Annotated in this window: 82 protein-coding genes, 1 tRNA gene, 26 pseudogenes and 1 riboswitch (1 of these 110 running past the window's edge); of the genes and pseudogenes, 63 read left to right on the top strand and 46 right to left on the bottom strand. The window is 71.5% G+C overall.

Features of this window, described 5'->3' with window-relative positions; all coding sequences use genetic code 11:
* The 6 genes and pseudogenes from rpsB to BJF83_RS17285 all read left to right on the top strand — a co-directional run.
* Window positions 1-566: the 3' portion of a 30S ribosomal protein S2 gene (rpsB, locus tag BJF83_RS17310; protein ID WP_075927107.1), read on the top strand. The gene continues 379 nt to the left of window position 1, outside the view; only the last 566 of its 945 coding nucleotides appear in the window; the start codon falls outside the window, past its left edge; it ends in the stop codon at window positions 564-566.
* A 126-nt stretch (window positions 567-692) separates the two neighbouring features.
* The gene (gene tsf, locus BJF83_RS17305; RefSeq protein WP_075927106.1) at window positions 693-1,529 is read left to right on the top strand and encodes a translation elongation factor Ts; all 837 of its coding nucleotides are present in this window, start codon (window positions 693-695) and stop codon (window positions 1,527-1,529) included.
* A 172-nt stretch (window positions 1,530-1,701) separates the two neighbouring features.
* Window positions 1,702-2,445, top strand: a complete 744-nt coding sequence (gene pyrH / locus BJF83_RS17300; RefSeq protein ID WP_075927105.1) for a UMP kinase — start codon at window positions 1,702-1,704, stop codon at window positions 2,443-2,445.
* Window positions 2,446-2,504: 59 nt separating this feature from the next.
* A complete protein-coding gene (gene frr, locus BJF83_RS17295) occupies window positions 2,505-3,062 on the top strand; it encodes a ribosome recycling factor (protein ID WP_075927104.1) in 558 nt (185 codons plus the stop codon).
* A 3-nt stretch (window positions 3,063-3,065) separates the two neighbouring features.
* The gene (locus BJF83_RS17290; RefSeq protein WP_075927103.1) at window positions 3,066-3,995 is read left to right on the top strand and encodes a phosphatidate cytidylyltransferase; all 930 of its coding nucleotides are present in this window, start codon (window positions 3,066-3,068) and stop codon (window positions 3,993-3,995) included.
* A gap of 117 nt (window positions 3,996-4,112) precedes the next feature.
* A pseudogene (locus BJF83_RS17285) lies at window positions 4,113-5,268 on the top strand (pyridoxal phosphate-dependent aminotransferase).
* Window positions 5,269-5,968: 700 nt separating this feature from the next.
* Here BJF83_RS17285 and BJF83_RS17280 read toward each other — a convergent pair.
* From BJF83_RS17280 to BJF83_RS17260, 5 genes and pseudogenes are all read right to left on the bottom strand, one after another.
* The gene (locus BJF83_RS17280; protein WP_143831945.1) at window positions 5,969-6,496 is read right to left on the bottom strand and encodes a hypothetical protein; all 528 of its coding nucleotides are present in this window, start codon (window positions 6,494-6,496) and stop codon (window positions 5,969-5,971) included.
* 195 nt (window positions 6,497-6,691) lie between these two features.
* Window positions 6,692-8,835: pseudogene (glgB, locus tag BJF83_RS17275) on the bottom strand (1,4-alpha-glucan branching protein GlgB).
* A 481-nt stretch (window positions 8,836-9,316) separates the two neighbouring features.
* Window positions 9,317-10,726: a phosphotransferase gene (locus BJF83_RS17270; protein WP_075927101.1), complete on the bottom strand. Its 1,410-nt coding sequence runs from the start codon at window positions 10,724-10,726 to the stop codon at window positions 9,317-9,319.
* A gap of 1 nt (window position 10,727) precedes the next feature.
* Window positions 10,728-12,782, bottom strand: coding sequence for a maltose alpha-D-glucosyltransferase (gene treS, locus BJF83_RS17265; RefSeq protein ID WP_075927100.1), 2,055 nt, complete (start codon window positions 12,780-12,782; stop codon window positions 10,728-10,730).
* 95 nt (window positions 12,783-12,877) lie between these two features.
* Window positions 12,878-14,845 (bottom strand): alpha-1,4-glucan--maltose-1-phosphate maltosyltransferase, encoded by a 1,968-nt coding sequence (locus BJF83_RS17260; protein WP_075927099.1) that lies wholly within the window; start codon window positions 14,843-14,845, stop codon window positions 12,878-12,880.
* 777 nt (window positions 14,846-15,622) lie between these two features.
* On the opposite strand from BJF83_RS17260, the gene BJF83_RS17255 reads away from it, so the two are divergent.
* From BJF83_RS17255 to BJF83_RS17215, 9 genes and pseudogenes are all read left to right on the top strand, one after another.
* Window positions 15,623-17,893: a transglycosylase domain-containing protein gene (locus BJF83_RS17255; RefSeq protein ID WP_075927098.1), complete on the top strand. Its 2,271-nt coding sequence runs from the start codon at window positions 15,623-15,625 to the stop codon at window positions 17,891-17,893.
* Between the two features lie 294 nt (window positions 17,894-18,187).
* Window positions 18,188-18,296: riboswitch (TPP riboswitch) on the top strand.
* Between the two features lie 104 nt (window positions 18,297-18,400).
* A complete protein-coding gene (locus BJF83_RS17250; protein ID WP_075927097.1) occupies window positions 18,401-19,012 on the top strand; it encodes an ECF transporter S component in 612 nt (203 codons plus the stop codon).
* A 5-nt stretch (window positions 19,013-19,017) separates the two neighbouring features.
* Window positions 19,018-20,570 (top strand): annotated as a pseudogene (locus BJF83_RS17245) (ABC transporter ATP-binding protein).
* 41 nt (window positions 20,571-20,611) lie between these two features.
* Window positions 20,612-21,361 carry an energy-coupling factor transporter transmembrane protein EcfT gene (locus BJF83_RS17240; RefSeq protein WP_075927159.1) on the top strand — a complete coding sequence of 250 codons (750 nt, stop codon included), beginning with the start codon at window positions 20,612-20,614 and terminating at the stop codon, window positions 21,359-21,361.
* A 63-nt stretch (window positions 21,362-21,424) separates the two neighbouring features.
* Entirely contained in the window at window positions 21,425-22,225 is an 801-nt protein-coding gene (locus tag BJF83_RS17235; RefSeq protein WP_187347171.1) for an enoyl-CoA hydratase/isomerase family protein, read from the top strand.
* A gap of 289 nt (window positions 22,226-22,514) precedes the next feature.
* A complete protein-coding gene (locus BJF83_RS29485; RefSeq protein WP_262391638.1) occupies window positions 22,515-22,874 on the top strand; it encodes a protein kinase in 360 nt (119 codons plus the stop codon).
* Window positions 22,811-24,619: a serine/threonine-protein kinase gene (locus tag BJF83_RS26175; RefSeq protein WP_316042303.1), complete on the top strand. Its 1,809-nt coding sequence runs from the start codon at window positions 22,811-22,813 to the stop codon at window positions 24,617-24,619. Before BJF83_RS29485 ends, BJF83_RS26175 begins: the two co-directional genes overlap by 64 nt.
* A gap of 528 nt (window positions 24,620-25,147) precedes the next feature.
* A complete protein-coding gene (locus tag BJF83_RS17220) occupies window positions 25,148-25,927 on the top strand; it encodes an electron transfer flavoprotein subunit beta/FixA family protein (protein WP_187347170.1) in 780 nt (259 codons plus the stop codon).
* 34 nt (window positions 25,928-25,961) lie between these two features.
* Entirely contained in the window at window positions 25,962-26,906 is a 945-nt protein-coding gene (locus tag BJF83_RS17215) for an electron transfer flavoprotein subunit alpha/FixB family protein (RefSeq protein ID WP_075927094.1), read from the top strand.
* Between the two features lie 267 nt (window positions 26,907-27,173).
* Here BJF83_RS17215 and BJF83_RS29480 read toward each other — a convergent pair.
* A pseudogene (locus BJF83_RS29480) lies at window positions 27,174-27,341 on the bottom strand (HIT family protein); the annotation flags it as partial.
* Window positions 27,342-27,379: 38 nt separating this feature from the next.
* On the opposite strand from BJF83_RS29480, the gene BJF83_RS26900 reads away from it, so the two are divergent.
* Together BJF83_RS26900 and BJF83_RS27570 are read left to right on the top strand one after the other, a co-directional pair.
* Window positions 27,380-27,832, top strand: coding sequence for a DUF5753 domain-containing protein (locus BJF83_RS26900; RefSeq protein ID WP_262391645.1), 453 nt, complete (start codon window positions 27,380-27,382; stop codon window positions 27,830-27,832).
* A 24-nt stretch (window positions 27,833-27,856) separates the two neighbouring features.
* Window positions 27,857-28,018: a hypothetical protein gene (locus BJF83_RS27570; protein ID WP_158070393.1), complete on the top strand. Its 162-nt coding sequence runs from the start codon at window positions 27,857-27,859 to the stop codon at window positions 28,016-28,018.
* A gap of 97 nt (window positions 28,019-28,115) precedes the next feature.
* On the opposite strand, the gene BJF83_RS17200 is transcribed toward BJF83_RS27570, so the two are convergent.
* Together BJF83_RS17200 and BJF83_RS31180 are read right to left on the bottom strand one after the other, a co-directional pair.
* The gene (locus BJF83_RS17200; RefSeq protein WP_075927092.1) at window positions 28,116-28,379 is read right to left on the bottom strand and encodes a DUF397 domain-containing protein; all 264 of its coding nucleotides are present in this window, start codon (window positions 28,377-28,379) and stop codon (window positions 28,116-28,118) included.
* A pseudogene (locus tag BJF83_RS31180) lies at window positions 28,376-29,172 on the bottom strand (helix-turn-helix domain-containing protein). Before BJF83_RS31180 ends, BJF83_RS17200 begins: the two are co-directional and overlap by 4 nt.
* A 400-nt stretch (window positions 29,173-29,572) precedes the next feature.
* Here BJF83_RS31180 and BJF83_RS17190 point away from each other — a divergent pair.
* Window positions 29,573-30,355 (top strand): DUF5753 domain-containing protein, encoded by a 783-nt coding sequence (locus BJF83_RS17190; RefSeq protein ID WP_075927091.1) that lies wholly within the window; start codon window positions 29,573-29,575, stop codon window positions 30,353-30,355.
* A gap of 67 nt (window positions 30,356-30,422) precedes the next feature.
* Window positions 30,423-30,746 (top strand): annotated as a pseudogene (locus BJF83_RS17185) (ATP-binding protein); the annotation flags it as partial.
* Here the strand turns inward: BJF83_RS17185 and BJF83_RS17180 are convergent.
* A complete protein-coding gene (locus BJF83_RS17180) occupies window positions 30,723-31,475 on the bottom strand; it encodes a class I SAM-dependent methyltransferase (protein ID WP_075927090.1) in 753 nt (250 codons plus the stop codon). The pseudogene BJF83_RS17185 and the gene BJF83_RS17180 overlap by 24 nt on opposite strands.
* Entirely contained in the window at window positions 31,472-32,212 is a 741-nt protein-coding gene (locus tag BJF83_RS17175; RefSeq protein WP_316042299.1) for a methyltransferase domain-containing protein, read from the bottom strand. Before BJF83_RS17175 ends, BJF83_RS17180 begins: the two co-directional genes overlap by 4 nt.
* Before the next feature lie 170 nt (window positions 32,213-32,382).
* Here BJF83_RS17175 and BJF83_RS17170 point away from each other — a divergent pair, with 170 nt between their 5' ends.
* Window positions 32,383-34,350, top strand: a complete 1,968-nt coding sequence (locus BJF83_RS17170) for a hypothetical protein (protein ID WP_075927088.1) — start codon at window positions 32,383-32,385, stop codon at window positions 34,348-34,350.
* A 112-nt stretch (window positions 34,351-34,462) separates the two neighbouring features.
* Here the strand turns inward: BJF83_RS17170 and BJF83_RS17165 are convergent.
* Window positions 34,463-35,782: pseudogene (locus BJF83_RS17165) on the bottom strand (acyltransferase family protein).
* Window positions 35,783-35,950: 168 nt separating this feature from the next.
* Here BJF83_RS17165 and BJF83_RS17160 point away from each other — a divergent pair.
* The 4 genes and pseudogenes from BJF83_RS17160 (at window position 35,951) to BJF83_RS17145 (ending at window position 40,061) form a co-directional block, all read left to right on the top strand.
* A complete protein-coding gene (locus BJF83_RS17160) occupies window positions 35,951-36,892 on the top strand; it encodes a DUF3068 domain-containing protein (protein WP_075927087.1) in 942 nt (313 codons plus the stop codon).
* A 108-nt stretch (window positions 36,893-37,000) separates the two neighbouring features.
* Window positions 37,001-37,918: a decaprenyl-phosphate phosphoribosyltransferase gene (locus BJF83_RS17155; RefSeq protein WP_075927086.1), complete on the top strand. Its 918-nt coding sequence runs from the start codon at window positions 37,001-37,003 to the stop codon at window positions 37,916-37,918.
* Window positions 37,915-39,267 carry an FAD-binding oxidoreductase gene (locus BJF83_RS17150; RefSeq protein WP_075927085.1) on the top strand — a complete coding sequence of 451 codons (1,353 nt, stop codon included), beginning with the start codon at window positions 37,915-37,917 and terminating at the stop codon, window positions 39,265-39,267. Before BJF83_RS17155 ends, BJF83_RS17150 begins: the two co-directional genes overlap by 4 nt.
* A gap of 42 nt (window positions 39,268-39,309) precedes the next feature.
* A pseudogene (locus tag BJF83_RS17145) lies at window positions 39,310-40,061 on the top strand (decaprenylphospho-beta-D-erythro-pentofuranosid-2-ulose 2-reductase).
* Window positions 40,062-40,184: 123 nt separating this feature from the next.
* On the opposite strand, the pseudogene BJF83_RS17140 reads toward BJF83_RS17145, so the two are convergent.
* The 8 genes and pseudogenes from BJF83_RS17140 to BJF83_RS29465 all read right to left on the bottom strand — a co-directional run.
* A pseudogene (locus BJF83_RS17140) lies at window positions 40,185-41,518 on the bottom strand (MFS transporter).
* A complete protein-coding gene (locus BJF83_RS17135) occupies window positions 41,515-42,417 on the bottom strand; it encodes an oxygenase MpaB family protein (RefSeq protein WP_075927157.1) in 903 nt (300 codons plus the stop codon). The pseudogene BJF83_RS17140 and the gene BJF83_RS17135 overlap by 4 nt, the downstream one beginning before the upstream one ends.
* Window positions 42,418-42,588: 171 nt before the next feature.
* Window positions 42,589-42,849: a hypothetical protein gene (locus BJF83_RS17130; protein WP_394329349.1), complete on the bottom strand. Its 261-nt coding sequence runs from the start codon at window positions 42,847-42,849 to the stop codon at window positions 42,589-42,591.
* A 352-nt stretch (window positions 42,850-43,201) separates the two neighbouring features.
* Window positions 43,202-43,786: an ATP/GTP-binding protein gene (locus BJF83_RS17125; protein ID WP_075927084.1), complete on the bottom strand. Its 585-nt coding sequence runs from the start codon at window positions 43,784-43,786 to the stop codon at window positions 43,202-43,204.
* Window positions 43,767-44,210 (bottom strand): DUF742 domain-containing protein, encoded by a 444-nt coding sequence (locus BJF83_RS17120; protein ID WP_075927083.1) that lies wholly within the window; start codon window positions 44,208-44,210, stop codon window positions 43,767-43,769. The genes BJF83_RS17125 and BJF83_RS17120 overlap by 20 nt, the downstream gene beginning before the upstream one ends.
* A 9-nt stretch (window positions 44,211-44,219) precedes the next feature.
* Window positions 44,220-44,669: a roadblock/LC7 domain-containing protein gene (locus BJF83_RS17115; protein ID WP_075927082.1), complete on the bottom strand. Its 450-nt coding sequence runs from the start codon at window positions 44,667-44,669 to the stop codon at window positions 44,220-44,222.
* A gap of 56 nt (window positions 44,670-44,725) precedes the next feature.
* Window positions 44,726-46,804 carry an ATP-binding protein gene (locus BJF83_RS17110; RefSeq protein WP_262391635.1) on the bottom strand — a complete coding sequence of 693 codons (2,079 nt, stop codon included), beginning with the start codon at window positions 46,802-46,804 and terminating at the stop codon, window positions 44,726-44,728.
* A 95-nt stretch (window positions 46,805-46,899) separates the two neighbouring features.
* A pseudogene (locus tag BJF83_RS29465) lies at window positions 46,900-47,160 on the bottom strand (nitrate- and nitrite sensing domain-containing protein); the annotation flags it as partial.
* Window positions 47,161-47,899: 739 nt separating this feature from the next.
* Between BJF83_RS29465 and BJF83_RS17105 the strand changes: the two are divergent.
* The gene (locus tag BJF83_RS17105) at window positions 47,900-49,039 is read left to right on the top strand and encodes an RDD family protein (protein WP_075927081.1); all 1,140 of its coding nucleotides are present in this window, start codon (window positions 47,900-47,902) and stop codon (window positions 49,037-49,039) included.
* On the opposite strand, the gene BJF83_RS17100 is transcribed toward BJF83_RS17105, so the two are convergent.
* From BJF83_RS17100 to BJF83_RS17085, 4 genes and pseudogenes are all read right to left on the bottom strand, one after another.
* Complete coding sequence (locus BJF83_RS17100) at window positions 49,002-49,397, bottom strand: DUF3592 domain-containing protein (protein ID WP_075927080.1); 396 nt, start codon at window positions 49,395-49,397, stop codon at window positions 49,002-49,004. The two genes, BJF83_RS17105 and BJF83_RS17100, sit on opposite strands and share 38 nt — an antisense overlap.
* Before the next feature lie 30 nt (window positions 49,398-49,427).
* A complete protein-coding gene (locus BJF83_RS17095; protein WP_143831942.1) occupies window positions 49,428-50,072 on the bottom strand; it encodes a TetR/AcrR family transcriptional regulator in 645 nt (214 codons plus the stop codon).
* Between the two features lie 37 nt (window positions 50,073-50,109).
* Window positions 50,110-52,151 (bottom strand): annotated as a pseudogene (locus BJF83_RS17090) (YhgE/Pip family protein).
* Window positions 52,152-52,209: 58 nt separating this feature from the next.
* Window positions 52,210-52,998, bottom strand: a complete 789-nt coding sequence (locus BJF83_RS17085) for an ATP-binding cassette domain-containing protein (protein ID WP_075927078.1) — start codon at window positions 52,996-52,998, stop codon at window positions 52,210-52,212.
* Window positions 52,999-53,240: 242 nt separating this feature from the next.
* Between BJF83_RS17085 and BJF83_RS17080 the strand changes: the two genes are divergently transcribed.
* Entirely contained in the window at window positions 53,241-54,014 is a 774-nt protein-coding gene (locus BJF83_RS17080; protein ID WP_075927077.1) for an endonuclease V, read from the top strand.
* Between the two features lie 44 nt (window positions 54,015-54,058).
* Here BJF83_RS17080 and BJF83_RS17075 read toward each other — a convergent pair whose 3' ends face one another.
* The gene (locus tag BJF83_RS17075) at window positions 54,059-55,498 is read right to left on the bottom strand and encodes a GuaB1 family IMP dehydrogenase-related protein (RefSeq protein WP_075927076.1); all 1,440 of its coding nucleotides are present in this window, start codon (window positions 55,496-55,498) and stop codon (window positions 54,059-54,061) included.
* Window positions 55,499-55,727: 229 nt separating this feature from the next.
* On the opposite strand from BJF83_RS17075, the gene BJF83_RS17070 reads away from it, so the two are divergent.
* A complete protein-coding gene (locus BJF83_RS17070; RefSeq protein WP_075927075.1) occupies window positions 55,728-56,630 on the top strand; it encodes a CDP-alcohol phosphatidyltransferase family protein in 903 nt (300 codons plus the stop codon).
* Between the two features lie 50 nt (window positions 56,631-56,680).
* Here BJF83_RS17070 and BJF83_RS17065 read toward each other — a convergent pair.
* Window positions 56,681-57,849, bottom strand: a pseudogene (locus BJF83_RS17065) (acyltransferase family protein).
* 521 nt (window positions 57,850-58,370) lie between these two features.
* On the opposite strand from BJF83_RS17065, the pseudogene BJF83_RS17060 reads away from it, so the two are divergent.
* Window positions 58,371-60,187, top strand: a pseudogene (locus tag BJF83_RS17060) (amidohydrolase).
* 41 nt (window positions 60,188-60,228) lie between these two features.
* Entirely contained in the window at window positions 60,229-60,996 is a 768-nt protein-coding gene (locus BJF83_RS17055) for a M48 family metallopeptidase (RefSeq protein ID WP_075927074.1), read from the top strand.
* Window positions 60,997-61,106: 110 nt separating this feature from the next.
* Here the strand turns inward: BJF83_RS17055 and BJF83_RS17050 are convergent.
* A pseudogene (locus BJF83_RS17050) lies at window positions 61,107-63,262 on the bottom strand (elongation factor G-like protein EF-G2).
* A 245-nt stretch (window positions 63,263-63,507) separates the two neighbouring features.
* Here BJF83_RS17050 and BJF83_RS17045 point away from each other — a divergent pair.
* Both BJF83_RS17045 and BJF83_RS17040 read left to right on the top strand, forming a co-directional pair.
* Window positions 63,508-64,293, top strand: coding sequence for an alpha/beta hydrolase (locus BJF83_RS17045; protein ID WP_075927073.1), 786 nt, complete (start codon window positions 63,508-63,510; stop codon window positions 64,291-64,293).
* A 49-nt stretch (window positions 64,294-64,342) separates the two neighbouring features.
* Window positions 64,343-65,617, top strand: a complete 1,275-nt coding sequence (locus BJF83_RS17040) for an MFS transporter (RefSeq protein WP_075927072.1) — start codon at window positions 64,343-64,345, stop codon at window positions 65,615-65,617.
* Window positions 65,618-65,732: 115 nt separating this feature from the next.
* Here BJF83_RS17040 and BJF83_RS17035 read toward each other — a convergent pair whose 3' ends face one another.
* A complete protein-coding gene (locus BJF83_RS17035) occupies window positions 65,733-66,698 on the bottom strand; it encodes a YafY family protein (RefSeq protein WP_075927071.1) in 966 nt (321 codons plus the stop codon).
* A 63-nt stretch (window positions 66,699-66,761) separates the two neighbouring features.
* On the opposite strand from BJF83_RS17035, the gene BJF83_RS17030 reads away from it, so the two are divergent.
* The gene (locus tag BJF83_RS17030; RefSeq protein ID WP_075927070.1) at window positions 66,762-67,148 is read left to right on the top strand and encodes a VOC family protein; all 387 of its coding nucleotides are present in this window, start codon (window positions 66,762-66,764) and stop codon (window positions 67,146-67,148) included.
* A 125-nt stretch (window positions 67,149-67,273) separates the two neighbouring features.
* Here the strand turns inward: BJF83_RS17030 and BJF83_RS17025 are convergent, their stop codons facing one another.
* The 3 genes from BJF83_RS17025 to BJF83_RS17015 all read right to left on the bottom strand — a co-directional run bounded on the left by BJF83_RS17025 (window position 67,274) and on the right by BJF83_RS17015 (window position 69,860).
* On the bottom strand, window positions 67,274-68,239 hold the full coding sequence (locus BJF83_RS17025) for a hypothetical protein (RefSeq protein ID WP_075927156.1): 966 nt from the start codon (window positions 68,237-68,239) through the stop codon (window positions 67,274-67,276).
* Between the two features lie 204 nt (window positions 68,240-68,443).
* Window positions 68,444-69,004 (bottom strand): peptide deformylase, encoded by a 561-nt coding sequence (gene def, locus BJF83_RS17020; protein ID WP_075927069.1) that lies wholly within the window; start codon window positions 69,002-69,004, stop codon window positions 68,444-68,446.
* Window positions 69,005-69,047: 43 nt separating this feature from the next.
* Window positions 69,048-69,860 (bottom strand): aminoglycoside adenylyltransferase domain-containing protein, encoded by an 813-nt coding sequence (locus BJF83_RS17015; RefSeq protein WP_075927155.1) that lies wholly within the window; start codon window positions 69,858-69,860, stop codon window positions 69,048-69,050.
* Between the two features lie 842 nt (window positions 69,861-70,702).
* Here BJF83_RS17015 and BJF83_RS17010 point away from each other — a divergent pair.
* The gene (locus BJF83_RS17010) at window positions 70,703-71,380 is read left to right on the top strand and encodes a sirohydrochlorin chelatase (protein WP_075927068.1); all 678 of its coding nucleotides are present in this window, start codon (window positions 70,703-70,705) and stop codon (window positions 71,378-71,380) included.
* Between the two features lie 184 nt (window positions 71,381-71,564).
* A pseudogene (locus BJF83_RS17005) lies at window positions 71,565-72,508 on the top strand (aminoglycoside phosphotransferase family protein).
* Window positions 72,509-72,591: 83 nt separating this feature from the next.
* On the opposite strand, the pseudogene BJF83_RS17000 reads toward BJF83_RS17005, so the two are convergent.
* The 3 genes and pseudogenes from BJF83_RS17000 to BJF83_RS16990 form a co-directional block, all read right to left on the bottom strand.
* A pseudogene (locus BJF83_RS17000) lies at window positions 72,592-73,277 on the bottom strand (response regulator).
* Window positions 73,258-75,752 (bottom strand): annotated as a pseudogene (locus BJF83_RS16995) (ATP-binding protein). The pseudogenes BJF83_RS17000 and BJF83_RS16995 overlap by 20 nt, the downstream one beginning before the upstream one ends.
* Window positions 75,753-75,896: 144 nt before the next feature.
* Entirely contained in the window at window positions 75,897-77,531 is a 1,635-nt protein-coding gene (locus BJF83_RS16990) for an FAD-binding oxidoreductase (protein WP_262391634.1), read from the bottom strand.
* Window positions 77,532-77,548: 17 nt separating this feature from the next.
* Between BJF83_RS16990 and BJF83_RS16985 the strand changes: the two are divergent.
* The 3 genes and pseudogenes from BJF83_RS16985 (at window position 77,549) to BJF83_RS16975 (ending at window position 80,457) form a co-directional block, all read left to right on the top strand.
* Window positions 77,549-78,135 (top strand): annotated as a pseudogene (locus tag BJF83_RS16985) (TetR/AcrR family transcriptional regulator).
* Between the two features lie 45 nt (window positions 78,136-78,180).
* Window positions 78,181-79,713 (top strand): glycerol-3-phosphate dehydrogenase/oxidase, encoded by a 1,533-nt coding sequence (locus BJF83_RS16980; protein WP_075927067.1) that lies wholly within the window; start codon window positions 78,181-78,183, stop codon window positions 79,711-79,713.
* Between the two features lie 192 nt (window positions 79,714-79,905).
* Window positions 79,906-80,457: an ATP-binding protein gene (locus BJF83_RS16975; protein WP_075927066.1), complete on the top strand. Its 552-nt coding sequence runs from the start codon at window positions 79,906-79,908 to the stop codon at window positions 80,455-80,457.
* Between the two features lie 10 nt (window positions 80,458-80,467).
* On the opposite strand, the pseudogene BJF83_RS29460 reads toward BJF83_RS16975, so the two are convergent.
* Window positions 80,468-80,587: pseudogene (locus tag BJF83_RS29460) on the bottom strand (DNA-binding response regulator); the annotation flags it as partial.
* Window positions 80,588-80,618: 31 nt separating this feature from the next.
* A pseudogene (locus tag BJF83_RS29455) lies at window positions 80,619-80,978 on the bottom strand (sensor domain-containing protein); the annotation flags it as partial.
* Window positions 80,979-81,121: 143 nt separating this feature from the next.
* Here BJF83_RS29455 and BJF83_RS16960 point away from each other — a divergent pair.
* Both BJF83_RS16960 and BJF83_RS16955 read left to right on the top strand, forming a co-directional pair.
* Window positions 81,122-81,667 (top strand): DinB family protein, encoded by a 546-nt coding sequence (locus BJF83_RS16960; protein WP_075927065.1) that lies wholly within the window; start codon window positions 81,122-81,124, stop codon window positions 81,665-81,667.
* Window positions 81,668-81,871: 204 nt separating this feature from the next.
* Window positions 81,872-82,303 carry an ester cyclase gene (locus BJF83_RS16955; protein ID WP_075927064.1) on the top strand — a complete coding sequence of 144 codons (432 nt, stop codon included), beginning with the start codon at window positions 81,872-81,874 and terminating at the stop codon, window positions 82,301-82,303.
* 186 nt (window positions 82,304-82,489) lie between these two features.
* Here the strand turns inward: BJF83_RS16955 and BJF83_RS29450 are convergent, their stop codons facing one another.
* The 3 genes from BJF83_RS29450 to BJF83_RS16945 all read right to left on the bottom strand — a co-directional run bounded on the left by BJF83_RS29450 (window position 82,490) and on the right by BJF83_RS16945 (window position 84,232).
* Entirely contained in the window at window positions 82,490-82,615 is a 126-nt protein-coding gene (locus BJF83_RS29450; RefSeq protein WP_262391633.1) for a hypothetical protein, read from the bottom strand.
* A 13-nt stretch (window positions 82,616-82,628) separates the two neighbouring features.
* Window positions 82,629-83,543 carry a M28 family peptidase gene (locus BJF83_RS16950; RefSeq protein ID WP_075927063.1) on the bottom strand — a complete coding sequence of 305 codons (915 nt, stop codon included), beginning with the start codon at window positions 83,541-83,543 and terminating at the stop codon, window positions 82,629-82,631.
* Between the two features lie 617 nt (window positions 83,544-84,160).
* Window positions 84,161-84,232 (bottom strand) — tRNA-Arg (locus BJF83_RS16945).
* 129 nt (window positions 84,233-84,361) lie between these two features.
* Between BJF83_RS16945 and BJF83_RS16940 the strand changes: the two genes are divergently transcribed.
* The 24 genes and pseudogenes from BJF83_RS16940 (at window position 84,362) to BJF83_RS16825 (ending at window position 107,042) form a co-directional block, all read left to right on the top strand.
* The gene (locus BJF83_RS16940) at window positions 84,362-84,748 is read left to right on the top strand and encodes a response regulator transcription factor (RefSeq protein ID WP_075927062.1); all 387 of its coding nucleotides are present in this window, start codon (window positions 84,362-84,364) and stop codon (window positions 84,746-84,748) included.
* Window positions 84,745-85,821, top strand: coding sequence for a DALR anticodon-binding domain-containing protein (locus BJF83_RS16935; RefSeq protein ID WP_075927061.1), 1,077 nt, complete (start codon window positions 84,745-84,747; stop codon window positions 85,819-85,821). Before BJF83_RS16940 ends, BJF83_RS16935 begins: the two co-directional genes overlap by 4 nt.
* Window positions 85,822-85,938: 117 nt before the next feature.
* On the top strand, window positions 85,939-87,324 hold the full coding sequence (lysA, locus tag BJF83_RS16930; protein ID WP_075927060.1) for a diaminopimelate decarboxylase: 1,386 nt from the start codon (window positions 85,939-85,941) through the stop codon (window positions 87,322-87,324).
* A gap of 65 nt (window positions 87,325-87,389) precedes the next feature.
* Window positions 87,390-88,676, top strand: coding sequence for a homoserine dehydrogenase (locus BJF83_RS16925; RefSeq protein ID WP_075927059.1), 1,287 nt, complete (start codon window positions 87,390-87,392; stop codon window positions 88,674-88,676).
* Window positions 88,677-89,000: 324 nt separating this feature from the next.
* Window positions 89,001-90,059, top strand: coding sequence for a threonine synthase (gene thrC, locus BJF83_RS16920; RefSeq protein WP_187347175.1), 1,059 nt, complete (start codon window positions 89,001-89,003; stop codon window positions 90,057-90,059).
* Window positions 90,060-90,091: 32 nt separating this feature from the next.
* A complete protein-coding gene (gene thrB / locus BJF83_RS16915) occupies window positions 90,092-91,054 on the top strand; it encodes a homoserine kinase (protein WP_075927057.1) in 963 nt (320 codons plus the stop codon).
* A gap of 440 nt (window positions 91,055-91,494) precedes the next feature.
* Window positions 91,495-93,480, top strand: coding sequence for a transcription termination factor Rho (gene rho / locus BJF83_RS16910; RefSeq protein ID WP_075927056.1), 1,986 nt, complete (start codon window positions 91,495-91,497; stop codon window positions 93,478-93,480).
* Window positions 93,481-93,759: 279 nt separating this feature from the next.
* Entirely contained in the window at window positions 93,760-93,969 is a 210-nt protein-coding gene (gene rpmE, locus BJF83_RS16905; protein WP_075927055.1) for a 50S ribosomal protein L31, read from the top strand.
* A gap of 119 nt (window positions 93,970-94,088) precedes the next feature.
* Window positions 94,089-95,155 (top strand): annotated as a pseudogene (prfA, locus tag BJF83_RS16900) (peptide chain release factor 1).
* Complete coding sequence (gene prmC / locus BJF83_RS16895) at window positions 95,152-96,015, top strand: peptide chain release factor N(5)-glutamine methyltransferase (RefSeq protein ID WP_075927054.1); 864 nt, start codon at window positions 95,152-95,154, stop codon at window positions 96,013-96,015. Before prfA ends, prmC begins: the two are co-directional and overlap by 4 nt.
* A gap of 64 nt (window positions 96,016-96,079) precedes the next feature.
* A pseudogene (locus tag BJF83_RS16890) lies at window positions 96,080-96,755 on the top strand (L-threonylcarbamoyladenylate synthase); the annotation flags it as partial.
* A gap of 124 nt (window positions 96,756-96,879) precedes the next feature.
* Window positions 96,880-98,045: pseudogene (locus BJF83_RS16885) on the top strand (MraY family glycosyltransferase).
* 227 nt (window positions 98,046-98,272) lie between these two features.
* Complete coding sequence (locus tag BJF83_RS16880) at window positions 98,273-98,713, top strand: hypothetical protein (RefSeq protein ID WP_075927053.1); 441 nt, start codon at window positions 98,273-98,275, stop codon at window positions 98,711-98,713.
* A gap of 60 nt (window positions 98,714-98,773) precedes the next feature.
* Window positions 98,774-98,989 carry a hypothetical protein gene (locus BJF83_RS16875; RefSeq protein WP_075927052.1) on the top strand — a complete coding sequence of 72 codons (216 nt, stop codon included), beginning with the start codon at window positions 98,774-98,776 and terminating at the stop codon, window positions 98,987-98,989.
* A 93-nt stretch (window positions 98,990-99,082) separates the two neighbouring features.
* Window positions 99,083-99,940, top strand: a complete 858-nt coding sequence (gene atpB / locus BJF83_RS16870) for a F0F1 ATP synthase subunit A (protein WP_075927051.1) — start codon at window positions 99,083-99,085, stop codon at window positions 99,938-99,940.
* A gap of 109 nt (window positions 99,941-100,049) precedes the next feature.
* Window positions 100,050-100,261: pseudogene (gene atpE / locus BJF83_RS16865) on the top strand (ATP synthase F0 subunit C).
* 26 nt (window positions 100,262-100,287) lie between these two features.
* Window positions 100,288-100,836, top strand: a complete 549-nt coding sequence (gene atpF / locus BJF83_RS16860; RefSeq protein ID WP_075927050.1) for a F0F1 ATP synthase subunit B — start codon at window positions 100,288-100,290, stop codon at window positions 100,834-100,836.
* Window positions 100,836-101,657: a F0F1 ATP synthase subunit delta gene (locus BJF83_RS16855; RefSeq protein ID WP_075927049.1), complete on the top strand. Its 822-nt coding sequence runs from the start codon at window positions 100,836-100,838 to the stop codon at window positions 101,655-101,657. Before atpF ends, BJF83_RS16855 begins: the two co-directional genes overlap by 1 nt.
* A gap of 71 nt (window positions 101,658-101,728) precedes the next feature.
* Entirely contained in the window at window positions 101,729-103,360 is a 1,632-nt protein-coding gene (gene atpA / locus BJF83_RS16850; protein WP_075927048.1) for a F0F1 ATP synthase subunit alpha, read from the top strand.
* A gap of 3 nt (window positions 103,361-103,363) precedes the next feature.
* Complete coding sequence (locus BJF83_RS16845; RefSeq protein WP_075927047.1) at window positions 103,364-104,278, top strand: F0F1 ATP synthase subunit gamma; 915 nt, start codon at window positions 103,364-103,366, stop codon at window positions 104,276-104,278.
* Between the two features lie 5 nt (window positions 104,279-104,283).
* Window positions 104,284-105,726 carry a F0F1 ATP synthase subunit beta gene (gene atpD, locus BJF83_RS16840; protein ID WP_075927046.1) on the top strand — a complete coding sequence of 481 codons (1,443 nt, stop codon included), beginning with the start codon at window positions 104,284-104,286 and terminating at the stop codon, window positions 105,724-105,726.
* Window positions 105,727-105,797: 71 nt separating this feature from the next.
* Window positions 105,798-106,186, top strand: a pseudogene (locus BJF83_RS16835) (F0F1 ATP synthase subunit epsilon).
* Window positions 106,187-106,210: 24 nt separating this feature from the next.
* Window positions 106,211-106,744, top strand: coding sequence for a DUF2550 domain-containing protein (locus tag BJF83_RS16830; protein WP_075927045.1), 534 nt, complete (start codon window positions 106,211-106,213; stop codon window positions 106,742-106,744).
* 4 nt (window positions 106,745-106,748) lie between these two features.
* Window positions 106,749-107,042, top strand: coding sequence for a thiamine-binding protein (locus BJF83_RS16825; RefSeq protein WP_017600345.1), 294 nt, complete (start codon window positions 106,749-106,751; stop codon window positions 107,040-107,042).
* A 135-nt stretch (window positions 107,043-107,177) separates the two neighbouring features.
* Here the strand turns inward: BJF83_RS16825 and BJF83_RS16820 are convergent, their stop codons facing one another.
* From BJF83_RS16820 to nucS, 8 genes and pseudogenes are all read right to left on the bottom strand, one after another.
* Complete coding sequence (locus tag BJF83_RS16820) at window positions 107,178-107,774, bottom strand: cob(I)yrinic acid a,c-diamide adenosyltransferase (protein ID WP_075927044.1); 597 nt, start codon at window positions 107,772-107,774, stop codon at window positions 107,178-107,180.
* A gap of 273 nt (window positions 107,775-108,047) precedes the next feature.
* Window positions 108,048-109,509: pseudogene (locus BJF83_RS16815) on the bottom strand (M20/M25/M40 family metallo-hydrolase).
* A 319-nt stretch (window positions 109,510-109,828) separates the two neighbouring features.
* On the bottom strand, window positions 109,829-110,494 hold the full coding sequence (locus tag BJF83_RS16810; protein ID WP_075927043.1) for a DUF1707 domain-containing protein: 666 nt from the start codon (window positions 110,492-110,494) through the stop codon (window positions 109,829-109,831).
* Between the two features lie 72 nt (window positions 110,495-110,566).
* Window positions 110,567-111,139 carry a response regulator transcription factor gene (locus BJF83_RS16805; RefSeq protein ID WP_394329350.1) on the bottom strand — a complete coding sequence of 191 codons (573 nt, stop codon included), beginning with the start codon at window positions 111,137-111,139 and terminating at the stop codon, window positions 110,567-110,569.
* A 56-nt stretch (window positions 111,140-111,195) separates the two neighbouring features.
* Entirely contained in the window at window positions 111,196-112,443 is a 1,248-nt protein-coding gene (locus BJF83_RS16800) for a sensor histidine kinase (RefSeq protein ID WP_075927041.1), read from the bottom strand.
* Between the two features lie 5 nt (window positions 112,444-112,448).
* Window positions 112,449-113,267 (bottom strand): ABC transporter permease, encoded by an 819-nt coding sequence (locus BJF83_RS16795; protein WP_075927040.1) that lies wholly within the window; start codon window positions 113,265-113,267, stop codon window positions 112,449-112,451.
* Entirely contained in the window at window positions 113,264-114,145 is an 882-nt protein-coding gene (locus BJF83_RS16790) for an ABC transporter ATP-binding protein (RefSeq protein ID WP_075927039.1), read from the bottom strand. The genes BJF83_RS16795 and BJF83_RS16790 overlap by 4 nt, the downstream gene beginning before the upstream one ends.
* A 103-nt stretch (window positions 114,146-114,248) precedes the next feature.
* On the bottom strand, window positions 114,249-114,926 hold the full coding sequence (gene nucS, locus BJF83_RS16785) for an endonuclease NucS (RefSeq protein WP_075927038.1): 678 nt from the start codon (window positions 114,924-114,926) through the stop codon (window positions 114,249-114,251).
* Window positions 114,927-115,343 lie beyond the last annotated feature (417 nt).

Below are 115,343 nucleotides of genomic sequence, written 5' to 3'. Positions count from 1 at the left end.
CCGGCTCCTCGCTCACCAAGAAGGAGCTCCTCAACCTCCGCCGCGAGAAGGAGAAGCTGGAGCGCACCCTCGGCGGTATCCGCGACATGTCCCGCGTGCCCAGCGCCGTGTGGATCGTGGACACCAAGAAGGAGCACATCGCGATCAGCGAGGCCCGGAAGCTGAACATCCCGGTCGTCGCGATCCTGGACACCAACTGCGACCCCGACGAGGTCGACTACCCGATCCCGGGCAACGACGACGCGATCCGCAGCGTCAGCCTGCTCACCCGCGTCGTCGCCGACGCGGTCGCCGACGGTCTGCTGGCCCGCTCCGGCGCCGCCGGCACCGAGGCCGCCGGCGAGGAGAAGGCCGTCGCCGAGGAGCCGCTGGCAGAGTGGGAGCGCGAACTCCTGGAGGGCAAGGGCGACGCCGCCTCCGCCGAGGCCGCCCCGGCTGAGGCCCCGGCCGCCAAGGAGACCCCGGCCAAGGAGACCCCGGCCAAGGAGGCCCCGGCCGCCAAGGAGACCCCGGCCGAGGAGCCTGCCGCCGAGGAGACCCCGGCCCCTGAGGCCTCCGCCGAGTAGGGCATCGGGCCCGTCCTCACCCCGCCGCCCCACCGACCACGGGTGGGGCGGCGCACGCGGGTCCATGGGCGCCGCCCGGGACCCCAGTCCACCGAAGCTCCACTCCAAGGGAATCCGAGAAAAGTCATGGCGAACTTCACCGCCGCGGACGTCAAGAAGCTGCGCGACATGACCGGCTCCGGCATGATGGCCTGCAAGAAGGCCCTCACCGAGGCCGACGGCGACTTCGACAAGGCCGTCGAGGCCCTCCGTATCAAGGGCGCCAAGAAGCAGGCCGAGCGCGGCGAGCGCACCGCCGCCCAGGGCATGGTCGTCCTCAAGCAGGAGGGCGAGGGCAAGGCCACCCTGATCGAGCTCAACTGCGAGACGGACTTCGTCGCCAAGAACGACCAGTTCATCGCGCTGGCCAACCAGGTCGCCGACTTCGTCGCCGCGGCCGACGGCGACGACCTCGCCACCATCGCGGCCGCCGAGATCCAGCCGGGCAAAAGCCTCCAGACCTTCATCGAGGAGAAGGGCGCCGTCATCGGCGAGAAGCTGGAGCTCCGCCGCCTCGCCAAGTTCGACGGCGCCTTCGTCGCCAGCTACCTGCACAAGTCCGACCCCGACCTGCCGCCCACCATGGGCGTCCTGGTCGAGCTCGACAAGGGCGACGCCGAGGTGGGCAAGGACCTCGCCCAGCAGATCGCCGCCCTGGCCGCCCAGTACGTCGGCAAGGACGACGTCCCCGCCGAGGTGGTGGAGAAGGAGCGCCGCATCGCGGAACAGACCACCCGCGAGGAGGGCAAGCCCGAGCAGGCGATCCCCAAGATCGTCGAGGGTCGCGTCAACGGCTTCTTCAAGGAGGTCACCCTCCTCGGTCAGCCGTTCGTGAAGGACAGCAAGAAGACCGTCCAGAAGGTCGTCGACGAGGCCGGCGTGAACGTCCGGCGCTTCGTCCGCTTCAAGGTCGGCCAGGCCTAGGGGCTTTGACATGATGGAGGTGCCGGGGAGAGTGCTCCCCGGCACCTTCGGCGGATTCGGGCGGGTTCGGACGCGGCGGTTCGGCGTCCGCCCGTGGCAGGAGCTACTCGGGGGTCCCTGTGCCGCTCGGGGATGACAAGGGAGGCCAAGGGCCGTGTCGGAGGACAACGCGATGAGCACCGCAACAGCCATGCACGATTCCGGTTGGAAGCGTGTGATGCTCAAACTCTCCGGGGAGGCGTTCGCGGGCGGCGGCGGTCTGGGCATCGACCCCGAGGTCGTCCAGTACGTCGCCGAGTCCATCGCCGAGGCCGTCTCCGAGGGCATCCAGGTCGCCGTGGTCGTCGGCGGCGGCAACATGTTCCGCGGCGCACAGCTCACCGAGGGTGGGATCGAGCGTGGCCGCGCCGACTACATGGGCATGCTCGGCACCGTCATCAACTGCCTCGCGCTCCAGGACTTCCTCGAACGCCTCGGCGTGGACACCCGTGTGCAGACCGCGATCCACATGAGCCAGGTCGCCGAGGCCTACATTCCGCGCCGCGCCGTTCGCCACCTGGAGAAGGGCCGTGTGGTGATCTTCGGGGCCGGTCTGGGAGCGCCGTTCTTCTCCACCGACACCACGGCCGCCCAGCGCGCGCTGGAGATCGGAGCGCAGGCGGTCCTCAAGGGCACCCAGGTCGACGGGGTCTACGACTCCGACCCCCAGTGCAACCCGGACGCGGTCAAGTTCGACAAGCTCAACTACAACGAGGTCCTCACCCGCGGCCTCAAGGTCATGGACGCCACGGCGGTCAGCCTGTGCATGGACAACGGTCTGCCCATCGTGGTGTTCGACCTGATGAGCCAGGGGAACATCCTGCGCGCCGTGCGCGGTGAGAAGATCGGCACCATCGTCGGACCGGCCCCCGCCTGACGCGGGCGCGCCACCCCAGCAAGCCACGAACACCAGAGTCGATTCCGGGAGCGCTGACAATGATCGAAGAGACCCTCCTCGAAGCCGAGGAGAAGATGGAGAAGGCCGTCACGGTCGCCAAGGAAGACTTCTCCACGATCCGCACGGGTCGTCCGACGCCCGCGACGTTCAACAAGATCACCGTGGACTACTACGGTGCGAGGACGCCGATCAACCAGCTGGCCTCGTTCTCGGTTCCCGAACCGCGCATGGTGGTCATCTCGCCGTTCGACGTCAACTCGCGGACCGACATCATCAACGCCATCCGCAACAGCGATCTGGGCGTGAACCCCTCCGACGACGGCCAGGTCATCCGCGTGGTGTTCCCGGACCTGTCCGAGGAGCGCCGCAAGGAGTACGTGAAGGTCGCGCGGACCAAGGCCGAGGACAGCAAGGTCTCGATCCGCAACGTCCGACGTCACGCCAAGGACGCGTTCGAGAAGGCCGTGAAGGCGGGCGAACTCGGTGAGGACGAGGCGCACCGCGCCCAGGCCGAACTGGAGAAGCTGGCTCACACCTACGTCGCCAAGATCGACGAGCTGCTCAAGCACAAGGAATCGGAACTGCTTGAGGTTTAGTCGGTGACCACTCCTTCCAGCGGCTCCGGAGGCGACGACCTCTCGCCGGAGCACAGACCCGACGAGAGTTCGTCCGCCGACCAGGCCGCCGGGCAGCGTTTCGTGCTGCACAAGCCGGGAGGTGAGCCCGTGAAGACCGGTCGCAACCTCCCGGTGGCCATCGCCAGCGGGTGCGTCCTGGGCGCACTCGTGTTCTTCTCGATCTTCCCCTGGCCCCAGCTGTTCACGATCATCACCTCGCTGGCGGTGCTCATCGGCCTGCGCGAGGTCAACCGCGCCTTCGCGGGCAAGGGCATGCGTCTGGCACTGGCGCCGATGGTCGCCGGCGGCGTGGCCATGCAGGTCTGCGCGTACTTCGGCGGGACCGAATGGCTGGTCGGAGCGACCGCGCTGACCGCGATCGCGCTGCTCGTGTGGCGGCTGCGCGGCGGCTCAGAGGGGTTCGTGGCCGATGCGGCGGCGAACCTGTTCACTCTCGTCTACCTGCCGTTCCTCCTGGGCACGTGGCAGCTGCTCATCTCACACCCCGACGACGGGCAGTTCCGCCTGGTGACGTTCATCGTCGTGACGATCTCCAGCGACATCGGCGGGTACTTCGTCGGGATCCTGCTGGGTCGGCACAAGATGGCGCCCGTGATCAGCCCGAACAAGACGTGGGAGGGCTTCGGGGGCTCGGTCGTCGGCTGCGCGGTGGCCGGAGCCCTGTGCGTGGTCCTGATGCTGGACGGGCCCTGGTGGGTCGGAGTGGTGTTGGGCCTCGCGGTGGTGCTCGCGGCCACGGTGGGGGATCTCATGGAGTCGCTGTTCAAGCGCGACCTCGGCGTGAAGGACATGGGCAGTTTCATGCCCGGGCACGGCGGGCTGATGGACCGCCTGGACTCCCTGCTGATCGCGGCCCCCGTGGTGTGGGTGGTTCTCGGCTTCCTGTTGTGACGGGCGGGCACGCCCCCTTCCCGAACCGGCCGGTGACGGAGGTCTCTGGAGGGCGGTCCGCCACGCCGACCGTGGGGCGGATACGCTCGGTGCGTGGATGAACCGTTGATCGAACGCATGCGCGCCTACGGTGAGACCGTCTTCGCCGAGATGACCCGTCTGGCCGTCGAGACCGAGTCCGTCAACCTCGGCCAGGGGTTCCCCGACACCGACGGGCCCCGATCCCTGCTGGAGGCGGCCACCGGTCACATCCTCGACGGTGTGAACCAGTACCCGCCGGGCCCCGGGCGGCCCGAGCTGCGGCGGGCGGTGAGCCGCTACCGGGCGCGCCACTACGGCGTCGAGCTCGATCCGGACACCGAGGTCTACGTGACCGTCGGAGCCACGGCCGGGATCGCCGCGTCGCTGCTCGCCCTGGTGGAGCGCGGCGACGAGGTGGTCGTCTTCGAGCCGATGTACGACTCCTACGCGGCCATGATCTCCCTGGCCGGAGGCGTGCGCAGGCCGGTGACCCTGCGGCCGGACCCCGCCGGGGGAGCGTTCGCCTTCGACCCCGACGAGCTGCGTGCCGCAGTGGGACCGCGGACCCGGATGATCATCGTGAACTCGCCGCACAACCCGACGGGAACCGTGTTCACGGCCGACGAGCTGGAGACCATCGCCCAGGTGTGCCGTGAGCACGACCTCATCGCGCTCACTGACGAGGTGTATGAGTTCCTTACCTTCGACGGTCTGCCCCACGTGCCCCTGGCGACGCTCCCCGGGATGCGGGAGCGGACCCTGTCGGTGTCGTCGGTGGGCAAGACGTTCGCCGTCACCGCATGGAAGACCGGGTGGGTCATGGGACCGGAGCCACTGGTCCGCGCCGTGCGCACGGTCAACCAGTTCCTCACCTTCTCCGCCAACGGCGCCCTTCAGCTGGCCGTCGCCGACGCATCGACCACGAGGGCGCGTGGATCGAGGCACAGCGCGCAGCGCTCCAGGCCAAGCGGGACCGGCTGGCCGCCGGACTGCGCGGGGCCGGCTTCGACGTGCACCCGTGCCAGGGAACGTACTTCCTCATGGCCGACATCCGCCCGCTGGGATACGCGGACGGAGTCGACGTCGCCCGGGCACTGCCCCGCGAGGCAGGGGTGGCGGCGGTGCCGCGCGGGTCTTCTACGACCGTCAGGAGGAGGGAGCGCACCTGCTGCGGTTCGCGTTCTGCAAGCGGGACGAGGTGCTGGACGAGGCGGTGGCGCGACTGACCGGCTGGCGCGGGGGCGACGGATAGCGCCGCGCGCTGGGGAGGGGCGCCCCCTGTGTCCACGCACCCCAGGTCCGGGCGTCCGAAGTTCGGGGCGAGGTCCCCACCCACGTGGAAGCCGCGAGGGGGCGAGGGTACCGGTCGGGACCGGCGGGCTCGCGCCCCGTCAGGAGGAGGACCGGCACGCGCGCGGGAGCGGGGCGGCGGGCGCGGTGCAGGCGGCCCCGTCGTGCTGAGCCTTGGCAACGGCGCGCGCGGCGGTGCTCCGCCAGGAAGGCCAGGAGGAGCCGCGGGCAACGGAACGTCGTGCCGTCGTCGGTGTCGAGCAGGTGCGGGGACGCCAGCTGGTCGAGGTGGTCCTCGGCCTCGCGGTGGGGGATTTCGGCCAGGTGCGCCGCGTCATCGGCGCCGAAGCCGCGCGGTCCCAGCTCGGCGAGCCGATGGAGGAGCGGGCGCTACGCGTCGGTGGCCAGGGAATGGGTGGTCGCCAGGGAGGCGCGCACCGAGAGCGCGCCGAAGCTCAGTTCGCCCATCAGGCCCTCCCCGTCCACGAGCCGGGTGAGCAGCCAACGCAGTGGGGTTCGCCCCGTCCGTCGCGAGCGGCGTGTCCGGTGGGGCTCTCGCAAGGCCGAAGAAGGAGCCGGGGCGGGTCCCGTCGACTGATGGGAACACAGCGAGAGCGCCGCTGAGGCGATGCGCGGCAGGACGATTTCCCGCCGCACACGCCCTAGCTGCTCGCGGTCACCGGGCGGGAACGTGCTGCTCGGACGGCCAGTGCGGTGATCACGGCGCCCGCGAGGAGGACGAAGGTCGCGTTCTCGGCCGCGCCGATGCCGTTGCGCCACGAGTCGATGTTCCGGCGCTCCAACTCGGCGATGACCGCGAGGACCAGCACCAGCGCGACCATCGGTCTGGTCCGGGACAGGAATCCGCCGAGACCGGCGACGACCCCGCCCGCCATCGCGATCCCGAGCGTCGTCCACAGGACGACGGCTGCCATCGGCGGCGCCGGCGCCGCGCCGGTCGACGTGTGGCCGACGAGCCATCCGTGCACCTCGTGGGTGACGAAGGCGACCGCCATGAACAGCGCCCCCAGCGCGCTCGCCCCGGCTCGTGAGGCGGGCCCCCGCCGTCCGATGGCGAACGGGACCCAGAACCACATGACCAGGCTGTTGGCCAACCCCGCCGCGTACTGGGCGGTCGCGCTCCAGGGGGTGTGGTAGACCCACCCGGCGGGCGGGACTGTGTTGCTCATCCCTGACAGGACCCCCACGAGGACCCCGCACACCAGGGTGGCCGCGGGCGCGCCCGCTCGTCGGTGCACGCGCTCACCCCGTTCGACTCGTGCGCGTCCGGACGGCGGGGGGCCGGGTTCCCTTCCGGACACGTTTCCGGAGCCGGGGACGGGCGCCGTCCCCGGCGATCGATGAAGGCTCTCCTACCGCCTCCCCTACCGCTCGGGCTCGAACCAGACCGCGCCCAGCGGTGGGATCGTGATCTCGGCCGAGAACGGCTGGCCGTGCCACTCCCGTTCCTCGGCGCTCACCCGGGTCGGCACCGGGTGGCCAGAACCGCCGAACCGCTCCTCGTCGGTGTCGAGCACGAGGTTCCACCGGCCTCCGACCGGCAGCCCGGCCCGCCACTCCGTGCGCGGCACCGGTGAGAAGTTCACCGCACAGGCCAGCACCGACCCGTCCTCGCCGTGGCGCAGGTAGGACAGCGTGTTCCCCTCGCGGTCGCCGCCGTCCAGCCACCGGAAGCCCGAAGGGTCGGTGTCCAGCGACCACAGGGCCGACCGCGGCCGGTAGGCCTCGTTGAGCGTCCTGACCAGGCGGCGCACCCCCGCGTGGTGGTCGAACTGGAGCAGCCACCACGGCACCCCGGCGTCGTGCGACCACTCGTCTCCCTGGGCGATCTCCCCGCCCATGAACAGCAGCTGCTTGCCCGGGTGCGACCACATGAAGCCCAACAGCGCCCGTACGGTGGCCGTCCGTTGCCACTCGTCCCCCGGCGCCTTGTTGAGCAGCGACTGCTTGCCGTGCACCACCTCGTCGTGCGACAGCGGCAGGACGTAGTTCTCGCTGTAGGCGTAGACCATCGAGAACGTGACCTCGTCGTGGTGGTACTGGCGGTGGATCGGCTCCTTCTTGACGTATTCCAGGGTGTCGTGCATCCACCCCATGTTCCACTTGAACCCGAACCCGAGCCCTCCGTGGTCCACCGGCCGGGTCACGCCCGGGTAGGCCGTCGACTCCTCCGCGATCATCATGGCACTCGGGTTGCGCCGGTAGACGGTCGTGTTCAGCTCCTTGAGGAAGTCGATCGCCTCCAGGTTCTCCCGCCCCCCGAACGCGTTCGGTTCCCACTGACCGGAGTCGCGGGAGTAGTCCAGGTAGATCATCGACGCCACCGCGTCCACCCGCAGTCCGTCGACGTGGAACTCCTCCAGCCAGTACAGCGCGTTGGCGATGAGGAAGTTGCGTACCTCGGTGCGCCCGTAGTTGAAGATCAGCGTGCCCCAGTCCGGGTGCTCGCCCCGGCGCGGGTCCGGGTGCTCGTACAGCGCGCTTCCGTCGAAGCGCGCCAACGCCCACTCGTCCCTGGGGAAGTGCGCGGGGACCCAGTCCAGCAGGACCCCGATCCCGGCCCGGTGCAGGGAGTCCACCAGGTGGCGGAGCTCGTCCGGGGAGCCGAAGCGCGGGGTGGGCGCGTAGTAGGAGGTCACCTGGTAGCCCCACGAGCCGTCGTACGGGTACCCGGCCACCGGCAGGAGTTCCACGTGCGTGAAACCCAGGTCGGACACGTACTCGACCAGTTCGTCCGCCAGCTCCGCGTAGCCGAGGCCCGGTCGCCACGACCCCAGGTGCACCTCGTACACGCTCATCGGCGCGCGGTGCCACTGCTTGCCCTTGCGCTCGGCCATCCACGCCTGGTCGCCCCACTCGTGGGTCGAGGCGGTCACCACCGACGCGTCGCGGGCGGGCACTCGGTCCGGCGCGCCATCGGGTCGGCCTTGTCGCGCCAGTGCCCGTCGGAGCCGAGCACCTGGAACTTGTAGAGGGCGCCCTCGCCCACGTCCGGAACGAACAGCTCCCACACGCCGCTGGCCCCCAGGCTGCGCATGGGGTGGCCCTCACCGTTCCAGAAGTTGACGTCACCGACCAGGCGGACCCCGCGCGCGTCCGGGGCCCACACCGCGAACCCGGTGCCGGACACCTCGCCCATCGGGGTGTCGATCGTCCGGAGGTGGGCGCCGAGCGCGCGCCACAGCTCCTCGTGCCGGCCCTCGCGGATGAGGTGCAGGTCGAGTTCGCCCAGGGTGGGCGTGAACCGGTAGCAGTCGGCGGCGGTCACCTCGGGGCCGCCGGGCTGGTACCGGGTCACCACGCGGTAGTCCGCGGCGCTGTCCGAGCCCGCGGGGAGCGTGCCCGTGAACACACCGCGGTGCAGGTGGGCCAGGGCGACGCGAACGCCATCGGCCAGGACCAGGCCCACTTCCAATGCGCCCGGCCGCAGGACGCGGACCGCCGTGCCCCCGGCGCCGTCGGGGTGGGCGCCGAGCACCGCGTGCGGGTCGTGGTGGTGCCCGTCCACGACGCGGTCGACGGCGGCGAGGAGCGCGGACTCGGTCGACGCGCGGGCGGCCCCGCGGCGCGGACGCCCGCGCGCCGCGGTCGCCTTCGCGCTGTTCGCCGCGGCGGCGGTTCCGCGGGCCCTGGCGGTCTTCGCCGTCCTGGCCGCCCTGGGGGCGTCGGCCGCCGTCGCGGTCTTCTGGGATGTGGCGGCCTTGGTCGCGGTGGCCTTGGTGGCCTTGGTGGCCGTGGTGTTGGCCTTGGCGGTCTTCGTGGCCTTGGGAGCGTCCGGTGCCTTGGCGGCCTTGGCTCCCGTGGCTCCCTTGGCTCCCTTGGCGGCTGTGGTGTCCTTGGTCGGTGTGGTCTTTCGGGTGCGCGGACGCGGTTGCGGCGTGGTCAAGACGGCTCCGTCGTGGTCGTGGTGGTCGGTCGGATGAGTGGCGTCGCGCGGAGGCCGCCACCCCGGTCTGCGGGGCGGAGGCCGGCCGTCGCGCGCTCCCGGGTCAGCCCGGCACGGGAGGCGCCGCAGCCGCGGTGGCGCCCGAGGCGGCCGCCGCGATGGAGTCGAGCGGCACTCGCAGCCAGTTCGGCCGGTTCCGTGCCTCGTACAGGACCTCGTAGACGGCCTTGTCGAACTCGAAGGCGCGCAGGGCGGTCAGGTGCTGGTCGGGGTCGGGGCCGCCCGCGTCGGCGTACCCCGCGCAGAACGCCGCGCGGTTGTTCCTGGACCAGGAACGGGCCGCCCACTCCAGCGCGGAGTCGTCCGGGTGCCGGATCAGCAGGTAACCAGCGGCGTAGTCGAAGGAGCGGAGCATCCCCGCCACGTCCCTCAGCGGGCTGGCCAGGCACTGGCGTTCGCTGACCGACACCGTGGGCTCGCCCTCGAAGTCGAGCAGTACCCACCCGGTCGCGGTGCGGAGCACCTGGCCCAGGTGGTAGTCGCCGTGGATGCGCTGGATCGGCAGCGGCTCGCGGACCCGGGCGAACTCGGCGTAGGCGTCCATCACCTGGGGCGCGTGACGGGTCAGCTCCGGCACCTCGGCGCTGGCCATGGCCAGGCGTTCGATCATGGCCTCGGCGAGCTCGGTCGCCGCGACCGGCGTGAGCACGTCCGTGGGCAGGGCGCGGGCCAGGGACCGGTGCACCTCGGCGGTGGTCCGGCCCAGACGTTCGGCCTCGGCGGCGAACGCGGTCTCTGCGTCGGCCGCGGCTCCGCCCACCAGCGCCCGCACGCTCCGGGTGGCCAGGACCCAGCCGTCCGTGGCCTGGGGCACGTAGGCCTGGAGCATCGCCAGGGTGGTGGGCTCCCGGTACCCGGGCAGGTCGGCCTCGATCCACCCGCAGGTGCGCGCCACGTACGGGGAGCCGGTCAACGCCATGGTCAACTCCAGGTCCGGGTTGCGGCCCGGCCAGAGTCTGCGGAAGGTCTTCAGGACGTAGTCCTCGCCGAAGACCAGGGACGTGTTGGACTGCTCGCCGGTGAGGACGCGGCCGTGCGCGCCGACCCGGACCGGGGCCCCGGGCAGGGTCCGGAACCGGACCCCCGCCGTGTCCCCGGGCGCGGCCGGGGCGGAGAACCGTTCGAGCAGGACGGCGTTCAGCTCCCGGTCGTGCGAGGCGTCGTAGACGGCGCGCGGACGGCCTCCGGCCATGCGGCACACCCCGATGGTCTCTGCCGCCAGCTCGCGGGGCAGGGACCGGTGCGGCCGTGCGCCCAACAGCACCTGGTAGCGGGAGTAGCGTCCCCGCTGCTTGGCCTCGACCACGAGGACGTCCAGGCTGGGCGCGTCCGCGCGCGCGGGTCTCAGGGTGTGTCTGCTGGCCACCCGCAGGTCGTGGATGGGCACCCCCTTGCCTGAGAACCAGCGTTGTCGGGGCAGCCAGGCGGCGAGGAGTTCTTCGAGTTCCGACATGTCAGGCAGCCCCGTTTCTCTTCCCGCCACCGCCCCGGTCCGAGCGCTGGGACACCGGGTCCGCGTTCCTTGGGACGGGGGCGGCGGACCACGCGGGCGCGGGGTGTGCGCCGTCGTGGTGTGCGGTGACGCGGTGGGTCGGGCCGCTGGGCGTCGTGGCGACCGTCGCGCGGCGCCCGGAGCCGCCGGTCCGGGCACGGTCCTCGCGCAGGAGCGGGCCAGCGTCGGCGGAACGGACACGGACGCTGGCCGCGGGCAGGCCGTAGGACGGCACACCGTCGTGGTCCCGCCCGTCCGCCCCGGAGGCGGCCGCCACGGGCAGTTGGAACCAGTAGAAGCCGTGTCCGGGCAGGGTGAGCGGGTACGGCGGTTCGCCGATCTCCGGGAACCGCACTCCGCCGACGCACTCCACCGGGCTGACTCCGGCGTAGCGCGCGAGGTCCAGCTCCACCGGCTGCGGGTACCGGGAGAGGTTGTTCACGCACAGCACGCGGTCGTCCCCGTGCTCGCGGATGAACGCCAGGACGCTCGGGTTGGTGGCGTCGAGTTCGGTGAACGCCCCGGTGCCGAACACGGCGTGGCGTTTGCGGATCTGGATCATCCGGCGCGTCCAGTGCAGGAGCGAGCCGGGGTTGTCGCGCTGCGACTCCACGTTGATCGCCTGGTAGCCGTAGACCGGGTCCATGATCAGCGGCAGGTAGAGGCGGGCGGGGTCGCCCCGGGAGAATCCGGCGTTGCGATCGGACGTCCACTGCATGGGGGTGCGCACCGCGTCCCGGTCGCCGAGCCAGATGTTGTCGCCCATGCCGATCTCGTCGCCGTAGTAGAGCATCGGCGAGCCGGGCAGCGAGAGCAGCAGGGCGGTGAACAGCTCGATCTGGTCCCGGTCGTTGTCCAGCAGCGGGGCGAGCCGCCGACGGATCCCCACGTTGGCGCGCATGCGGGGTTCCTTGGCGTACTCCGCGTACATGTAGTCGCGTTCCTCGTCGGTGACCATCTCCAGGGTCAACTCGTCGTGGTTGCGGAGGAAGATCGCCCACTGGCAGGCGTTCGGGATCTTCGGGGTCTGGGCGAGGATCTCCGAGATCGGGAAGCGCTGCTCCTGGCGCACCGCCATGAACATCCGGGGCATGAGCGGGAAGTGGAAGTTCATGTGGCACTCGTCGCCGCCCGACTCGAAGTCGCCGAAGTAGTCGACGACGTCGGACGGCCACTGGTTGGCCTCGCTGAGCAGCACGCGGTCGGGGTAGAGGCGGTCGACCTCGGAGCGCACGCGTTTGAGGAACTCGTGGGTCTCCTTGAGGTTCTCGCAGTTGGTGCCCTCGCGTTCGTAGAGGTAGGGCACGGCGTCCAGGCGGAACCCGTCGATGCCCAGGTCGAGCCAGTAGCGTAGGACCTCCAGGATCGCCTCCTGGACGGCCGGGTTCTCGAAGTTGAGGTCGGGCTGGTGGGAGAAGAAACGGTGCCAGTAGTACTGGCCGCGGACCTCGTCGTAGGTCCAGTTGGACGTCTCGGTGTCGACGAAGATGATCCGGGCGTCGTCGTAGCGGTCGTCGGTGTCCGACCACACGTAGAAGTCGCCGTAGGGCCCGTCGGGATCGGTGCGGGAGGCCTGGAACCACGGGTGCTGATCACTGGTGTGGTTCATGACCAGGTCGGTGATGACGCGGATGCCGCGCCGGTGCGCCTCGTCGAGGAGCTCCACGAAGTCGGCGGTCGTGCCGAACTCCGGCAGGATCGTGAAGTAGTCCGAGATGTCGTATCCGCCGTCGCGCAACGGGGACTGGTACATCGGTAGCAGCCAGATGCAGTCGATGCCCAGCCACTGGAGGTAGTCCAGTTTCTGTACCAGTCCGGCGAGGTCGCCGGTGCCGTCGCCGTTGGAGTCGAAGAAGCCGCGGGCCAGGACCTCGTAGAAGACCGCGTGCTTGTACCAGTGCGGGTCACTGGTACCACCCGAGGACATGAGCGGGCCGGTGGCGGCCCCGGTGGCTGGGGCGAGCGGACCGTGTTCGGCGTGACCGTGGCCGTCCGGTCCGGGCTCGTCTGTGCTCATCAACTGCTCCCCACCAAGAAAGGTTCGACATCGGATCACCGGGCGTTCCGGACCGGGGGCCGGCGCGGTGGCCGACCCCCTTCCGTCCAGGGCCGCTATCTGCCGGTGGTGGTGAAGACGTGCGCGGGGGTGATCGCCGGGTCGAGCCGGACGTAGTTGTCCGCACGCCAGACGTGCGTCTGGCCGGACAGCGCGTCGGTCACCGTGAGTTCCTCCTCCCAGGTGCGGCCGATGGACGGCAGGTCCAGGTGCACCGTCGCCTCGCGTGCGTGGTGCGGGTCGAGGTTGACGACGGCGATGACGAGGTCGTCGGGGTCGCCCGGACGCTCGGCGGGCCGGTGCTTGGAGAAGCAGAGCAGTTCGGGCCGGTCGACGTGATGGAAGCGGAGGTTGCGCAGCTCGCGCAGGGCCGGATGTGCCCGGCGCAGACGGTTGAGCGCGGTGACCAGCCGGCTCAGGGTGGCGCCCGAGGCCTCGGCGGCCGCCCAGTCGCGGGGGCGGTACTGGTACTTCTCCGAGTCCCGGTACTCCTCGCTGCCGGGCGCGGCGGGCACGTTCTCGCACAGTTCGAACCCGGAGTAGATCCCCCAGGTCGGCGAGAGCAGGGACGCCAGGACGGCGCGGACGGCGAAGGCGGGCCGCCCGCCCTGCTGAAGGTAGGCGTGCAGGATGTCCGGTGTGTTGGCGAAGAGGTTCGGGCGCAGGTAGTGCGCGGTGTCCTGGCTGAGTTCGGTGAGGTAGTCCTGGATCTCCTCTTTGCCGTTGCGCCAGGTGAAGTAGGTGTAGGACTGGTGGAAGCCCACCTTGGCCAGCGTCCGGAGCATGGCCGGGCGGGTGAAGGCCTCGGACAGGAACAGGACGTCGGGGTGTTCACGGGCGACGTCGGCCAGCAGGCGCTCCCAGAAGGCGACCGGCTTGGTGTGCGGGTTGTCGACCCGGAAGATCCGTACCCCGTGGTCGATCCAGTGCCGCACCACCCGTAGGACCTCGGTGTGGATCCCCTCGGGGTCGGTGTCGAAGCACAGCGGGTAGATGTCCTGGTACTGCTTGGGTGGGTTCTCGGCGTGGGCGATGGAGCCGTCGACCCGGTGGGCGAACCACTCGGGGTGCTCGGCGACCCACGGGTGGTCGGGGGAGCACTGCAGCGCCAGGTCCAGCGCGATCTCCAGGCCGTGCCCGTCCGCTTCGGCGACGAACGCGTCGAAGTCGGCGAGGGTGCCCAGATCGGGGTGGACCGCGTCGTGGCCGCCGTCGGACGACCCGATCGCCCAGACCGACCCGGGTTCGCCGGGCGCCGCGGTCAGGGCGTTGCCCGCCCCCTTGCGGTGCGTGGTCCCCACGGGGTGGATGGGCGGAAGGTAGACGACGTCGAAGCCCATGTCGGCGATGGCGGGCAGCCGTTTGGCGGCGCTGGCGAGGGTGCCGGAGCGCTCGTGGCCGGGGGCGGTGTCGACCTGGGCGCCCTCGGACCTGGGGAAGAACTCGTACCAGGAGCCGAAGAGCGCGCGTTCGCGGTGGACGGCCACCTGTGTGCGCCGGGAGCGGGTGACCAGCCGCCGGACCGGGTGGGCCGCCATCGCCTCGACGACCTCGGGCGTCACGGCGGCGAAGCGCTCCACGGGCGCGATCGCGGTGTCGCGCAGGACCTTCGCGGCCCTGGCCAGCGCGGGGTCGCGGGGGACGCGGCGGGCCGCGCGTGCGAGGATGCGGGCGCCCTCCTCCAGTACGACGTCGGTGTCCTGGTCCAGTGGGAGCTTGATCCGGGCGGCGCGGTGCCAGGTCGTGAAGGGGTCGGTCCACGCCTCCACCGAGAACGACCACGTGCCCTCTCGGGGCAGGCTGACCTCGGCTTCGTGGCGGTCGGTGCCGGGGACCCGTTCGCGCATGGGCACGATCGCCTCGCGGCGGCCCTCGGGGGAGTGGAGGACCACTCCGGCGGCGAGGGAGTCGTGCCCCTCGCGGATGACCGTCGCGGCCACGGTGAAGCGTTCTCCGGGAACGGCTTTCACGGGACCGAGATCGTTGTCCGGACAGATGTCGAGTATGGGAAGGCGTCCGATCACTGGCTACACCGTAATTGTCGTGGTTCGGGCGTTGTGGGCAGTAGGTGGCTGGATCCCGGGTGGAAATGACGTGCTGGTAATACAACGAAAGGCAGGGTTAACGAAGACTCCGGACAAAAGTGTCCGGATTAAGGCTTCAGTGCCCTCCGCTGTCTATCGTCTGCCCTCTTGTGGGGTTTGGCGGAGTGTCGGGGCCGGATAATTAATGTGATCCTCGTCACACTGGTCGTGCGGCCTCATGCCTGGTATTTGACTGGTTTCACCTGGGCAAACCTCTCAAACAGGACAAAGCGCAACGGCAGATGCGGGGGTCTCTGTGGGTGGTTTGCGGAGTTCTCTGGAGATAAGCCGGAAAGCTCCACGGTCATGTTGAACTCCGAGTGGCTCTGGGTAGGGATGATCGAATGCGGCCCTGGTTCGTCGGGCCTCATTCCGGACATCCCCAGCGGTCCGGCGTGTCCCCCTGGGAGCGTTTGCATCGGATTCGGTTCTCGGGTCGATGGGAGGCGATCCGGGGCGGGGTTCCTCTTGACGTCGAGTCTTCTTGGGGCCGCTTCATGTTGATGATGTGGTTTTGTTGGTGTGCGCAACGGATGGTCGATCTGCACGCTTTGCCATGGATTGAGGAAGCTTTTCGAAGACACGCCGGAGATGTCGGTCCTCCCTTTGCGGTCGCCCTGGGAGGGTGGTCGGCGCGGAGCTCGTGACCAGCCGTGCGCGGTGCGAGCCAACACGGCGTGAGGGGGCGACGTGGCGGGTTCGAGGGGGAGGGGGACGGTGCGCGCGGGGAGGCCGCGCGCGCTGGCGCGGCTGCTCGGTGTGTCGGTGCTCGCCGGGGTGCTGGCGGCGGCCCTGGTCCTACCGTGGGTCGGGGCGGTCGGCGTCCTCGGCCGCGACACCGCCGCGCTCTTCATGGCGATGCCCGCCGACCTGAAGGTGCCCCACCTGTCGGAGCGGGTCGTGCTCACCGACGTGGAAGGTCGGCCGTTCGGCGAGATCGCCGAGCGCGAGCGCGAGGTGGTCTCCCTCGACGAGGTCAGCCCCTGGGTCCCCGCCGCCCTCCTCGCCGTCGAGGACGATCGGTTCCACGAGCACCACGGATTCGACCCGCGCGGTGTCCTGCGGGCGGCCGTGCTCACCGTCCTGGGCGACACGCAGGGCGGGTCCACCCTCACCCAGCAGTACGTGAAGAACCTGCTCATCGAGTCAGCCGACACCGAGGAGGAGGCGGCCCGTGCAAGTGAGCGCAGCCTGGCGCGCAAGCTGGTCGAACTCCGGTACGCCGTGGGCCTGGAGCGGCGGCTGAGCAAGGACGAGATCCTGGAGGGCTACCTCAACCTCGCCTACTTCGGCGCGGGGGCGCACGGGATCGAGATCGCGGCGCGGCGCTACTTCTCGGCGCCCGCCGCCGACCTGGACCCGGGACAGGCCGCGACGCTGGTCGGTTTGGTGCGGGCGCCCTCCTACTACGATCCGCTGACCAACCCGGAGGCTGCCCGGGAACGGCGCGACCTCGTCCTGGAGCGGATGGTGGCGGTCGGTCGGATCAGCCGGGCCGAAGCCGACGGGTACCTGGACCGGGGCCTCGGGCTGGCGCCGACACCGCGCGGAGGGAGCTGCTACCACAGCGAGTACCCGTTCTTCTGCGACTACGTCACGCGCTGGCTGCTGCGCGCGGACGTGCTCGGCGACACCGAGGAGGAGCGCCTCGCGGCGATGCGCCAGGGCGGCATCACCGTGCGGACCACACTCGATCCGCGGGTGCAGGCCGCGGCCCAGGAGGCGGTCGACCGGCACGTGCCGAGCGACGGGTCCACGAGGTTCGCCGCGGAGGCGGTGGTCGAGCCGGGGACCGGGCAGGTGCGGGCACTCGCCCAGAACCTGCGGTACGGGTTCGACGAGGCGGACCCGGGCACGACCGCCATCAACCTCGCGGTGGACCGACGCGACGGCGGCACCACCGGATACCAGGCGGGATCGACGTTCAAGACGTTCACCCTCGCCGCCGCGCTGGACGCCGGAATAGGCTATGGGACGAGTTTTCGGTCACCCGGAACCATCTCGATCAGCGGCCTGAGGAACTGCGACGGCGGTCGGATGGAACCGTGGGACGTGCGCAACGTGGGAGAGAGTTCCTCGGGGCCGCACACCATGGTCAGCGCGACGCGGGGGTCGGTGAACACCTACTTCGCGCAGCTCCAGCGGAAGGTGGGCCTGTGCGAGACGGCGACGATGGCCGAGCGCGCGGGCGTGCACCGGGCCGACGGCGAACCCCTGGGGGTGTGGAGCTCGTTCACGCTGGGGGACCAGGAGGTGTCGCCGCTGACCCTGGCCGCCGCCTACGCCACGTTCGCCGCCCGCGGTGTGCACTGCGTCCCGGTGCCGGTCACGGCCGTGGCCACGGGGGATGGCCGGGAGGACGTCGCGGTCGAGGCCGAGTGCGAGCGCAGGGTGGAGCAGCGGGTGGCCGACGGGGTGAACCACCTCCTCCAGGAGCCGTTCGACGGCGGGACCGCGAACGGGCTGGGCATCGGCCGCCCGGCGGCGGGCAAGACGGGGACGACCGACGGGGCCGCCTACGCGTGGTTCGCGGGGTACACGCCGAACCTGGCGGCGGCGGTCGCGGTCGGCGACGTGCGCGGCGGGGAGCGGCACCCGCTCCAGAACGTGACCATCGGGGGCCGGTACTACGGGATCGTTTACGGAGGGACGCTGCCGGGCCCGATCTGGCGGGACACGATGAGCGGCGCGACCGCGTCGCTCCCGGCGGAGGGGTTCGCGGGCTCACCCACGGCGTTCGGTGACCCGGACGCCGAGTCGCCCGACGGCGAGGACGACGGGGGTGGCGGTGACTCCGGGCCCGCGAGGGGACCGATTTTCCCGACGATGGCAAGGCCCCTGGGGACGCTGAGCCCTCGGGGAACATCGGAAACGCTGAGCCCCCGGAGAACTCTGGGGAGATCCAGGACAGCGGGGAAGCGGGAGACGCTGGGGGCACCCAGACGTCCGAGAGCGGTCAGAGTGGCACCGGTGACGCCAGCGACGTAGGAGCAGAGGACGCCTCGGAGGGCGCCGGTGATCTCCGTGGTGCTCGGGAACCTGAGGGCGACACGCGGAGCGGGGGATTCGCGGGCGGTCGAGCCTGGGACGGCTGTGAGGAACGGGTGGGTCTTCCGCAGCGCGGTGCGCACACGCCGCCGGACGGCGGGAAGCGCGGGATCGCCGTGGTGACCGGGCTCGCGGGCGGTCGTCGGCGATGAGGGGCGGCCCTGGCCGAGGGCGCTGGCGGAGCACGGCCGGAGGCGCGTGTCACTACCAGGCTGAACATCCCGCATAATGGTGCATAACCGACAGGGGAGCGCATGGGCGCTGAGAGTGCGGCACGGTCGCCGCAGACCCTTACACACCTGATCTGGGTCATGCCAGCGAAGGAAGTCGTAGGAACCGCCGCCGGTGGCGTGTGTCCCGCGCGCCGGCCGCCGTCCGGAGCGCGCCGCACACGGCCGGAGGCGCTCTTGGCCGCATGACCCCTCGTCACCCGACGAAGGGACAGGAATGAGCACCGACACCACCGGCACCGGCTTCTGGCGGGACGTCCTCACCCGGCTGCGCGGTTGGCGGACGGTCGACATCGTGGTCGCCGCCGTGATCGGCGTCGCCATCGGCGTCGTCTTCTGGCTGTGGAACATCGTGTGGACGGTCACCACGCCGCTGTTCGTTGGCTTCCCGCCCGGGCAGGCGGTCGTCTACGGCATGTGGCTGATCTCCGGCGTGCTGGGCGGCCTCGTCATCCGCAGACCCGGCGCCGCCCTCCTCACCTCGATCGCCGCCGCCTCCGTCTCGGCGGTGCTCGGCACCCAGTGGGGGATCATGGTGATCCTCGACGGCGCCCTCCAGGGCATCCTGCCCGAGCTGGTCTTCCTCGCCTTCGGCTACCGCCGTTGGGGCATGGGCGTGGCCGTGCTCGCCGCGGCCGTCGCCGGGATCTCCCCCGCGATCCGCGACAACATCACCTACAACGTCGCCTGGCCGCTGGAGTTCAAGCTCGCCTACGGCCTCATCGTCATCGCCAGCGCCGCCGTCATCGCCGGCGTCGGCGCCCGCCTCATCACCACGGCGCTCGCCCGGACCGGAGCGCTGGCCCCCTTCCCATCGGCCCAGGGCTGAGCGGGGTGGGCTCTGGCACGGCGGGAGGACCCGGCGCGCGCGTCGAGCTCTCCGGGTGGGGTTGGCGCCACTCCGGCCGCCAGGCGTACGCGCTGCGCGGCGTGGACCTGACCGTCGAACCCGGCGAGCGTGTGCTGCTGCTCGGCGCCTCCGGCGCGGGCAAGTCGACCCTGCTGCACTCGCTCGCCGGGCTCACCGGCGCCGACAGCGCCATCGGCGGCGAGCAGGAGGGCACGCTCCTGGTGGACGGCGAACCCGCCGACCGGCGTCGGGGCGTGGTCGGCCTGGTCAGCCAGGATCCCGAGACCCAGCTCGTGATGGCCCGGGCCGGGGACGACGTCGCGTTCGGACTGGAGAATCTGGGGGTGGTCCCGGACCAGATCTGGCCGCGCGTCGACACCGCCCTGGCCGAGGTCGGCTTCCCGTACGGGCGGCGCCACTCGACCGGGGCCCTGTCCGGAGGCGAGAAGCAACGCCTGGTCGTCGCCGGGGCGCTGGCCATGCGTCCGCGCCTGCTGCTGCTCGACGAACCGACCGCCAACCTGGACCCGGCCGGTGCCGAGCTGGTGCGCGGCGTCCTCCAGCGGCTGCTGGCCGAGACCGAGGCGACGCTCGTCCTGGTCGAGCACCGCGTGGCCGACGTCGTGGACCTGGTGGACCGGGTCGTCGTCCTGCGACCGGGCGGCGGGGTGGTCGCCGACGGCGCGCCGCGGGCCGTCTTCGAGGAGCACGGCCGGGCCCTGGCCGACCAGGGCGTGTGGGTCCCCGGGAACGAGCCCGAGCCCGACCCGTCTCCGGCCCCCGGCGGCACGGCGCTGCTGGAGGCGGTCGCGTCGCCGCGCGCACGCCGGTCGAACTGGGCGCGCGGTCGGCTCCGCCGCGCACCGTGCTGGAGGGGGTCGACCTGGCAGTCAGGGCCGGGACCGCCACCGCTCTGACCGGCCCCAACGGGGCGGGCAAGTCGACGCTGCTGATGCTGTTGGCCGGACTGAGCAAGCCGTACCGCGGCGCCGTGCACCCGCGCGGCCCGCTCGCCGGGGTCGACCGGCGTCCGCTGCGGCGCTGGCCCGCGCGTCGACTGGCACGGCACGTCGGAACCGTCTTCCAGCACGCCGAGGACCAGTTCGTCACGCCCACCGTGCGCGAGGAGCTGCTCTTCGCGCCGCTGCGGGCGGGGACGGCGCGGGGGGCGGCGGACGCGTGGGTCGACGAACTACTGGAACGACTGCGGTTGAGCGGGCTCGCCGACGTCCACCCCTACACCCTCTCCGGTGGGGAGAAGCGGCGGCTGTCGGTCGCGACCGCGCTCAGCTCGGGCCCCGCGCACGCACCGGACGTCCTGGCCCTGGACGAACCGACCTTCGGCCAGGACACACGGACCTGGAAGGAGCTCGTGGAGCTGCTGGGCGCCCTGCGCGCCGAGGGCCGGGCCGTCGTCATGGCCACCCACGACGATCTGCTGCTCCGGCACCTGGCCGACTCGCGGGTACGGGTGGCGGACGGCGACGCGGCGCTCGTGGCGGCGACCGCCGCCGACCGTGAGGGAGGGACCGCGTGAGCGCGCGGGAGGAGAGTCGCGCCCCGACGACGGGCGACGCCATGACGCTGAACGTGCCCCGGGGCGGCGGGGCCCGGTACTGGATGACCGGGCTCAACCCCGCGGCCAAGCTCCTGGCCGCCCTGGTCCTCGGTCTGGGCCTGGTCCCCGCCGTGGACGCGGTCACCGGCGGGGTGGTGCTGGCGGCGGCCGTGCTGTCGATTCCCTTCAGCGGGATCGACCGGCGCGCGCTGGTCCTCCTGGGCGGCCCCTTCCTGCTCATGGGGTTGTCCAGCGGCACGGTCAACTACCTCTACGGCGAGCACGGACTGGAGGGGGCGGTGGGCGCGGCCGTGCGGCTGCTGGCGATCGCCCTGCCGGGGCTGCTGGCCGCCGCGAGCAGCGACCCCACCGAGATGTCGGACGGGCTCGTCCAGAAGCTGCGGGTGCCCGAGCGGCCCGCGATGGGCGTCTTGGCGGCGCTGCGGCTGATCCCGCTGCTCGCCCACCAGTGGCGCACGATCACGCTCGCCCGCCGGGCGCGCGGGCTGGAGGCCGGGTGCCACCCGCTGCGCGTGGTGTCGCTGTTCTTCGGACGGCTGTTCGCACTGTTGGTGCGCTCGATCCGAACCGGGACGCTGCTGGCCACGGCCATGGACGCGCGGGCGTTCGGCACCGGACCCCGGTCATGGGCGCGGGAGAGCCGCTGGCGCCGCGCGGACACCCTGCTGCTTCTCGCATCGGTCGCGCTGCTCGTGGTCGCCTACGCGGTGTCCGGGCGTCTGGGGACCCTGGTGCTGCTCTTCTCGTGACGCGGGTGATAGGCAGTTCCGAGTAGTGGGTAGTCCGAAGACTTCGTCAGTGAAGGAAGTGAGGTGGAGCTCGTGGGCGAGTTCGTGCGGGTGGAGACCGACGAGGAGCACTCCGCGGTCGCCGTGATCCGGATCGACCGGCCCAAGGCGCTCAACGCGCTCAACGCTCAGGTGACCAGGGAGATCGCGGAGGCCGCGGCCGCGGTGTCGACCGACGCTTCCGTGCGCTCCGTGGTGCTCTACGGCGGTGAGCGCGCGTTCGTGGCCGGTGCCGACATCAAGGAGATGGCCCACCTCGACCACGCCCGGACGCTGGAGTACTCGCGCGGCCTCCAGAACGCCCTGACGGCCGTGGCCCGGGTTCCCAAGCCGGTGGTGGCGGCAGTGAGCGGGTACGCGCTCGGCGGCGGGTGCGAGCTGGCGCTGGCCGCGGACTTCCGGGTCGCGGGCGCCAAGGCGAAGCTGGGCCTGCCCGAGATCACGCTCGGCGTCATCCCCGGGGCGGGCGGCACGCAGCGGCTGCCGCGCCTGGTCGGCCCGGCCAGGGCCAAGGACCTGATCTTCACCGGCCGCCACGTGCGCGCCCAGGAGGCGCTGGAGATCGGTCTGGTGGACGAGGTCGTCGCGGACGAGGAGGTCTACGCGGCGGCCGTGGCCAAGGTCGCGCGGTACGCCGAGGGTCCGGCGGTCGCGCTGGCCGCCGCCAAGGAGTCCGTCGACCGAGGGCTGGAGACCGACCTCGACAGCGGGCTGGAGATCGAACGCCTGCACTTCGCCGGGCTGTTCGCCACCGAGGACCAGAAGACCGGCATGCGCAGCTTCATCGAGCAGGGGCCGGGCAGGGCCGAGTTCTCGGGCCGTTGACGGACGGGTCACACTCCGGGCGGGGCGGCGGCGGTCGGAACGGGCGTCCGGGCCCGCCGCTCCGGTCGGGGCCGCGGTTCTCGGATACGACGCGGCGGAACCAGACGCCCGGATCTTCCGTCATACTCAAGGAGGTCCCTTCCGACGGCGGACGGATCGCCGCGCCCGCCCGGCGGTGGCGACACGACCACACGGGCCTGGGACGGGACCCACGAGCCAACGACGACCCATCCCCCGGACGATAGGCTGGCCGAGGCGGAATGCGGTCTTTTGAGGGGATGAGTTCTCGATGGCAATGTCGGCAGGTTTCCCCACGGGTGAGGAGCTGCCGGAGCGCATCGGCCACTACGTGATCCGTCGCCGCATCGGGCAGGGCGGCATGGGCGTGGTGTACCAGGCCGAGGACCCCCGGACCGAGCAGTTCGTCGCGGTGAAGGTCCTCAAGCCGGAGGTCGCCGGCGACCACATCGCTCGGGCGCGGCTCGCGCGCGAGGTCGAGACCATGCGCCGCGTGCAGAGCCCCAACGTGGCCGAGGTCATCGACGCCGACACCCGGGCCGAGCTGCGTGGGTCGTCACCGAGTACATCCCCGGGCCCACGCTGGACGCGACCGTCACCGACCACGGTCCCCTGCGCGGCCGGGCCCTGACCCGCTTCGTCACCGGACTGGCCCGGGCGATCAAGGACATCCACGCCGTGGACGTGGTCCACCGGGACCTCAAGCCCGGCAACGTGATCATCTCCAACGGCGAGCCGATCGTCATCGACTTCGGCATCGCGCACGCGGTGGACGGCGCCAAGCTCACGCAGACCGGCACCTTCGTCGGCACCCCCAGCTACCTGTCGCCCGAGGTCATCGAGGGGACCGACCTCGGTCCGGCCACCGACGTGCACGCCTGGGGCGGGACGGTGGCCTTCGCCTGCACGGGCCGCCCGCCCTACGGCGCGGGAAGCTTCGAGGTCATCTTCTTCCGGATCCTCAACGGCGAGATCGACATGGACGGGATGCACGAGGCGCTGCGCCCGCTGGTCAACGCTGCCGTCTCCCGCGACATGGCCCGCCGTCCCAGCGCCGCCGACCTGGTCGCCGAGGCCGGCCGCCTCAACCTCGACCTGCCCTGGACGGAGGACGCGAGCGCGGGGGCCACCGGTCTGACCGGGAACCACACCGTGTACGGCGCGGGCGGTTTCGGGCAGGACGTCGGGGCCCCGGGCCTCGGCGGCGGGCTCGGTGGAGCCGCTGCGGCCGGAGGAGCCGCCGGCTACCTCGCCGACCGGGCCGCCCGGGGTGACGGCGGCTGGAGCCCCTCGCACACGGCCGGCGGCGCCGACCGGTCGTCCGCCGCCGGTTCCTGGACCGAGCCGGTCGAGTCCGCCGCGTCGGCGCGCGGCGACTTCGGCGACGCCGCGGACGATCCGTCAGGACCGGTCTCGTCGGTCCGGGACGCGGACGAGCGGGTGGCGCACGCCTCCGGCGGAATCCAGGGCACGCAGCGGATCCAGCCGGACGAGCTGCCCGAGCGTGGTGACACGCAGGGCACGCAAATGATGGACCCGGTGGCCGGTGATCCTCAGGGGACGATGATGATGAGCCCCCAGGAACCGGTCGACGACCGCACGACCACCTACGAGGCGCCGCCGAGCGACGCGCCCCAGACACAGTTCTTCAACACACCGCTGCACAAGGGCGACTTCGGCGACATCCTCACCCCCGTCGACCGGGGCGGGCGCTCGCACGGGCGGACGCAGGAGTTCGACGAGGACGACTACGACGACGGGTACGAGGAGGAGCGCGGCGGGCTGCTGGGCCGGTTCCGCGGCGGTCGGACCGACCGCCTGGGCGACTACTTCAGCGGCGGCCGAGCGGACGAGGACGACGACGAGTACGAGGACGACGACGAGCACCCCGGTTGGCGGATGCACCCGCTGACGCTCGTCCCCCTCATGATCGCGTTGGCCGGTGTCGCTCTGTGGTTCCCGTGGTTCGGCTTCGCGCTGGGCGTGGTGGTGATCTCGGTCCTGTCCGCTCTGGAGGTGGTCAAGGCCGAGCACGCGCGGCGGCTCCAGACGCGGGGCCGACGCGACTCCGACACGATGGTGGTGGCGCTGAGCTTCCCGTGGGCCCTCGGGCGGATGCTGTTGCGCACGCTCGGGTTCTCGCTGGTCTACCTGGTCGGCGGGATCCTGATCGGGATGGTGTACGCGCAGTTCGTCGAGACCGGCAACCAGGGGGCGAACTGGACCGGCGCCTTCGCGATCTTCGTGATGGTTCTGCTCGCCTACGTCATGCCGAGCGGCCGCGAGCCCGGCAGCAGGCGGTGTGGCTGGTGCGGCGGGTCCACTTCCGCAACCTCTACCTCTTCATCGGCGTGGTCGTCGCGGTGGTCCTGCTGATGATGCTCATCCTGTCCATCGGGTTGACCGCCGCCCCGAGCTGGGCTCCGTTCGGCGGTCCCTCGGACTGGTTCTCCTAGACGCGGCGCGCTCCCGCTGCGGGCACGCGGCCGGCCCACGGCGGACGCTCCTCCCCGCCACGGGAGGAGGGCGTCCGCCGTTGTCGGGCGCGGAGTCCGGGAGGGGGGTGCCGGTCGGCGCGAAGGCGCCCGCCTATGGTGGTAGGGAGGGGACGGGACACCGGTTCGGCGGCGAGTAGCCAGGTGGAGCCGCGGTCTTCCTGGACCCCGGGCTCCGAGCCCGCGGGCGGGTGAGGTATTCCTCAGTCGTCGCGGGGGCGCGGGTTGGTTGTGAAGCTACTAGCCAGTAACATACGGGTATCAGAACACCGCGGGACGGGGTTGACGTGAACTTCGACCCGCCGTCGGATGGCCGAACGGCATTCGGCATTGTTGGCAGTACGGGGCGCGCCAGCGTCCGCTCCGCCGCACGGCGGATCATGGAGTGCAGGGAGGTCGGCCACCGGCCATGAATATTGTCGTTTTGGTCAAGCAGGTCCCGGACACGGCGACCGAACGGAAGCTCAACGCCGATGACAGGACGCTCGACCGAGCAGCGTCCGACGGCGTCATCAACGAGCTCGACGAGTACGCCATCGAAGAGGCGCTCCTGCTCAGGGAGAAGCACGGCGGCGAGGTCACCATCCTGACGATGGGACCCGACCAGGCCACGGACTCCATCCGCAAGGCACTGTCCATGGGCGCGGACAAGGCCGTCTTCGTCAACGACGACGCGCTCCACGGCTCGGACGCGCTCCAGACCGCCTACGCGCTCGCGCGGGCCCTGGGCACCGTCGAGTACGACCTGGTCGTCCTCGGCTCCGAGTCCACCGACGCGCGCACCGGCGTCGTCGGCGCCGCGCTCGCCGAGTACCTCGGACTGCCGCAGCTCACGCTCGCGGGCAAGGTCGACATCGACGGCGGCGCGATCAGGATCCAGCGTCAGACCGACTACGGCTACGACGTCGTCGAGGCCCAGCTCCCGGCGGTCGTCTCCGTGGTCGAGAAGATCAACGAGCCGCGGTACCCGTCCTTCAAGCTCATCATGCAGGCGAAGAAGAAGCCGGTCGACAGGAAGTCGGCCGCGGACGCGGGCATCGACACCGGCAGGGTCGGCCTGGCGAACGCCACCACCGAGACCACCGACTTCGCCGCCGCGCCGCCGCGCGCCGCGGGCACGGTCGTCAAGGACGAGGGCGACGGCGGCGTGAAGATCGCCGACTTCCTCGCCGAGAAGAAGTTCGTGTAGGCGCAGGCGAGAGACTCAGGAAGGTTCAAGGATTATGGCTGAGGTCCTCGTCCTCGTCGACCACGTCGACGGACAGGTCAAGAAGGTCACCACCGAGCTGCTGACCGCGGCGCGCCGCATCGGCGAGCCCGCCGCGGTGTGGGTCGGCGACGGTGTGGAGTCGGGCAGGGCCGCGCTGGCCGAGTTCGGCGCCGAGAAGGTGTACGTGGCTCCGGCCGAGCTCAACGACTACGTCGTCGCGCCCAAGGCCGAGCTGCTGGCGAAACTGGCGCAGGAGAAGTCCGCCGCCGCGGTCCTGCTCTCGGCCACCGCCGAGAACAAGGAGGTCGCCGGTCGCACCGCCGTGAAGCTGGGTTCGGGCGTGCTCACCGACGTCGTGGACGTCAACGCCGAGCTGGTGGCCGAGCACAGCGTCTTCGGCGGCGCCACGGTCACGCACGCCCGCGTCACGGCCGGTGTGCCGGTGATCGCGGTCCGCCCGAACTCGGTCCCGGCCGAGCCCGCAGCCGGCGCCGCCGCCGAGGAGGCGGTCTCCGTGGAGCTGTCCGACGCCGCCAGGGCCGCCAAGGTCGTGGAGCGCGTCGTGCAGGAGAAGGGCGCCCGCCCGGAGCTCACCGAGGCCGCGATCGTGGTCTCCGGTGGCCGCGGTGTGGGTTCGGAGGACTTCACCGTGGTGGAGAAGTTGGCCGACTCGCTCGGCGCCGCCGTGGGCGCGTCCCGCGCGGCCGTCGACTCGGGCTGGTACCCGAACCAGTTCCAGGTGGGCCAGACCGGCAAGACGGTCAGCCCGAACCTGTACATCGCGCTGGGCATCTCCGGCGCCATCCAGCACCGCGCCGGCATGCAGACCTCGAAGAACATCATCGCGGTCAACAAGGACCCCGAGGCGCCGATCTTCGAGCTCGCCGACTACGGCGTGGTGGGCGACCTGCACACGGTCGCGCCGCAGCTGACCGAGGAGATCAACAAGCGCAAGTAGTTCGCGCGCGGTTCCCGAACGCGGCCAGGGGGAGTGCCCCGGCCCGGCGTTCGTGTCTGCCAAGCCCGTTGGATGTTCCCTCCGGCGGATCGGGGACGCGCGCAATCCGGAGCAACCCCGTTGTCGAGCGTGTTGGGAGAGGTTCCATGGTCGTCGAGGTCGTTCACCTCTTGGAACGCTGGGCCTCGGTTCCCGGTTCTTCTCACCCCAGGGAGGCACGATGAACGACGACGGTAACAACTGACCGCATGAGGCCGGGGGCGGACCATGATCCGTCCCGGCCTTCCGTGGGATGACGACGGAGAAACCCTCGGTATTGGGGAAGATCGACAGAAACGCCAGGTGGTGCCGGTCCTCCCAGATCCGGTGGGCGGGTGCGTCCCCGACCGTGATCCGGCAGAAGACGCAGTCGGGGGCGGCGGGTGTGGTGTTCACCTGGCTCCTTCGGTGGCTCGGGGGGTCGTTAGTGGTTGGTGTGGCTCGCGCGCAGGTCGGGCACAGAGGATCGCGTTCGGCGGGCTGTTCGTCGAGCGTCGGGGACCCGAACGCGCCAGCAGAGTGCTGTCGAGTCGGAGGGTCTGAGTCGTCACGTTCAGATCTTCGAATCGGTGTGCGTGCCCGGACTGTTCCAGACAGTGGACTACGCCCGGTACATGATCCAGCGGGTGGTGGATCTGCATGGCCTACCGGACGATGTGGAAGAGGGTGTCCGGAAGCGGATGGAGCGGCGTCGTGTCCTGGATGATCGTTCTCGGGAGTTCCAGACGCTTATCTGGGAGCCTGCTCTCCGTATGCGTCAGTTCCCCGAGAGTGTTCTCTTCGACCAGCTCAACGACCTGGCGGACTCGGTCAGGAGAGGACGCGGCGGTATCGGCATCGTGCCTTTGGATGCGGGTCTCACCACGTCGCCGATGCACGGTTTCTGAATCTATGACAACCGCAAGGTCCTGATGGAGACGGTCAGCGCCGAGCTCTGCCTGACGGATGGCGACGCGGTCGAGCCCTATCGGCGAACGTTCGCCGAGCTGTCGAGAAGTGCTGTTCGTGGTTCCGCCGCTGTTCGGCTGATTGAGCGAGTACGTGATGACGTGGAAGACGGCCCGGCTTCCTGACGCTGCCGAACTCGCGAATGTCTGATGGTTCCCAGCCGTTGAGTGTTGAAGGGTGGGTCTGCCCGCAGAAGGCGGTCAGCCCACCCTTCGTGGTGTCTCAAGGGGTGTCGCGCCTGGAGGTGTCGAGGAAGGCGTGCCACTCGGCGGAGTCGAAGGCCAGCGCGCCGAGGTCGCGGTGCTTCGTGTCCCGGATGGCCGCGCCCCAGGCCAGGTCGGCGACCTCGACGCAGTGGCTTGCGGTCGCGCTGTAGCTGGACTTCCGGAAGGACTCCGGAGCGTACGCGACCTCCACGCAGTTGGTGTTCCTGCCGCTGTAGGAGCTCTTGCGCCAGATGACTTCGTGATGGGATGGCGCGTTCATTGCTGTGTTCCTTGTCCGGAGCCGAGTTCGTGAGCGATGGCCGCTATGAAATCGGACGATTCGTCAGGATTCATCGCAGCTGCTCTCAGGCTATCGATCTCGTCGCGGTAGAAGGCGATCTCTCGCTCATCTTCGAGGAAGAACGTGGAGATCTTGTGTTCCACGTGGATGACGGTCCTCGCCTTGTTGAAGCCCAGGAGCATGAACGACCCATCGAGTCCACGGTGACCGCCCAGGTCGAACGGCAAGACGCGTACTGACACGTTGGGTCGTTCAGCGGCTTCTACGATGTGCCGCAGCTGTCTGGACATCCCTTGCGCTGGCAGGAGAGGGCGGCGAAGTGCGGACTCGTCGACGATGAAGTCCAGGATGGGCGGTGAATCACGGGTCAGGAGTGCTTGACGTGCCATGCGGGCGGACACCCTGCTTCGAGGTCAGCATCTGCGACCCCGCACGCCTTCATCAGCGCCCGGATGTAGTCCGGCGTCTGGAGCAGACCAGGAATGATGAGCGGTTCCAGGTTGACGATCTCGGTGGCCTCGCTCTCCAACCGGATGAGGGTGCGTGAGTCACGTGACATTGCATCCTGCTTCTCCCACAGGCCAGGTTCATCGACCTTTTCCGCCGCTTCGATGAGCTGGTCTCGCTCGTTGCCGACGACTCCGTAGGCCACGAGCAGGGCGGAGACATCTGCGGGCGTGATGCCCTGCTTGCCAGTTTCTATCTTGGAGATCTTGGACTGCTGCCACCCGAGCTGCTTCGCAACGGCGGTGCTGCTGAGCTCGCGAGCCACGCGGATTGACCGGAGCTCCGCGCCCAGGCTGCGTCCCGCTACGGTGGGCTGTTTCGATCCCACAAGACCTCCTGTTTCGCGGCGTGATGTGGCGAGCCTAGCGAGGCCCAAGACGCAGGTTCCTTACCTTCCGGCCAGAAGAAGCTGTCTCGTAAGGTCAATCTCGCCGAAGTGCTCGCATGCGATGAGAATAAATGCTTCACTCATTCTAGCTGTTGGTGGTCATTAAGGCTGGGGGGGAAGCATGGTGCGTGCGCGCTCTGAAACCGACGAAATTCGGACGAACGCGTCCAGGAGTGAGCAGCGTGTGGAGAGGTTGGAATGGGCCAGGTTCGGGGAACGGGTTCGGGATGCGCGCACCCGGGCGGGCCTCTCCCCGGACGATCTGACTCTGCGGGAAGTGTGCGACCCCGACGTCGTGCAACGGATCGAGGCGGGCGAGCTCGCCCCGGACCGGCACCTGGTCACCTACCTCGAACACCAGATCGGCATGGACGGCGTGCTGCTGGACGCCTGGGCGCGGGCGCTCGTCCAGTCCCACCTGGCAGAGGGCGGGCCGATCGAACCGCTCCAGCGTCAGGCCTGGCAGCTCCGTGAGTTCAATCCGGGGGTGATCCCGGAGTTCTTCCAGACCGAGAACTACACGCGGGCGCTGGGCGAGGCCGCCCGCCCCCTGGAGGCCAGTCTGTCCCACTCGGAGCTGAATCGGGCCCGGCGCGTTCGGGTCTCGTCGCACAACGCCTGTATCCAGCCCTACTTCTGCGTGGTCGTGGACGAGTCCGCGCTCAGGGAGGAGATCGGCGGTCCCGAGACCATGCGAGAACAGCACCTGCACCTGGCCAGCATGGTGAGCCTCGACCACGTGAGCCTCCATGTCATCCCCAGTGGCACCCGGTTGCACCCCTCCCGCTCCGGACCCTTCCGGGTGCTCTCGTTCAGCCCGCACCGGCTGGCCGCGTACGTGCCCGCGCCGTGCGGGCCGGGGCAGTTGATCACCCAGCCCGGTCTCACCGCCGCCTACGCCGATCTCTTCGAGGCGGTCAAAGGCGAGGCGCTGTCCCGAACCGCGTCCCTGGAGTTGCTGGAGAGCCTCGTGCCGGAGTCAGAGACGGAGCCCAAGCAGGGCGCGGATCCGATGGCGGATGCGAGGGACGCGGGCGGTCACGTCCGCGTCGTCCGCTGATGAAGGAAGGCCCTGGCGAACGTTGAATGCGCTCCCAGGGCGTGGCCAGTAGAAAGGAAATACCAGCATGCCCATCGTTCCACAGCAGCGAACCCTGATCCCGCCGCTGCCTGTCGTCCAGGGGCACCGGTGGCCCGCGCGGATGTACCCGGGTGACCTGTCCCGGTGCTCACGAGTTCGGGCTGAACTCCGCGCGGACCTCGCGGAAGTGCTCGACCTGCCTGACGACCTGACCGAGACCATCGTCCTGTGCGCCAGCGAGGCCTTTGCCAACGCCGCCGAACACTCCCGCTCCGGCGAGGACGGTGGTCAGGTCCTCCGCGCTCTGTATGCCCCCACCCCCTGGACCCTGCGGTGTAGCCCCGCCTCACCGCCTGCGCAGGACCAGGAGCAGGTTCCACGTGACGATCTCGCGCAGGAGCGGCACGTGGACGACCGGCTTCGTCCAGGTCGGCAGGTAGCGCGGGCGGATGTCGATCACGTCCACGTCGGTCCGCCCGCGGGTCCAGTCGAGCATCTCCTTGGCGTGGGCGGCGTACATCGATCGCCCGAAGTCGTTCTTGGGCCGCCGTCCGTGCTTGCGCGCGAACCGCTCGGCCGCGTAGGAACCGCCCAGGTAGTGCCAGGGGGAGGTCTCGTGGCCGCCCCACGGGGACAGCCAGAGGGTGTACGACAGGTACACGAGTCCGCCGGGCCGCGTCACGCGGACCATCTCGTCGGCCATGCGGACCCGGTCGGGGACGTGTTCGAGGACGTTGGAGGAGAAGCACACGTCCACCGAACCGTCGCGCAGCGGCAGGGCGAGCGCGCTGCCCTGCACGCCGTGGCTGTCGGCCTGTCGACCGTGCAGCCGCATCTCGTGCGCGTCGGCGTCCACGCACAGGCACCGCGCCCCGGCGGCGCGTAGTTCGTCGGCGAAGTATCCGGGCCCGCCCCCGACGTCGACCACCAGCCGCCCGTCCAGGGGCGTGTACGAGCGCAGCTGGGCGACGGTGTCGCGGGCCAGCAGTCCGTAGAAGTACGCCGGATCGGTCTGTTCCCTGCGGAAGGCCGTGAACAGCGCGACCGACCGGCCGAGCGTGGCGCGGAAGGGGACCGTGCGGTCGGGGCGGGCCGTCATCCGGAGGCCTTCCCGTCCATGGTGATGAAGTGGCGCAGGTGTCGCCAGTGGTCGCCGCCCCAGTACTTGTCGGAGGCGACGATCCGGCCGCCGGGCACCTGTGCGGCCACGCGTTCGGTGGCGAGGGTGTGCATGCGCATCGGCGCCGGGTACCGCAGGATCACGCGTTGGGCCAGGCGGATGAGCGGGAACGGGGCGTACCGGAAGACCATGCCCTTGAACGTGCGGCGCTCGGACTCGGGAACGCCGATCACCATGGCCCCGCCGGGCCGCACGACGCGGGCGAACTCGCGCAGGTAGCCGTCGGCCAGGTCGGGCGGCAGGTGCTGGAGGACGAGGTCGGTGTAGACGAGGTCGAAGGAGTCGTCGTCGAGGGCCGACAGGTCGGGCCGCTCGTTCAACTGGAACGTGATCCGACCCCCCGAGCGGTCGAGCCGCCGCGCCTCGGCGAGCATGGGCGCGGAGATGTCCACGCCGACGACCCGGTCGAAGTGCGCGGCCAGCGCGTTGGACAGCCGCCCCGCGCCGCAGCCGAAGTCCAGGACACGGCCGCTGTCCGGGTGGATGCCCAGTTCACGGAGGCGGGCGAGGGCCGGTTCGATCTCGGCCGCGCCGGAGGCGAGGAACTCGTCGTCGTCCCACCCTCCGTCGCGCTTGGCCGGATCCACGCACACCGCCCACAGCGGCTCGGTGGAACCCAGCCGGGTCCAGTCGCGGCGGACCTGTTCGAGCCCCACCGACATCACCTCCACGACGCTCTGCTCCCGGGCCGCGCTAACTGGATCGTGTTCCTGTTCCTGAGGCGCAGGACATCTGGTACTGATGCGGCGTTCGGGAGGAAAAGTGGAACGTGTTGTATTCTGACACCCCTGTCGTGGGTTGGCCAATCTGGGCCGGGAGGACGTCCATGCCGCCTGTATCCCCCACCTCCGGCGAGGGGGGCGCCGCGGAGGCGCCGCACACGGACCCCAGCGTACGGGGGGAGGAACGGGAGCCCGGGCGGCGCCCCTGGCCCGCCGTGGTCGGCGGACTCGTGCGCGACCGGGTGGTCCTGGCCGCAGCGGTGGTCATCGCGGTCGCCGCGGCCCTCCGGTTCCTCGTCCTCGACGCGTCGTACTTCGTCGAGGACGACTATCTCTTCTTCGCCGCCGCGGACACCTCCGACCTCACCCCCGAGTACCTCTTCGAACTGCACAAGGGCCACTTCATGCCGGGGGCGATGTTCCTCGTCTACCTCCAGACCGCCTTCTGGCCCTTCGAGTGGTGGGTCAGCGCGGGCGCCATGCTCGTGCTCCAGACGCTCTCCCTGGTGGTCTTCCTCCGGTTGCTGTGGGAGCTCTTCGGCCGCCGGTGGGCCCTGCTCGTCCCCCTGACCGTGATCGCGCTGGCCCCGCTGACCGTCCCCGTCCTGGGGTGGTGGGCGGCCGCGCTCAACGCCGTCCCGCTCCAGCTGGCGACGGCGCTCGCCCTGTTGTGGACCGTGCGGTACGTGCGCACGGGCGACCAGCGCGCGGGCTGGTTCGCGGGCGGGTCGGTGGTGTTCGGCATGCTGTTCGCCGTCAAGGGGATGTTCCTGCCGCCGCTGCTCCTGGCCGTGGCCGTCGCCTACCTGTACTCCGGGAGTCTGACGACCGGCCTCCGGCGCGCCTGGCGCACGCACCGCGCCTTCTGGGGCGCCATGGCGGGCCTGTTCGCCGGATACACGCTGCTGTACCTGGGGCGGATGCGCGCGAGCGACACCGGGGAGGGCGCGGGCGTCCCCGAGGGCGAACCCGCGTTCGCGATGCTGCGCGGCCTGCTCACCGAGGTCTTCCCGGTCGGCGCGCTCGGGGGGCCACTGGAATGGGGCCCGCTCACACCGGCAGGAGGGCTCGTCGACCCGGACGGCTGGATCGTGCTGGGCTCCTGGGCGGTCCTCGCGGGGATCGTCCTGGGGAGCCTGTGGTGGCGGCGCCGCGCGTGGCGGGCGTGGGCCCTGCTGCTCGGCTACCTCCTGTGCGCCGACATCGTCCCGACGATCATCGCGCGCGGTCGCTTCCAGGACGTGGCCGCAGCCGACCCCCGGTACGTCGCCGACGCCGCCCTCGTGTTCGCGCTGTGCCTGGCCCTGGCCTACCTGCCCACTCGTGAGGAACGGGACCGCGTCGGCGGGGGGCCGGACGCCCCGCCGCACCCCTACCGCGTCCGCCCCGGACGCGGGGCGCGGGTGTCTGCGGTCCTCGCGACGGTCGTGTACGCGGGCGCCGCCGGGTACTCCACGCACGCCTACGCCGACACGCTCAACGGCGACCGCCTGCAGTGGTACCTGGACACCGTGCGCAACTCCATGGCGGCCGTGCCGGAGGAGGGCGGCCTGTACTCACGGCCCGTGCCGCCGGACGTCGTCCTGGAGTGGAACGGGCCCCGCAGGCTCAGCTCCTGGGCGCTGGCGCCGCTGGCCCCGCCCGAGGTCGCCGAGCGCATGCGGGCCCCCGAGCAGTCCGACACCGCCTACGTGTTCAACGACGCCGGCTACCTGGTCGACGCCCGCCCCGGCGAGGGCGGATACGTGTTCGGCCCGGGAACGGCCGACGAGTGCATCGAGACATGGGGCGGCGGCCTGTCCTGGCCGGTGCGGGTCTACGGCGGCGTCCAGCAGGTGGTCACCCTCGGCTACACGGCCGTGGAGGACACCGAGGCGGAGCTGCTGCTCGGCGACGCCTGGCTCGAACTCGACCTGCCCGCCGCCGAGGGCGGCGCCAACTGGTACGTGCCCGTGGCCGCGCCCGGAGAGCGCCTGACCCTGCACACCGACCCCGAGGAGCTGTGCGTGACGTGGGTGTCGGTGGGGGAGATGGCGCCGTCGGTCGAGGGCAACCCCTGGGAGGCCGAGTAGTCCGGGCGCCGTCAGACGGCCCGGGGACGTGGCCGCGCCGCGGGGGCCGTTGCGGGTGGTGGGCGACGGGCGCGACGAAGAGGAGCCTGGGCCCGCGGCGAGTGCGGTGCGCTCACCTGGCGAACCTCGGCGCGTTCGTGCGCGACCACCGGCGGCTGGGCTCCTCCACCCACCGGAACGTCGCCCAGGCGAGGAGCACCGTCACGAGCGTCACCGGCACCGCGTCCAGCCAGAAGGAGCCGGTGAAGATCTCCTGCCCGGTGAAGTCCCGCCACAGGTACAGGACCATGAACTGCCACAGGAACACTCCGTAGGAGACCCGGGCGAGGAACTGGCACACCCGGTGGCGCAGCAGCGAGTCCATCCACCGCCCGCCGGTCCACGCGCGCGCGTCGCGCAGCCGGGCCGGAGCCCCGATCGGCCTGGGCGCCAGCGCCGCGGGGGCGATGACGAAGAAGGCGAACCCGATCCCCGTCGCCGAGTGCAGCGCCGAACTCCAGACGTCGCCCGCGCCGATGAAGCGGCCACCGGCCGCCGGGGTGGCGTTGAGGACGTAGAACGCCCCCGCCACCAGCCAGCACACCCCCGGCGAGGCGGCCACGGTCCGGCAGAACCGCCGCACGGGGCCGTCCGGGCCGGGCTCGCGCCAGGCCCACTCCGACAGCACCGCCAGGCCCATCCCGGCGGCGAACAGTCCCAGGCGCGCGGCAGCCAGGCGTGCATGTACTCGCGCGCTGCGGATAGAACTGCGGCACCAGGGACACGAAGGCGAGCGCGGTCATCACCGCCAGCCCGACCATCAGGCGCCGACCCCGCGCGTGGACCGTCCGGCCGCGCCGGGCCCACAGCGACAGGGCGAGCGCGATCAACGGCAGCAGCAGGTAGAAGCTGACCTCGACCGACAGGCTCCACATCTGACCGAGGCCGTAGGGTCCGGTGCCCAACCACGGCGGGTCCGTGTCGAAGGGGAAGGTCAGCGTGAGGATCTCGGCCCAGTACAGGAGCGATCCGAGTTCCTCCCGCGAGTGGACCAGTAGCGCCGTCACCGCCACCACCCAGTACGCGGGGAACACGCGGACCGCGCGCCGCCACAGGTAGGGACGGGCGCGCGGACCCCGGACGCGTCGAGCGCCGCGCGGGCCCAGGGCCGGTACAGCAGAACCCCGGAGAGCGCGAAGAAGAGGGGGACGGCCAGGTCCATGGAGGCCAGCAGTCCGCCGCGGACTCCGGGGGCGAGCGCGTCGCCGGTCTCGGTGGCCACGTGGAACAGGAGCACCATCACGGCGGCCGCCGCGCGGATGCCGTCGAGGGTCTCGTGGCGTCCGTCGACCTGGGGCAACACGAGCGATGGGTCCACGGTCCGGGTGACGGTTCGCGCGCCCTCCGAGGGGGACCCGGCGGGTTCCTCGGGCGGGGCGGGAGTGGGCGCCATAGGGCCTTCCAGAGCGGGAGTCCGTTGAAACGCGATGCACTAGAACGTGTTATAAAAATTCAGACACGCCCTGGTGACGTTGTTCACTACTGGGCAGTACTCTACCTGGAACTGAAGCTAGTTCCAGTCTGCTTTCGGATCCTGACTCTCATCCGCCCAGGAGGGCACATGCGCCGTATCGCCGCGGTCGTTCTCATCGCGCTGGGGGTCTTCTGTCTCGCCATGGCCCCCATGATGCGCACATGGCTGGCGGACTCCCTGATGAGGACCCCGCTGGACTACTACAGCCAAACCGTCAACGTCGGGGAGGTCGATTACTTCAACATCGAGGACGTCGAGTCCGTCGAGAACGCCACCGTCGAGGCCCACTCCACCATCCGCGCGGACGTGGCCTCCAGCACCGACGAGACCGTCGTCTGGGACCAGTTCACCTGGATCAGGGACGACGACCGCGACTTCGGGATCTCCTCCAGCAGCCGCCGCGCGGGGCACGACCGGGTCACCGGTGAGGCCGTCGACTGCTGCGACGCGATGATCGACGAGGAGCCGGTCGTCCAGGCGGGCCAGCTCTGGAAGTTCCCCTTCCTCAGCGAGCAGCGGGACTACGACTTCTTCGAGACCACCGTCCAGGAGGTCGTCCCGATGGAGTACGACGGCGTCGAGGAGATCGAGGGCGTCGAGGCCTACCGGTACGTCCAGACCGTCGAACCCACCGTCGTCGGCGAACGCACCGTCCCCCGGTCGGTCGCCGGTCTGGAGGGCGACGGCGACGTCACCGGTGACGAGGTCTTCTCCATCACCCGCACGTACTGGGTCGAGCCGGTCTCGGGCATCCCCGTCAACGTGGTCGAGGACCAGCACCGCGCCGTCGTCGTCGACGGCGCGGAGGTCCTGGTCCTGCTCAGCGGTGAACTCGCCTTCAACCAGGAGAGCGTCGACGGCAAGATCGAGTCGACCGAGGACGCGCGGGCGTACCTGCCGCTGCTGCGGACCACGCTGCCGATCGGCAGCGTCATCCTCGGACTCGGACTCGTCGCCATCGCCGTCGTCCTGCTCGCCACCGGGCGCCGCGGCACGGACACCGGACTCCGCAGTGCGAACGTCGGCTGAACCCCCGCCTCCCCTCCACCCGTCACCCTCCACCGCCCACGGGGCGCTTCGCGTGGGGGTGGGGCACCCTCAATCGTCGCCTCCGGCGCGGTGACGCACGAGGTGTGCATGGTGACTGAACGGGCCCCGGAGCCCCTGTCGGGAATGCAGGAACGGGCGCGCGGAACCGGCCTCGCCGGTGCCCTCGTCCGGGCCTGCCGTCCCCGGCAGTGGCTGAAGAACCTACTGGTGTTCGCCGCGCCCGGCGCCGCCGGCGCCCTCGACGAGCCCCGGGCGCTCCTCGTGTGCGTGGGCCTGTTCGCGCTCTTCTGCCTGGCGGCCAGCGGCACCTACCTGCTTAACGACGTCCACGATGCGCCCGCCGACCGGGCCCACGAACGCAAGCGCCACCGCCCCGTCGCCTCCGGCGCCCTGCCCGTCCCCGTGGCCGTCACCGCCGGGACCCTTCTCGGCGCTCTCGCGCCGCTGGCCTCCCTCGCCCTGGGCGACCTCCGCGTGACCGGCCTGATCGCCGGATACGTCGTCCTCACCCTCGCCTACACCCGCCACCTCCGCGACATCGTCCTGTGCGACCTGGTCGTGGTCGCCGGATGCCACGTCCTGCGCGCCGTGGCCGGGGGCGTCGCGGTCGGCGTACCGCTGACCTCCTGGTTCGTGCTCGTCCTCTCCCTGGGCGCGCTGCTGGTGGTCGTGGGCAAGCGTGAGGCCGAACTGCGTGCCGCCGGGTCCGCCACGCCCGTCCGCCGTACGCTCGGCGGGTACACCAGGAGCTACCTCACCCAGACCCGCACCATGGCCTCCGGCGCGATGATCGTCACCTACTTCCTCTGGGCGTTGGAGCCGGGCGGCACCACGCTCTGGCACACCCTGAGTATCGTTCCGTTCGTCGTGTTCGTCCTGCGCTACAACCTGCTCGTCGACCGGGGCGTCGGCGAGGAACCCGAGGAGATCGCCCTGCGCGACCGTCCGATCCAGCTCACGCTTGTCACACTCGTGGCCCTCGTCGCCGCCGGGATCCACCTGTGAACCCCCCGACCTTGCTCACCGGCTGGGGACGCACCGCGCCGACCGCGGCGCGCGTGGTCCGCCCCCGCGACGCCCGGCGGGTTGCCGACGCCCTCGCCGGCGCGGGGCCGCGCGGGGTCGTCGCCCGGGGCCTCGGCCGCTCCTACGGGGACGCCGCCCAGTCCGCGGGCGGGCTCGTCGTGGACTGCACCGGACTCACCGGACCCGTGCGCCTCGACCCCGAACGCGGCGAGGTCACCGCCCCCGCGGGCACGAGCATGGGCCGACTCATCGACCACCTGCTGCCCCGCGGCCACTTCGTTCCGGTCACTCCCGGAACCCGGCACGTCACACTCGGCGGGGCGATCGCCGCCGACGTCCACGGCAAGAACCACCATGTCGAGTCCTCCCTGGGCGCGCACCTGCGCGCCCTCACCCTGTGCACCCCAGACGGCCGCGTGCGCGCGCTGACGCCGGACGGGGACGACGCCGACCTGTTCTGGGCGACCGTGGGCGGCATGGGGCTGACCGGGGTCGTCACCGACGCGACCCTCGCCGTCCGCCCCGTCGAGACCGCTCACGCCCGAGTGGACACCGACCGCACCGCCGGGCTCGACGCGAGCCTCGACCTCATGTCGCGCGCCGAGCACCCCTACACCGTGTGCTGGCTGGACCTGCTCGCCCGGGGCGCGGCGACCGGGCGGGGCGTCCTCACCCGGGCCCACCACGCGCGCGTCGCGGACCTGCCGCGACCGCTGCGCAGCGCCCCGCTGAGCCACCGGCCCGCAGCGCTCCTGGCGGCGCCGCCCTGGGCGCCCCCGCGCCTGCTCAACCGGTGGTCCGTCGGCGCCTTCAACGCCGCCTACCACGCCGCCGCGCCCGAGCGCCGCCGCGGCCGGGTCCAGTCACTGTCCTCCTTCTTCCACCCACTCGACGCCGTGCGCGGCTGGAACCGGATCTACGGCCCGCGCGGCCTGGTCCAGTACCAGTTCGCCGTGCCGTTCGGGGCCGAGGACGCCCTCACCGACATCGTGACCGGCCTGTCCAGGGCGGGCGCGCCGTCCTTCCTCGCGGTCCTCAAACGTATGGGCGAGCCCACCCCGGCGCCGCTGTCCTTCCCGCGCCCGGGCTGGAGCCTGGCCCTGGACCTGCCCGCAGACCTGCCCGGCCTCGGGCGGCTGCTCCGCGGGTTCGACGAACGGCTGTTGGAGGTCGGCGGACGCCTGTACCTGGCCAAGGACAGCCGCGCCAGCGCCGAGACCGTGCACGCCATGTACCCCGGCCTGCCCGCGTGGCGGCGGACCCGGGACCGGGTTGACCCCGATGGGGTGCTCGTCTCCGACCTGGCCCGCCGCCTGCGCCTGGTCTGACGGCGCACCCGACCACTGCGCCCCGAACACGAGAGGAACCCCATGCGCGACTCGGTGGGGACCGTGCGTACCGTGCTGCTGCTGGGCGGTCGCAGCGACATCGGCCTGGCCGTCGTCGAACGGCTGGTCCGGGACGGCGCCCGCGAGGTGGTGCTCGCGGCCCGGGGCGGGGTGGACGCCCCGCCGAGCGTGCTCACCGCGCTCGGGGCCACCGTGCACGCCGTGGACTTCGACGCCACCCTCCCCGACACCCACACCGCGACCGTCGACCGCGCGGTGGAGTTGGTCGGCGACCTGGACGTGGTCGTGGACGCGTTCGGCGTCCTGGGTGACCAGGCCGGGTACGAGGCGGATCCGGTGTCGGCCGCCCGCGCGGCCGCGGTCAACTACACCGGGCACGTGTCCGTCGGTCTCGCCGTGGCCGCACGGCTGCGCGCCCAGGGCCACGGCGCCTGGTCGTGCTCTCGTCCGTGGCCGGGGTGCGCGTGCGGCGGTTCAACTTCGTGTACGGGTCGGCCAAGGCCGGGCTGGACGGCTTCGCCCAGGGTCTGGCCGACTCCCTGCACGGCACCGGCGCGCGCGTGCTGGTCGTGCGCCCGGGCTACGTGCCGACCCAGATGTCCGCGCACGTGGAACCCGCGCCCTTCCCGGCCACACCGGGGCAGGTGGCCGACGCGGTCGCGCGCGGTCTGCGCTCCGGGGCCACCACCGTGTGGTCTCCGCGCGTGCTGGCGCCGGTGTTCGCGGTGATGCGCGTGCTTCCCCGGCCGGTGTGGCGGCGGCTGAGCCGCTGACCCGGTCTTCCGTGCGCCGCGGACACCCGCCGCGCGACGGGCGGCATCCGCACCCCCTGGATCCCGTCCCGCGGTCCCGTGGGGTCCCGGGAGCCCGCACGGCGGGCGGACACCCGGGACCGGTCACACGGCCGCGCCGTCGGACGGGCTCTCCAGGACGGCGGTCAGCCGGTAGCAGGCCAACGGGACCAGGCACGAGAGCATCACCACGCGGGCACGAGCGTGCTGCCGACGAGCATGCCGCGCAGCGCCGCCTCGCTCTGCGGCACGACCTCGTCCGCGCCCGACTCCACGTACCCGCTCACCGCGAGGGACAACGACAGCAAGCCCGTGCCCACCGACTGAGCCACCGCCTCGCCGGACGTCCAGAGCCCCGCGAGGACACCGCCCTGCCGCCGCCCCGCCTCGTCCCCGCTGGCCAGGCAGTCCGCCAGCATCGACGCCGGCAGCAGGGTGGTCCCCGACAGTCCGACCCCGACCACCACGGACGACAGGACCGCTCCCGGCACTCCCCAGACCGGGATCAGCAGGAGCCCGAGCCCTCCGAGCGCGAACACCGCGGCCGAGCACCCGGCGGCGCCCCGCTTGTCGATCCGCACCGAGAGCCGCTTCCACAACGGGGCCGAGGCCATCAGCGGCACGAGCACGCACACCATGAGGATGCTGGTGTACGCCGGTTCGCCCATGACGTTGGCGGTCACGTAGGGCACACCCGCCACCATCGTCCCGCCCGCGACCGACATGAGCAGGAAGGCGGGGAACAGCACCCGGAAGTGCCGGTGCCCGAGCGCGACCCGGAGTTGGGGCAGGATCCCCTCGGAGCGGTGGACGTAGGCCGGTCTCGGCGCGCGGCGGGTGCCCACGACGGCACTGAGCATGGACGCCAGGAGCAGTGCGCCCATCACCGCGCCCATGGCCCGGTACCCCGTGGCGTCGTCGTCGAAGGACGACTGGATGACCGGCGCGGCCGCCCCGCCGAGCAGCAGCGCGAGCCCCACGAAGGCGGTCCGCCACGCGTTGTACGTGGACCGCTCGTGGTAGTCGTCGGTGATCTCCCCCGGCATCGCGGTGTACGGAACCTGGAACATCGACGCGGCCAGGGCGGCCGCGACGAAGAGCAGCGCCACATAGACCGCCGCGGTGTCGCCCTGGAGCGGAGGGCCCGCGAAGACGGCCGCGAACAGGACCGGCAGGGTCAGCGCACCGGCGAGCATCCAGGGGCGGCGGGGTCCCCAGGAGGATCGAGTCCGATCTGACCAGATGCCGATATACGGACTGACCAGAAGGTCCACCAGCTTGGGGAGGAGGACCACGGCCCCCGCCAGCGCGGGGCTCACCGCGAGGGAGTCGGTCAGGTAGATCAGCAGCAGCAGGCCCGGCACGGTGTTGAACACGCTGGTGGCCACGGCGCCGCTGCCGTACCAGAGGTGTACCGACCTGGGCGGGCCGAGGGTCACGTCGGACCGTTCGACGGAGCCTCGACGTGGGCCACCGGGTCGACGTCGTGTGCCACCGGGCAGCCGGCGGGGAACGTGCCGATCCGGTTGACGTCGTACCCCCCGGGGTAGCTGCGCACGTTCGGGTTGTCGTCGGCCCACAGCGGTTGCTGGCGCGGCCTCATCCGGCGCACCACCCTGGCACGCAGCTTCAACGCGATGTCCGACGCCAGGCGCCAGGCACGGCTCGGCGGGTCGTAGCGGAAGGTGCGGATGAGCGAGTCGTCGAGGATCGCCATGGAGAACTTGCGCGCCAGGCCGGCCACGCGCGGCGAATAGAACGTGACCATCAGGTCGAGGGTGGCGTCGGAGACCGCCCGGCCGCCCTCGGTGTAGGCGAAGTGCTCGTCCTCGTAGGCGTCCAGGAGCGCGCGGAACTCCTCGTAGGTCTCGGGGATGTCCTTGATCCCCATGTGTCGGCCGAGCTTGCGGTAGTAGTTCGTGATCGCGGCGACCTCGTGGTCGGACAGGCTCCGCCAGCCGTAGCCGTAGTCGCTGATCCAGCGCACCGGCATGACGACGAACGTGCTGAGGACGTAGCGGTAGTCGTCGTCGCTGATGTCGTAGGAGCGGTGCATCTGGTTCATCCGGCGCAGCGCGTCGCGTCCCTTCCCGGGCTCGAACCCGTGCCGCATGATGTTGCCCAGGATCAGGGCGGTGTCGTCGTACCGCTTCTGGGTCTGACCGGTGAACTCGTCGGTCTTCCCCAGCAGTGCGCCGATGCTGGGCACGGCGTAGGTGCGGTAGAGGGCGATGCCCAGTGCCCGGCCCATGTCCCAGGGGAACTCCTGGGAGGTGAGGATCTGGACGATCCTGACACAGTCCTCCTCAGAATCCAGGAGGTGGATCTCGTCGCGCAGGTCAAGCGCTTCATGGCATTCCTTCGTAGGGGGTGGTGTGGGGGTGGGGGAGACGGCGCCGCGGCGGGCATCGCGGGAACGCCGGGGCCCGGTCGGGTGGGGACGCGACCGGGCTCGGTGACGGGAGGTGCGCGGGAGCACGGCTGGGACATAGCCGGGGACGGGCTCCGCTCAGCGTTCGGACGGCTCCGCGGGCTGGGGGGCGGTGGGCTCGGACCGCGGGACGGGTGCTTGGAGCTCGGCGGCGGGCGCGATCGCCTGACCGGGCGCGGGCACGTGTGCCCCCGTGCCGGGAACCTCCACCGTGGCCAGGCCGTGCGGGACCGGGCAGCCCTTGGGGAAGGTACCGATCCGGTTGGGGTCGTAGCCGTCCGGGTAGCTGCGGATGTTCGGGCTCTGCCTGGCCAGCCGGGGCTCCTCGCGCGGTGCCATGAGCCGAACGGCCCTGGCCCGCAGCCGGGGCACGGTGCGGGCGAGCAGGCGCCAGGAGCGGGAGGCTCGGGGTGGGCGAAGGCCCGGACGAGGCGGTCGTCCAGGATGGTGACGATCCGCTCGCAGTCCGCCTCCGCGTCCAACGCGTAGATCCGATCGCGCCACTCGAACCGCTTCATGGTCTTCTCCAGTCGCCTCGGTGCGGGCCCGAGCGCGCCGGGGCAGGGGTCCGCGGATGTGCGGCACACGCGTCCACGCGGTGCTCCACGGCCCGAACTTTACCTGTTAGCGCCATTTGTAAACGTGTGTGCTCCCCTCCGATCCGTTGCGGTCGACGGGGGCCCGGCCGCGCTCAGGCGGCCATGCGCTCGGCCACCTGGTTCACCAGCGTGAGCAGGACCCGCTTGGAGGACTCGCGGCTTCGTGCGTCGCTCAGCACCACCGGGATCGCGGGATCCAGGCTGAGCGCGTCGCGCACCTCGTGCACCTCGTACCGGTCGGCCCCCTCGAAGCAGTTCACCGCCACCACGAACGGCACACCGCGCCGTTCGAAGAAGTCCACGGCCGCGAAGCACGTCTCCAGGCGGCGGGTGTCGGCGATGACGATGGCCCCCAGCGCTCCCTCGGACAGCTCCTCCCACATGAACCAGAACCGCTCCTGGCCCGGGGTGCCGAACAGGTACAGCACGAGGCTGGGGCTGATGGTGATGCGCCCGAAGTCCAGCGCCACGGTGGTGGTCGACTTGGCCTCGACCCCCGACAGGTCGTCGACCCCGTAGCTGGCCTCGGTCATCACCTCCTCGGTGCGCAGCGGGGCGATCTCGCTCACCGAGCCGACCAGCGTGGTCTTCCCGGCCCCGAAGCCGCCCGCCACGAGGATCTTCAGCGCCGACGGGACGGGCGCGTGGTCGTCGTTCTCAGAGTCTCTGGATGCCATCGAGTACCGCCTGGAGTACGTCCCGGCTCACCGGGCTCTTCGCTGTGTAGGGGGCGCGGGCCAGGGCGAGGCCGCGGTTGAGGAGGTCGCTGAGCAGGACCTTGACGACGGCGACCGGGATGTCCAGGTGTGCGGACACCTCGGCCACCGACTGGGGACGGCGGCACAGGTCCAGGATGCGGAGCTGTTCCGGTTCCAGCGCCATCTCGTCCACCTCGGCACGCTTGGCGGCGATCACGACGCTGATCATGTCCAGCCGCACGGTGTCCGCGTGGTCGCGGCCCTGCGCGATCACGTACGGACGGACGAGGGGACCGGCCTCCTGGGGGCCGCCGGCCGCGGAGCCGCCGGAACCGAAGCCGCCGTCGCGGTGCGGGAGGCCGTTCGGCGTCCCGCCGGGATCGTGCTCGTTGTGCGCTTGCATAACCGTCCCCTATCGCGTGGCTTCCCCGGCCGCGCCCTCGTTCCTGGGGGCGGCGTTCAGGTATCGGCCCACCTGGTCGACCAGTACGTTCATCTCGTAGGCGATGAGCCCGACGTCCGCGCTCTCCTCGGCGAGCACCGCCAGGCAGGCGCCGCGCCCGGCGCCCGTGACGAACAGGTAGGCGCTCTCCATCTCCACGACGGTCTGGAGGACCTCGCCGCCGCCGAAGTGACGGCCGGTGCCCCGGGCCAGGCTCTGGAACGCGGACGCCACCGCGGAGAGGTGCTCGGCGTCCTCCTTGACCAGGTCGCGCGAGCGGCCGATGAGCAGTCCGTCGGCCGACAGCACGATCGCGTGCCGCGACCCGACCGCGCGGTCGAGCAGCTCGTCCAGGAGCCAGTCGATGTCCATCTTGCCCGCGCCGTTGCCGATGTCGGCGCTGTCAGGGGTGCTCGTCACGTTAGGCGTCCTTGTCGGTGTCGTGGATCTGCTGCTTGCCTTCGCGCCGTCCGCGATCAGTCCCCTTCTGGAACGCGGACATGTTCCGGCGCAGGCGTGCGAGCCGCTCCGCGCCGTCGGAGGAACCGCCCACGGCCGCGCCGTCGGTGCCGCCGAGCCCCGCGGCGGGTCCGGTTCCCCCGTCGGAGGGGTCGGCCGCCAGCTGCGGCGCCAGGTTCTCCTGCGGACGCGCTTGGGGAGCGGCGGTCGGCCGTCTCCGGCCTCGACGACGGTGGCGGAAGCGCCGCCGGGCGCGCGCACGGGCAGGGCGGGGCGCGCGTCCGCGGCGGAGGACGGGGCGGGGCCGTCGCGGGCTCGCCGTCGTCCGGGTCGCAGCGGAGGGGCCGGGACGGGAGGGGGACGTCGCCGTTCGCGCCCAGGAGGTCCGCACCCGCACCGGTGGCGTCCGTGACGACGGCGGCGCCGACGCCCTCCGGGCGCGCGTCGGCGTCGGCGGGGGCGTCCGTCCCCTCCTCCGGGGCCTCGTCGCCTGGGTCGGGCGCGGCGGCCAGGGCGGCGCCGGAGCGGGGGGCCCTCCCCTCGTCTGCGGTCGCGTCCTCGGGGGGCCCGTCGGACGGAGGGGCCGCCACCGGGGTCAGCATCGGCCTGGCGCCGTCGCCGGAGGGGCGCTCGGTGATCGCGCGGACCTCCCAGATGTCCTCCTCCTCGGGAGCCGGGGACTCCGCACGGTCACCGGAGATCAGGTCGTGCGGCAGCAGCACGATCGCCTGCACGCCACCGTAGGGGGAGGAGCGCAGGTGCACCCGGATTCCGTGGCGGTGCGCCAGGTGGGACACCACGAACAGGCCCAGGCGCATCTTCTCGTTGAGCCGCATGACGTCGAACTCGGGCGGGTCCGACAGCAGCGCGTTGGCCGCGGTGAGCTCGCCGTCCGTCATGCCCAGACCGCGGTCCTCGATCTCGATCGTCACGCCGTTGGGCACGTCCTCGCTGCTCAGCCGCACGTGCGTGTGGGGCGGCGAGAACATCGCGGCATTGTCGACGAGCTCGGCGACCAGGTGGATGACGTCCGCGACGGCCGGGCCGTTCAGGTGGACACGGGCGATGCGCTCACGCTTGACGCGGGTGTAGTCGCCGGACTCGGAGATGGCGCCGCGCAGGACGTCGATCAGCGGCATCGGGCGGTGCCAGGTCCGGCCGGGCGCCTCCCCGCCGAGGATGAGCAGGTTCTCCGCGTTGCGGCGGGAACGGGTGGCCAGGTGGTCGAGCTTGAACAACTGCTCCAGCTGCTCAGGGTCCTCCTGCTCGCGCTCCATCTTGTCCAGCAGGCGCAGCTGCCGGTGGACGAGCGTCTGGCTCCGGTGGGCGATGTTGAGGAACACCCGGTTGACGCCGTGGCGCAGTTCGGTCTGCTGGACGGCCTCGTCGACGGCGGCGCGCTGGGCGGTGTTGAACGCCCTGGCGACGTCACCGATCTCGTCGTCGGCGGTGGACAGCTCCGGCATGGCCGTCCTGGTGTCGACGCGCTCCCCCTCGTGCAGGCGGCGCATGAGGTCGGGGAGCCGCTTCTCCGCCAGGTCGATGGAGTCGTCGCGCAGCCGGAGCAGCTGGTCGGTGAGATCCCGGGAGGACCTGCGCGCCAGGACGAACGCGGAGGCGAGCACGGCGGCGGAGCCGAGGCTGGCGGTCACGGCCCAGAACACCCGGGACCAGGCGTAGTCGCTCGTGACGTTCGCCGAGTTCAGTGCCTCGTTCTCGCCGAGGTCGGTCAGCTCCGACAGGGTGTGGCCGTAGGCCGCTGCCCACTCCTGCTCGTCGACGGGCATCGTCAGGTCCTGGACGGTCTCCTCCTGGCCCGTGGCCGGGTCGAAGACGGACTCCGTGGGGATCTGCCGGTGGATGATCTCCTGCTGCATGTCCAGCAAGGCCGTGTATTCGGGGCTGGCCGTGAGGGCCTCGTAGCGTTCCAGCTGTCCGGGGCCCTCCAGGTAGTGGGCGTTGGCCTCCAGGAGGTTCTGGTAGGCGCCGACCAGTTCGGTGAACACGTGCTGGTCCTCGTGGGTGAGTTCCCCGGTGGCGAAGGCGCGCTGGAGCTGGGCGTCGGTCCGCGCGAAGGCGTCGACGGTGCGGAACATGTAGACGGCGGTGAAGCCCGAACTCGTGGACGGGCCGCTGTTGCCGCTCCGCCCCTGCGCGTCGAAGACGTCGCGCCCGCCAACATCAGGGAGTCGTAGTAGTTCAGGACCGCGTCGCGGGTCGCGGTCCCGGAGTCGACGGCGTCGCGGATCTGGCCGATGTCGCCGTACTGGTCGTAGAGTTCCTCGATCCGGTCGGCGGAACGCCCCGCGGCGATGTCGACGAAGCCGATGAGGTCGTCGATGACCACGCCGAGCGTGGCGTCGGACTCCTCGCGCGCCTGCGCCATCGCCTCCCCCAGGGCGGCGTCGTCGGGGCGTTCGATGTAGGCGATGGTCGCCGACCGCTCGTCCATCACCCGCACCAGGCCGACTGCGGCGGGGGTCACCATCTCGTGGGTCGCTTTGGACCGCAGGATCAGGAACAAGGCCTCCCAGGCCAGGACGAACGTGATGATCAGCCAGAGCGCGAGCAGCGCGGCGGTGGGGATCATGACCATGGAGCGGATGCGTGCGGCGATGGTCCGCCGGCGTCGCTGCTGTACTGCTTGCACGGTTCTCCTGTCGCTCCGCGTCGAAGTCGTCTCGGTGCGGTGCCGGGGGTCGGCCCGCCTCCGGGCGCGAGGGGTGGCAGCGTGGGGCGTCGCGCGCGAGGCCCACCGCTCCGCTGGTCGCGTCCGGTGGCCGGGGCGCCGCGGGACTGACCGCAGAGTAACCACATTCGCGCCGTTTTGGCGTTGGGGATGTTATCTCGGACCGGCCTGTTCAGCGGATCCGGGTCGCTCTGCGCGGGGGGTCTTCGGGGGTGGGGCGCACTCGTCAACTGCTCACACGCGCGGTATCGCTGGTCTGAGGGCGGGGTGGTGGGACAAAGGTCACTAAGGGCGAGGGGATGTTCTCCCCGTGCCAAGTGGTCGTCTTCGGCGCTATTGGACGGTACCAGGACAAAGGTGCGTTCTGGTTCCGCGCTTTGCCGGAGCGTACTAGCGTTGCGCCCCGGAGTGAAGGGCCCAGGTCGCGTTCCCCCCGAGGCGACCCTCGAAGGCCGCCGTTCCGGCGGCGTCGGGCCCCGCGCGCGCAGGCGAGGAGACGTGCATGGTGCAGCCGCACGGTGGGGGACAGCCCGCGGTCGACGTGGCCGTCGTGGCTGTACCGCTGCTGGTCGTGACGGGGGTTGCGCTCGCCCTGGGTGACCAGCACCGGCGCTACGGTCTGGTACGCGGTTGGAGCGGACGGCTCACGATGGCGTTCCTGCTCAGCTGCGTCGGCGTGGTCGCCTACGCCGTCTGGCCGCTGCCCGCGCTCGTCGACGGGCTGTGCTCCCCGTCAGCCGGAAGCGCGCCGCCCGGACCCGATGACCGGCCCCACCCCGCGCACGCGCCCCGTGAACTGCTCCTGGGCTGTGCCGTCCTCATCCCCGTGGGGTTCTTGGCCCGTGACCGCTTCCGCCGTGGGCTCGGGACCACGCTCGCCCTCGGCGTCGCACTGGCCACGGCGGCGAGTGCGGTGCGCGCGACCGGGCTGCTGGGCGTCTACCCGTGCGCGTACGCCACGACGTCTCCGCTGGTGGTGGGGCTCGGTGTGGTCGGAGTCCTCCTTGGATGGGCGGTGGCGCGCTGGCTCTCGCTGCCGCGGCCGGGCGGCTTGGCTCGGGGCTGGCCCTCGGCCGTGGCCGACCGCGCGGCGCCCGAACCCTCCCGCCGGGCGCTCGCCTGCGCGCTCGACCTCGGACTGTGGTGGTACGGGGCGGCCACCCTCGCGGCTCTCGCGCGGCTGTTCGGCCTGGTCGCCCCGGCGGAGGGCGAGACCGTACGGACGCTCGCCCTGCTCGGGACGGCGGTCGTGCTCGGTCTGGTCGTCCCCCTGCTCCGGCGCGACCGGTGCACCCCAGCGGCGGCGCTCCTGCGCCTGGCGCTGTCCGAACGGGAACCCACGGAACCCGCGGCGCGACGGCGCGTCCTGTCGCGCGCCCTGCTGCTCCACGCCCCGGTCGTCGCGCTCGTCGCGCTCGGGTGGCCCTGGTTCGCCTGTGCCGTGGCCGTCCTGCACGTCAGCACGGCCCTCGTCCGCAAGGACCGGGCCGGCCTGGCCGACCTGGTGTGCGGGGTCCGCGTGCGCACCCGTTCCACCCTGCACGGCGGGCTGCCCGACCGCCTGGTCCGCTACCGTCCGCCGCTTCCGGAGCCCGGGGAGGACGTCACGTCCACGCCAGGTAGCCCAGGAGCAGGCCGCTGAGCACCAGCACCGTCCCCATCGCGCCGAACAGGCCGCGCACCCAGCGGCTCAGCCACGGCGCGGAGATGATCCGGGCCAGCTCAGGGGTGTCTGGGTCGTAGGAGACGGTCACGATCTCCCCTGCGCGCGAGGCCGTCCACCCGGTGTTCTCGTGCTCGGCGTGCACCTCCACCCCGTCCTCGGTGCGGAACTGCACGATCATCCGTGAGGAGGAGGAGGTCTCGTTGTAGCCGATCACCCGCCCCTTGGCGCGCACGCCGTGGCGTCGCAGACGCAGGTCCACACGTGCGTCCCTGGTCACCAGCCAGAGCGCGATCACCCCCGCCGTGAGCGGGAGCAGGGGATACAGGTCGGCCATCGCGGAGCCCTCTCGTCTACTGCGTCGGCGTCATCCCATCGGCGGACGCGAGGGGGCGATCAGCCCCTCCGCCACGTGCGCCAGGGTGGTGTGGATGTCCTCGATCGGCCGGTCCGGCTGGAGCGTCCGCCAGTCGAGGGCCACGGACACCACCATGCCGAACAGCGCCGATCCCGCAAGTGAGGTGTCCAGGTCCGGGCGGGCCAGCCCCTCCCGCACGAGGTCGTCGAGGACGTCGGTGATCACGCCGATGGCCTTCGTGCGGATCTGCCGGACCGTCGTGTACCAGGAACGGTTGGTGCGCCAGGCCTCGGCCATGAGCAGGCGAGCGAGCGCCTCGTGCGTCCCGATGAAGACGACGCCGGCGCGCAGCACCTCGGTGAGCGCCTCCCGGGGTCCGGCGCTCCGGCCGGGGGCAGGCACTGCGTTCCTCAGCGTGTCGGCCAGCCGCGTCACCCCCCACTCCATGAGCGCCGTGTACAGCTCGCTCTTGCCGCCGAAGTTGTAGTACACGGTGCCCTTGGCGACCCCGGCGCGCTCGGCGATCGCGTCGACCGTCGTCGCCTCGTACCCCTGCTCGGAGATCAGGGCGATCGCGGCCTCGAACAGGCGCAGCCGGGTGGCCTCGCGCCGCCCGCTCCGGGGGCTCCCGCCTCTGGGTGTGCTCACGCTCATCCGATCCATTCTGCCCCGGGCCGGGGCGTGCCCGCCATCAGAGCTTCAACGCGGGGTAGAGGGAGTTCATCGTCCAGACCCGCTTGCGCGCGACCGTCAGCCAGGTCAGCAGCAGCGGGACGACCAGCCACAGCGCCATCACCCCGAAGGCCGACCAGACGATGGACATGTCGCCGCCGCCCAGCAACTGGCGCATCGCGGTCACCGCCCAGTGCAGCGGGAGGAAGGGGCCGACCGCCTGGAAGAAGCGCGGGCTGGTCTCGATCGGGTAGGTGCCGCCCGCCGAGGTCAGCTGGAGCACCAGCAGCACCAGGGCGACCACGCGTCCGGCCGCGTTGAAACGCACGTTCAGGTACTGCACGGTCGCGGTGAACGCGGCGGAGGTGAGCAGTAGGAACGCGAGCAGCAGGGGCCAGTGGAGCGCGTCCAGACCGAGGAACCGGTGCAGGACGGCGAGCATGATCAGCACCTGCCCGAAACCGAGCAGCAGCGGCACGACGCGCCCGGCGAACGCCACCCGCCACGACGCGGCCGAGGAGGCCAGCGCGCGCGACGACAGCGCGGGCAGCACCATGAACACCATCATCGAGCCCACCCACAGGGACAGCGGCACGAAGAACGGGGCGAATCCGGTCCCGTAGTTGGGCGCCTCGTTCTCGATCTCGCTGTCGAGCCGCACGGGCCGGCTCATCACCTCGGACGCGGTGGCGCGCCCCTCGTCGGAGTAGGAGGGGATCTCCTGGGCCCCCTCGGCCAGGCCGCCGGCCAGCTCGTCCGATCCGGTGGCGAGTTCGCCCAGGCCCGCGTGCAGGTCGCCCGCGCCGCCGCTCAACGCGCCCAGGCCCTGGTCCAGGTCGCTCGCGCCGCCCGAGGCCACGGCCAGGCCGTCGCGGAGCTCCGCCGCGCCCGCGGCCAGGGACGCCAGCCCCTCGTCCAGGGCGTTCACGTCGTCGCGGGCCGCCTCGGCCTGGTCCACGTACCCGGGCAGGTCCTCGGAGACGCTCTCCGCCAGCGCGGCCAGGTCGGCGGCCTCCCGTGCGGTGGCGTCGATCTCCTCCCGGTGGTCGTTGACGTAGGAGGCCGTGGACAGGGCGGTGTCCGTCACTCCCTGGACCTCGGTGAGGATGCCGTACAGGTCCGGCTGCTCGGTCTCCAGTTCCGGGTGCTGTTCCATCCAGGCGTCCAGGCGCTGGTCGCCGACGAGATCCTGGTGGTGTCGACCTGCTGCGGCAGCGCGTCCAGGGCCGTCGCCAGCCCGTCGGCGACCGTGGCGATCCGCGACGCGCGGTCCTGGATGGTCGGGATGTCCTCCTCAAGCCGCGGGAGGGACTCGTCGGCCAGTTCGTTGAGCCGGTCCGTCTTGGCGGAGACCCCCTCGGAGGCGGTGCCGGCGCCCGCGGCCAGCGTCCGCGAGCCGGCGTAGAGCTCGTCCAGGCCACTGCTCAGGTCCCCGGCCCCGGTGTGCGCGGTGTCGATGCCGTCTGAGAGCTCGCCCGAGCCCTCCTCGGCGTCACCCGCCCCGCCCGCGATCTGTCCCGCTCCGTCGGCGGCCTCCTCCGTCTGGTCGTGGATCTGGTTGAAACCGAGGAAGATCTCGTCCAGGTAGTCGCTGATCGTGGAGCTCGCGACCGCGTCGCGCACCTCCTTGAAGGCACTGCTGCACAGTTGGCGGACGATGAAGTTGTTGGAGTCGTTGTAGTCGGCCCGCAGCATCGCCGGGACGGGCTCCTCGCGGTCCCGGGAGGGCGAGGTCAGGTTCTCGCTGAAGTCGGCGGGGATGGTGAGGGACACGTAGTAGGTGCCGTCGCTGAGACCGCTGGCCGCCTCCTCCGCGTCGACCGGCCGCCAGTCCAGCTCGCCGCCCTCGATCAGGGTCTCGGTGAGCTCGGCTCCGGCGTCCACGTCCTCGTCGCCGACCCGGACCGGGACGTCCTCGTTGACGAGGGCCACGGGCAGATCGCCCATGCGGCCGAACGGGTCCCAGAACGACCACAGGTACATGCCGGAGTAGAGCAGGGGGATGAGCAGCAGCGCCGCCAGGGCCGCCGTCGGCAGCGGCGACCGCAGGAAGGAGCGCATGGTGAGCAGCCCCAGTCGGGGCACCGCGAACGGGCGCACGCGCGGGGCGCGGGGGAGTCTACGCCTGGTCACGGGGGTCCTCCTCGCCCTCGCCGCGGCCCTCGCCGCGCGCGTCGTCGAACAGTTCGTCGATGTGGACGCCGCCGGGGCCGGTCCGCTCGGGGTCCTGGGCCGCATGGGCGGGCTCCCCCTGGCGGATGGGGATCGGCCCCTGGGTGTCGGAGTCGGCGACGGTGTGCACCTGGTCGGTGTCTGCGCAGGTGGCGATCACCGTGAGCCCCTCGTCCGCCAGGTCCTTGAGCGTGCGCCACATGTGCGCCTGGTGCTCGCCGCTCAGCCCGCCGTCGACGTTGTCGACCGCGAGCAGCCGGGGCTCGGACAGCAGCGCGAGCGCGACGCCGAGACGTCGCCGCTGGAGCATGGTCAGCCCCTTGACCAGTGTGTCGCGGTCGAGGTCCGCGAGGCCGACGGCCGCCATCGACTCGTCGGTGAGTGAGCGCGCGCCGGGCCGCATCCGCAGGAGCATCCCCTCGGAGAGGTGTTCGCGGACGCGAAGGCGGTCGTCGAGGGGGTTGACCTCGTCCATCAGGCCGAGCGCGCTGATCCGCCGCACCTTGCGGGCCTGGCCGGGCAGGGCGTAGCCGTCCACGAACAGGGTCCCCGACGAGGGGCGCATCCGGCCCGTCAGCGTGAGCAGCAGGGAGCTGCGGCCGCCGCCGGAGTCGGCCTGGAAGACGGTGAGTGTCCCGGGGCGCGCGGTGACGTCGACGTTCGTGTAGACGGGGCCCTCGCGCGTGGTGAGCGTGACGCCCTCGGCGTGGACGCGAGCTCCAGTCGCCCGACGCATCCAACCTCCCATTTTTATACTGACTAGTCAGTGCAAATTCCGGCTCCAGCGTACTGCCGCTCCCGGACGGCATGAGCGTCTGGCACTGTGGAGTGCCGCACAACGCGGCGCACGCGGGGCCCGCCCAATCCACGCGGAGAATTGGCCGCGGCCTTGCCCGGTCGGGCCCGACCACCGTCCCGTGGCCCGGGGGCGGTTGGATGGTGGGCGACCGGTGACGGATGTCGTGGAGGGGGACGAGGGTGGCGCAGATCGCCGAACGCGTCAGGCGGGTGTTGGACGATCCCGAGCTGTGGCCGAATGTGCCGAGCGAGGCCACCGCGCTGCAGCGGCGCATGGCCGACCGGGTGCGCGAGGAGCCGCTCGACGCGCGGTCGGTGGAACTGGTCGCGGGCCTGGACGTCAGCTACGCCAAGGACGACTCCGCGCTGTCGGCCGCCGCCGTGGTCCTCGACGCCCGGACTCTGGAGGTCGTCGACTCGGCCGTCATCTCCGCCGAGCCGACGTTCCCCTACGTCTCCGGACTGTTCGCCTTCCGGGAGCTGCCCCCGGTGCTGGAGGCTCTGGGCGCGCTCACCGTCACACCCGACGTCTACCTGTGCGACGGCTTCGGCCTCGCCCACCCGCGGCGGTTCGGCGTCGCCTGCCACCTCGGGGTCCTGCTCGATGTGCCCGTCGTCGGCTCGGCGAAGTCGGTGCTGTACGGCAAGCACGGGGAGCCGGGCGACGAGCGGGGCGCGTGGACGCCGATGGTCGCCGGACGCTCGGAGGTGGTCGAGGACTCGGCGGCGCTCGCGGCCCGGGGAGGCGAGGTGATCGGGCGCGTGCTGCGCACCCGCGAGCGGGTCAAGCCCGTCTACGTGTCCGTGGGCCACCGCGTGGACCTGGACGGCGCGGCCGACCTGGTACTGCGGCTGTCACCGAGGTATCGCGTGCCAGAGCCGGTCCGCCACGCCGACCGGTTGTGCGGCGAGCACCGCAGGGCGACGCTCGCCGCACGCCGGGTCTCCGGCTGACGGCCCGGACTCCGGCCGGGCTCGCGAGGGCGCGGAGGACACTGCTACCAGCTCGTCGGCACCGGACGGCCCTCGTTGTAGCCCGCGGCGCTCTGCACGCCCACGACCGCGCGCTCATGGAACTCGGCGAGCGAGGTGGCACCGGCGTACGTCATCGAGCTGCGCACGCCCGCGACGATCTGGTCGATGAGGTCCTCCACGCTGGGCCGCTCCGGGTCCAGGTACATCCGGCCGGTGGAGATGCCCTCCTCGAAGAGGGCCTTGCGGGCGCGGTCGAACGGGGAGTCGTCGGCGGTGCGCAGCTTGACCGCTCGGGCCGACGCCATGCCGAAGCTCTCCTTGTACTGCCTGCCCTCGGCGTCGCGCATGACGTCGCCGGGCGACTCGTAGGTGCCCGCGAACCACGATCCCACCATGACGTTGGACGCGCCGGCGGCCAGCGCGAGCGCGACGTCGCGCGGGTGCCGCACACCACCGTCCGCCCACACGTGTCTGCCCAGCTCACGGGCGGCCTCCGCGCATTCCAGCACGGCGGAGAACTGCGGGCGTCCGACTGCGGTCATCATGCGGGTCGTGCACATCGCCCCGGGGCCCACTCCGACCTTGACGATGTCGGCGCCCGCCTCGATGAGGTCGCGGGTACCCCGTGCGGTGACGATGTTGCCCGCCACGATCGGCACGGACGGCGAGAGCGCGCGCACCTTGGCGATCGCGGAGACCATCTTCTCCTGGTGGCCGTGCGCGGTGTCGATCACCAGGGTGTCCACACCGGAGGCCAGCAGTTCGGCGGCCTTGCCCGCCACGTCTGCGTTGATCCCCACGGCGGCGGCCACCCGGAGGCGGTCGCGGCCGTCGACGGCGGGCGTGTACAGGGTGGAACGCAACGCGCCGGTCCGGGTCAGCACGCCGACCAGGGCGCCGTCGGCGTCGACCACGGGCGCCAGGCGGTGCCGGTGGTCGTGCAGGATCCCGAACGCCTCCTGGGGCTCGGTGTCCACCGGGACGGTCACCAGTTCGGTGGTCATCACGTCGCGCAACTGCGCGAAGCGGTCGACGCCGGAGCAGTCGGCCTCGGTGACCACGCCGAGCGGTCGGCGGGCGTCGTCGATCACGATCACGGCGTTGTGCGCGCGCTTGGGCAGGAGGTTGAGCGCCTCGCCGACGGTGCTGGCCGGGTTGAGCGTGATGGCGGTGTCGTGGACCAGGTGCCGCTCCTTGGTCCACGCGACCACGTCGGACACCACCTCGATGGGGATGTCCTGCGGGATGACCGCGACGCCGCCGCGCCTGGCGACCGTCTCGGCCATCCGGCGACCGGCGACCGCGGTCATGTTCGCCACGACCAGCGGGATGGTGGTGCCGGTGCCGTCCTGCGACGACAGGTCGACGCTCAGCCGCGATCCCACGGCGCTGCGGGACGGGACCATGAACACGTCGCTGTAGGTCAGGTCCTGCTGCGGGACCTGGTCGTTGAGAAAACGCAATGCCTCTACCTCGGTCGAGACCGAAGGGGGTGGACCACTCCGCTGATGCTCACGGCAGGCGGCGCCTGTTGATCCCCCTCTTACCTGTCAAGTATGCCGTCATCGATTAGGTCGCACGACCCCCCGTCTGGCATGATAGGCCGGATTTCCGTTGCCACAGCCCTTCCCCGCCCCACGCCGCGTGCCGCCGGGTCTGTCTTCTCGGGACGGGCGCCTCTGGAGGGCCCGTATGTCGCGTTTCACGCTCGCCCACGTCCAAGCGCAGACCTACAAGGCCAGGGACGCCTGGTGGACGGTCTTCCTCGTCGACCCGCTCGCCGGACGGCTGGTGGTCTGGACGGCGAACCGCACGAACATCACCCCGAACCAGCTCACCCTGGGCGCGGGTGTGCTCGGTCTGCTGTCCGCGGTGTGTTTCGCCGCTCCCGTCTGGACCGGGTCGACCGGGTGGGTCTGGCTGCTGCTGGGCGCACTGCTGTTCCATCTCAGCTTCGTGCTGGACTGCATGGACGGCAAGATCGCCCGCCTCAAGGGCACCGGATCGGTGTTCGGTTCGTGGGTCGACTTCGTCTTCGACCGCGTCCGCTTCTTCGGCTGCGTGATGGCCCTGCTGGTCGGCCAGTGGGCCGTCACGGGCAGCGCGGCGTACCTGATCGCCGCTCCGTTCGTGGTCTTCTTCGACCTGTTGCGCTACCTCAACGGGTCCCAGGTCGCCAAGACGCGCCGGCTCATGAGGCACGCCCTGTCCGAGGCCGCCGGGGACAACGCGCCGGCCGCCGCTGAGGAGGACGCCGAGAGCGACGGGACCGACAGTTCGGCGCGCGCGGGCGGACCGGAGCCGACCGGCCTGTACCAGCGGGTCCGCGGGATCCTCCTCCGGTACCGCGTGCGTCCGCACCTGTTCAGCGGGATCGAGTTCGAGATGTTCCTGTGCGTGGTGGCCCCGGTGACCGTCCTGGTCGCCTTCGTCACGCCTCTGGACAGCCTGATCCTTCCGGTCGCGGTGTTGTCCTGCGCGGCGCTCGTGTTCTTCGAGATCGTCCTGGTCGCCCGGCTGTGGAAGGAGACCCGCCGCTTCGAGCGGCTCTCCCATGAAATGGCGGCGTCGGTGCCGGTCTCCAACGGCAGCTGATCCGGTCCGCACGCGGGTACGGTCCCGGGACCCTACCCGCGTTCCGGCCGTCACTCCGTCCGCGCGCCGGTCTCCCCCTCGTCCTTTCCGCGTGTGCGCCGGGCGAGCGCGCGCACGGGCCGGCGGTCCCTACGGGGCCGGCAGTCATCGCTCAGGAACCACGTCAGTTGCGGTTCGACCGCCCACCTGAGTCCCGCGCGCGCCCACGGCGTGCACAGCGCGAACGTGACGACCAGCGCCAACGCGATGGTGGCGGTCATGCCGACGGGGCCGGTCATGACGTCGTACCAGGACGAGTCCTTGAGCAGCAGGAGCACCACGGAGTGCCCCAGGTAGACGTAGAGCGAGTAAGTGCCCAGCTTCGTCGCCCAGGTGCGGCGTTTGGGCGTGAGCGCGAGCACGGACACGCTCATCAGCAGGGCCAGGCCCATGAAGGCCAACCGGATGCCCATGCTCGGCAGCAGCGGGTCGATGTCGCGGTCGGTGAGACTGTCCCGCCAGAACAGCCAGTCGCGGCTCAGCTGGTCCGAGACGGGCACCGCCAGGACGGCGGTGACGGCCAGGACCGCGACCGAGGCGATCCGCACCCACCACCGGTCGAGGAAGGCGAAGTGCTCCCGGCGCAGACTCAGTCCGAGGACGAAGAACGGCAGGAAGCTGAGCACGCGCCCCAGCGACAGGGTGGTGCCGAGGTCGGCGGTGGCGGCGCAGACGGAGATGACGACGCGATGCCGACGGGCCAGCGGAGCCGATGCCACACCGGAACGCTCAGCCGCCACAGGAACAGGGCCACCAGGAACCACAGGGTCCACGTGGGCTCTAGGACCGACAGGGACTCCGGGAGGCCGCCGCGCTCGACGGCGTAGATCGTCTGGTGGGCCGTCCAGAAGATGAGGTAGGGCACCGCCAGGGACAGGACCAGCTTCTCCACGCGGTTCGACGAGGCGTCGAAGTTTCGCGACAGGTACCCGCTGATCAGGACGAACGCGGGCATGTGGAAGAGGTAGATCCAGTAGTACAGCGCGCTGGCGGGTGTGTACTCGCCGATGTAGGGCACGACCGAGTGGCCGACCACAACCAGCGTGACGAGGATGAACTTGGCGTTGTCCAGACGGGCGTCCCGGCCGGTGGCGGGAGCCGTCTCCGAGCCCGCGCCACGGGTGGCGGGCGCGGCGGCTGCCGGGCCCGCCCCGTCGTGGCGGGTGGGCGGACTGGTCATGGGTGGGGCCACGGGTGGACTCCGAGTTCACTGGTTCTGGGACGGGTGCACGGTCCCCGGCCCGCGTGGGCGGTGGCGACGCCGAACGGGCGGAGGCCGAGCCGATCCGGGTGCGTTTCCTTGGACTGTCGCGGGTTCGTCAGGTCCGGCGGCCCCCGCCGAGCGCGGTCCTCGTGTGCGCGAGGCCCTGGCGAAAGCGGCGGGGAGGGAGTGCCGGGTGATCGGGTGAACCCATCGGGTGCAGCGTTACCTTACTGAGACATACTGCGTCACGCCAGGGGTTCACACAAATCCGCCGGTTTCCCGGAGCGTCGCGACACGGCCGCGGACGCCGTGCGGTGCGCACCGGCGCGGCCGCCCAGATCTCCGGTCGCCGCGCGTGTGCAGACAATAACCCATCCGACGGCGGTCGCGGCCCCGGGGGCGGCCGCTGCGGTGTGGGGCCGCGACGTGCGCGCCGATAGGCTGACCTCCGGCAGTGCCCGCGGGCAGCGCCCACACAGTCGAGAACGAAGAAGGCGGTGGAAACCGTGCCGCACGCGGTGGACCCCAACCGTGCCGCCCAGCACGGGAGCGTGGTCATGCGACTCCTCGACGAGCTGTTCCCGCTCGTGGAGGGGTTCTACGTCGACCTGCACAAGAACCCGGAACTCTCCCACTGCGAACAGCGCACCGCCAGCGGCGTCGCGGAGTGGCTGACCCAGACCGGCTACGAGGTGCACACGGGCGTCGGCGGCACCGGCGTGGTCGGCGTCCTGCGCAACGGCCCCGGCCCGACCGTCATGCTGCGCGCCGACATGGACGCCCTCCCCGTTACGGAGCGGACCGGGCTGCCCTACGCCAGCACGGCGCGCGCGGTGGACCCCGACGGCGCCGAGGTCCCCGTCATGCACGCCTGCGGCCACGACGCGCACACGGCGTGCCTGGTCGGAGCCGCCGACCTGCTCTCCGAGACCCGTGACGAGTGGGCCGGGACAGTCATGGTCGTGGCCCAGCCCGGCGAGGAGACGATCGACGCGCCCGCGCCATGCTCGACGACGGCCTCTTCGAGCGCTTCGGCCGCCCCGACGTCATCCTCGCCCAGCACCTGGGGCCCCAGCCCGCCGGGCTCATCTCCCACCGCGCGGGTGTCATCATGGGCGCCGCGCGGTCCTACCGGGTGCGCGTGCACGGCGAGGGCGGTCACGCCTGCGCGCCGCACACCACGGTCGACCCGGTGCTCATCGCCGCCAACATCGTCACCCGTCTGCAGGGGGTCGTCGCCCGCGAGGTGAGCCCGGGCGAGACCGCCGTGATCACCGTGGGCAGGATCCAGGCCGGGACCAAGGCCAACGTCATCCCCGACGAGGCCTACCTGGAGATCAACACCCGGGCGCTCAACGAGGGCCTCATCGCGCAGCTGGAGGCGGCGATCGGGCGGATCGTGCGCGCCGAGGCCGCGGCCTCCGGCGCCCCGCGCGAGCCGGAGATCGAGTCCTTCCAGGCCGCCGGGGTGACCCGCAACGACGCGGCGAGCACCGAGTCCGTCTCCGCCGCGCACCTGGCCTACTTCGGCGAGGACTACGTCATCCACCTGCCCGACCCGTCGCCGGGCAGCGAGGACTTCGGGATCTTCGGACTGCCGGACGACCCCCAGCCCATCCCGTACGTGCTCTGGTTCGTCGGGGCCACGCCGCACGACGTGTGGGAGGCCGCCCCCGGCGACAGCCCGTACGAGAAGATGTCGAACGTCCCCAGCCCCCATTCCCCGTACTTCGCGCCCGCCCGCGAACCCACCCTGCGCGCCGGGCTCGCCGCGATCACCGTCGCGGCCCTGTCCTACCTGGGCCGGGAGGACCGGACCTCCGTGGCGCCGCTGGGCGCGCCGGTCCCGCAGGAGGGGCCGGTGCCCGGCCCGCCGCCCGCGGACGCGGGTACGCCCTTCCCGGCGCCGCCGCCCGTCGGCGCCCCCGTGGGCGGCGCCTTCCCCGGCCCGCCCCCGGAGCCCGTCACCGTGCCGGAGCCGTCCGCGGCCTCGGCGCACACGGGCGCGAACGACGCCTACGACAGCGCCTACCTGGCCTCCTCCTGGGACGACCCCGACCACGAGGACCCCGCGCACGTCACGCACGACGCCGACATCCCTTCCGTGATGCGGTCCCAGGACGAGGAGTGGCGCTCCGAGAAGGCCGAGGAGTCCACCCTGTCCGCCGACATGGCGGCCTTCCTGGACGACGACCCTCCCCAGGGTCCGCCCACCGGTCCGGCCTACTCGGGCCCGCCGCCCCAGGGCGACGCGCACGACGCGCCGCCACCACCCCAGGGGCCGGACGACGGCGGCTCCCAGTACCGACTCTGACCGGGCACGGGGGCCGCCCCTGGCGGTGGGGTGACCGCCGTGTGCGCGCGTCTCTGCGGCACCCCTGGGAGATCCCCCTCCTGATCGCCTGCGGTCTGGTGACGGTGCTCGCCGTCGTGGGCGCGGTCAGCCGTGCCTACGCGGGCGATCCGAACGAGCCGCTCCTGCTGCTGAGCGTCCCCGCGCTCGTGTACTTCGTGCGCGGCCAGCTGTTCGCGCGCCAGCGCGTCAACGGGGTGCGCATCACCGAGGAGCAGTTCCCGGAGGCGTACCGGATGGTCGCCGAGGCGGCCGCCGCGTTCCACATGCGGCGACCGCCCGAGGCCTACATCGTGCTGGGCAACGGGGTGATCAACGCGTTCGCCTCGGGCCACGGGCTGCGCAGGTACGTGGCGATCAACAGCGACCTGTTCGAGGTCGGCGGGAGGCTGGCCGACCCCGACGCCCTGCGGTTCGTCATCGGGCACGAGGTCGGCCACATCGCCGCGGGGCACACGTCCTTCTGGCGGCAGTTCTCCGTGTCCGTCGCCCAGGTGATCCCGGGCGTCGGCGCGACGCTCGGACGGGCGCAGGAGTACACGGCCGACAACCACGCCTACAAGTTCTGTCCCGAGGGGATGCACGGACTGCGCGTGCTCGCCGCGGGCAAGTACCTGTACCAGGCCGTGGACTTCGACGACATCGCCGCGCGCGCCGCCACCGACACCGGGTTCTTCGTCCTGCTGGTCAACCTGCTCTCCTCGCACCCCGTGAACACCTTCCGCTTCGCCGCGCTGGCCGACCGCAGCAGGCCGGGCCGCGTGTTCTAGGGGCTTTCCCCACACAGCGAACCGGGCGACCGAGGTGTCCCGCGCGCCGTGCGGAGCGGTCGAAGGGCCGAGGACCGGAGCCGAGCCGCCGGGAACCGGGCGTGCCCGTCCTAACCTCCGTTCCCCTGGCGGGGGATCTTCGCCGCGACCTGCGGCGGCAGCGGTTCGTGGCGCAGGTAGGAGCGCGTGAACACACCGGTTCCGTGCGACAGTGAGCGCAGCTCCACGGCGTACCTCGTGATCTCCAGCGCCGGCACCTCCGCGCGCACCACCGCCCGGCCGCCCGGCGCCGTCTCCGTGCCCACGACGCGGCCCCGGCGCGCGGACAGGTCGCTCATCACGGTCCCGAGGTAGCTCTCGTCCACCTCCACCGACACCTCGTCCACCGGTTCCAGCATCGCCAGCCGCCCGGCCTCGGCGGCGTTCCTCAAGGCGAGCCGGCCGGCCTTCTGGAAGGCCATGTCGGAGGAGTCCACCGAATGCGCCTTGCCGTCGTAGAGCGTGACCCGGATGTCCACGAGCGGGTAGCCCGAGTCGACGCCCTCGGCCATCTGGGCGCGCACGCCCTTCTCCACGGACGGGATGAACTGCCGCGGGACCACACCGCCGACGATCTCGTCGACGAACTCCAGCCCCGCCCCGGACCGCAGCGGCTCCACACGGATGCGGCAGACCCCGTACTCGCCGTGCCCGCCGCTCTGCTTGACGTTGCGCCCCAGCCCCTGGGCTGCGGAGGCGAACGTCTCCCGCAGCGGCACCCGCATCTCACCGGTCTCCACGCGGACCCCGTACCTGTGCTCCAGGTGGTCCAGCGCGGCGTCCAGGTGGGCCTCACCCAGCGTCCACAGGACCATCTGGTGCGTCTCGGCGTTCACCTCCACGTGCAGCGACGGATCCTCCGCGACCAGCCGGGCCACCGATTGGGACAGCTTGTCCTCGTCGGCGGAGGAGGCTGCCCTGATCGCCATCGGGTACAGGGGCTGGGGGAAACGCCACGGCGCCACGCGCAGCGGGCGAGCGCGGTCGGACACGGTGTCGCCGGTGCGGGCGGCGGGCAGTTTGGCCACCAGGCACAGGTCTCCGGCGACCGCTTCGCCGACCGGCCGGTGCTCCCGGCCCAGCGGCGCCGACAGCGCGCCCAGCCGTTCGTCGCTGCCCGCGCGGTCGTGCTCCTCGGCGCCGGTCATCCCGCTGGGCACCCCGTGCCCGTGCAGGTGGATCTCGGAGTCGGGACGCAGCGTTCCGGAGAACACACGCACCAGGCTCATACGGCCCACGTACGGGTCGCTGGTGGTGCTGAGCACCTCGGCCACGAGCGGGCCGTCGGGGTCGCAGGACAGCCCTCCGACGGGTCTCCCGTCCGGCCGCACCACCTCCGGCAGGGGGCGGCGCGTCGGGTCGGGACAGGAGAGCGGCAGTTCGCGCAGCAGTTCGCGCACGCCGACGCCCTTGGTCGGGCTGATCGCCAGCACGGGGTGGAACCCGCCCTCGGCCACCGCCTCCTTGAGGTCGGCGATGAGCCGGTCCGGGTCGAGTGCGCCGCCCTCCATGTAGCGCTCCATGAGGTCCTCGTCCTCGCTCTCGGTGATGACCTCCTCGACCAGGGTCTCCCGGAGTGGTCCGGCCTTCTCACGCAGCCAGTCGGGGACCGGGCGGTCGGTCGCCTCGCCGTCGGAGTAGTCGTGGTAGCGCTCGGACACCAGGCCCCACACGCCCACGAGGTGGCGGGAGTCACCGCTGCCCTCGACGGCGGGGACGTAGGCGGCGTGGACGCCGCCGCCGAAGGCCTCCTGGCACTCGGCGACCACCTGGTCGAAGTCCGCGCGCGGGTGGTCGATCTTGGTGACGGCCACGGCGCGGGGCATCCCCACGGCGGCGCACTCCTCCCACAGCACGCGCGTGCGCCCGTCCACGCCGTCCAGGGCGGAGACGACGAACAGGGCGGCGTCGGCGCCGCGCAGACCGGCGCGCATAGCGCCGATGAAGTCGGCGTAGCCGGGGTGTCCAGAAGGTTGACCTTGACGTCGCCCACCATGACCGGGCTCACGGTGAGGTTCACCGACCGCTTCTGGCGGATCTCGACCTCGTCGTGGTCGCTGACCGTCGTGCCCTCCTCCACGCGACCGGGGCGACCGATCTCCCCGGCGGCGAGGAGAAGGGCCTCCACGAGACTCGTCTTCCCCGCACCGGACGGTCCCACGAGCACGACGTTGCGAATGTTTTCGGGCCTGTCGGCCCCGGGTACTGTTCCGGCTCGGTCCACCATCCCTACCACCCATCCCTTCGGGGTCGGCTGCCGGTCGCGCCAGGGCGGAGGGCACCGTCGCTGGTGTGACCCGTGACTCTCTCCACATTCGCTTGTCACGTCCCCCACCACAAGAGGTCACCCGCACGTGTTCCGACTCATGCTCATATGTCGGGAAAACAACCGGTCATGCGCGGGGCAGGTGACGGGAACGACACACCGGGGGCGGGCAGCGCGAGCGAGGGCGGATCGGGCACGATGGGCGGGTGCCTGACACCATCGACCATCCGCACTCCCAGATCCGACGCTTCTGGCTGACCACCTCCGACGGGGTGGGCATCGACGCCCTGCTGCGGCGCGGCGCCCAACCCCGTACCACCGCCGTGGTCCTGGCCAACGGCTTTACCGGGACCCACCACAGCCCCCACACCCGGGCGATCGTCGAGGGTCTGCTGCCAGTCGGCGACGTGATGACCTTCGACTTCCGCGGCCACCACGGATCCGGCGGCCTGAGCACGGTCGGCAACGCCGAGATCCACGACCTGGAGGCGGCCGTCGGTCGGTTGCGGGAACTGGGCTACACCTCCGTCGCCACCGTGGGATTCTCCATGGGCGCGGCGGTCGCGGTCCGACACGCGGCGATCTTCGGCGGCGTCTGCGCGGCCGTGGCCGTGAGCGGGCCCAGCCGCTGGTACTACCGGGGCACCCGGCGGATGCGCCTGCTCCACTTCGGCATCGAGGGCGCCCTCGGCCGGTTCTTCCTGCACCGCGTCCGCAAGGTGCGGGTGACCGACCAGCGGTGGAACCCGCGCCCGGCGGAGCCGCGAGAGGTCGCCGGGGACATCGCGCCGACCCCGCTGCTGGTGGTGCACGGGGACGCCGACGGCTACTTCCCGGTCTCCCACGCCGTGGCGATCCACGACGCCGCCCGTGAGCCGCGGGAGCTGTGGATCGTCCCCGGGATGGGGCATGCCGAGCGCGCGGTGACGCCGGAGTTGACCGCCCGGCTGCGCGACTGGCTCGGGGAGCGGGTCACCGCTGTCGGGGACTGACGGAGGGAGCACCGTCGACAGGAGTTCCAAACCGGGATAGAAAGGGCGGATGACCCGATCTCATCCGCCCTCCTCCGCGCGTTCCGCCACGCCGCTCGGAGACGGTCTTCCGGGGCTGCGCGGACGGGGGTTCGTCCTGCTCATCGCGGCGACCGCGATCGGACTGTGCGGGTTCGCCGCCGTCCTGCCGCTCGTGCCACTGTGGGCCACGCGGGGCGGCGCGGGTGAGTTCGGCGCGGGCGTCACGACGGCCGCGTTCATGCTCACGACCGTCCTCACCCAGCTCCGCATGCCCTGGCTCCTCGACCACGCCGGAGGCTACCGGTGGGCGTACCCGGTCGGCTGCCTGGTCATGGGTCTGCCCACGCCGCTGTTCTCGGCCACGACCGACCTCGGCCCGCTCGTCGCCGTGTCCGCCGTGCGCGGTGTCGGATTCGGGATGGTCACCGTCGCCGGGACCGCGCTGGCGGCCCGGCTGGTGCCCGCCGAGCAGATGGGCCGGGCGACCGGCTACTACGGCCTGGCCGTCGGTGTGCCGCAGGTGCTCATCCTCCCCGGTGGGGTGGGTTTGGCGCTGTGCCTGGGTTTCGACACGGCGTTCTGGCTCACCGGCCTGTGCTCGGTGGCGGGTGCCGTCCTGTCCGCGGGCGTCTGGTTCGCGGACGGCGGTCGCAATCGGCCCGCGCTCAGGGGCGCGGGCCGGTCGCGGCGTCCCGGGGCCACTGGGGCGCGCGTGCCGAAGTCGGCCTTGGCGGCGCCGCTCGTGCTCATGCTGCTGACCGCCTCGGCGGCCAGCGCGCTCGTCACGTTCGTGGCGATTCCCCTGGAGGGGGTGGCGTGGCTGGCCAGCGGTGCGCTGGCGCTCTACGCGCTGGGCGTGGTGGTCGGCCGGTGGAGCGCAGGGAGCCTGCACGACCGTCAGGGCCGGAGCCTCCTGCTGCTGCCGGGAATGGCGGTCGCGGTCGCCGGGACCGTCCTGACCACCGCCGGTCTGTGGTGGCACGGCGGCGTCGGGCAGCCGGGAGTCGGGACGGCGTCCCTGGTGCTCAGCGGCGCGGCGGTGTTCGGCCTCGGGTTCGGCGCCGTTCAGAACGAGACGGTCACCCTCATGCTGAACCGTGCCGGTCCGGCCGGGTTCGGCCGGGCCAGCGCGGTCTGGAACATCGGCTACGACGGCGGCGCGGGAGCAGGCGCGGTGGGGCTGGGCCTGGTCATCCAGTCGCTGGGTTACGGGCCGGCGTTCGCGCTCACGGCCGCGGCGTTGGCGGCGGCCCTGCCGCTCGCCCGCGTTGGGCACTCGCCCCGGCCCGCCCAGGTGGTCTGACCCGCCCCTCGGGCGCGGGTTCGAGACGTGCGCGGTGTCCCCTCCAGGGGGTGCGCACGCCCACGTCGCACGGGCCCGCCAGCCCGTCGGGCGACGGTTTCCTCGCAGCGCCCCTCTACCGGGACCGAACGTCCACGTTGCCGTCGAGCAGCTCGCGGGCGCGGCGAACCAGTTCATCGCGCACCTCGTCCGGCGCCAGGACGCGCAACGGGGTGGCCAGGCCGAGCAGGTACCGGGCGAGGCCGACCGCATCGGGTCCGCCGATGTCGACGATGGTCGCCCCGGCGCCCTCGGAGCGGTGGGTGCCGACCGTCGGCGGGATCAGCCGGACGGCCCGTTCCATCGGCAGCGGGAGGCGGATCGTCGCATGGAGCGGATACACGCCGCTCGCCGTCGCCTCGCGGACGAGCAGTGCCGGATCGGGCGGATCCACGAGCTCGACCGCGTGTCCGGTCGGCCGTACCCGCTCGACCCTGTCAGCGCGGAACGTCCGCCATCGGTCGCGCGTCACGTCGCGCGCGACGAAGTACCAGCGGCGGCCCGTGTGCACCAGGCGGTAGGGATCGGCGTCCCGCTCTGTCCGCTGCCCGTTCCGGTCGCGGTAGGACAAGCGGACCCGCTCACCCCGGCGGCAGACCGTGACCAGTTCCAGCAGCAGGCCGGGCGCGATCTGGGGCTGGTCCGGTCTGGCTGTGTGGACCAGGGCGGAGTCCAACTCACCGAGCCGGTCGGCGATCCGCCGGGGCAGACCCTGCCGCAGCTTCAACAGGGCGGACAACGCCGCCGGTTCACCCCCCAGCGCGCCGCTCAGCGCCGCCTCGCGCAGCCCGACGGCGACGGCCAGCGTCTCCTCCTCGTCGAGGACCAGAGGCGGTATCCGGGAACCGCCGACGAGAGCATAGCCGCCCCAGGGGCCGGGGTCCGACCCGACTTCGTAGCCGAGTTCCCTGAGCCTGGAGATGTCCCTTCGGACCGTGCGTTCGGTGACCGCCATGCGTTCAGCCAGTTCGCCGCAGGTCCACGACGGCCGCGCGGACAGCAGCGAGAGCAGGTGCAGCAGGCGGGCGGATGTGCTGATCACGTCCTTGAGTATCTCCCGCGACCAGGACCGAACCTGTCCTGGTCGCGTTCTAACGTGTCGCCCATGAGCACTGAAACCACGTCCGGACCCACGATGCGCTACGCGGCCGTCACCTTCGACTGCCCCGATCCCGCCGAACTGGCCCGCTTCTACGCCGAAGTCCTCGGCCTGCCCGTCGTCTACTCCAGTGACGACTTCATCCTGCTCGGCCAGGAGGGGGCGGCCGGTCTGGGCTTCTCCCGGCTGCCGGGCTACCAGCGTCCCACCTGGCCGGATCCCTCCCGGGAGAAGCGGGCCCACCTCGACCTGGGCGTCGACGATCTCGATGCCGCCCAGACCAGACTCCTCGCCCTGGGTGCGACCGAGCCCCCGAGCCAGCCCGAGCCCGATCGGTGGAGGGTTCTGCTGGACCCCGCCGGACATCCCTTCTGCATCTCCACCCTGGTCTGAGCGGTCGGTCCCTTCCCGGGAGTCCGCGGCACGACGCGGCCAGGCCAGGGGTCGGTGGCCGCGTCGTGCCGCCAGCTCCACGTCCCACGGGGGACGAATGCCGCAGCGGACGGGATTCGTCCCCCCTACGAGTACGACGAGATGTGCACGTGGTCGTAGTGGTTCTGGGTGTTGTCGCCCCGGTCGTTCATCGCGACCCACTGGGGGTTGGACTGCTGCCAGATCCGCTGCCGCCAGATCACGTAGTCCACGCCCCACGCGGCGGCGTTGTCGATCGCGTGCTGGGCGATCTGGTCGCCGAGGGCCTGGTTCTCCGCCGAGGGCATCGCTCCGCCGGAACTCATCATGAAGTCGCAGGCGCGGCCGTCGCCGTGGTCGTCGGCGCTGGGCCGCCAGCAGCCCACGGGGTAGGGCGCGCCGTAGGTCATGATGATGTTGTCGCGGATCGCGGCCATGCGGGCCGTGGTGGAGTCCCAACCGCCGCCCCGGGCGCTGTCGGGGATGGTGCCGTTCCCCGGGGTCTCGGGGACCTGGGACTCCTCGTACTCCCGGATCCGCTCCTCGACCTCCTCGCGCTCCGACTCCAGCGTCTCGACGAGCTCCTCGGCCTCGGCCAGTTCGCCGTTGAGCTCCGCGGCGACCTCCTCCTGCTCGCGGTGGGTCTCGACGAGGTCGGAGATTTGCGCGGCCTGGTTCTCGCTGAGGTAGGCGACGGTGGCGGCGTCGGTGAACATCTGCTCGGGCTCGCTGGCGAAGACGATCTGGAGGCTCGGGAGGAAGCCGTCGGTCTTGTAGCGGGAGGAGGCGATGACGGACACGCCGCTCCGGGACGATTCCAGGCGTTCCTCGATCTCGGCCAGATCGTCCTCGGCCTGTTCGACGCGGTCCCGGATCTCGGTGAACTGGAGGAGTTCGCCCTCGTAGGAATCCTCCAGCTCCTTGGCCCGCTCGGTCAGCTCGTCGATGTCGACCTCGTCCGGCTCGGCCGTCGCGGCCGAGGGCAGGGCGACCACGAGCGCCGCGGCGAGCGCGGTGGCGGCGAGGGCGGAGCGCCGGGCGCGCCGCGGGGTGGGCGGGTGAGAAGGTGTCATGGCTGCTCCGAGGGCGACCCGCGCACGGCCCTTCGCGCCGGCGGTGGTGCTGAGGGTGCCGGGGGAGGGGCGCACGGCGGATCTGACGAGATCTTCATGCCTTGTGCGGTGACCCACGTGACCGCGGGGGAGTGTGCGGGGATGTGTCCGAAGATACCCGGAGTTGCGCACTGCGACGGAAGCCCCCGGCGCGGCCGGTCTCGGTCAGCGCGCGCCGCCGAAGGCGCTGGGAAGGGCGTTTCCGGTGGGAGTCGCGGGTGCGGTCTCGGTGGGGAGGAACCAGGAGGAGCGGCGGATGTCACGCATCGCGTGCTTGCGGTTCTCCGCGTCGAGCCGCTCGATGTAGAGCATGCCGTCCAGGTGGTCGGTCTCGTGCTGGAGGCAGCGGGCCATCAGTCCCGTGCCCTCGACGGTGACCGGTTCGTTGCGCAGGTCGACACCGGTGACGACGGCGTGCTGGGCGCGGCGGGTGGGGTACCAGAGCTCGGGGACGGACAGGCAGCCCTCCTCCCCGTCCTGAGTCTCGTCGGACGTCCGCGTGATCCGCGGGTTGATCACGTACCCGATCCGGCCCTCGACGTTGTAGCTGAACACGCGCAGCCCGACACCGATCTGGGTGGCGGCGAGCCCGGCGCGGCCGGGGGCGTCCACGGTGTCCAACAAGTCCCGGACCAGGGCCTTCGTGTGCTGGTCGAACCGGGTGACGGGGGTGGTCCTGGTGACGAGGACGGGGTCGCCGAACCGGACGATGGGGCGCATGGTCATGCCCCTCAGGTTAGGACATGTTCCGTTGGCCGGGTACGGGTCCTCAGACCGCCAGGCCGGGGCGCAGGGAGTCGTCCAGGACCATCTCGATGTAGTCCAGGGCGGCCCGGCGGCGGGCGAGCGCGCTCTCGTACAGCGAGGGCGCCTGGGCGCTGCGGCGGACGCGCAGGCACTCGTTGACGATCCGCTGCCACCGTTCGGGGAAGGCGTGCAGCGCGTAGGCGCCCGCCCCCGACTTGGAGGTGATCTCACCGGTCTTGAGCGTGAAGTGCAGCCGGCTGACGCTGAGCACGCTCCAGGACGGGGCGAGGGAGCCGAGCACGGCCAGGCCGCGCGGGGTCACCAGGCGCCCGGCCTTCTCCCGCCAGCGGCGCCACTGCTCGTCCAGCGAGCCCAGGGACCAGGTGCGCAGGCTCTCGGGCTCGTCCCACACGTCCAGTTCGAGGGGATGCGGGCCGCGCATGGTGACGCCCCGGTCGGCGAGGATGTGCCAGGTGACGGGGTTGACGTCGGCGCTCGCCCGCTGCCGGAAGCGCCCGGCGATCACCGAGGCGACGGAGCCGCAGGCGGCGGGGTCGCGGGTGAGGTCGTCCCAGGTGACGTGGATCCCGTTGAACTGGGGGCGGGGGACGTCGGAGCGGGTGAGGGCGTGGACGCGCCGCAGGAGGTCGAGTTCGTGCTGGCCCGGCGTGTGCGAGGTGACGATGACGAAGTCGACGTCACTGGTGTGCGGGCGGAAGTCGCCGAGGGCGACCGAACCGGTCAGATAGAGGCCTTCGACCAGGCCGGGGGCGGTCTGGTCCGCGTGTGCGAGGAAGGTCTGCGCCAGCGTCTGCACCCGAGGGTGGACGGCCATGCTCACTCCAGTCTGGACGGTTCGGCGGTTCGCGGTTCGCGTGCCGCCCCGGGGTGGGGAGCCGGGGACGCGATGACCAGCGGATTTCCCGTGGCGGGTGTGACACGGGTAAACCCTCCGATCGTGGTCAAGTGTGGTTGCCCCGACGGTTGATGGCAAGTGATCACGCCGGGTACGCCCCCTGTCTCCCCACGCCAGGTGGTGTGGAACCACGTGAGGGAAGGGGAGCGTGCACCCTTGACAGTAGTGCTTCGGATGTGTCAAAGGCCGGGTCGCGGTGTCCGTGCGCGCGGGGCGGACGGGGTCGCCCGTCGCGGGCGCCGCGCCCTCCCGCCAGGCGCATGCCGCGCGGTGGACGAAGCGCGATCCGCCGCCCGGGGCCGGTAGGAGCGAACGTCCGTTCCGACGCATGTGCACCTGCTCTGTGCGTGTGCATTGGAATTAATTTGCACCGGCTTTTCTCTGGAGAACTCGCGGGACGAATCCACCGCGCGCCCCACGGCATTCGGATGTGATTCGCCCTTCGTTGTCCACGGTCCAGTTCCCCCTGTTTCGGCAACCTCGCGGGTGTCGTTCCTGCGTGCGGTCGGCCGAACGGGAGGCGGAGTGGGGCGGCTGCCGTGCGCGTGCGCCATGCGGCCAACACCACACTCTCGGGGCTGTGGACACGGACCAGTTTTTCGGTGATTGTTATGGTTCACCAAGAGAGCCTCTGGTGATAACCATCACAGCCATTGTCTGTTGTTTTCCTGTGCGTAACACGAGGGCACTCCCCCGAAACTGGGCCGCTTTACGCTCGCGGAGGACGGCAGGTCTGCACTGCGATTCCCAAGGAGCCGTACATGGTCCCCACGATGGTCCTCGTAGCCGACGACGCGCGTGACGCCCACCGCCGCGAGGCACTGTGCGGTCTCGCCGAGGCGGTCGCCAACCGGGGGGAGGCTCCCGTGGCCCCGGCCTTCGGCAGCCCCGACGAGGTCGCCGCCGCGATCCGGTCCGTCCCCGGGCCCAAGGTGGTCGTCCCCGCGTACGTCGCCGGCGGCGACGTGGCCAGCGCGCACCTGTTCTCGCGGCTCGACCTGGCCCACCTGGAGAACTCCTGCCACACGACTCCGCTGGGCGCGGTGCCCTCGATCGTCGCCGACCTCGCCGGACGGCTCGCGGACTCCGGCTGGAGCCCCGCCGACGGCGTGGTCCTGGCCGCCGACGGCACCACCGGCGGTGAGGAGCGCCAGGTGGTCATGGACGTGGCCCGCATGCTCAGTCGGCGCCTCGCCTCCCCCGTGCAGGTCGGGTACCTGCGCACCTGGGCCCCGTCGGTCTTCGACGCCGTCGACCGCCTGCGCCGCGACGGCCGCGAGCGGGTCGCGGTCGCCGCGTGGCGGCTGGTCGACGGACCCGACTTCGACCTCCTCCGGAGCCTGGACGTCACCGCCATCACCGCTCCGCTGTGGCCGTCCGACCTGATCGTGGACACCCTGCTCGCCCAGCACCGGGCCGCGAAGGGGCGTCTGGTCTGACCGGCCGTTCCCCAACCGTTATCCACGCGCGCGGGTGGGTATGTGCCCAAGGGGCGGAAATTCACCGCACCCCTCGAAACCACATCCGTATCGCGCGACCGGCACACGGCACGAGGCGGATCCGGGAACGGCTCCTCCCGAGGCCGCCACCTCCCCAACCTCGGCGCGGACCTAAGGTGGATATATGAATGACGTCACAGCGCGGTTCGTCGACGAACGGCAACGTCGTCGTCTGGAACGGCGCTTCGGCGGCCATGTGACCGAGTGGCTCGCCGAACTCCCCGCCGTCGTGGAGAAGATCGCGACGGAGTGGCGGCTGACCGTGCGGGGAGGCGCACCGCACGGCCGCACGGCGGTCGTCGTCCACGTCACGCTTCCCGACGGCCGCGACGGCGTCCTCAAACTCTGCCCGGACGCCGGTCTGGCGGTCTCCGAGGCGCACCTGCTCCGCATGTGGGCGTCCTCGCACCGGGTGCCCGAGGTGTGGGCCCTGGACCACGAACGCGGCGCCATCCTGCTGGAGCACATCGGGGGGGACACCCTCGCGGAGATCGGCGTGGTCCCGCCGATGGTGACGATCGGCACCCTCATCTCGCAGCTCCACGAGGTGGAGGTGCCCCGCTCCCAGCTGATAGAGCTGCGCCCCCTCATGGCGCGCGTGCAGTTCATCTTCGACCTGTCCGGCCGGGAGCGCAACGAGGGCCCGGCGGCCGAGGTCGTGTCGACGACCGCCATGCACCAGGGGTACTGCCGCGCCCGCGCGCTGGCCATCGGCGAGGTGGACGTGGTCCCCCTGCACGGTGACCTGCACCCCGGCAACGTGCTCGACGGCGGCCCTCGGGGCCTGGTGGCCATCGACCCGCGCGCTGCCACGGAGACGCCGCGGTCGACGCCGTGGACTGGGCGGTGTGGAAGGCCAGGAGCGTCGTCGAGGTGGAGCGGCGCGTCGACGTCCTCTCGCACACCCTGGGTGTGGACGGCGACCGCATGATGGAGTGGGTGCGTGCGTTCGCGCCGTGCTTCGCGGTCGCCAAGGTGAACCGGGCGCAGGGCCACACCGAGGAGTTCGAGACCGTCATGGACCTCGTGGAGGGCGACCGGACGCTGGCGCCGCCCCACCTCGGGTGAGGCCGTGTCGTCTTGGGCCTCCTCTTCGCTTCGGCCCGCCCGCGCCCGCCACCGCCCGGCGACCGCTTCGCCCACGCGGGACCTCAGGCGTCGGTCTCCGGCGTCTCGAACCGGTAGCCCCGACCGGCCTCCGTGATGAGGTAGCGCGGCCGCGCGGGGTCCGGCTCCAGCTTCCTGCGCAGCTGTGCGAGGTAGACCCGCAGGTAGTTGGTCTCGCTCTGGTAGGCGGGGCCCCACACGTCGTGCAGCAGTTGGCGCTGGCTGACCAGTTGCCGGGGCCGCCGGGTCAGGATCTCCAGGATGTGCCACTCCGTCGGGGTCAGGCGCACCTCCTCGCCGTCCCTGGTGACGCGCTTGGCCCCCAGGTCCACCGTGAAGTCCGGCGTGCGCACCACCGGCGCCTCCTCCACCGGGACCGACCGTCGCTCGGCCGCCCGCATCCGGGCCAGCAGCTCGTCCATTCCGAACGGCTTGGTCACGTAGTCGTCCGCGCCCGAGTCCAGGCAGCGGACCTTCTCCCCGGCCGAGTGCCGAGCCGACAGCACGATGATCGGCACCTGCGACCACCCCCGCAACCGCTGGATGACCTCCATGCCCTCCATGTCCGGCAGCCCGAGGTCCAGCAGCACGACGTCCGGGTGGCGTTCGGCGGCCAGCCGCAGCGCTGAGGCGCGTCGGGAGCGGTGTCCACGTTGTGGCCGCGCGCCCGCAGGTTGATGCGCATCGCGCGGATGATCTGCATGTCGTCGTCAACGACCAGGACCCGCATCGGCCTCCCCCTCTTCTTCGCGCTCGCCGTCCGTGTCCGCGGCTCTTAGGTCGAACACCATGGTCAGACCGCCGCCGGGGGTGTCCTCGGGCGAGAGCGCGCCGTGCATCGCCTCAACGAAACCACGGGCGACGGCCAGCCCGAGACCGACCCCCGTGCCCTGGGGCGCGTCCCCCAGGCGCTGGAAGGCCTCGAACATCCGCTGCTTGCCCTCGTCCGACACCCCCGGGCCCCGGTCCACCACGCGCAGCTGGACGCTTCCGCCGTGCGCGCTCGCCGCCACGAGGACCGGTATACGGGGGTCGGGGTTGTGCCGCACCGCGTTCGACACCACGTTGGCCACCGCCCGCTCCAACAGCCCGGCGTCGGCCCGGACCCGCGGCAGGCAGTCAGGGACGTCCACCCTGACCGCGTCGTGGGGCAGTCCGATCAGCGTGGCCGAGACCACCTCCTCCAGCCCCACGGCCCGGATCTTGGGACGCACGCTGTCGGTCTGCACCCGGCTCATGTCCAACAGGTTGTCGATCAGCCGGTTGAGCCGGTCCGCGGACTCCTCCACGGTCTCCATCAGGCGTCGCGGTCCTCCGGGTCCAGCTCGATGTCGGTGGCCCGCAGGCTGGCCATGCTCGCCTTGATCGAGGTGAGCGGGGTGCGCAGATCGTGTGAGACGGCGGCCAGCAGCGCGGTGCGGATGCGGTTGCCCGCCACCTGGCCGCGCGCCTCGGCGGCGTCCCACTCCAACCGCTTGTGCTCCAGGGCGATGCCCAGGTGCGCGGCGAACGCCCACAGCACGCTCCGGTCGGCGGCGGGCAGGACCCGACCGCGCAACGCGAGCGCGAGGGTGTCGGAGATCGAGACGAGCACGTCCGCCTCCTCCGGCGACTCGCACGCCGGGGCGCCCACGCTGTGCACCGCGCGCCACCGGTCGTGCTCGACCCGCTCCAGCAGAGTCGCCGACCGCTGCCCGAAGGTCTTGCGGATCCTGCGCAGCAGCGCCTGGAGCGGCTCGTTCCCGGCCAGGACGCTGCCCGCGAGCAGAGCGACCGCGTCAGCCTCCGCGCGCCCCCGTGCCGCCTGCGCCGACCGGCGCGCGGCCATCTCCACCACGAGGGCGACCAGAGCGCCCACCAGGACGAACGCGGCCAGTGCCACGATGTTGTCGAACGACACCGGCGGCCTGTCGTGGCTGGGAGAGAGCACCAGGGTGAGCAGGACCGAGCTCCACAGCGCGGAGGCCAGGGCCGGCCACAGGCCGCCGACCGCCGCCGTGGCCACCGTGGTCAGCAGCAGGAACATCGCGTCCGAGGACAGGCTCACGCCCTGGAACGGCGGCAGGAGCAGGACCAAACACATGACGGCGGGCGCGGCCGCGGCCAGGACCCACCCGGTCACCCTCCGGTGCTCGCCGACCCCGCGCCCGTGCGCTGGCAGCAACCACATCCCGCTGCCCACCTGCTCGTGGGTGACGATGTGCACGTCGATATCCCCGGAGTCGCGCGCCACGATCGCGCCCACGCCCGGACCGAACACGTACTGCCAGGAGCGGCGGCGCGACGAGCCCAGGACGATCTGGGTCGCGTGCACGCCCCGCGCGAACTCCAGCAACCCCTTGGGCACGTCGGTGCTGATCACCTGGTGGTAGGTGCCGCCGAGTTCGGCCAGCAGCTTGCGCTGCCGGACCAGGTCGTCGGTGAGCGGGCGGCCGATGGCGTCCGACTTCACCACGTGGACGGCCAGCAGATGGCTGGGCTGGGGGTGGCCGCCCCGGGAGCGCGCCGCGACCCGTGCGGCGCGCCGGATCAGGGTCTCGCCCTCGGGCCCGCCGGTGAGCGCCACCACGACGCGTTCACGGGCCTCCCAGGTGCTGCGGATCTCGTGCTCGCCCCGATACCGGGCCAGTCCCTCCTCGACCCGGTCGGCGGTCCACAGCAGTGCGAGTTCGCGCAGGGCCGCGAGGTTGCCCTCGCGGTAGTAGGAGGCCGTCGCGGCGTCCACGCGCTCGGCCGGGTGGATGTCTCCGTGCGCCATGCGGCGGCGCAGCTCCTGCGGGGTGACGTCGACCAGCTCGATCTCGGCCGCACGGCGCACGACCTGGTCGGGAACGGTCTGCTCGGGTCGCACGCCGGTGATCTGGGTGACCACGTCGTTGAGCGACTCCAGGTGGTGGATGCCCACGGTGGTCACGACGTCGATCCCCGCGTCGAGCAGCTCCTCGACGTCCTGCCAGCGCGAGTCGTGGGGGGCGTCCGGACCGTTGGCGTGCGCGAGGTCGTCGACCAGCGCCAGCTCCGGGCCGCGCGCGAGGACGGCGGCGGTGTCGACCGCGCCGGACGGGTGCTGGGGCACCACCTCCAAGCCGGTCAGCAGCGCGGACGTGCGTTGACGGCGGTGGGTGTGGGCCGCGGCGACGACCACGTCGGCGCCGTCCTCGGACCGGCGCCGTGCCTCGGCCAGGGCGTTGTGGGTCGTGCCCACGCCGGGCGCCGACCCGAGGTAGATGCGGAGCTTTCCTCGTGCCACACCTCCATTGTCACGCGCGCGGGCGGGCGACGGGCACCGGCGGCCCCCGGGCGGTCGCGGGCGGTCGCGGCCCGGCGCGACCGCCGGGGCCGCGACCGCTCAGGACGGGTCGGGGATGAGCTTGCCCGGGTTGAGCACGCCCACGGGGTCCAGCGCGGCCTTGACCGCGCGCAGCACGTCGCCGCCCAGCGGGCCGATCTCCGCCCCCATCCACGGCCGGTGGTCGGTGCCCACCGCGTGGTGGTGGGTGATCGTCCCCCCGTGGGCCACGATCGCCTCCGAGGCGGCTCTCTTGGCCCGGTCCCACCGGTCGAGCGGCGCCGCCCCCGCCGCCGTGGCCACCGTGAAGTACAGCGACGCGCCGGTCGGGTAGGTGTGCGACACGTGGCACATGACCGCCGCACCGCCCTCGTCGCCGTCCAGTTCCCGGGTCAGCGCGCCCGCGACCGCCCCGTACAGCGGCAGCAGGTCGCTCCACGCCGCCGCGGTCTCCAGAGTCTCGGCGAGGAAGCCCGACGACAGCAGCGTGTCGCGCAGGTACGGGGCCGAGAACCGGTTCTCCCGCCAGTGCGCCACCGGATCCGCGCCGAGCGGCGTGCCGCCCGCCGCCGTCAGCACCTCCCGGACCGCGGCCGACCGCGCTGCCACGTCCGCCTCGGAGCCCTCGAAGCCCAGGACCGCCTGGCACCCGGGCGTCGCCTCCCGGCCGCCCAGTGCGGCGCCCACGAACGTCTCCGTCTCGTCCAGCACCCGGGCCATGGTCGGCCGCGCGTCCGACTGCGCGAGCGTGCGCAGCGCGGCCGTGCCCGTGCCGAAGTCGGGGAAGGACCACGCCTCGTCGAGCACGGTCTGCGGGCGCGCGCGCACGCGCAGACCGACCTCGGTGATCACGCCGAGGACGCCCTCCGAACCCAGCAGGAGCCGCCGCAGATCCGGCCCGGCAGCCGAGGCGGGCGGGCCGCCCAGCTCCAGCGTGCCGCGCGGCGTGGCCACCCGCAGGGACACCACCATGTCCTCGAACCGCCCGTAGCCGGAGGACGCCTGACCGCTGGAGCGCGTCGCCGCGTACCCGCCGATGGTCGCGTACTCGAAGCTCTGCGGCATGTGTCCGAGCGTGAACCCGTGTTCGGCGAGCAGGGCCTCGGCGTACGGGGTGCGCACGCCCGCGCCCAGGACCGCCGTGGCGGAGACGCGGTCGAGGAGGACCAGGCGGTCGAGGCGGCGCAGGTCCAGGGCGATCACGGCCGGGAACTCCCCGCGCAGGGGGGTCACCCCGCCCACGACGCTGGTGCCGCCGCCGAAGGGCACCACCGCCACCCGCGCGTCGGAGCACACCCGGAGCAGGCGCTCGACCTCGTGGTGGTCGGCCGGGTGGACGACCGCGTCTGGGGCGGGGTCGGCGGAGCCGGAGCGGCGGCGCAGCAGGTCGGGCGTGCTCTTCCCGCCCGCGTGGCGCAGGCGCGCGGCGTCGTCGACGCGCACGTGCTCGGCCCCGACCACGTCGGCGAGGGCCTCGTGCGCGGCGGCGTCCAGGCGGGAGGCGGGCAGCGCGACCTCGTCCTCCGCGACGGGGGGCAGGTCTCTGGGTTCGGTGCGCAGGAACTGGGCGACCAGATCGCGCAGCGCGGGGTCGAGGCTCGTGGCCCTGGCCGGGTCGCCCCAGCCGAACCAGCTCATCTCGGGGGCGGTCGCGGACCCGGAGGTCGATCCGGTGGGAGGGTTGTCGTCAGTCATGCTCTACAGTTTTACACATGGCGTCAAAACGTAACGTAGAGGACGAGATCCTGGACGCGACCCTGGCCTGTGTCGAGGCCTTCGGGGTGCGTCGCACGACCCTGACCGACGTGGCGCGCCGCGCCGGGGTCAGCCGCCCCACCGTCTACCGCAGATGGCCCGACGTGACGGCCCTCGTCGCTGACCTGCTCACCCGCGAACTGCGCCGGATCCTGCGCGCTGAGGAGACGGCCGCCGAACGGGACCTGGCGGGGGAGGGCGTACGCACGCGTCTGGTCCGCCACGCCGCCGGGGTCGCGCGCGCCATGCTCGACCATCCGCTGTTCACCCGTGTGGTGGACACCGAGCCCGAGCTGCTGGCCACGTACACGTTCCACCGGCTCGGCACCAGCCACCACGCCGCCCTGGAGGCGCTGGAGCCCGTCGTGGCCCAGGGCCAGCGCGACGGTCGGTCCGCCCCGGCGACCCCGCGGTCCTCGCCCGGCTCGTCCTCGTCACCGTGCAGAACACCGTCACCTCCCGCCGCCTGCTCGCCGACGTGACCGACGAGGCGGGGCTCGTGGCCGAGCTGACCCGTCTCCTGGACGGCTACCTCGCTCCCTGACCGGGCCACCCGCCCACCTCCCACACCCCAGGAAGGGACCGCTCCATGCACCCCACCGTCCCCGCGTCCTCGTCCCTGAACTCCGCCCGCCGCGCCGCCGACCTCGCCGACCTCGCAGCCCGCCCACGCGTGGACGTCCTGGTCATCGGCGGGGGCGTGACCGGAGCCGGAGCCGCGCTCGACGCGGCCTCCCGCGGCCTGTCCACCGTCCTGGTCGAACGCGACGACCTCGCCTTCGGCACCAGCCGGTGGAGCTCCAAGCTCGTCCACGGCGGCCTGCGCTACCTCGCCCGGGGGCAGGTGGGCATCGCCTACGAGAGCGCCCGCGAGCGCGACCTCCTCATGCGCGTCACCGCGCCGCACCTCGTCCGCCCCCTGCCCATGATCGTTCCGGTGCACCGGGGGGCGGGGCTGGTGAAGCCACTGCTCCTGCGCGGCGGCATGGGCATGGGGGACGCCCTACGCGTCCTGGCGGGCACTCCCAGGGGCGTCCTCCCCCCTCCCCGGCTGCTCACCGCCCGCCAGACCCTGCGCCTGACGCCCGGCGTCCGGCCCGAGGGTCTGCGCGGCGGCATCCTGTCCTTCGACGGCCAACTGGTCGACGACGCCCGCCTCGTGGTCGCCCTCGCCCGCACGGCCGCGCGGGAGGGCGCCCGCGTCATCACGCGGTGCTCGGCCGAGAGCGTGACCGCCGACGGGGTGCGGCTGCGGGACGAGGCCACGGGCCAGACCCTCGCCCTGCGCCCCCGGGCCGTGGTGAACGCGACCGGGGTGCACGCCGGGGAACTCGACCCGTCCATCCGGCTGAGTCCCAGCAGGGGAAGCCACCTCGTCCTGGACGGCGCCGCGCTCGGCCGCCTCAGGGCCGCGCTCACCGTGCCCGTCCTGGGCAGCGTCAACCGGTTCGTGTTCGCGCTTCCGCAGACCGACGGGCGGGTGCTCGCGGGGCTGACCGACGAACCGGTGGACGGGCCCGCCCCGCGCGTGCCCGAGGTTCCCGACGCCGACGTCGACTTCCTGCTCGCGCACCTCAACCAGGCGCTGCGGGCGCGGATCGGGCGCGAACACGTGCTGGGCGCCTTCGCCGGGCTGCGCCCCCTCCTCCACGCCGACGGCACCAGTTCCGACCTGTCCCGCGAGCACTCCGTCACCGTCGCGCCCACCGGCGCGGTCACCGTGGTCGGCGGCAAGCTCACCACCTACCGGGCGATGGCGGAGGAGGCCGTGGACGCCGCCGTGCGCGCCCGCGGCCTGACCGCGGGCCCGTGCCGCACCCGAACACTGCCGTTGGTCGGCGCCGCCTCCCCGGAGGTACTCGACGCCCTGGACGCTCCGCGCCGACTCGTGCGCCGGTACGGAACCGAGGCCGCCGACGTCGTCGCCGAGGCGGGGGGTGACCCCGCGCTGCTCGCACCCGTCGTGCGCGGGGTCACCGCCGCCGAGCTGCGCTTCGGCGTCCGGCACGAGGGCGCGCTGGACGTGGACGACCTGCTGGACCGGCGCACCCGGATCGGACTGGTCCCGGGCGACCGGGCCGCCGCCGAGGCCGCGGCCTCGGCGGCGCTCGCGGCCGGGTAGGTCCGCGGCGCCCTCGGCGCCGGACCGGATTCGCCGAACGCGCCACACCGACATCCCCTGTCCCACAGGGCGTTGATCGCGTAAGGTCGTAGCCGGTCCGGCCCGCCGCCTTCCCCCACGGCGCCGGACGCTCCCCGTCTCCCCTGTCACGGTTCGCCCGCCCACTGAGCCGCCCCGCCGAAGGAGTCACCCATGCCCACGCTCGTTTCCGTGCCCGCGCTCGCCGAGGACGTCGCCGTCCTGGCGGGCGTACCGGACGAGTACCGGCACTACTTCAACGGACGGCCTCCCGTGCCCTTCACCAAGCGGCACTGGGAGTTCCCCGGAGAGCCCAGGAGCGTGCCCCTGTGCCGGGCCTTCCTCGACACCTGCGCCGCCAGCCGCGACGGCGATTTCCGGTACCTCTTCTCACTGCTGGGGACGGAGTTGGCGACCAACGCCCTCCGGCACAGCCGGTCGGGAGAACGGGGGCAGACCTTCGTGCTCAAGGTGACCCGGGGGGCCAACGGGCTGACGTTGGTGTGCCGGGACAACGGCAGGCCCGCCCGGGCACTTCCGGACGGCGGTCGGACGCTGGCCCCCGTGTCGATGGAGGGCGACCGCCTGACCGCGGAGAGCGGTCGAGGGCTCGCCCTCGTCGACAGCTTCGCCACCACCTGGGGGGACAACGGCCACCCCAGCATCCGCAAGGTGTGGTTCCACCTGGCCTATGACATGACGGGCAGCTCCTGGCCCGCCGCCTGACCGGGTCCGCCTACCGCCCCTCCAGATAGGCGAGCACCGCGCGGACCCGCCGGTGGCCGGTGTCGGAGGGCGCCAGGCCCAGTTTCGCGAAGACGTTGCCGATGTGCTTGTGCACGGCGTTCTCCGTCACGAAGGGACAGCGCGGCCTCCAGAACCGAGCCCGTCGCCAGCACCGCGACCAACCCGGTGCCCAGTCCGGAGGGGGCGAACAGGGGCATCCATGCCAGGAGCCGTCGCGCGGTCCGGGACCGGGGCAGCGACCGGATGTCGCGCGCGGGCGTGAACGCGGCCTCCGGGACCGGCACGTCCAGGACCGACGACGCGTGTCTCAGGTGCAGACGCGCCCACGCGCCCAGGCCCCGGAACCACCAGGACAGCAGGACGAGTCCGATCCCGCCCGCGGCGACGGTCAGCGCCACGGCCAGGGTGAGCGGGAGCAGCACCAGCGTGGCCAGGCCCGACACCAGGGCAGCCAGCAGGTACGCGTCCGCCCGCCAGACCCTCCTCCACAGGTCCTTCATCCCGTGGCCCCGTCCGTTCGGCATGTCTCGACCACGGACAGTCTGTCGCCTTCGGCGGCGGCCGGCACTACAGCGCACTACCCCATCCGGAGCGCCGTCGGCGCTGGTACCGGGCTGTCGGCGGCTTAGGGCAGACTCATCCCATGACGACGAACACACCGCGCTCGCTCAGTCCGCTCTGGCGAGCTCCCGACCGCGTCGAACTACCCCGGACCGGCACCGAACGCGATGTCCTGACCGCCTACCTCGACTGGCACCGCGCCACTTTGGCGGCCAAGTGCGCGGGGCTCACCCCCGCGCAGCTGTCCGAGCGCGGCGTACCCCCGTCGACGCTGAGCCTGCACGGCCTGGTCCGCCACCTGGCGGGCGTCGAGCGGTGGTGGCTCCGTATCCAGTTCGCGGGCGAGGACCTGCCCCTCCTCCACTACTCCGACGACCACCCCGACCAGGACTTCGACGACCTGGCCGGCGACCCGGAGGAGGCCTTCGCGGTGTGGCGTCGGGAGGTGGCGCGCGCCAGGGAGATCGTCGAGCTCGCCGGGTCCCTCGACGACACGGCGAAGGCGCCCCGGTCGGCCGGTCCCATCCAGCTCCGGGTGATCCTGGTCAAGCTCGTCGCCGAGTACGCGCGGCACAACGGGCACGCCGACCTGCTGCGCGAGAGCGCGGACGGCGCCGTGGGGCTCTGACGGCCCGGTCCCGGGCGCGCAGGGCGGGGCGGAGGCGGCGCCGCGCGGCCGTCTCGTCCGCCCACTCCTCGGAAACCGTTCCGAACCCGTCCGAGACCACCGGCGCGGATCCCCCCGGCGATGAGCAGCCATCCCATCCCGCGTGTCACCCGCCACCGAGAGTGTGGATTCCCTACACTCGGTGATCGAGTGGAGGGGGATGCAATGGCGTTGGGAAACAAGGAGATCTCGCGACTCGCGCTCGACGTGTTCGGTGACGAACTCTGGAACACGGGCGGCCTGACGGAGCTGGAGGACTACCTGGCGAGCAACTACAGGAACCACCAGCTTCCTGATGTCAGGGGAGGCGAGTCCGTCCTGGACACGGACGAGTGGCGCAAGCTTCTCAGCGATTTCCATCAGGGCTTCTCGGGCGCGAGGTTGGAGATCCTGGGGCAGGTCGCCGAGGGCGACTACGTGGCCACCCGCTGGCGCATGACGGCGAAGAACGTCGCCGAGTTCGCCGGTAATCCGGCGACCGGAAGGTCGACCACGTGGACGGGCACGTCGACCGACCGCTTCGACGGCGCGAAGCTCGCCGAGACCTGGGTCAACTGGGACAAGTACAGCTACCTCGCGGAGTTGGACCTCATCTAGCCGGCCTTGGGCGCTCGCGGCTCCGGCACCCGTTCCGGCGTCGCGAGGTCGACTTCGGTCGGCGCTCCCGATCGCCGGCAAGCCCGGGTGTTCCCGCGGCGGTGGGCGGTCGGGGACGCGTCGCGGGCGGTCTACGCCGCGGTGGACGTGGTCCAGCGCCGCCGGGCCTCCGCGGGCCCTGCCGCATCAGAGCTCGTAGGCCCGGGTCACCGACACCCGGCCGACCAACAGGTAGAGGTCGTCCGGCGGGGAAGCGTACCCCGCGGTCCCCTCGAAGTCCGGTGTCAGGTGCTCGTAGTCCATGAGCCTCACGTCGAGCGGATCCTTACCCGCCGAGCACCCTCAGCGGCGAGGTCAGGGAACGCCGCCGAGCCAGCGCGACGGCCCCCACGGACAGCCCCAGCGCGGCGAGCGCCAGGAACGGCATCGCACCGGAGGGGAAGTGGACCAACGTTCCCGGCGGCACGTTGAAGTAGACGAGTTCGTCCTCGGAGACGGGCGCCCGCAGGTCCTGGGCTCCCAGGGCCGAGGCGAGGGCGAGCGTGTTGGCGCCCATCTGCTGCAGAGACCCCGGGTCGACGTTCTCGGGTGTGTCCAGGGCGCTGTGGTAGTGCGCGCTGCCGCCCGAGTAGGCGAAGTCCATCGCCCGAAGGCCGCCGAGGTCGAACGCGGTGTAGTCGGTGTCGTTGGGCAGCAGCAGGATGACGATGTCGTTGCGCGGAGCCTCCTCGCGCTCCTGAAGGGCTCGGGCGACCTCCAGAACCGTCGCCACGCCCGCCCCGTCGTCGTTGGCGCCGGAGCCGGAGGGCACCGAGTCGTAGTGCGCGGCCAGCAGCACCTGACCGGTGGGATCGGTGCCCTCGACGACGGCGACGATGTTCCGCACCCGTCCCGTGGAGACGGGTCCGTCGACCTGGCGTGGGAAGACGCCGACGGCCTCGTGCACTTCAGGCTCCAGTCCCGTCGCCCGGAGTCGTTCCACCAGGCGGTCCCGCACTCTCCCGTGCTCGTCGGAGCCCATCGGGTGCGGAGCTCCGGCGATCCGTTCGATGTGCTCGCGGGCCCGCTCGGCGCTGAAGGCCGTCGCCGGCGCGTCCCGCGGCGCGGGGGGAGGGGGCGCGACGTCGCGGACCGTGAGCACGGTCAGCAGGATGAGCAGGAGCAGCCCGAGCAGCGGGGGGATCCGGGTGCCCCGTCCCGGTCTCGGGTGGTCGGCGATCGGTCGTGCGGAACTGGTCATGCGGGCCGTTTCCGTGGTTCGCGGGGAGGTTCTACTGACTGTCGGGAGTGGGGAGGAGCCGGTCTGCGGGTATGGGGGCGTCCCGGATCATCGCCGCGTGACGTCCCCGCGGGCGGCGGGCTCGTGCACGCGGAATGTCACGAAAATATTGGCGTCATATTTTTATCGGCGCCAGTGCGGATCCCCCTGGGACATCCCTGAGCGAACCCCGAAATCGCCCTGACCCGGCCCCTGGCCCGTTCCGGCAAGGAGGTCCCCATCGGACGCCGATCACCGCTGGGAGACGCTTGGGGCCCGGCGGGTCCATCAACCTGGCCTGCCCGGCCCGCGCGGGGCACGCGCGGGGAGAGGCGCTGAACGGATCGACCCCACCGAACGGGGCGGTTCGCGGTGGCCCGTACCACGGCGCCGCCCGCGAACGAACGCGGGGTCGGGAAGGCCACGGCTGGGGGGACGGTCCCGGAGGGAGTCGACCAGGAGGCCTGACGGCTCACGCGCCACCCACCCGAGACACGCGGTCGACAACGACAGAGGGCCGGACCCAGTGGGACTGGGTCCGGCCCTCTCATCATGTTTGTGTGCAGGTGACCAGTGGTGTGGTACTGGTCACCGCGATGTGCCCCCTGCAGGATTCGAACCTGCGCACACGGCTCCGGAGGCCGTTGCTCTATCCCCTGAGCTAAGGGGGCGCGCTGCGTGAACAACTTTAGCAGGGGCTCCGTGCGGTTCGTCCACCCGATCGACCCCGCCCGGCCGCGTTCTGTGGATCCCGCCAATCCAGTGGTGTCCCGTCACTCCACGGGGTTAGTGTCGCGCCCGTGAACGCCCTACCCGCACGGGTTCTCGTAGTCGACGACGACGAGGTGATCCGGGAACTGATCCGCCTGAACCTCGAACTGGAGGGGTTCGAGGTCTTCGCGGCGGTCGACGGCCAGGACTGCCTCGAACGCGCCGGGCACATCGCCCCGCACGTCGTCACGCTCGACGTCATGATGCCGCGCCTGGACGGCTGGTCGGCGGCCGAGTCCCTGCGCGCCGACGACCGCACGCGCGAGTGCAAGCTCGTCCTGGTCACCGCACGTGCCCAGGGAGACGACCGTCAACGCGGGGAGCGGATCGGGGTCGACGCCTACGTCACCAAGCCCTTCGACCCCGACGAGCTGGTCGACGTCATCCGCGCCCTCGTCGAAGGGGAGCCAGCGTGACCCCCTGGACCCTGGAGGCCGCGCTGCGCCGGGCCGCCGTCCGCGCGTACGGCCTGGCCCCCGACGACGTCCCCCTCGTGTGGCCGCGCAACGACCACGCCGAGGAGGGCGCCGACGCGGCGAGCGCGCTCGCGCCCCGCCTCGTCCGACTGGTCGCCGGCAGGCGTTCCCGGCCGTCGGCCGTGTCCGGGCGCGTCGTCGGCGAACTGGCCCGCATGCGTGACGAGGGCCTGGTCGACTACGCCCACGCGGACGACGACGCGCGCGGCTTCGTCAACGTCACCTTCACGGACGCGCAGCACCGGGACCTGCTGGCCGCGGCGGCGAACGGCCCCCGCCTCCTGACCGGCCGGGCCTGGAACGGCCAGGGGGAGTGGCCGACCACCCCTCTGCACGAGGCCGGCCCCGTGGCCCAGGCCCGCCGTCTCGCGCGCGCCGACGCCCGGCGGCGTCTGGCCATCGCGACCGCCGAGCCGCCTCCTCCACCGGGCCCCGACGACGCCGAGGTCTCCTGGCGCGACCCCTACCTTGACGGAGAGCACAGGGAGCCGGTCACCCCCGCCGCGCGCGTCCTCGGCACGGTGGGTGAGGCCAGCGCGCGCATCGCGTTCTGCCGGTCGATCCCCGAGCATCCGCGCGAGGCCGAGACGACCGGCCGCGACCTGCCAGTCCTGCCCTCCGCCGAGTACCCCGGCGCCTGGGTCCGCCTCACCGACGCCAACCCCGCCTTCCGGCTGCGCTACGCCCACGCGCACGCGGTCAGCCGCGTGCGCTGGGCGGGAGAGGGCGGGACCGAGCCCGTCCCCTGCCTCCGCCACACGACCAGGGTCCGCGGACTCCTCTTCGACGGCACCAGCGCCGTCGACACGGCGGTGCGCCGAGAGGAACCCCATATCCTGGTCAGATACCTGGAGGCACTGGCCAGTGCCTACGATGAGTGGCGAACGTGCCCCACCGCCGACCCCGAGGGGGCGGAGCGGGCCTCCGTGGACCCGGCGCTGCCAGCCGCCGTCGCCGGGGTTCTGCGCACCGGGCTCTTCCTGCTCGGGGTGTCGGCGCCCACAAGGCTGTAGACATCCCGCGCCCCGCCCGACGGGCCGACCCAACTCCTGTGTCCCTACCGGGTGAGTGGACAATAGGAACAGGGGCCTCCGCCACCAGCACAGCCGCATCCCAGCCGAAAGCCCATCATGAGCCGCTACGCCCACCCCGCCGGATCACGCCACGCGGAGATCCTGCCGGAGGACCATCCGCCGCTGCCGCCCGAGGACCTCAACGGCCTCGACCCCCGGGTGTGGCCCGCCACCGCCCGACGCGCGGACGGCGAGGTCGTCGTCGGGGGCGTCGGCGTGCGCGAACTCGCCGAGACCCACGGCACACCGCTGTTCGTCATGGACGAGGAGGACTTCCGGGGCCGGGCCCGCGACTACCGCGACGCGTTCACCGACGCCGACGTCTACTACGCGGGCAAGGCCCTGCTGACCAAGGCCGTCGCGCGCTGGGTGGTCGAGGAGGGCCTCAAGCTCGACGTCTGCTCCGGAGGCGAGCTCGCCGTCGCCCTCGCCGCGGGGGTGCCGCCCGAGCGGGTGGGCATGCACGGCAACAACAAGTCCGCGACGGAGCTGCGCCGCGCGGTCGAGGCCGGGGTCGGCCGGATCATCATCGACTCCCTCGACGAGATCGAGCGCCTGGAGTCCGTCGCCGCGGAGCTGGACCGCCGCCCCGGGGTCCTCATCCGCGTCACGACCGGCGTCGAGGCCCACACCCACGAGTTCGTCGCCACCGCGCACGACGACCAGAAGTTCGGGTTCGCCCTGAGCACCGGCGCCGCGGCCGAGGCCGTCCGCCGCGTGCTCGACGCGCCGCACCTGGACCTGGTGGGGCTGCACTCGCACATCGGCTCGCAGATCTTCGACACCTCCGGCTTCGAGGTCGCGGCCCGACGCGTCACCCGCTTCCTCACCGGGATCCACGAGGAACTGGGGGTCACACTCGCCGAACTCGACCTCGGCGGCGGCCTCGGTATCGCCTACACCTCGGGCGACGACCCGCTCGACCCCAAGAGCATCGCCGAGAGCCTCACGGCCATCGTCCGCCGCGAGTGCGAGGAGGCCGGGCTGCCGGTACCGCGCATCGCGGTCGAGCCCGGCCGCGCCATCGCCGGTCCCGCCGGGATCACCGTCTACGAGGTCGGCACCGTCAAGGACGTCGAGGGCATCCGCACCTACGTCAGCGTCGACGGAGGCATGAGCGACAACATCCGCACCGCCCTCTACGGCTCGGAGTACACCAGCCAACTGGCGTCTCGGGAGAGCGCCGCCGAACCGATGCTCTCCCGCCTGGTCGGCAAGCACTGCGAGAGCGGCGACATCATCGTGCACGACCTCTACCTGCCCGCCGACCTCCGGCCCGGCGACCTGGTGGCGGTCGCCGCCACCGGCGCCTACTGCTACTCCATGGCGAGCAACTACAACCACCTGCCCCGCCCCGCCATGGTCGCGGTCCGGGACGGGCGGGCACGGGTCATCGTGCGCAGGGAGACCGAGGAGGACCTCCTCCGCCTCGACGTAGGCTGAACCGGCCGCCGGCGCGGCGCGGCCGCCCGACGGTAGGACACGAGAGAAGTGGGAGTCACGCCCAAATGGCGATGAAGGTGGCGCTGCTCGGATGCGGCGTTGTGGGCGCGGAAGTCGTCCGCCTGATCGAGGAGCAGTCCGACGAGCTGGCCGCGCGAGTGGGCACGCCGATCGAGGTCGGCGGCATCGCGGTGCGCCGTCTGGACAGGGACCGCGGTGTCGACCCGTCACTGCTGACCACCGACGCCACGGGCCTGGTCACCCGGCCCGACATCGACCTCGTCGTGGAGGTGATCGGCGGGATCGAACCGGCCCGCTCGCTCATCCTCGCCGCGATCAAGGCGGGTAAGTCCGTGGTGACAGCGAACAAGGCGCTGCTGGCCGAGGACGGCCAGACCCTGCACGCGGCCGCCCGCGACGCCGGGGTGGACCTGTACTACGAGGCCTCGGTGGCCGGGGCCATCCCGCTGCTGCGCCCGCTGCGCGACTCCCTCGCGGGGGACCGTGTCAACCGTGTGCTCGGCATCGTCAACGGCACGACGAACTACATCCTCGACCGCATGGACTCCCTGGGCGCCGGCTTCACCGAGTCCCTGGAGGAGGCCCAGGCCCTGGGCTACGCCGAGGCCGACCCCACCGCCGACGTCGAGGGCTTCGACGCCGCCGCCAAGGCCGCCATCCTGGCCCGGCTCGCCTTCCACACCCAGCGGGTGACCGCAGCCGACGTCCACCGCGAGGGGATCACCGCGGTGTCGGCCGCGGACATCGCCAGTGCCCGCGCCATGGGCTGCGTCGTCAAACTCCTGGCGATCTGCCAGCGCTCGCAGGACGGCGAGTCCGTGGGCGTGCGCGTCCACCCGGTGATGCTGCCCGTCGAGCACCCCCTGGCCAGCGTCAAGGAGGCCTACAACGCGGTGTTCGTCGAGGCCGAGTCCGCTGGTCGGCTGATGTTCTACGGCGCGGGCGCCGGGGGCACACCCACGGCCAGCGCCGTCCTCGGCGACGTGGTGGCCGTCGCGCGCAACCGGCTCGCCCATACCCACGTGGCCGAGGGGGCGCACGACACCGGGCTCCCTGTGCATGACATGGGCCACACCATCACCAGTTACCACGTGTCGCTGGACGTGGCGGACCGGCCGGGCGTGCTCTCGAAGGTCGCCGAGGTCTTCGCCGACCACGGCGTGTCGATCAAGAACGTGCGCCAGGAGGGCAGCGGGGAGGACGCGCAGCTCGTCCTGGTCAGCCACCCCGCCCCGGACTCCGCGCTCCGCAGCACGGTGGAGCGTCTGCGCGGCCACGAGTTGGTCCGTGAGGTGGCCAGCGTGATGCGTGTGGAGACCTTCTCCGACTGACCTTCCTTCCCCAGGGCCAGGGGGCGGTCACTCAGTGGGGTCGTCGGCGCGCCGCGGGCCGGGGCGGGTCGCAGACACGGGATCGGACGTCCGTCCGCGCCCGGACCGTGGAACCCCCGCGCAGGCGCGGACGGACACGGCCCCGGGGCCGCCGTCCCGGGTCCGGTGTCCGGATGGTGGGACGAGCGACCGCGATTCGAGATGGTCCCGGTGGGGCCATAGACTCGTAGCCGGTGGCGGCGGCACCGCGAGGGCGACCGCCCCGCCGAGTCCATCTGCGCGTCAAGCGAAGCCGCATCCACCCGAGAGGGAACAGTCGTGAGCATGGCACGGGCGTGGCGAGGGGTCGTCGAGGAGTACCGCGACCGCCTCCCCGTCAACGAGAACACCCCCGTCGTCACCCTCCAGGAGGGCGGCACGCCCCTGCTCCCGGCGACGCGCGTGTCCGAGCTGACGGGCTGCGAGGTCTACCTCAAGGTCGAGGGGCTCAACCCCACCGGGTCGTTCAAGGACCGCGGCATGACCCTGGCCATCACCAAGGCCGCCGAGGACGGCGCCAAGGCCGTGATCTGCGCCTCCACCGGAAACACCAGCGCGAGCGCCGCGGCGTACGCCATCCGCGCGGGCATGACCTGCGCCGTGCTCGTGCCCCAGGGCAAGATCGCCATGGGCAAGCTCGCCCAGGCGCTCGTCCACGGCGCCCGCCTGCTCCAGGTGGACGGCAACTTCGACGACTGCCTCGAACTCGCCCGCAAGCTCAGTGTCGACTACCCGGTCGCACTGGTGAACTCGGTCAACCCCTACCGACTTCAGGGCCAGAAGACCGCGGCCTTCGAGATCGTCGACGCCCTCGGCGACGCGCCGGACATCCACTGCATCCCCGTCGGCAACGCGGGCAACATCAGTGCCTACTGGATGGGTTACACCGAGTACGCCAAGGACGGGATCTCCACCCGGAACCCGCGCATGTTCGGCTTCCAGGCCAGCGGTTCCGCACCGATCGTCGACGGCGCGCCCGTCACCAGCCCGAGCACCATCGCCACCGCGATCCGCATCGGCAACCCCGCCTCCTGGAAGCTGGCCGAACAGGCCCGGGACGAGTCCGGCGGCCTCATCGACAAGGTGACCGACCGCGAGATCATGGCGGCCTACAGGCTGCTCGCCGCCGAGGAGGGCGTGTTCGTCGAACTCGCCTCCGCCGCCAGCGTTGCCGGTCTGCTCAAGGCCGCCAAGGCGGGGCTGGTCCCACGCGGCGTCCGGGTGGTCTGCACCGTCACCGGCAACGGGCTCAAGGACCCGGACTGGGCCCTGGCCGGCGCCTCCTCCGCCACCACCGTCCCGGTCGACGCCCGCGCCGCTGCCGAAGCCCTCGGACTCGTCTGAGCGCCTCGGGGAATCCCCAGAAGGAACCCACGATGACCCCATCGCGCCCCGAGCGCGTGACCGTCCACGCGCCGGCCACCAGCGCCAACCTCGGTCCGGGCTTCGACGCCCTCGGCCTCGCCGTGCGGCTGTACAACCGGTTCGACGCCACCGTGCGCGACGACGACCGGATCAGCGTCCGGGTCACCGGCGAGGGGGCCGATGAACTGCCCCTCGACGAGCGCCACCTCGTGGTGCGCTCCCTGCGGGAGGCCTTCGAGTGCGGTGGGGAGAAGCTGCCCGGCATCGACCTGACGTGCGTCAACGAGGTCCCGCACGCGAGTGGCCTCGGCTCGTCCTCGTCGGCGATCGTCGGGGGCGTCGCGGCCGCCGCCGCGCTGCTGGGCCGGACCGGTCCGGACGGGGGCCCCGACCGGGACTGGATCTACCAGATCGCCGCTGACATCGAGGGCCACCCGGACAACGTGGCCCCCTGCGTCTACGGCGGCTACACGATCGCCTACCGGGACGCGGGCCGGTGGGGCGCGGTCTCCCTCGCTCCCGACCCCCGGATCCTGCCGGTCCTGTGTGTTCCCTCGTGGCGGCTGTCCACCGAACACGCGCGGGGCCTGCTGCCCGAGCGCGTGTCGCACGCGGACGCGGCCTTCAACGCGGGCCGCTCGGCGCTGATGACGGCGGCCGTTTGTGGCCACCCGGAAATCCTGTCCGCGGCCACCGCGGATCGGCTACACGAATCCTACCGGGAGCCGGCCATGCCGCGTACCCTCGAACTCATCCGTGACCTGCGCGAACACGAGGGTTTGCCCGCTGTGGTCTCCGGAGCGGGGCCCACGGTGCTGGTCCTGTGCGCCGCGGCGGAGGGCGAGGCGCGCGCGAATTCGCCGGAAATCGCCCACCAGATTGATTTGATCACGCGGCGGGCGGGTAATGATTGGGACATACGCCCCCTGCGCGTCGAGCCGGCGGGGGTGCGGACCCCATCTCCCCATCCGTAGCACCTGTGTTGAGGAATAGCCGTGGCCTCAGGTGATGTTAGGCTAGGTGAAGCACCAGATGCCCCGTTGCGGGGCGAGTGCTCATCCGCCACAGCGGCTTCCGCGACCCATACTCCGGCGGTCCGGTCTCACGACCGTCCGGAGGCGGTGGCCAACGTGTCGAGTCCGCGGTTCTCCCGCGACTGTGCCCACGTCACCAAAGTCAGCGCCTCTTCCTCGGATGGGCGTGTCACCACGGCTGACGGGCATCACCACCGAGCCATCCGTCCCGACGTCTGGCTGTACCCAGAGCCCGCCGCGATTGGGTAGGGGACCGTCATCGCCGGTTTCCAGCATCCACGTGGGGCAAGCCCTACCCGGCCCCTGCCGGATAGCACCACCGGGCCGGCCGCTCCAGCACCCGCTGACGGCCGAGGCCCGCTCCTTGGGAAGGACCCTTAGTGAGCGACACCACCGAACTCCACACGGACGCGGCGGTCAACAGCAAAGCCACCACCGACGCCTCCGGAGCGGAGACCGGCGCCGCGCCCACCGGAGCGTCGGCGTCGTCGCGGTCCCGAGCGACCTCGCGCGGGACCGGGCTCGCCGCCCAGAAGCTCCCCGAGCTGCAAAAGCTCGCGTCGAGCATGGGCATCACCGGTGCGGGGCGCATGCGCAAGAGCGACGTCATCGCCGCGATCGAGGCCAAGCAGGGCGGTCCCGTCGCCGCTCCCGCCAAGGCCAAATCGGCGAAGAAGGCCGACACGGAGCCCACGGCCGGTAGGGTCGAGTCAACCGACGGCCCAGCCGCGACCACGATCTCCGCGACGTCGGACAACGGCGACTCCGCACGGACGGGTGCGGGCGACCGGTCGTCGGGCCAGGCCGTGGCCGACTCCCAGGGTGGACGGGGCGAGAAGCCGTCCCGTAGCCGACGTTCGTCCCGCAGGCGCGGTGACGAGTCCGGTGACCAGCCCCGATCGGCGGACGGCATCGACTCCACTACCTCCGCGAGCAGCGTGACCAAGACATCCAGCACCCCCCAGAAGAACGGCTCCGACACCTCCGAGGACCGTGCGTCCGGGCAGGGTCGTGAGCGCCAGCGCAACCGCCGTAACCGCAACCGCGGTGGTGACGACCAGACCAACATCGGCGCCCAGCAACAGGGCGGTGGCGGCCAGAGCCAGGGCCGCGGCGGTGGCGGCGACGACGATGACTTCGGCGGCGGCCGCCGCCGGGGTCGCCGTCGGGACCGCCGGGACCGCCGCGGGCGCGGCGGCGGCCAGGACCAGGAGCCGGTGATCGGCGACGACGACGTCCTGCTCCCGGTCGCGGGCATCCTCGACATCCTGGACAACTACGCGTTCGTCCGGACCACCGGATACCTGCCCGGGCAGAGCGACGTCTACGTCTCCCTGGCCCAGGTGCGCAAGCACGGACTGCGCAAGGGCGACCACATCATCGGCGCGGTCCGCCAGCCGCGCGAGGGTGAGCGCCGCGAGAAGTTCAACGCCCTGGTGCGCCTGGACTCGGTCAACGGGATGTCTCCCGACCAGGCCAAGGGCCGCCAGGAGTTCTCCAAGCTCGTCCCGCTCTACCCGCAGGAACGCCTGCGACTGGAGACGGAGCCGGGCGTTCTCACCACGCGCATCATCGACCTCGTCGCCCCCATCGGCAAGGGACAGCGCGGGCTCATCGTCTCGCCGCCCAAGGCCGGTAAGACGATGGTGATGCAGGCGATCGCCAACGCCATCACCGAGAACAACCCCGAGTGCTACCTCATGGTGATCCTGGTCGACGAGCGGCCCGAGGAAGTCACCGACATGCAGCGCACGGTCAAGGGCGAGGTCATCCACTCGACCTTCGACCGTCCGGCCGAGGACCACACGGTCGTCGCCGACCTGGCCATCGAGCGGGCCAAGCGGCTCGTGGAGATGGGCATGGACGTCGTCGTCCTGTTGGACTCCATCACCCGCCTGGGCCGCGCCTACAACCTGGCCGCTCCGGCCAGCGGGCGCATCATGTCCGGCGGTGTGGACTCCACGGCCCTGTACCCGCCCAAGCGCTTCTTCGGCGCCGCCCGCAACATCGAGGGCGGCGGATCGCTCACCATCCTGGCGACCGCGCTGGTGGAGACCGGTTCGCGCGCCGACGAGGTGATCTTCGAGGAGTTCAAGGGCACCGGCAACATGGAGCTCAAGCTCAACCGCGGCCTGGCCGACAAGCGGATCTTCCCCGCCGTCGACGTGGACGCCTCCAGCACCCGCAAGGAGGAGATCCTGATGTCGCGCGAGGAGCTGAACGTCGTCTGGAAGCTCCGACGGGTGCTGCACGCGCTCGACACCCAGCAGGCCATCGAGTTGCTGCTGGAGAAGATGCGCGAGTCCAAGAGCAACGCCGAGTTCCTCATGCAGGTGCAGCAGACCACCGTCGGTCCCGAGCGCTAGCCGTCAGTCCGCGCGTCGGCCCCCACCCGCACGGGTGGGGCGACGCGCGCACGCCGGAGGCGACCGCTCGCCGGCGGTCGGGAATCAACACTGGTCCCGGTAGCGTTGAGGGTCTGGCAGACTGGTAGACGGGACCGGACCGCCCCTCCGCGAGGGGTCCGCGACCCGACCACCTGGATCTACGCGACACCGGTTCGCGCATGACCCACCACGATCGCGCCACCCGGGCGGGTGCGCGGCTGGCATGCGTCCGGCGGTCGCCCTACCAATGGAGAGCACATGAAGGCCGACATCCACCCCGAGTACGTGCCGACCGAGGTGACCTGCACCTGCGGGAACAGCTTCGTCACCCGCAGCACCATCACCGAGGGCAAGCTGCGCGCCGACGTGTGCTCCGCGTGCCACCCCTTCTACACCGGCAAGCAGAAGATCCTCGACACCGGTGGCCGGGTCGCCCGCTTCGAGAAGCGTTTCGGCAAGCGCAAGTAGCGCCGCCCGCGCTCCCCGTGGCGCGACCCGCGCGGGTCGGCGCCACGGGACGGGTCCCGTCCCCCCGCCCGGGGGCACGGTGAGGAGAGGCGAACGAGTACGACGGGGACGTGGCGGAAGTGAAGCTGGACGACCTTCTGGGGGAGTACTACGAGCTGGAACAGCAGCTCGCGGACCCCGAGGTGCACGCGAACCAGAACAAGGCGCGCACACTGGGCAAGCGGTACTCGCAGCTCACCCCCATCGTCGAGGCCTACCGGGCGCTCAAGGGGGTCGAGAGCGACATCGAGGCCGCGCGTGAACTCGCCGCCGAGGACTCCTCCTTCGCGGAGGAGGCCGACGGCTGACCCTGGAGGCCGAGGCCCTCACCGAACGCCTGCGTTACCTGCTCATCCCGCGCGACGCCGCCGACGACAAGAACCTCATCATGGAGGTCAAGGCGGGTGAGGGCGGCGAGGAGTCAGCCCTGTTCGCCAGCGACCTCGTCCGCATGTACCTGCGCTATGCCGAGCGCCAGGGGTGGAAGACGGAGATCATCGACTCCACCCTCTCCGACCTGGGCGGGTACAAGGACATCACGATCGCCTTCAAGAACAAGGGCGCCCCCGAACCCGGTACCGGCGTGTGGCCGCAACTCAAGTTCGAGGGCGGCGTCCACCGCGTCCAGCGCGTGCCGGTCACCGAGTCGCAGGGCCGCATCCACACCTCCGCCGCCGGTGTGCTGGTCGTCCCCGAGGCCGAGGAGATCGAGGTGGACATCCAGGACAAGGATCTGCGGATCGACGTCTACCGCTCCTCCGGGCCCGGCGGCCAGAGCGTCAACACCACCGACTCGGCGGTCCGCATCACCCACCTGCCGACCGGCATCGTCGCCTCCTGCCAGAACGAGAAGAGCCAGCTCCAGAACAAGGAGCAGGCCATGCGCATCCTGCGCGCCCGTATCCACGCCGAGGCCCAGGCCAGCGCGGACGCCGAGGCCGCCGCGGAGCGCAAGAGCCAGGTCCGCACCGTCGACCGCTCCGAGCGCGTGCGCACCTACAACTTCCCGGAGAACCGCATCTCCGACCACCGCGTCGGCTACAAGGCCTACAACCTCGACCAGGTCCTCGACGGGGAGCTGGACGGGGTCGTCAAGGCCCTCGTGGACGCCGACACCAAGGAGAGGCTCGAAGCAGCCCAGTCATGAACTTCCTGCTCGACGAGGTCGCCCGAGCGACACTGAGGCTCGCGGAGGCGGGTGTGGCATCGCCCCGCACGGACGCCGAGGAACTCGCGGCGTTCGTGCACGGTGTCCGTCGAGGGGAACTGCACGCGGTGCGCGACGCCGACTTCGACGCCCGGTACTGGGAGTGCGTCGCACGCCGCGAGGCCCGTGAGCCGCTTCAGCACATCACCGGCCGCGCCTACTTCCGCTACCTGGAACTCCAGGTGGGCCCCGGGGTGTTCGTCCCCCGCCCGGAGACCGAGATCATGGTCGACTGGGCGATCGAGACCCTGCGCGCGATGGACGTCGCCGACCCGATCGTCGTCGACCTGGGCACCGGCTCCGGCGCGATCGCGATCTCCATCGCCCAGGAGGTCCCGCGCTCACGCGTGCACACCGTCGAGATCGACCCCGTGGCGCTGGAGTGGGCCCGGCGCAACATCGACGCCACCGGCCACGCCGACCGGGTGGCCTCCCACCACGACGACATGCGCACCGCCCTGCCCGAGCTGAACGGCCGCGTGGACCTGTTGATCAGCAACCCGCCGTACGTGCCCACCAGGGAGGCGGGCGCCATCCCGCCCGAGGTGCGCGACTACGACCCGGCCCCGGCCCTGTGGTCCGGCGAGGACGGGCTCGACATGATCCGTGACCTGGAGGCGGTCGGCCGTCGCCTGCTGCGTCCCGGCGGCGCGATGGCCGTGGAGCACCACGACGGCCAGGGCATCGACATCCCGTGGCTGTTCCCCGAGGACGAGGGCTGGCGCGACGTCCTCAACCGCAAGGACCTGGCCAGACGGGACCGGTTCGTGGTCATGCGCCGCGCCGACGAGGACGGATAGAGGAGTCCCCGCCGGTCCCACTCCCCACCCCCACCCGACCCGTTCGAGATTGAGGTGAACGCTGGTGAGCCGCATCTACGACTGCACGGATGAGACCGCCCGCAAGAACGGCGTCGCCGACGCCGCGTCAGCGGTACGCCGAGGCGACCTTGTCGTGCTGCCGACCGACACCGTGTACGGCATCGGCACCGACGCCTTCAGCCCGACCGCCGTGGCCAACCTGCTCGCCACGAAGGGGCGCGGCCGTGACATGCCGCCCCCCGTGCTCGTCGGGTCGATGCGCGCGGCCATGGCGCTCGTCGACGACCTGGGCAACCACGGGCGGGACCTCATGGAGGAGTTCTGGCCCGGGCCGCTGACCCTGGTGTGCACCGCGACCCCCAGCCTGAACTGGGACCTGGGCGACACCAAGGGCACCGTGGCCGTGCGCATGCCGATGGACCCGGTCGCCCTGGAGCTGCTCAAGGAGGTCGGGCCGATGGCGGTGAGCAGCGCCAACAAGTCGGGTCGGCCCGCCGCCTCCCGTGTGGAGGAGGCGGTCGAGCAGCTCGGTGAGCAGGACGTGGCGGTCTACCTCGACGGCGGTGTGTGCGAGTCGCCCGTCGCGTCGACGATCGTCGATCTCACCTACGCGGTCCCGCGGGTGCTGCGAACCGGAGCCATCGGCATCGATCGGCTGCGCGGCGTGTGCGGCACCGTCATCGGTGAGCTGCGCAGGGGCCGGACGAAGCCGGGCGGGGACGAGGAGGCGCGGGTCTCCGAGGACACCGGGACCCCCGAGGGCACCGCGTCCCCGGAGGGCGTCCCGGGCACGGCCGAGACCGGCCAGACCCCGGACGGACCGAGAACTAGAGGGGTCCGGACGTGCGCGAGTACGCACTCACCTTCGTCATCGCCGCCGCGGTCACCTACCTTCTGGTCCCGCTGGTGCGTCGCGCCGCCATCGCGTTCGGGGCCACACCCCCGGTCCGCGACCGCGACGTGCACACCGAACCCATCCCGCGCCTGGGCGGGATCGCCATCTACGGCGGGTTCGTGGCGGCGCTGCTGATCTCCGCGCAGCTGCCGCACCTGCAGAACGTGTTCGTCGCACACACCTGGCGGGGACTGCTGCTGGCGGGCGGACTGATCACCGTCATCGGAATCATCGACGACCGCTGGGGCATGGACGCGCTCAGCAAGCTGGCCGGCCAGGTGGCCGCGGCGGGCATCCTCGTGTCCCAGGGCGTGCAGCTGCTCTGGCTGCCGCTGCCCGGGACGCAGCTCTCCCTCGGGCCGTGGCTGGGAGCGATGATCTCGGTCCTGCTCATCGTGGTGACCATCAACGCGGTGAACTTCGCCGACGGGTTGGACGCCTGGCGGCGGGGATCGTCGGCATCTCGTCCCTGGCGTTCTTCGCGTACTACTACGTGGTCGCCGTGGAACAGGGCTTCGTGCGCCAGTCCTATCCGGCGATGATCGCGATCATCCTGGCGGGCACGTGCGCGGGCTTCCTCTTCCACAACTTCCACCCGGCGCGCGTGTTCATGGGCGACACCGGGTCGATGCTGCTGGGCCTCCTGCTGACCTCGATCACCATCACGGTGACGGGGCAGTTCGACGCCAACACCGCGCAGCAGGAGTTCAACTCCTCGGGCCTGGTGGTCTTCCTGCCCATCCTGCTGCCGCTGCTGGTGATCGCCCTTCCCCTCTCCGATCTCGTGCTCGCGGTCCTGCGGCGCACCCTGGCGGGCAAGTCCCCGTTCGCTCCCGACCGGGGCCACCTCCACCACCGCCTGCTGGACATGGGGCACAGCCACGTGCGCGCGGTGCTCCTGATGTACCTGTGGGCCGGGATCGTCGCCTTCGCCGCCGTGTCGCTGTCCATCTTCGACTCTCCGGTGATCGTGCTGACGGTCACCGCTCTGGTCGCCATGTGCGCGGCCGGGCTCATCGCCCTTCCGCGTCTGCGGCGCCGCGGTCTGCTCCGGTGGAGCGGTCGGCGCGAGGCGGTGCCCGCCGAGAATCACCATCCGACATCCGATGGATGAAGGAACGGTCACGCGTGGGGTCGGCAGATTTCGGAACCGGTGCGTGCGACCTGCGGTGCCGGGCTCCGGTTGGGGATGTGGTGAAGGTGACACCGATCCCGAAAAGCGTGCACACGGCGGCCTTCGTGTGGCGTTAAGGGTGCGTTAAGGAACCCCGGGATTCGGCACCAAAAACCTTGTGATAGCTTTCACGAACAGGATCCCACTGAACCCCACGGAGCTTTGTCATGCAGGAACACGACGCCCGGATTCTCCGCGGCGCCGCGCTTCCGACTGCCGTCGTCGGCGTGGTCGCGCTGATCGTCGGCTTCGCTCTGGCCGGGCCCCAAGGCCTGTTCGGTGCGCTCTTCGGCGTGGTGCTCGTCATCGGCGCCTTCGCCGTGTCGGCTTTCGTCATCTCCTGGACCGGCGGTCGCCGACCGGAACTCCTGCTCCCCGTGGCGTTCCTGGTCTACACGACCAAGCTCGGCATCCTGTTGGCCATCCTCCTCCTGTTCAGGGGCACCACGGCCCTGGACACCACCGTCTTCGGATGGACGGCGTTGGCGTGCGTCATCGTGTGGCTCGCGGCCCAGGCCGTGGCCGTGAAACGGAGCAAGCAGCCGACGATCGTCCCCGACGGGGAGCAGGACGAGGCCACCGCTGAGGACAGCGGAGCACACCAGTGAACCCGCGCGGGCGGGGTGGTGTGCGCGGTCCGCTGACCTACTGCTATCTTCCGGAGCGAGATGAACGAGAACCGAAACGGGGACGACGAGGGACCGTCCACCCCGAACGGAACGACTCTCGTCTCGTATCTGCTGGGGGGTCTCGCCTTCTGGGGCGGCGTGGGCTGGGTCGTCGACTGGGCACTGGGCTTGTCCGCCCTGTTCCTGCCCATCGGGCTGGTCGTCGGCCTGGTCGGCGGGATCTACCTCATCTACGCCCAGCATGTCCGGTCCTGACCGAACATCGAGGTGCGCCCGTCCGCGCCGAGCGCGGCACCGTACCGATCACAACCCTGAGGATTGAGTTGCGTCACGACGAAAGGGATCGCCGTGGGTGCTGACGTGAGCGTCGTCGCGGCGTCCGAAGAAGGCTGCCACATTTTCAACGACTTCGGCTGTGGGTTCGAGGCTCCCGGAGTCAGCCTCTTCTTCCCCACGCCGTGGCTGGAGTTCGGCCTTCCCGGGACCTCCGGCCTGAACAAGTACTACCTGGTCGCCGTGGTCGCCGTTCTGGTGGCCGCCGCCTTCTGGTACTTCACCACGCGCAAGGCCAAGGTCGTCCCCGGCCGCGGTCAGAGCATGGCCGAACTGCTGGTCGGCTTCCTGCGCGACCAGGTCACCCGGACCGCCATCGGCAAGGAGGGGGACAGGTACCTCCCCCTGATGGTGACCCTGTTCATCTTCATCTTCAGCATGAACGTCATGGGCCTCATCCCCGGCCTCCAACTGCCGGTGACCTCCAACCTGGCCTTCCCCGCGGTCCTGGCGATCATCATCTTCCTGCTGTGGAACTACGTCGGCATCCGCCGCCACGGGTTCGGCGGGCACTTCAAGGCCCGCCTGATCCCCGGCGGCGTCCCCGCCTGGATCCTGCCGATCGTCGTGCCGATCGAGGCGCTGTCGAACTTCATCATCCGGCCCGCCACGCACATGATCCGTCTGTTCGCGACCATGTTCGCCGGGCACCTGCTGCTCGCGCTGTTCGCGGCCGCCGGATTCTACATGTTCAACCCCACCTCCCCGATGGGCCCGCTCTTCGGCGCCATCTCGGTGGGCTACTCCGGTCTCGCCCTGGTCGGCTTCCTGCTGTTCACTGCTTTCGAGCTGTTCATCATGGCGGTCCAGGCCTACGTCTTCGTCCTCCTGTCCTCCATCTACATCGGTGAGGCACTGGAGGGCGCGCACTAGGAGTCCGGCCGCACGGCCAGCGACTCCGCGCACCCCAAGACCCCGTCCGAATCGTCACCTCACACCGGCGGCACCATGGCCGTCGGCGAGAAGTAAAGGGAAAATCAGCATGGACATCACCGGTAGCCTCAACACCATCGGTTACGGTCTCGCCGCCATCGGCCCCGGCATCGGCGTCGGTCTGGTCTTCGGCCTCGGCGTGCAGGCCATCGCCCGCCAGCCCGAGCGCGCGGCGTCCTCCAGGGCCAGATGATCTTCGGCTTCGCGGTCATCGAGGCCCTCGCCATCCTCGGCTTCGTTCTCGCGTTCGCCCAGGCCTAGACAGCGGTTCACAGAACGCGAAGGGGATGCCAACCGTGATTTTGGCAGCTGAACATGAGAACGTCCTGCGGATTCACTGGGACGAGTTCACCTTCGGTCTCATCGCCTTCCTCGTCATCCTCGGCGTCGTCTACAAGATGTGGCCGAAGCTGACGAAGGCGCTTGACGAGCGTGCCGACCAGATCGAGGGTGGCATCGCTCGCGCTCAGAAGGCCGAGACCGAGGCGGACGAGATCCGCCAGCAGTACAAGGAGAAGCTCGAAGAGGCGCACCGCGAGTACGCCCAGGAGCTGGAGAAGGCCAAGGAGCAGCGCGCGGCGATCATCGCCGAGGCTCGCGAGGAGGCCCAGGCCGAGGCGCGTCGCATCGTCGAGGCCGCCCAGGTCCAGATCGAGGCCGACCGCCAGCAGGCCTTCCTCCAGCTCCGCGGTGAGATCGGCGCCCTGTCGACCGAGCTCGCCACCCGCATCGTCGGTGAGACCCTCGGCGACGACGCCGCGCGCTCGCGCGTGGTGGACCGGTTCCTGGAGGAGCTGGAGCGGAGCGAGGGCTCGACGCAGGCCGAGGTGCGCTGATGCGTGGTATCAGCCGTACCTCCCTGGCAGAGGTGACCCGGCGCCTGGACGAGAACGTCCTGGCGTCGGCCGACGCCGGTCAGTTCGCGGTCGCCCTGGGCCGTGAGCTCTTCGAGGTCGTCGCCCTGCTGAGCGGCCAGCACTCGCTCCGCCGCTGGTTGGCGGACCAGTCCAACCCGGCCGAGGCCAAGACCGCCCTGGCCGGGCAGCTGCTGGAGAACAAGGTGTCGCCGTCCACGCTCATCGTGGTGGGCGACGTCGTCCAGCAGGACTGGTCCTCCGCGGCCGACATGGTCGAGACCGTCGAGCGCATGGGCGTGTACGCCACCGTCGCCTCCGTCGAGGGCACACGCCTGGACGAACTGGAGGACGAGCTGTTCCGCTTCCAGCGGATCGTCGTCGCCCAGCCGGAGCTGCGCGCGGCGCTCACCCGTGACGGCGTCGCCCCCGACGCGCTGCGTTCGCTGGTGGAGACTTTGCTCGCGGGCAAGGTCAGCGCCGCGACGCTGGCCCTGGTCGGCGAGGCGGTCGTCCGTCCCAGGGGACGTACTCTGGAGCAGGCGCTCGAACACTTCGGGCATCTGGTCGCCGAGCGGGCCCAGCGGTACATCGCCGTGGTCCGCGCCGCGCACGCCCTGAGCGAGGCCCAGCAGGAGCGCCTGCGGGCCGTGCTCACCCGGAAGTACGGCCGTGACATCCACCTGAACATCGAGATCGTCCCCGAGGTCCTGGGTGGACTCTCCATCCAGGTGGGCGACGAGGTCATCGACGACACCATCGCCGGGCGCATCGCTGAGGTCCAGCGCCGTCTGGCTGGCTGACACACGCGAACACGCAAGGCAAGCACGCACGCGCCGGCCCGGCGCCATTTGAGAGCAAGGACAACGCAGAGATGGCGGAGCTGACGATCCGGCCGGATGAGATCCGGGACGCGCTGCAGCGCTTCGTCCAGTCGTACGAGCCTGACGCCACCCGCGCGGAAGAGGTCGGAACCGTCACCTACTCCGGTGACGGCATCGCCCGCGTCGGTGGCCTTCCCTCGGCGATGGCGAACGAGCTGCTGAAGTTCGAGGACGGCACCCTGGGCCTGGCCCAGAACCTGGAGATCGGTGAGATCGGTGCTGTCGTGCTGGGCGACTTCACCAGCATCGAGGAGGGCCAGAAGGTGCGGCGCACCGGCCAGGTCCTCTCGGTGCCGGTGGGCGACGACTTCCTGGGCCGCGTGGTGGACCCCCTGGGCTCCCCTATCGACGGCAAGGGCGAGATCGAGACGACCGAGCGGCGTGAGCTGGAGCTCCAGGCCGCGACGGTGATGGAGCGCAAGCCGGTCCACGAGCCGCTCCAGACCGGAATCAAGGCGATCGACACGATGACCCCGGTCGGCCGCGGACAGCGCCAGCTGGTCATCGGCGACCGCCAGACCGGCAAGACCGCGGTCTGCATCGACGCGATCATCAACCAGAAGGCCAACTGGGAGACCGGCGACCCCGACAAGCAGGTGCGCTGCATCTACGTCGCGATCGGCCAGAAGGGCTCCACGATCGCCGGTGTACGCGGCGCCCTGGAAGAGGCCGGCGCGATGGAGTACACCACCATCGTCGCCGCTCCTGCGTCCGACCCCGCGGGCTTCAAGTACCTGGCCCCCTACACCGGTTCGGCCCTGGGCCAGCACTGGATGTACGAGGGCAAGCACGTCCTCATCGTCTTCGACGACCTGACCAAGCAGGCCGAGGCCTACCGCGCCGTGTCCCTGCTGCTGCGCCGCCCGCCGGGCCGTGAGGCCTACCCGGGTGACGTCTTCTACCTGCACTCCCGTCTCCTGGAGCGCTGCGCGAAGCTCTCCGACGAGATGGGCCGGGGCTCGATGACCGCGCTGCCGATCATCGAGACCAAGGCGGGCGACGTCTCGGCGTACATCCCCACCAACGTCATCTCCATCACCGACGGCCAGGTCTTCCTGGAGAGCGACCTGTTCAACCAGGGTCAGCGCCCGGCCATCAACGTCGGTGTCTCGGTCTCCCGCGTCGGTGGCGCGGCGCAGACCAAGGCGACCAAGGGCGTCTCCGGCACGCTCCGTCTGAGCCTGGCGCAGTACCGAGAGCTGGAGGCCTTCTCCGCCTTCGGTTCGGACCTGGACGCGGTCTCCAAGCAGCAGTTGGAGCGCGGCGCCCGGATGATGGAGCTGCTCAAGCAGGGCCAGTACTCCCCGTTCTCGATGGAGAAGACGGTCGTGTCCATCTGGGCCGGCACCACCGGCAAGCTGGACGACGTCCCGGTTGAGGACGTGCGCCGCTTCGAGGAGGACTTCCTGGCCTACCTCGACCGCGAGCACGCGGGCGTCCTGGCGAGCATCCGCGACACCGGCAAGTTCGAGGACACCGACAAGAAGACCCTCGAAGGCGCCGTCGAGAAGTTCAAGCAGGGCTTCCAGACCTCCGCGGGCACGATGCTCGGCGCCGCCGAGGCGCTGGACGGGGAGAAGGTCGGCCAGGAGACCATCAAGGTCGCCAAGGGCGGGAAGTAACCCATGGGCGCACAGCTTCGCGTCTATCGCCGGAGGATCCGCTCGACCAAGTCGATGGCGAAGATCACCCGCGCGATGGAGCTCATCGCCACGACGCGCATCACCAAGGCGCAGCGTGCCGCTGAGGCTGCCGGACCCTACGCGCGGGAGATCACGCGGGCCGTGTCGGCCCTGGCGGCACGCGTCAGCGACCACCCGTTGCTGACGGAGTCGGACCAGCCCACCCGCGCGGCCGTCCTCGTCATCACCAGTGACAAGGGCCTGGCCGGCGCCTTCTCGGCGAACGTGCTCAAGGAGGCGGACGCCCTGACCCGGCTCCTCCGGGAGCAGGGCAAGGAGGTCCTCACGTACATGGTGGGCCGCAAGGGCGTGATGTTCTACAGCTTCCGCGACCGTCCGGTCGAGGCGAGCTGGGAGGGCATCACCGAGCGGCCGACCTACGCGCACGCCCAGGAGATCGGCTCCGCGCTGCTGGAGAGGTTCACCGCTGACGCGGCCGACGGCGGCGTCGACGAGATCCACGTCATCTCGACGGAGTTCGTCTCCATGCTGACCCAGCGCGCGCACACCGTCCGCGCCCTCCCCATGGAGGTCGAGGAGGTGTCGCGCGAGGAGTTGGAGGCCGAGCAGGGTCCGCTGTCCCTGTACGAGTTCGAGCCGTCCGCGGAGGAGGCCCTGAACCGGCTGCTGCCGCAGTACGTCCAGAACAGGATCTTCTTCGCGCTCCTGGAGTCCGCCGCGTCCCAGCAGGCGTCCCGTCGCGCGGCCATGAAGGCCGCGACCGACAACGCCGAGGAGCTCGCCAAGAACCTGACCCGACTGGCCAACCAGGCGCGTCAGGCCGAGATCACCAACGAGATCAGTGAGATTGTCGGCGGTGCCGACGCGCTCGCTGCTGCCAGCGCGGGAAGTGAGTAACAAAAGTGACTGCGACTGTTGAAGGGACGGCTGGGGCTGGCACCGCCACCGGCCGCATCGCCCGGGTCACCGGCCCGGTCGTCGACGTGGAGTTCCCCGTCGGCTCCCTCCCTGCCCTCTACAACGCCCTGCACACCGACGTCACCGTCGGCGGCAAGGAGAAGACCATCACCCTGGAGGTCGCCCAGCACCTGGGTGACAACCTGGTGCGGACCGTCTCCCTCGCCCCGCAGGACGGCATGGTCCGCGGCGCCGAGGTGCGCGACACCGGCGCCCCGATCAGCGTCCCCGTGGGCGACGTCGTCAAGGGCCACGTGTTCAACACCCTGGGCGAGGCCCTGGACGTGCCGACCTCGGAGCTGAACGTCACCGAGCGCTGGCCGATCCACCGCGACGCCCCGGCCTTCGACCAGCTTGAGTCCAAGACCGAGATGATGGTCACGGGCATCAAGGTGATCGACCTCCTCACCCCGTACGTGCGCGGTGGGAAGATCGGTCTGTTCGGTGGCGCCGGCGTCGGCAAGACCGTGCTGATCCAGGAGATGATCACCCGTATCGCCCGCAACTTCGGCGGTGTGTCGGTGTTCGCCGGCGTCGGTGAGCGCACCCGTGAGGGCACGGACCTCTTCCTGGAGATGGACGAGATGGAGGTCCTCCAGGACACCGCTCTCGTCTTCGGCCAGATGGACGAGCCTCCGGGCACCCGACTGCGCGTGGCGCTGTCCGCCCTGACGATGGCGGAGTACTTCCGCGACGTCCAGAAGCAGGACGTGCTCCTGTTCATCGACAACATCTTCCGTTTCACCCAGGCGGGTTCGGAGGTCTCCACGCTGCTGGGGCGCATGCCCTCGGCCGTGGGCTACCAGCCCAACCTGGCGGACGAGATGGGTCAGCTCCAGGAGCGGATCACCTCCACGCGTGGTCACTCGATCACCTCGATGCAGGCGATCTACGTCCCCGCGGACGACTACACCGACCCGGCCCCGGCGACGACCTTCGCCCACCTGGACGCGACGACCGAGCTCTCCCGCCCGATCTCGCAGAAGGGCATCTACCCGGCGGTGGACCCGCTGGCCTCCACCTCGCGCATCCTCGACCCGCAGTACGTGGGCGAGGAGCACTACCAGGTGGCCCAGCGCGTGAAGGAGATCCTGCAGCGCAACAACGACCTGCAGGACCAGATCGCCATTCTCGGTATGGACGAGCTGTCCGAAGAGGACAAGATCATCGTCAACCGGGCGCGGCGCCTGGAGCGCTTCCTCTCGCAGAACATGTTCGTCGCCGAGAAGTTCACCGGCAACCCGGGCGTGTTCGTGCCGCTGGAGGAGACCATCGCCTCTTTCAAGGCGCTCTGCGACGGTGAGTACGACCACCTGCCCGAGCAGGCGTTCCTCGACGTCGGCAACATCGAGATGGCCGTCGAGAAGGCCAAGAAGCTGCAGGGCTAGTTGTTCTTGCGGGCGGGCCGGCCGTGGGCCGACCCGCCCGAACTCGCCCGCTAGCCGAGGAGTTTGTGGCAGTGTCGAAGAAGCTTTTCGTCGAGATCGTCTCTCCCGAACGTGAGGTTTGGGCGGGCGAGGGCGACATGGTCATCGCCAAGACCGTCGACGGTGAGATCGGTGTGCAGCCGGGGCACCTGCCGGTGCTCGCGCTCCTGGCACAGGACGCGGTCGTGCGCGTGCTGGGCGCGCGCGAGACCGGCGAGGTGCGGGCAGCCGCGCACGGCGGTTTCGTGTCGGTCAGCGCCCAGGGCCGGGTCTCGATCCTCGCCGAGACCGCCGAACTGGCGGAGGACGTCGACGTGGATCGCGCGCGGACCGCGCTGTCCAGCGCCGCCGAGGAGGGTGACAACGACGCCTCGGGCGCGCGCGCAGCCGTCTGCGTGCCGCTGGCGAGGACGTCGCCTAGCCAAACCCGGGACCGAGGGGGGACATGGAGCAGCCGGATTCCGCACAGGCGGGGATGGTGACGGGGTCGACGCAGTGGGTCGCCCTCGTCCTGCTCCTGGTCCTCCTGGTGGTGCTCGCCGCCGCCACCCTGCGCCGGTGGGCCCTGATACGGCGCGGCGGGGCCGTGGAGTGTTATCTGCGCGCCCCCGGAGTGCCGGGACGCCGGGGCTCCTGGCGTATCGGCTTCGGCCGTTACGGCTCGGAGAGCCTGGGCTGGTTCCCGATCTTCTCCCTCAGACCGCGGCCGACGGCGATGCTGTCGCGCCGCGGTCTCGTCGTCGTGGGACGGCGTGCCCCCGACGAGGGCGACCGGGCTCACCTGCCGAGCGACGTGAGCGTCGTCCAGATCGCCTGGCTGGGCGCGGACGGCGGCGATCCGGAGGCCGCGGAGTTCGAGATCGCGATGGGTGACGCCGCTCTGACGGGTTTCCTGTCCTGGATGGAGTCGATGCCCCCGGGGACCGGTGGGAGGCGTGAGTGTCGTCCTTCACAGGGCGTCGACCGCGGTCTAGGGTGACCCCATGATCGTCGCTTTCTCCGTGACTCCGCTCGGTACGGACGAGCACATCGCGCCCGCCGTCGCCCGCGCGGTGAAGGTGGTCCGCGACAGCGGGCTGCCCAACGAGACCACGTCCATGTTCACCAGTGTCGAGGGCGAGTGGGACGAGGTGATGGACGTCGTCAGGCGCGCGGTCGACGCCGCCGGGCAGGGCGCGCACCGGATCAGTCTGACCCTCAAGGCGGACATCCGCGAGGGTGTGGTCGACGGCCTGCACAGCAAGGTGGAGGCCGTCGAACGCGAGCTCGCGCGGTAGAGCCTTCGGGGCCCGCCGGGGCGGGTGGGGACGGGACCGCGCCTCCGCCGGGGCGGTGGAGGACACGGGGCGGGCCAGGGCGTGCGCCGTGGATGCCGCCCGTCGCGCGGCGGGGTATGCGCCGTCGAACACGCCCTAGCGTTCCCCGCCGGGCTTCCAGAGCACCTCGTCGCCCTCCTCGGCCACGTGCCGGCCGAGGATGAACAGCAGGTCCGACAGGCGATTGAGGTAGCGCGCGGTGAGCGGGTTGACCGTCCCGCCGTGCTCCTCGATCGCCGCCCACACGCTGCGCTCGGCCCTGCGGACCACGATCCGCGCGGAGTGCAGCAGCGCGACCGTGGGCGAGCCGCCGGGCAGGATGAAACTGCGCAGCGTGGGCAGGTCGGCGTTGTAGCGGTCGCAGGCCTCCTCCAGCCGGGTGACGTACTCGGGAAGGACGCGCAGGGGCGGGAACTTCGGGTCGGGCGTGATCGGGGTGGACAGGTCGGCCCCGAGGTCGAACAGTTCGTTCTGCACCCGTGCGAGCAGGGCGCGCACGTCGTCGGGGACCTCGCCCAGGGCCAGGGCGACGCCGATGGCGGCGTTGGCCTCCTCGGTGTCGGCGTACCCGACCAGCCGCGTGTCGTTCTTGCCCGTCCGGCTCATGTCACCGAGTGCGGTGGTGCCCTGGTCGCCGGTGCGTGTGTAGATCTTCGACAGTACGACCGGTGTGTCCGTGTCCCTTTTGGTCATGGGGCCAGCCTATGCCGCGGTGGTCAGGTGAAAGTCGTGTGACGGAGGATAACTGTTCCGCATCATGGGGTGAAGGTGACCCATGTCACTGCTACCTTGTTGCACACAGGGAGCTACTCAACGTAGTTTCCGCACGGTGTCCATAGCGGCGGACCCGAGTGGATGAGGATGAGGGGGGCCACCCGGGCACGCCGTGGAGGGGGAGGCACCGTTCGGGGCGGGCGGCGTGGAACCGGGGGGTTCACGCCGTCCGCCCCGACTTCGGTCAGGGTTCTAGCGGACCCATTCGTCGCCCAGGCGCGGGAAGTCCGGCGCCGCGGCGGCACGGAACACACCGTTCACGGGCAGGGTGCTCTCGGCGAAGAACTCCACCGCGTAGGCGCCCGCCGCCGACAGGTCGCTCAGAGAGTCGCTGCTGACGTTCGCCATGCTGTCCTCGGCGGTGTGGTAGTACGGGTCGTAGGTCTCACCGGCCGTACCGCCGTACCACTCGACCTGTTCCTCGGTCTTGACGCCGTCGGCGCCGCTGAACAGACCGCCGACCGGGACGCCCGCGAGGCTGAACGGCCGGTAGTCGGTGCGTCCGCTGAGCACGCCGGGCTCGCTGACCTGGCCCTGCGAGTCGAAGTACTCCTTCAGGACGGCCGCGATCGCCCCCGAGCCGGACGGCGCGGCCTCGGAGTCGGGCAGCTCTCCGCCGCCGTCGAGGATGAACCGGGCGTAGTTGCTGGACCCGATCATGTCGAAGTTGAGGTAGAGCGCGATGTCGTCGAGCTCGCCCTCGTCCAGACCCTCGACGTAGCGGGTGGAGCCGATCAGGCCGCTCTCCTCGGTGCCCCAGAAGGCGAACCGGACCTGGTTCCGGGGCGGGGCCTGCTCGGCGAGCTGGATGGCCGTCTCCAGGACGAAGGCGGTGCCGCTGCCATTGTCGTTCATGCCCGCGCCCTCCTCGACACTGTCGAGGTGGCCGCCGACCACCACGACGTTGTCGTCGCGACCGCGAGCGGTCTCGGCCAGGATGTTGAACGACTCGCGGGTCTGCACGACGCTGTCGACCATGACCCGCAGCTCCAGGGCGTCCCCGGCTGCCAGCAGGTCCGCGCCCGCGGCGCCGGAAACGCCGACGGCCGGGATCTCGGACGGATCGCTGAGGGTACCGGAGAGGAGTTCGTCGGAGCTGTTGATCACCAGGACCGCGGAGGCCCCCGCGTCGGCAGCGTTCTGGGTCTTCTGGGCGAAGGAGCAGGCGCCGCGCATGGTGACCGCGACCGCTCCTGCGGGGAAGCCCGCGAAGTCGTCGGCGGTGCAGCCGCTGTCGCCGCCGGTGATGTCCACCTGGACGCCGGGAGCGGTCACATCGCCCGCGGCGGAGTAGGACATGGTTCTGTAGTCAGTCCCGTTGACCAGGTCGACCCGTTCGGGCGCGGTCTGGGTCAGGACGGCGTCGGAGTTCTCCTCCCAGGCCGTGTACTCGTAGTAGTCGCGGTAGGCTCGTACCCCGCCCGCTCCAACTGGTTCTCGACGTACAGGGCGGCCACGTCGTAGCCCGGTGTCCCCGAGGCGCGGTTGCCGCCGTTGTAGCGGGCGATGGTGGCGAGGTTCTCCATGTGCTGCTCGATCGCTCCGGTGGTCACCATCTCCGGGAGCGTGTCGGGCAGTCGGGCGGGGTCGGTGGGCCCCGCGGCGTGGGCGGGCGCCCGGCCGCGAGGGTTCCGGCGGCCATCAGGGCGGCCATGAGCCCCGCGGTCGCCGTGCGCCGGGCCGTGGGGGAGGGGGATGCTCCCCGGCGGTGTCGTCGAACGCGGTCGTGGATCGGTCGCAACGAGCCTCCTCCGTCGTTCGGGGCCGTCACACCGCGGTCGCGGGGGACGGACACCCGCTCATGGGTGAAGCGACCGGTGCAGCCTGTCACCGGTCGGAGGAGTACGGCAAGATCCGGTGGGAGAAATTGCCACAAAAAGCCAAGGGCCTTACGTCCGGCTGATCACTGTGGTCCGATGAAGGGCTCGTTTCGAACAGAACGTCTGGAGAGCGTGCGTCGCCGGGCCCCGTGCTCAGTCGTCGGTCTCCCGCTGATGCTTGCGCCGCTTGTACCTGACGTCCACACCGCCCATGATCGCGAAGCCCCGGACGTGCACGATCGGCGCGTTCGGCGCCGCCGGGCCGCGTCGGCCCCGGCCGCCCCCGAACCCGCCCATGATGGGCAGGCCGTGCACCCGCACCTCGATGTCGTCGGGGGCGACGATGTCGATCCCGCCCATGACGCAACCGGTCCAGATGGTGGTCTCGCGTTGGGTGAACCGGGCCTCGCGCAGGTCGAGGTCGACCCCGCCCATGCAGGTCGCGGCGACGAAGTGGCCTGGGACCACCCAGTTCCCGGACCGGTCCGCGCCGCCCATGACCGCGACCGCGAGGCGGCTGGTGGGCTCGGCCGCCGTGACTCTCGCCCCGCCGAAGAGCGACGCGGGACCGCCGGGGGCGGTCGGGGCCGCCGGCGCGGCGTCCCCGCTCAGCTCGGGCAGGTCCGCGGTGATGGGGACCAGTTCACCGAGTGTCTTGGCCTGGTAGACCGCCTCCAGGCGCTCGCTGTGCTCGTCGGGGTCCAGACGGCCCTCCGCGAGGGCCTCGCGGAGCAGGTGCGCCACGCGGTCGCGGTCCGCGTCGGAGGCGCGCATCCGGCCCTCGCCCGAGGGGGTGATCTCGTTCATTGTCTCCACCATAGATCGATTGTTCGGCTTCGGGAGGGCCCGTCGCATCGGGGTCGGTCCCTGGCCCGACCCCGATTCACCCGATCACGCACCGGGGAGCAGCCCCCGGCGGATCGCCTGGCTCACGGCCGCCGTGCGGTCGGCCACCCCCAGTTTGTCGTAGGCGCGCATCAGGTGCGTCTTGACCGTGGTCGCGCTGATGTGCAGCGCCCGGCCGATCTCGGCGTTGGTGCGGCCGTCGGACGCCAGACGCAGCACCTCGATCTCCCGGGGTGAGAGGGCGGGGGTCTCCGGGCGGCGCCGCATCCCCGCCACCAGCCGACCCGTGACGGAGGCGGCGAGCACCGTCTCCCCTCGGGCGGCGGCCCGCACGGCCTCGGCGAGTTGGGCCCGCGGGGTGTCCTTGAGCAGGTAGCCGGTGGCCCCGGCCTCCACCGCGCGCAGGATGTCGGTGTCGGTGTCGTAGGTGGTGAGCACCAGCACGTGGCAGTCGGGACGTTCGGCGCGGATGCGTTCGGTGGCCGCCACGCCGTCGCCGCCGGGCATGCGCAGGTCCATGAGGACGACGTCGGGGGCGAGGGCGGCGGTCTGGGCGACCGCCTCGGGGCCGCTGGCGGCGTCTCCCACGATCTCCAGGTCGGCCTCGGCGCCGAGCATCCCGCGGATGCCCTCCCGGACCACGGGGTGGTCGTCGACCAACAGGACACGGATCGTCACGGTGCGGCCCTTCTCTCACAGGAGGCGACACGGGTGGTGGGAGCCGCGTCGGAGGGCGGCTCGGGGTCCAGGGGCAGCACCAGGCGCACGGTCGTCCCCGCGCCCGGGGCGCTCTCGACCTCGACCAGGCCTCCGAGCGCGTCCGCCCGGGCACGCATCCCGTTGAGGCCGTGCCCGCCCGACCCGCCCGGGACGAATCCGCGCCCGTCGTCGGTCACGGTCAGCTCCACCGACTCCGGGGCGAAGGAGAGTGTGACGTCGGCCCGCCCGGCGCCGGCGTGCTTGCGGATGTTGGCCAGGGCCTCCTGGGTGGCGCGCAGCAGACCCACCTGGTGGGCTCCGGGCAGGACGCCCGGAGCCCCGACCACGCGCAGGCGCGCGGCGACGCCGATCTCGCTCCCGAAGCGCCCGGTGATGCGGGACAGGGCGGCCTCCAGGGTCTCGTTCTCCAACTGGACGGGTTGACGGGCGGCCACCATGGCGCGCGCCTCGGCGAGGTTCTCGGTGGCCGTCTCGCGCATGAGCGCCACATGCCGCCGCGCCAGCGCGGGGTCGGTGTCCAGTTCCGACTCGACCGCCTGGCTGAGCGTGATGATGCTCGTCAGCCCCTGGGCGAGGGTGTCGTGCAGTTCCCTCGCCAGCCGTTCGCGTTCGGCGAGGGCTCCGGCCTCCTCCGACAGCCGTGTGCTCTCCTCCCGGCTGGCGCGCAGCGCCGCGATGAGGTCGGCGCGCTCGTGGCTCTGCGCGATCACCCGCGCGAACCACCGGGCGAACCACAGTGAGAAGAACAGGATGACCAGGAAGATGAGCAGTTCCGGGACCGCGGCCGCCCAGGGGAGGGAGCCGGAGGCGACCCGGAACAGGATCGGGCCGAACAGGAGCGCGGCGGCGGTGGCCGTGCCCAGCCACGCGCCGCCGGTCATGAAGGCGAGCGGAGAGACGGCGAACATGGCGAACGTCGCCGTCGTGGTCAGGGCGAGGGCCGGGACCATCAGCGCCACGAGACCGACCAGGAACGGAATCGTGCGCGGGCTGCCGTAGTACTCCTCCGGGCTCAGGAGGCGCCGCCCGGCGAGGAAATACCAGCCGACCGTGCCGACCAGGAGCGCGGCCGTGGCCCAGCCGCGCCAGCCGGCGCCGGTCGTGACCGCGATCACGGCGATCACCGCCATCGACCCCGTGAAGTAGACGCCCCACGCCCTGCCCACGTGCCAGGCGTGGTCGTCCTCCCGTTCCCCGGTCATCCCCGTTACCCGTCCTCGCTCGTCTTCCATCGGAACGTGGCCAGCGTCAGGACGAGGCCGACCACGCACCACACTCCCAGAACGGCGGCGACGGTCGAAAGGTCCCAGCCCCCGCTGGGCTCCAGCACCGCGGCCTCGTCCGGATAGAAGGCGGCGCGCATACCCTGCGCCATCCACCTGAGGGGGAACAGCGAGGAGGCGTTCACCAGCCAGCCGGGGAGGATTGTCAGCGGCACGAAGACGCCGGAGGTGAACTGCAGTGCCAGGAAGGGGACGACCACGATGGCCGAGGCGGTGCTGGGGCTGCGCGCCAGCGAGCTGAACGCGATCCCGAGCAGCGCACAGGAGATCGTGCCCAACACCAGCACCCAGACCATGGTCGCCCACGCGCCGGGGTCCGTGGGCAGGTCGGCCCCGTACACCCCGACCGCGATCGCCAGCAGCACCGCCACCTGGCCCAGGGCCAGCACGAACACCAGCGCGGTCTTGCCGACGAAGTAGGCCGACGGGGGCATCGGGGTTCCCCGTATCCGCCGCAGGGTTCCGTTCTCACGCTCCAGGGCGATACTGATGGCAAGGTTCTGGAAGCTGACCGACATCAGGCCCATCGCGATCAGCCCGGGCAGGTAGAACTCGGCGGCCGAGATGTCGTCCCCGGTGGAGCCGTCGAAGATCACCCCGAAGAGCAGGAGGATGAGGGCCGGGAGCGCGAACGTGAACGCCACGCTTTCCCAGTGCCGGGCGAACTCGCGCGTCTCCAGCCAGGCCCGGGACAGCCCCACCCGCACCGGTCCGGGCAGCCGCCGCGTCGTCGCGCCGTTCACGCCGCGACCTCCTTCGGTTCGGTCTCCCGGGGGGAGTCGTCGATCAGGTTCAGGTACACGTCCTCCAGGGTGGGCCGGTGCACGGTCAGGCCGGGCACCTCCCCGCGGAAGGCGTCCGACAGCCGTCGCACCACCCGGGTGGGCTCGTCGGTGTCCACACTCCGCGGCTCCCCGTCGGCCAGCCAGGACACGGTCGTCTGCCCGGTCATCCGCCCGCCCAGCGAGTCGGTGGGGCCCTCGGCGCGCACCCGGCCGTGCGCGATCACGCACACCCGGTCGGCCAGTGCCTCGACCTCCTCCAGGTAGTGCGTGGTCAGGACGACGGTGGTGCCGACGGCGGCCAGGTCGCGGACCGTCCGCCAGAAGTCGCGCCGCGCCCGCGGGTCGAACCCGGTGGTGGGTTCGTCGAGGAAGAGCAGTTCGGGTCGGCCCACGATGCCCAGCGCGACGTCCAGGCGGCGCCGTTGGCCGCCGGACAGGGTGTGCGCCAGGGCGTCGGCCCGCTCGGTCAGACCGGCCAGACCGAGGACCTCGTCGACGTCGCGCGGGTGCGGGTAGTACCCGGCGAAGTGGCGGACGACCGCGCGGACGGTCAGGCGGGGGACCTCGGTCTCCTGCTGCCACACGATGCCGATCCGCGACCGCCACCGGCGTCCGGCGCGTGCCGGGTCGGCGCCCAGGACCGTCGCCTCGCCGGCGTCGCGGCCCCGGAAACCGGCGAGGATCCCGGCGGCGGTGGACTTGCCCGCGCCGTTCGGGCCGAGCAGGGCGAACACTTCGCCGCGGTGGATGGTCAGGTCGATGCCGTCGACGGCCGCGCGGCCGTCGTACTCCTTGCGTAGCCCGTGTGCCTCGACGACGGGCGGGGTGGATGCCATGTGTCGATGGTCGCGGGCGGCGTGCCCGCCCGGTATCGGCCGTCCGGTCCGGGGGCCGTCCTCCGTTCGGAGGACAGCCGCGGCGCCGGGACGCGGCGGGCGGTCAGAAGAGGCGCAGCGTGTCCGGTTCGATCCCGCGCAGTTCGTCGTAGTCGAGCACCACGCAGGCGATGCCGCGGTCCTCGGCGAGCACGCGCGCCTGGGGCTTGATCTCCTGCGCCGCGAACACACCGCGCACGGGGGCCAGCGTGGGGTCCCGGTTGAGCAGCTCCAGGTACCGGGTCAGCTGCTCGACACCGTCGATGTCGCCGCGCCGCTTGAGTTCGACGGCCACGGTCGAGCTCGCGCCGTCGCGGCACAGGATGTCGACGGGGCCGATCGCGGTCGGGTACTCGCGGCGGATCAGGGTGTAGCCGTCGCCGAGCGTGGTGATGTGCTCCGCGAGCAGCTCCTGGAGGTGCGCCTCGACACCGTCCTTCTGGAGGCCGGGGTCCTTGCCGAGTTCGTGCGAGGTGTCGTGCATGACCTCCTCGACGGTCAGCACGAGCTTCTCGCCGGACTTGCTGTGGGTGACCGTCCACACGTCAGGACCTTCGTCGACGGTCTCCTCGCGCAGCTTGCACGGCGGGTTCATCCAGTTGAGCGGCTTGAAGGCGCGGTCGTCGGCGTGGACGGACACACTCCCGTCGGCTTTGAAAATTATCAAACGCGTTGCAAGAGGTAGATGGGCTGTGAGCCGTCCAACGTAATCTACGACACAGCGGGCAATAACGAGGCGCATGACCTCAAGGTTGCCACAGACCGGGGCCTGTCGGGCGCGGTCGGAAAGAGGCTGACTGAGTGCCCCTCAGGGCATGGAAGGGCGTCCCCTGGGGTCTCGGGTGTCCCCTGGTGACGGGGAAGGGCAGGGCGCTTCCTGGTCTTACCTCCGGTGATCCTTACTTATCAGACCCCGCCGGGGGCTGGGCTCCGTCTCCGTATACGGGTTTGGGGTTCTTGTCATCTAGGTCTTCTCATGTGCCTTGGCCTGGGAAGATGGCAAGCATGGTGGGTGTGAAAAATTGGGTGATCCTCTCGCAGGAAACAGAAAACCCGCCTTAGAGCTCATCTCAAAAGGCATCGGTGTGCTTGGCCAGGTGCTTGTAGCAGATGAGGATGCAGGCGATGCCGAGCATGGCCAGGAAGTTGGAGGCCTTGC

The organism is Nocardiopsis sp. CNR-923 (assembly GCF_001942255.1).
Lineage (GTDB): Bacteria > Actinomycetota > Actinomycetes > Streptosporangiales > Streptosporangiaceae > Nocardiopsis.
This window is presented reverse-complemented; position numbering and strand designations above follow the sequence as displayed.

Bases quoted from the DNA above. Each gene is read 5' to 3' on its own strand.
- BJF83_RS17170 (WP_075927088.1), top strand. From the start codon at position 32,383: ATGCCGCCTGTATCCCCCACCTCCGGCGAGGGGGGCGCCGCGGAGGCG.
- pyrH (WP_075927105.1), top strand. From the start codon at position 1,702: ATGAGCACCGCAACAGCCATGCACGATTCCGGTTGGAAGCGTGTGATG.
- BJF83_RS16925 (WP_075927059.1), top strand. From the start codon at position 87,390: ATGGCGATGAAGGTGGCGCTGCTCGGATGCGGCGTTGTGGGCGCGGAA.
- BJF83_RS16855 (WP_075927049.1), top strand. From the start codon at position 100,836: ATGCGTGGTATCAGCCGTACCTCCCTGGCAGAGGTGACCCGGCGCCTG.
- BJF83_RS16975 (WP_075927066.1), top strand. From the start codon at position 79,906: ATGCCCACGCTCGTTTCCGTGCCCGCGCTCGCCGAGGACGTCGCCGTC.
- BJF83_RS16820 (WP_075927044.1), bottom strand. From the start codon at position 107,774: ATGACCAAAAGGGACACGGACACACCGGTCGTACTGTCGAAGATCTAC.
- BJF83_RS17215 (WP_075927094.1), top strand. From the start codon at position 25,962: ATGGCTGAGGTCCTCGTCCTCGTCGACCACGTCGACGGACAGGTCAAG.
- BJF83_RS16875 (WP_075927052.1), top strand. From the start codon at position 98,774: ATGAACGAGAACCGAAACGGGGACGACGAGGGACCGTCCACCCCGAAC.
- tsf (WP_075927106.1), top strand. From the start codon at position 693: ATGGCGAACTTCACCGCCGCGGACGTCAAGAAGCTGCGCGACATGACC.
- BJF83_RS17040 (WP_075927072.1), top strand. From the start codon at position 64,343: ATGACCCGATCTCATCCGCCCTCCTCCGCGCGTTCCGCCACGCCGCTC.
- frr (WP_075927104.1), top strand. From the start codon at position 2,505: ATGATCGAAGAGACCCTCCTCGAAGCCGAGGAGAAGATGGAGAAGGCC.
- BJF83_RS16790 (WP_075927039.1), bottom strand. From the start codon at position 114,145: ATGGCATCCACCCCGCCCGTCGTCGAGGCACACGGGCTACGCAAGGAG.
- BJF83_RS16800 (WP_075927041.1), bottom strand. From the start codon at position 112,443: ATGACCGGGGAACGGGAGGACGACCACGCCTGGCACGTGGGCAGGGCG.
- BJF83_RS17110 (WP_262391635.1), bottom strand. From the start codon at position 46,804: ATGTTCCGCACCGTCGACGCCTTCGCGCGGACCGACGCCCAGCTCCAG.
- BJF83_RS17095 (WP_143831942.1), bottom strand. From the start codon at position 50,072: ATGAGCGTGAGCACACCCAGAGGCGGGAGCCCCCGGAGCGGGCGGCGC.
- BJF83_RS16960 (WP_075927065.1), top strand. From the start codon at position 81,122: ATGACGACGAACACACCGCGCTCGCTCAGTCCGCTCTGGCGAGCTCCC.
- BJF83_RS16950 (WP_075927063.1), bottom strand. From the start codon at position 83,543: ATGACCAGTTCCGCACGACCGATCGCCGACCACCCGAGACCGGGACGG.
- atpA (WP_075927048.1), top strand. From the start codon at position 101,729: ATGGCGGAGCTGACGATCCGGCCGGATGAGATCCGGGACGCGCTGCAG.
- BJF83_RS16880 (WP_075927053.1), top strand. From the start codon at position 98,273: ATGCAGGAACACGACGCCCGGATTCTCCGCGGCGCCGCGCTTCCGACT.
- BJF83_RS29485 (WP_262391638.1), top strand. From the start codon at position 22,515: ATGGCAATGTCGGCAGGTTTCCCCACGGGTGAGGAGCTGCCGGAGCGC.
- BJF83_RS27570 (WP_158070393.1), top strand. From the start codon at position 27,857: ATGGAGACGGTCAGCGCCGAGCTCTGCCTGACGGATGGCGACGCGGTC.
- BJF83_RS17160 (WP_075927087.1), top strand. From the start codon at position 35,951: ATGCGCCGTATCGCCGCGGTCGTTCTCATCGCGCTGGGGGTCTTCTGT.
- BJF83_RS17280 (WP_143831945.1), bottom strand. From the start codon at position 6,496: ATGAGCAACACAGTCCCGCCCGCCGGGTGGGTCTACCACACCCCCTGG.
- BJF83_RS17085 (WP_075927078.1), bottom strand. From the start codon at position 52,998: ATGCGTCGGGCGACTGGAGCTCGCGTCCACGCCGAGGGCGTCACGCTC.
- BJF83_RS17130 (WP_394329349.1), bottom strand. From the start codon at position 42,849: ATGGCACCGCGCGAGGAGCCCCGGCTGGCCAGGCAGAGCCCGAACATC.
- BJF83_RS16955 (WP_075927064.1), top strand. From the start codon at position 81,872: ATGGCGTTGGGAAACAAGGAGATCTCGCGACTCGCGCTCGACGTGTTC.
- lysA (WP_075927060.1), top strand. From the start codon at position 85,939: ATGAGCCGCTACGCCCACCCCGCCGGATCACGCCACGCGGAGATCCTG.
- treS (WP_075927100.1), bottom strand. From the start codon at position 12,782: ATGAGCACAGACGAGCCCGGACCGGACGGCCACGGTCACGCCGAACAC.
- BJF83_RS17125 (WP_075927084.1), bottom strand. From the start codon at position 43,786: ATGGCATCCAGAGACTCTGAGAACGACGACCACGCGCCCGTCCCGTCG.
- atpF (WP_075927050.1), top strand. From the start codon at position 100,288: ATGCCAACCGTGATTTTGGCAGCTGAACATGAGAACGTCCTGCGGATT.
- BJF83_RS16845 (WP_075927047.1), top strand. From the start codon at position 103,364: ATGGGCGCACAGCTTCGCGTCTATCGCCGGAGGATCCGCTCGACCAAG.
- BJF83_RS17015 (WP_075927155.1), bottom strand. From the start codon at position 69,860: ATGGCCGTCCACCCTCGGGTGCAGACGCTGGCGCAGACCTTCCTCGCA.
- BJF83_RS17180 (WP_075927090.1), bottom strand. From the start codon at position 31,475: ATGACGGCCCGCCCCGACCGCACGGTCCCCTTCCGCGCCACGCTCGGC.
- BJF83_RS17155 (WP_075927086.1), top strand. From the start codon at position 37,001: ATGGTGACTGAACGGGCCCCGGAGCCCCTGTCGGGAATGCAGGAACGG.
- prmC (WP_075927054.1), top strand. From the start codon at position 95,152: ATGAACTTCCTGCTCGACGAGGTCGCCCGAGCGACACTGAGGCTCGCG.
- BJF83_RS17220 (WP_187347170.1), top strand. From the start codon at position 25,148: ATGAATATTGTCGTTTTGGTCAAGCAGGTCCCGGACACGGCGACCGAA.
- BJF83_RS17240 (WP_075927159.1), top strand. From the start codon at position 20,612: ATGACGCTGAACGTGCCCCGGGGCGGCGGGGCCCGGTACTGGATGACC.
- BJF83_RS16990 (WP_262391634.1), bottom strand. From the start codon at position 77,531: ATGACTGACGACAACCCTCCCACCGGATCGACCTCCGGGTCCGCGACC.
- def (WP_075927069.1), bottom strand. From the start codon at position 69,004: ATGACCATGCGCCCCATCGTCCGGTTCGGCGACCCCGTCCTCGTCACC.
- BJF83_RS17270 (WP_075927101.1), bottom strand. From the start codon at position 10,726: ATGTCGGAACTCGAAGAACTCCTCGCCGCCTGGCTGCCCCGACAACGC.
- BJF83_RS17025 (WP_075927156.1), bottom strand. From the start codon at position 68,239: ATGACACCTTCTCACCCGCCCACCCCGCGGCGCGCCCGGCGCTCCGCC.
- BJF83_RS17105 (WP_075927081.1), top strand. From the start codon at position 47,900: ATGGTGCAGCCGCACGGTGGGGGACAGCCCGCGGTCGACGTGGCCGTC.
- BJF83_RS17120 (WP_075927083.1), bottom strand. From the start codon at position 44,210: ATGCAAGCGCACAACGAGCACGATCCCGGCGGGACGCCGAACGGCCTC.
- BJF83_RS17030 (WP_075927070.1), top strand. From the start codon at position 66,762: ATGAGCACTGAAACCACGTCCGGACCCACGATGCGCTACGCGGCCGTC.
- BJF83_RS16805 (WP_394329350.1), bottom strand. From the start codon at position 111,139: ATGCTCGGCGCCGAGGCCGACCTGGAGATCGTGGGAGACGCCGCCAGC.
- BJF83_RS16980 (WP_075927067.1), top strand. From the start codon at position 78,181: ATGCACCCCACCGTCCCCGCGTCCTCGTCCCTGAACTCCGCCCGCCGC.
- BJF83_RS17250 (WP_075927097.1), top strand. From the start codon at position 18,401: ATGAGCACCGACACCACCGGCACCGGCTTCTGGCGGGACGTCCTCACC.
- rpmE (WP_075927055.1), top strand. From the start codon at position 93,760: ATGAAGGCCGACATCCACCCCGAGTACGTGCCGACCGAGGTGACCTGC.
- BJF83_RS17070 (WP_075927075.1), top strand. From the start codon at position 55,728: ATGTCGCGTTTCACGCTCGCCCACGTCCAAGCGCAGACCTACAAGGCC.
- thrB (WP_075927057.1), top strand. From the start codon at position 90,092: ATGACCCCATCGCGCCCCGAGCGCGTGACCGTCCACGCGCCGGCCACC.
- BJF83_RS16810 (WP_075927043.1), bottom strand. From the start codon at position 110,494: ATGGTGGAGACAATGAACGAGATCACCCCCTCGGGCGAGGGCCGGATG.
- thrC (WP_187347175.1), top strand. From the start codon at position 89,001: ATGGCACGGGCGTGGCGAGGGGTCGTCGAGGAGTACCGCGACCGCCTC.
- BJF83_RS17100 (WP_075927080.1), bottom strand. From the start codon at position 49,397: ATGGCCGACCTGTATCCCCTGCTCCCGCTCACGGCGGGGGTGATCGCG.
- BJF83_RS17010 (WP_075927068.1), top strand. From the start codon at position 70,703: ATGGTCCCCACGATGGTCCTCGTAGCCGACGACGCGCGTGACGCCCAC.
- BJF83_RS17200 (WP_075927092.1), bottom strand. From the start codon at position 28,379: ATGAACGCGCCATCCCATCACGAAGTCATCTGGCGCAAGAGCTCCTAC.
- BJF83_RS16825 (WP_017600345.1), top strand. From the start codon at position 106,749: ATGATCGTCGCTTTCTCCGTGACTCCGCTCGGTACGGACGAGCACATC.
- BJF83_RS16830 (WP_075927045.1), top strand. From the start codon at position 106,211: ATGGAGCAGCCGGATTCCGCACAGGCGGGGATGGTGACGGGGTCGACG.
- nucS (WP_075927038.1), bottom strand. From the start codon at position 114,926: ATGCGCCTCGTTATTGCCCGCTGTGTCGTAGATTACGTTGGACGGCTC.